Origin of the sequence: Pseudonocardia sp. EC080619-01, from assembly GCF_001420995.1 — a bacterium.
In the GTDB taxonomy this organism is placed as follows: Bacteria; Actinomycetota; Actinomycetes; order Mycobacteriales; family Pseudonocardiaceae; genus Pseudonocardia.
Genome location: NZ_CP012184.1, coordinates 2750115 through 2864700, shown reverse-complemented (window position 1 = coordinate 2864700; position 114586 = coordinate 2750115). Strand labels below are relative to the sequence as shown.

Below are 114586 nucleotides of genomic sequence, written 5' to 3'. Positions count from 1 at the left end.
CCCGAACTTCCACAACCCGGCCGGCGTGACGCTGGCGCACGATCGGCGCCCGCAGATCCTCGATCTCTGCCGCCGCTACGGCGTCATGGTCATCGAGGACAACCCGTACGGGATGCTGGGGTTCACCGGCGAGGTGCACCCCGCACTGCGGTCCTACGACGCCGACGTCATCTACCTCGGCTCGTTCTCCAAGACGTTCGCCTCCGGGCTGCGGGTCGGCTGGGCGCTGGTGCCCCCGCTGGTGCGCGACCGGCTGGTGCTGGCAGCCGAGTCGGCCACCCTGTGTCCGCCCTCGTTCACGCAGATGCTGGTCTCGCGGTACCTGTCGCACCACGACTGGCGCAGCCAGATCAAGACGTTCGGGGAGAACTACCGCGAGCGCCGGGACGCGATGCTGGCCGCGCTGGAGACGTACCTGCCCGAGGGATGCAGCTGGACGGTGCCGGACGGCGGCTTCTTCGTCTGGCTGACCGTCCCGCCGGGCGTCGACACCAAGGCGATGCTGCCGCGCGCGGTGACAGCACGGGTCGCGTACGCGTCCGGTACCGGCTTCTACGCCGACGGCTTCGGCAGCCGGCAGCTGCGCCTCTCCTTCTGCTACCCGACACCGGAGCGGATCACCGAGGGCGTCCGCCGGCTCGCGGCGGTGCTGGAGGCGGAGCTCGACGTCGTCCGGACCTTCGGGACGTCGGCGCGGACCGAGCTGAGCCGCGGGCCGCAGAGCCCGTCGCCCGACACGAACTGAGCATGTTTCACGTGGAACGCCCCGGACCGGAAGGTCCGGGGCGTTCCCGTGTGCAGGCATGCCGCAGAATGCCCGGGTGAGCGATCGAACGGTGGCCGTGCTGGCCGGAGGTCTGTCCCACGAGCGCGAGGTGTCCCTGCGATCCGGTCGCCGGCTCGCGGGAGCGCTGCGGGCGAACGGCGTCGACGTGCGGGAGTGGGACGTCGACAGCGCCCTGCTGGAGCGGTTGCACAGCGACCGTCCGGACGTCGTCGCCGTCGCGCTGCACGGTGGCGAGGGGGAGAACGGTGCCGTCCAGCAGATCCTGGAGCTGCTGCAGATCCCGTTCGTCGGCACCCCCTCCGGAGCGTGCCGACGGGCCTGGGACAAGCCGAGCGTCAAGGCCGAGCTCGTACGGGCCGGACTGACGACTCCGGACTGGGTGGCGCTGCCGCACTCGACGTTCCGGGAGCTGGGCGCTCAAGGGGTGCTCGGCGCCATCGTGGATCGGCTGGGGCTGCCGCTGGTGCTGAAGCCCGACCAGGGCGGATCGGCGCTCGGCGTGCAGGTGGTCCGGTCCGCGGACGACCTCCCGTCCGCGATGGTCAGCTCCTTCGCCTACGCCGACACGGTGCTCGCCGAGCAGTTCGTCGCCGGGACCGAGGTCGCCGTGTCGGTCGTCCACGACGGCGACGAGGCGCGCGCGTTGCCCCCCGTGGAGGTCGAGGTGCCGTCCGGGTTCTACGACTACACCTCCCGCTACACACCGGGAGCCGCGACGTTCCACTGCCCGGCCCGGCTCTCCTCGGACGTGCAGCAGACGCTCGCCGAGACCGCCCTGACGGCGCACCGGCTGCTCGGGATGCGGGACGTGTCCCGGATGGACGCGATCGTCGACGGTGACGGCCGGGTGCACGTCCTCGAGATGAACGTGTCGCCGGGGCTGACCGACACGTCGCTGCTGCCGACCGCTGTCGCGGCCGACGGGTCGGATCTCGCGACCGTGTACCAGGCGCTCGTCGATCGCGCGGCGACCCGGGACGACTGACGTGTTTCACGTGGAACCGGCCGGACCGTCGCCTGGTTCCACGTGAAACCCGGGCGGTCGGGGAGTGGGCGTCGCCGCCCGGGCAGCCGCACTGCGCATTGGCGCATCTGCTGCATCTGCTGCACGTCGCGAACCTCGTGGCCGCGGCCATGGTCGAGGACCGCGCGGGATCGCGGCGCGCCCGCCGTCTCGGCTCGTCCGCGATCGCATCGCGACCTCGGCCTCATCGGCCCACCTGCCCGTCCGGATCAGGCCGGACCGGGCATCTCCGAAGCCGGCTCAACGGCGCGATCGGGCACCGACCCTCCAGCTTCCGTCCGGTGCGCGCGAGACGCCGCGCTCGGCTCGCTGCCGACGGCGTCCGGCGCTATCCCGCAGCCACCGGTGGGGGAGACGTGCCGCGGCCCGACCCGCGCCGATAGACCGCCGCCGGATCCTCGATCGGCCGCCCCGGGCGTGTCCGACCACGTGGCGCCAGGGACGTGGCCGGCGGATACCAGGTCCCGGGGGAGTGGAGGAGCTCGCGGTCCCCTGGCGTCGACAGCGTGGCGCGACTCGGGACAGACCCCACTCCCGTGCTCCGTCGGCGCGGCGGTCGGACCCGTACGGCGCCGTTTCGGCGCGGACCGTCGACCCTCGTCGTGCAGCAGACCTGCAGCAGGCCGAACCCCAGCCCACAGCCACACGCCCCGCCGGTCCACGATCTCGCAGTCCAAGGCGCAGCAGCTCCGCGGTCCCGCAGCTCCGCAGCCCGCAGCCCGCAGTCCCGCAGTCCCGCAGCCAGCAGTCAGCAGTCAGCAGTCTCAGGGCCTCGCAGTCCCGGGGCCTCGCGCTACCGCCGCCCCCACAGACCCGCCGCCCCGTGCTCTCACCGGTCTGCCGGACACTCAGTCTCGCCGGAGGTGACGAAGCGCCGCTCAGTGCTGTCCGTCGACAGGGGCGACGCTCGGTCGTGCCGCGGTTTCACGTGGAACATGTGCGACCGGGGCCGGTTGTTCCACGTGGAACATCCCGCTTGCGGGCGAGCGGCTCTGCGGGATGATCTCGATTCCTCCCTCCCGCCGAACAACCTCCGGGCGACGAGCTACAACTCGACACTCGCGTCCGTCACGGACGCGTCGTCGCGTCCGTGCGGTCCACGCGGTCCACGCGGTCCACGCGGTCCACGCGGTCCACGGCGACCGCACGTCATCGACGGGAGCGACCGGATCTCCACGGCGACATCGTCCGCGCCGACCCACGCCGGAAAGCCGACGTAGACCAGGCGGACTCCCGGCCGTCCGCAGAACAGCACCTCCGGCCCGGGGATCTACTTGTCAGGCTCGATCCGTCCCGCCGTCAGCCTGCCCTGGCCGCCGGCCCGCCCACCTCCGGAGCACGCCACGACAGCGAGATCGCGAGCCCGTCGAGACCGGCCACTACGCCCCGGCGCGGGCGCCGACCACCCACCGGGCCGGAACCGTGGCCTGCGGGACCGCTGACCGGACGGCCCGGACATCTGGGCGGACGACCGACGACCGTCCGAGCGACCAGGAGCAGAGACCCGCGCCGCCTCTCGTCCGCGAGCCGGGCCTCGACGTCGACAGGGATCCCGCACGGGTTCCGGTCCGATCTCCCGTACCCGGACAAGCCCGGTGATCACGAATCGGGCAGTCGAACGGCCATATCCGGCCGGATCTCTTCCTGATCTGTGATCACCGCTCGGGATCCGCGTGGCCGGCGCCGCCTTCTCCCGCACCCATCGATCTCTCGGTCCCGCACCTGTCGCGGTCCGGAACGCCGGGGGCCTTCCAGCTCCACCGGGCGCGCCGCCGTGTGGTCCGGCGGCCCGGATGCCCGACTGCCCGGCAGTCCAGCGGCCCTGCTGCCCGACAGCCCGGCGGTCCGGCGTTCCAGCAGACCAGCAGTCCGACGTTCCAGCGGCCCAGCGGCCTGGAGATCCGGCGGTCCGGCGGTCCGGCGGCCCGGCGGCCCGGCGGCGGCGCAGTCCCACGCCCGGCGTCCGGCGGTACGGCAGCCCGGCAACCCGACGGCCCGACGGCCCGACAGTCCGACGCCCCGCGTTTCGCTGGCCCGGCGTTCCGGCGTTCCGGCGTTCCGGGTTCCAGGGTTCCTGCGGCCCGGGGTTCCGGCGGCCCGGGATCCGGCGGCCCGGGGATCCGGTGGGCCGGGGATCCGGCGGCCCAGCTTTCCGGCGGCCTGATGGCCCGGTCTGTCCGCATCTGGCTCTGGCCCCTACCGGACGGAACTCCGGGGCGGAGGGAGCCTCGAGCTGGAGCAAGCGCCCCCATCGCGCCCCCACGGTTGCCCGTTTCACGTGAAACCGGACCGACTCGACTGCGCATAGGAACTTAACCGTTACAGTCCACGATCTCGCGCCCTCAGATCCCCGCAGCCGTTTCAACGAGGCCATCCAGGCCTTGTGACACCGGGACGGTGACGCAAGGCCGTCATCGTCCATCTCAGAGCGCCCTCAGTCGAACTCTCCCGTCGATGCCGGCGAGGGCGCAGCCGGAGCCCGGCTTCCTCCACGGGCATCCGAAACACCTACGGCCGCCGTCCGGATCCGGACGGCGGCCGTAGGGGAGTGATCGTCAGTCCTGCTCGCGGATGCCCATCATCCCCGTGATCCGATCCAGGTCCTCGACCGAACCGAACTCGACGACGATGCGGCCCTTCCGCTGACCCATCTCGACCTTGACCCGGGTGTCGAACCTGTCCGACAGCCGGTCCGCCCGCTCGGTGAACTCCGGGCGCTGCTCGCCCCGCTTCCGGGCACGACGCTCCCGCGGCGGTCCGTCCTGGCGGGCGAGCACCACGGCTTCCTCGGTCGCCCGGACCGACAGCCCTTCGGCGACGATCCGGGTCGCGAGGTCCTCCTGCCGGCCCGCGTCCTCGAGACCGAGCAGCGCACGCGCGTGTCCGGCGGACAGGACTCCGGCCGCGACCCGTCGCTGCACCGTCACCGGGAGCTTCAGGAGCCGGATCATGTTCGTGACGACCGGGCGGCTGCGCCCGAGGCGGTCGGCCAGCTCCGAGTGCGTCACCCCGAACTCGCCGAGCAGCTGCTCGTAGGCGGCCGCCTCCTCGAGCGGGTTCAGCTGGACGCGGTGGATGTTCTCCAGCAGCGCGTCGCGGAGCATGACGTCGTCGGCGGTGTGCCGGACGATCGCGGGCAGCGTGTCGAGACCGGCCCGCTGGGCGGCACGCCACCGGCGTTCGCCCATGATCAGCTCGTAGTCCCGGCCGGATCGGCGGACCACGATCGGCTGCAGCAGCCCGAACTCGCGGATCGAGTGCTCGAGCTCGCCGAGCTGCTCGTCGTCGAACTGGGTGCGCGGCTGCTTGGGGTTCGGGACGATCCGCTTCAGCGGGATCTCCCGGTACTCGGCGCCGCCGTCGACGACCGGGGTCTCGGTCTCTGCGTCGTCGCGCTGCACCGCCGGGGCCGGCCGGTGCAGCGGCGCACCGGCACCGTTGGATCCGGGCTGCTCCCCGCCCTCGGCCGGGCCGGTCGGGATCAGTGCGGCCAGGCCGCGGCCGAGGCCGCCCTTGCGCTCTGCCATCAGGAGCAGCCCTCTGTCCGGTCGGCCATGTCAGCGCCCGCCCGTGCGGTACGCGCCCGAGGCGCCGTGCTCGGCGATCTCACGGGCGGCGTCGACGTAGCTCATCGCGCCGCGGGAACCGGGGTCGTAGGCGAGCACGGTCTGGCTGTAGCCCGGCGCCTCCGAGACCTTCACGCTGCGCGGGACGACGGTGCGCAGGACCGTCGGGCCGAAGTGCTGGCGCACCTCGGAGGTGACCTGGTCGGCCAGCTTGGTGCGGCCGTCGTACATGGTCAGCAGGATCGTCGACACGTGCAGCGACGTGTTCAGGTGCGACCGCACCAGGTCGATGTTCGACAGCAGCTGTCCGAGGCCCTCCAGCGCGTAGTACTCGCACTGGATCGGGATCAGGACCTCGGACGCCGCGACGAGCGCGTTCACCGTCAGCAGGCCGAGCGAGGGCGGGCAGTCGATCAGGACGTAGTCGACGTCCAGCTTCGAGAGGGACTCCTCGTTCAGCGCCTGGGACAGCCGGGACTCCCGGGCCACCATGCTGACGAGCTCGATCTCGGCACCGGCGAGGTCGATCGTCGCCGGGATGCAGAGCAGGTTCGGCGACGCCGTGCTGACGGCCGCAGCCTCTTCGAGCGGGATCTCACCGAGCATGACCTCGTACACCGACGGCGTGCCGGTCCGGTGCTCCACGCCGAGCGCCGTGCTGGCGTTGCCCTGCGGGTCGAGATCGACGACGAGCACGCGCACGCCGTGCATCGCGAGCGCCGCGGCCAGGTTGACGGTGCTCGTGGTCTTCCCGACGCCACCCTTCTGGTTGGCGACGCCCAGGACCCGTCGTTCGGCCGGCCGCGGCATGCTGTGGTCGTCGGGATGCAGTACGCGGGCGGCCCGTTCGGCCTCGTCCGCGATGGGGGTCCAACCGAGACTCACGCGCGGCCCTCTCTCCGTCGTTTCCCCTGCCGTTGTTTCACGTGGAACAGCCGAGGACGATGTCCTGCTCCTCATCATCGCCGTTCCTTCCTGCGAGTGCGTCGGGGCGCGCCGATGCGGGGGATCTCGACCACCGTGGTCAGCGGGTCGACGACACCGCTGCCGACCTCGTGCAACCGGGCATCACCACCCCCCAGTGCCCGGACCGCTTCCGCGTCGCGCGCGATCTCGTCCGGGGCGGAGGCACCCTTCAGCACCAGCATCGCACCCCCGGGACGGAGCAGCGGCAGGCACAGCCCCGCGAGCCGGGCGAGCGGCCCGACCGCCCGGGCGGTCACCACGTCGGCGCCCTCCCATCGTCGCAGAACCGCAGGCTCCTCGGCCCGCCCCCGCTCCACGGCGACGTCGAGACCGAGATCGGAGACCACCTCGTCGAGCCAGTCCACCCGTCGGGCCAGCGGCTCGATCATGACGATCCGGAGATCCGGGCGGGCCAGCGCCAACGGTATCCCGGGAAGGCCCGCTCCGGAGCCCACGTCGACGACCTTCGCGTCGGGCGGTACCACCTCGGCGAGCACCGCACAGTTGAGCACGTGCCGGTCCCACAGACGGTCCAGCTCCCGCGGCCCGATCAGGCCGCGCTCGATCCCGGAGGTCGCGAGGTGCTCGACGTAGCGGGCGGCCCGACCGGCCCGCTCGCCGAACACCGTGCCCGCGACCTCCGGGACCGGCTCCCGATGTCCGTTCACTTGCGGTGGACGACGACCTGCCGGCGCGGCTCCTCGCCCTCGCTCTCGCTGACGACGCCCTTCACGGTCGCGACGGCGTCGTGGACGACCTTGCGCTCGAACGGCGTCATCGGGCGCAGCCGGGCCGACTCACCGGACGACTTGACCTCTCGCGCCGTCTCCAGCCCGAGGTCGGTCAGCTCGTCACGCCGACGCTTGCGCCAGCCGGCGACGTCCAGCATGAGGCGGCTGCGGCTGCCGAGCTGCTGCTGGACGGCGAGCCGGGCGAGCTCCTGGAGGCTCTCCAGCACCGCTCCCTTGTCACCGACCAACTTCTCCAGGTCGGTGTCGTCGTCGGCGCCCTCGATGCTCACGATCGCGCGGCCACCCTCGACGTCGAGGTCGATGTCGCCGTCGAAGTCCAGGATGTCGAGCAGGCGCTCCAGGTAGTCGCCTGCGACGTCGCCCTCCTGGATCAGCATGTCGTCACCGGACGGCTTGTCCTGCACGTCGGCTCCCTCGGCAGGGTCCTTCGCAGTGGTGGGCACAGGGGTTCTCCTCTCGTCGGAACGCGGGTTCGCGATGCCCGGGCCCGCGCGGCGGTCGGGGGACCGCCGGGGCCGTCGTCGGCTCGCGGGTCTGTGGTCAGCGGCGCTTGCCGCGCTTGGACTTGGCGCCCTGACGGCGCTGCACCGGCTTCGCCCCGGGCTTCTTCTCACCGTTCCCGGCGGAGCCGTTCGCTCCGGAACCGTTCGTCCCGGAACCGTTCGTGCCCGAACCGCCGGCGGACGTGCCGTTGGCGGCGGTGCCGTCGGCGGTCCCACCGTCGGCGCCGGACCCGGCGGAGGCGCCGTCGGACCCCTTCGGCGCGGCAGCCTCCTCGTCCTCGGACAGCGGCTCGTCGGCGATGTCGCGGACGTCCTTCGCGGTGCCCTTGCCGTCCTTGCGGACCGGCTTCTGGCCGGGGCGAGGGGCGAGGCTCTTGGCCGTCTCGACGGCCTTCTCGCGCTTCTCCGACTCCTCGGCGTCGATCCGCTTGTAGACGTGGTGCTGCTGCCACAGGGTCCACAGGTTGTTCGAGACCCAGTAGAAGAGGACGGCCAGCGGCAGGAACGGCGCACCGACGACGACACCGATCGGGAACACGTAGAGCATCAGCTTCTGCATGATCTCGGCCTGCGGGTTCGCCGCAGCGGTACCGGCCGCGATCTGCGCCTGCTGGCGGGCCACCGAGTGGCGCGCGGTGATGTGGGTGAAGATGCCGGCCGCGATCATCAGCGGGACCATCACGACCCACTGCGCGACGTAGTTGCCGCCCAGGTCCGTGACCGACGCGGTGTTCTGCAGGGGGAAGATCGCCGAACCCAGCTTCGACCCGAACAGGTCCGAGTCGACGAACGACGCGTTCTCCTGGGCGTTGAAGAAGTAGTTCTCGGTCTTGCCCGGCTTGAACTCCCGCAGCACGTGGAACAGACCGATGAAGACCGGGATCTGCACCAGGATCGGCAGGCAGCCCATCAGCGGGTTGGCGCCGTTCTGCTGCTGGAGCTTCTGCATCTCCGTGGCGAGCTTCTGGCGATCGTTGGCGTACTTCTTCCGGAGCTTCTGCATCTCCGGCGCCATCTCCTGCATCTTGCGCATGGAGCGGACCTGCGTGACGAACGGCTTGTAGAGGATCAGCCGCAGGGTGAAGACCAGGAAGACCACCGACAGCGCCCACGCGAAGCCGCTGTCCTCGCCCAGCACGAAGCCGAACACCTTGTGCCAGACCCACATGATGAAGCTGACGGGGTAGTAGATGAAGTCCAGCACAGGTGTGTTGCTCCTCGTGGTCTCGGGCCGGGGCCGCTGGTCAGCGGTCCGTGCCGCTCGGGAAGCCTTCGGTTCGGGGCGGGTCGGTGGACGGCCGTTCCGGCTGTTCGCCGGCGGGCGGACGGCGCCGACCCCGCCGCCGTCGTCGCGGTGGCACGGGGTCCCAGCCGCCAGGGTGCCACGGTGCACAGCGCAGGAGCCGCCACGTGGTGAGTCCCAGCCCCCGGATCAGGCCGTGCACACCCAGCGCCTCGACGGCGTACGCGCTGCAGCTCGGGTGGAACCGGCAGCTGGGCATGAGGTTCGGGGAGATCCAGACCTGGTACCAGCGGACGGCGCCCACCGCGGCCCGTGCCCCGAGCGACCGGGGCCGCACCGGGGTGGGCTCGTCGCCCGTCGGCGACTCGCCGGCGGTGTGGTCGTCGACGGCGTCCCGCGCCGCGTCTTCGGGGCGGATCACCGCGCACTCTCCGGAGCCGGTCGCTGCCTGCGCGGACGGCGTGCCGCCCGCAGGGCCGAGTCGAGATCCGCTCCGAGTTCGGCGGACGTGGCCCGGCCCGCCGGGGGCAGCGCCCGGACGACGAGCGCGGCTCCCGCCGGCAGCTGGTCCATGCGGTCGGAGACGAGGTGCCGCAGGCGCCGGGTCACCCGGTGCCGGACGACCGCGTTGCCCACGGCCTTGCTCACGACGAAACCCGCCCTCGGCGAGGCGTGCTCGGGCACGCCGCCGGGGCGGGTCAGGTCGAGATGCACCACCAGCCTCGACCGGCCGGCACGTCGGCCACGCTTGATCGTCGAGGCGAACTCGGGCCGGCGGGTGAGCCGGGCGTGTGCCGGCAGCACGGCGCGGGCCGGTGGGGGCGCCGGCCGGTCAGGCCGAGACGGCGTTGCGCCCCTTGCGGCGGCGCGCGGCGAGGATCGCCCGGCCGGCGCGGGTGCGCATGCGAAGCCGGAAACCGTGCGTCTTGGCACGGCGGCGGTTGTTCGGCTGGAAAGTACGCTTGCTCACGGTCGGCTCTCCTGGTCGGCGGCTCGCAGGCGCCCTGCGACGCCGATGTTCTCTGCGGTCTGGCTCGGGTTCGTGGGGCACCGGTCGTCGTTCCGGCCATCGCGCGATGGCGATGGTCGTGGCGGACGGGCGCGACACGCCCTTCCCGACCAGTGTCCAGTCGTCAAGGGTACGCAGCGCGTTTCCGGAGGGTCAATCCACCCCCGGGCGCCCCCGGCCGCCCGGCGGGACGCCCGTCCGGCGGCTGCTGCTAGCGTCGCCGCCCCACCCGCCACCGGCGGGCGGTAACGACTGCCCGTAGCTCGACCGAGACCACACACGACGCCGGACCGGCCGCCCCGTTGCGAGCCGGGCGACGCCTCCTGCGTACCTTTACGCACAAGTGTGGACAACTCTGGGGATGCAGCAACCCTGGGTAGCAGTGGACGCCTCCGAGTGGCGGTCGAACCGCTACTACAGGGGGAGCAGCACACCGACGGGGACGAGCGGGAGGGGGAACCGCGGATGACCGACCAGCCGGGCGATCTCGGCGCGGTCTGGAACCGGGTCATCGCCGATCTGTCGGGCTCGTCGGCCGATTCGGGCACTCCCGCACTCTCCCCGCAGCAACGCGCGTTCCTCCGACTCACCCGCCCGCTGGGGCTCCTGGACGGCACCGCACTGCTGGCCGCCCCGAGCGAGTTCGCCAAGGACGCCATCGAGCGCATCCTCCGCCGGCCGATCAGCGACGCGTTGGGCCGCCATCTCGGGGTGAGCGTCAACCTGGCCGTCGTCGTCGACGCCTCTGCCGCCTCCGGCGGCACCGAGGTGCCCGACCCGCCCGGGTTCGGCCTGCCGCGCGGTGTCACCGCCGGCGACAGCGCGCGGGACACCGGCACACCCGAGGCCGCGGCCTCCGCAGCGCTGTCCGAGGGCTCCGACGACACCTCCGGGACCGTCGCCCTCGACGACGGGACCGAGCCGGCGACCGGCACCGGGGACGACGGGCCCGGCACCGCCGCGGACGACCTCCCGGCCGCCGACACCGGCCGGAGCCGGGCCTACCCGTCCGAGACGACCGTGTCGTCCGGGGGATGGGCACCGCAGCCGCCGTCGGCGGACAGCGGCTCGCGCGACGGCGGCGGGACCTCCTGGCCCGCCTACACCGCGCCGCAGGCCGGCGACCCGGTCGCGCCGCGGTCGCAGACCCGGCTCAACGAGCGCTACACCTTCGACACCTTCGTGATCGGGGCGTCGAACCGGTTCAGCCACGCCGCCGCTGTCGCGGTGTCCGAGGCGCCGGCGCGGGCGTACAACCCGCTGTTCATCTGGGGCGAGTCCGGACTGGGCAAGACCCACCTGCTGCACGCCGTCGGGCACTACGCCCAGCGGCTGTTCCCCGGGATGCGCGTCCGGTACGTCAGTACCGAGGAGTTCACGAACGACTTCATCAACTCCCTGCGGGACGACCGCAAGGTCGCCTTCCAGCGCCGGTACCGCGACGTCGACGTCCTGCTGGTCGACGACATCCAGTTCCTGGAGGGCAAGGAGGGGACGCAGGAGGAGTTCTTCCACACCTTCAACACCCTCCACAACGCGAACAAGCAGATCGTCGTCTCCTCCGACCGGCCGCCGAAGCGCCTCGAGACGCTCGAGGACCGGATGCGCACGCGCTTCGAGTGGGGGCTGATCACCGACATCCAGCCGCCCGAGCTGGAGACCCGGATCGCGATCCTCCGGAAGAAGGCCGCGCAGGACCGGCTCGCCGTGCCCGGTGAGGTGCTGGAGTTCATCGCGGAGCGGATCGAGCGGAACATCCGCGAGCTCGAGGGTGCGCTGATCCGGGTCACGGCGTTCGCGTCGCTGAACCGGCAGGCCGTCGACACCCAGCTCGCCGAGATCGTGCTGCGCGACCTCATCCCCGACTCCGCCGCATCCGAGATCACCGCGCCGACGATCATGGCTGTCACCGCCGAGTTCTTCGGCGTCACGCTCGACGACCTCTCCGGTCCCGGGAAGACGAAGGCGCTCGCCCAGGCCCGCCAGATCGCGATGTACCTCTGCCGCGAGCTGACCGACCTCTCCCTCCCGCGGATCGGGCAGACGTTCGGCGGCCGGGACCACACGACCGTCATGCACGCCGACAAGAAGATCCGCAACGAGATCTCGCTCCGGCGGAAGACCTTCGAACAGGTGCAGGAGCTGACCGCGCGGATCAAGCTGCGCGCCCGGCACTGACCCGGCACCGACCCGGCTTTCCCCCGCGTCGCCGCGCTCCGCTCCGCCGACACACCCGGTCCGGTCGAGGTGTCGTGGGCCTCCCCGGTGCCGGTCACGCACCCCGGTACCAGTCCACGCACCCCGGTACTGGCCCGCGCACCCCACGCGTGGGGTGCGTCAGGCCGCGAACGGGTGCGCCGGGTTCCGAACCGGCGCGGGCAGGTGCAGCGCGGCCCTCTGCGGCACGAACCCTCCGCAGCGCCTGCGGGTTCGGCACGGGGGATCCGCCACGGGGGATCCGCCACGGCGGGTCCGGCACGGCGGGTCCGGCACGGCGGGTCCGGCACGGCGGGTCCGGCACGGCGGGTCCGGCACGGCGGGTCCGGCACGGCGGGTCCGGCACGGCGGGTCCGGCACGGCGGGTCCGGCACGGCGGGTCCGGCACGGCGGGTCCGGCACGGCGGGTCCGGCACGGCGGGTCCGGCACGGCGGGTCCGGCACAGGGGTCCGGCACAGGGGGCCGGCACGGCGGGTCCGGCACGGCGGGTCCGGCACGGCGGGTCCGGCACGGCGGGTCCGGCACGGCGGGTCCGGCACAGGGGGCCGGCACAGGGGGCCGGCACGGGAGGGGCGGCACGAGCGCATCCGGCACGCGGCGGCGAGCGCGGTGGGCGAGCCGACCGTTCCGCGCGTCGTGCTCTGGCGGCACGACGCGCGTCGCCGACGGGACGGCCGCGTCGGGCAGCCGTTCCTGCACAGGCGCGGCCCCGTCTCCACAGGGCCCGGGGTGATCATCACGGCCCTGCCGGGCCGATCACGGCTCGCACCGGTACCGATTCCGCCGCACCCACACGGACAACAGCCCTGAGATCCGTTCTCCGGCGTTACGAGGAGCCGTCCGGGATGATCGGGTACCCGCGCCACACCGCCGTCGCGGCGGCCGACCCGACCCCGAGGCCGGTCGAGTCGATCCCGATCGGGTCCGGCGTGGCGTCACCTGCGTGTCGCTCCCACGGTTCCCGTTCGTCGTCCGGTAATGGGCGTTCGGCGCTCCGTCACTCCGGCAGGTGATCGTCATCGACGTAGGGGCAGTGACTCTCCGTGGAGATCGCGGTAACGGATGAGGCGTATGTGGGTTCATCGCGCAACGCAGGAGTGCTGCGAGGCGTGCGACGGCCATCACCCACGGTCCACGATCCACCACGTTTCCACCCACATCTGGGGACAACTCTGTGGATGGACCGCGCCGAGCCCGTGGACGGATGGCCCGGGATCGGTGGACAACCCTGTGGTGAACCCGGGATGAATCGGGGACGGATGGGGGTCGACGCCGTCCGTCCACCGCCGGCGCGAGCTGTCAACGGAAGCCCCCACGGGCACGTCCCCAGTCGACGCGGCCTGCTGACCAGCACCGATGCGGCCCATCCACACTGTGCACAGGACCTATCTCTACTACGGGTTTTCTCTCTCTAGAACTTCTTCCCCAAAACACCTGTGTGGAAGGGACACGAAGGGGGCTCACGATCCGGGCACACCCCGTCGCGGACCGGACGTCGCTCCGCCGTCCCCGAGTGCCGGGGTGGCGTGGAAACTGTCGGGGCGAGGCTCTACCGTGAGCGTCCCGGCGAACCCCGGGTCCCGATCCCGCACCGGCCGTTCGGCCGCCGCCCGCTCCGGGCGGCACCGTCCGGCAGGGCGACGGGGGAGGGGTCCGTCCGCCGCAGCACCGCCGTCCCGTCGACGGCCCGGCCCACCGGCCGTGGTCGCGGCGCTACCGGGGAAGGTCCTTGATGAAGTTCCGGGTCGAACGCGACGTCCTCGCGGACGCGGCCGCCTGGGTGGCCCGCAGCCTTCCGGCGCGCCCTCCGGTGCCCGTGCTCGGCGGGGTCCTGATCCAGTCCGACGGTTCCGACGAGACGGCCGGCGAGAAGCTGACCGTCTCCGGCTTCGACTACGAGACCTCGGCCCGGGTCGAGCTGGACGCGACCGTCGGTGAGCCGGGCCGGATGCTGGTCTCGGGCCGCCTGCTCGCGGACATCACCCGGGCGCTGCCGTCGAAGCCGGTCGACCTGGTGGTCGACGGGGCGCGCGCCACGATCAACTGCGGGAACAGCCGGTTCAGCCTGCCGACCATGCCGGTCGAGGACTATCCGCAGCTGCCCGACATGCCGCAGAAGGCGGGCTCGGTCGCCGCAGACGCGCTGGCTGCCGCCGTCGCACAGGTCGCGGTGGCCTCCGGTCGCGACGACACGCTGCCGATGCTGACCGGCATCCGGCTGGAGATCGAGGGATCGCAGCTGACGCTCGCCGCGACCGACCGGTTCCGACTGGCCGTCCGCGAGCTCGAGTGGTCCCCGGAGGACGCGTCGATCTCGACCGCGGTGCTCATCCCGGCGAAGACCCTCGCCGAGGTCGCCAAGACGCTCGCCGGTTCCGGGACGGTCGACGTCGCGCTGTCGGCCGGCGACGGGATGCTCGGGCTGACCGGCGGTGGCCGCCGCTCGACCAGCCGCCTGCTCGACGCCGAGTTCCCGCGGTTCCGCCAGCTGATCCCGGCCGAGCACACGACCGCGGTCGAGCTGGACGTCGCGATGCTCGTCGAGGCGATCAAGCGCGTGTCGCTGGTCGCGGACCGGGTCGCCCAGATCCGGATGGAGTTCGGCGAGGACGGCCTGCGCCTGGCCGCGGGCGGCGACGACGTCGGGTCCGCGGAGGAGGAGCTCCCCTGCGCGCTGGACGGGAACCCGCTGACCATCGCGTTCAACCCGGGCTACCTGCTCGACGCGCTCGGTGCCCTGCACACCGACCGGGCACAGCTGACCTTCACGACGCCGAACCGTCCGGCACTCGTCCGGCCGGTGCCCAAGCCCGCCACCGACGACGGCGAGGCGCCGTCGCCCGAGAAGTCCGGGTACCTGCACCTGCTGATGCCGGTCCGCCTGCCCGGCTGACCGGGTCCCGCCGGGCAGGGCCGCCGTGAGCGGCGTCCCCGGATCGGCGACCCCGCCGGGCGAGCGCGGCGCCGGAGGGGAAGACTCGCCCCCGGCGTGATCGACGAGGGCCGCCAGACCCCCGCGACGCGGCGGGCCGGCGGCGCGTGACACAAGGGGGCATCGCAGTGCAGATCGGTCTGATCGGCCTGGGCCGGATGGGCGGCAACATGCGTGAGCGGCTGCGCGCCGCCGGGCACGAGGTGGTCGGGTTCGACCCCCGGCCCGAGGTGAGCGACGTGGCGTCGCTGCAGGAACTGGCCGGGGCGCTCGAGGCGCCGCGGGTCGTGTGGGTGATGGTCCCGTCCGGCGAGCCGACCCGGAACACCGTCGCCACGCTCGCCACCACGCTCGCCTCCGGCGACCTGGTGATCGACGGCGGCAACTCCCGCTACACCGACGACAAGCCGAACGCCGAGCTCCTCGAGGCGCACGGCATCGGCTACGTCGACTGCGGCGTCTCCGGCGGGATCTGGGGCAAGGACAACGGCTACGGCCTGATGGCGGGCGGGGAGCCCGCGCACATCGAGCGCGCGATGCCGATCTTCGACGCGCTCCGGCCCGAGGGGCTGCGCGAGGAGGGCTTCGCGCACGCCGGCCCGGTCGGGGCGGGCCACTTCGCGAAGATGGTCCACAACGGCATCGAGTACGGCCTGATGCAGGCGTACGCCGAGGGCTTCGAGCTCATGCAGGCCAGCGAGCTGATCACCGACGTGCCCGGCGTGGTCCAGGCGTGGTCGCGCGGCACCGTGGTCCGCTCGTGGTTGCTGGACCTGCTGGTCGACGCGCTCAAGGAGGACCCGGAGCTCGCCGAGCTCGAGGGCTGGGTGGACGACTCCGGCGAGGGCCGGTGGACGATCGAGGAGGCCATCGCGCACGCCGTCCCGCTGCCGGTCATCTCGGCGGCGCTGTTCGCGCGGTTCTCCTCCCGGCAGGACGAGTCGCCGGCGATGAAGGCGGTCGCGGCGCTGCGCCAGCAGTTCGGCGGTCACGCGGTCAAGGAGTCCGGCCCGGCCGGCGCCCCCGGTGACAAGGCGGGTCCGAGCTCCGGTTCCGGCTCGACCCAGGGGGGCTGACCACGCGGTGTACCTCAGGCGGTTCGCGGTCACCGACTTCCGGTCGTGGCCGGAGGCCGAGCTCGAGCTCGACCCCGGTGTCACCGTGCTGGTCGGATCGAACGGCGTCGGCAAGACCAACCTCGTCGAGGGGATCGGCTACCTGGCGAGCCTCGGCTCGCACCGGGTCTCGTCGGACACCCCGCTGATCCGGCGCGGCGCGGAACAGGCGGTGCTGCGCGGCGAGGTCCACCACCACGGCCGGAAGCTCGGCGTCGAACTGGAGATCAACTCGGGGAAGCAGAACCGGGCCCGGGTGAACCGCTCGCCGGTGTCCCGGCCCCGGGACGTCCTGGGGATCCTGCGGAGCGTGCTGTTCGCCCCGGAGGACCTCGCGCTGGTGCGCGGCGACCCCTCGGAACGACGACGGTTCCTCGACGAGCTCCTCGTCGCCCGCTTCCCGCGCTACGCCGGGGTCCGCTCCGACTACGAGAAGGTCCTCCGCCAGCGCTCCGCCCTGCTGAAGTCGGCGAAGCCCGCCCTGCGCGGCCCGCGCGGGCGCGCGCGGCCCGCGCCGGCGGACCCGGACGTCCCGGACGACCTCACGACCCTCGAGGTGTGGGACGGGCACCTGGCCCGGGCCGGAGCGGCGCTGCTGGCCGGCCGTCGTGAGCTCGTCGTCGCACTCGCCCCGTACGCGCGGGAGGCGTTCGCACAGATCGCGCCGTCGTCGGACCCGATCGGCCTGGACTACCGGTCCAGCCTGGGGCCGGGCGGGGTGGCCGAGCTGCCCGCCCCGGCGGAGGAGCTGGAGGCGTTGCTGCTGGAGCGGCTCGCCGAGGTCCGGACGCAGGAGATCGAGCGCGGCGTCTGCCTGGTCGGCCCGCACCGCGACGAGCTGGACCTGGCACTGGGCGACGGCCCGGCGAAGGGCTACGCGAGCCACGGCGAGTCGTGGGCGTTCGCGCTGGCGCTGCGGCTGGCGTCGTACCGGCTGTTGCAGGTGGACGACGTGGAGCCGGTCCTGGTGCTCGACGACGTCTTCGCCGAGCTCGACTCCGCTCGCCGGCGGGCGCTGGCCGGGTTGGTCGCGGAGGCGGAGCAGGTGCTGGTGACCGCCGCGGTCGGGGAGGACGTGCCCCCCGAGTTGGACGGGGTCCGGTTCGCCGTCGGTGACCGGAGTGTCGTCCGCGAGGGCACGGAGCCGGTCGGGGAGGCTCGATGACCGGCCGTCCGCGAGGGCACGGTGCAGATCTCGGCCACATCACGGCGAACTGGGGACAAGCCTGTGGATTCTGTGGATAACTCCGGCGGGCCGGGGGAGCGACGGCGTCGGGGGACGGGGAACCGCCGGACAACGGCCCGTGCGGCCCGTCCCGACGGCGCCCGCCCTGGGGATGGAGAGTCCGGCGAGTCGGGTCACGGCCCGGTCACAGGTGGCGGCGTCCCGGGTGAACAGGGGGACCTGCTCGCCGGTGAGCGCGCCGGACTGCGCGGCGCGGACCTGGCCCGCGACGCCCTGCGCGCGGCCCGTGAGACCTCCGCGCGGAAGGCGGAGGAGCGGGCCGACGAGGCGCGCCCCAAGCTGCGGGTCGTCTCCGGGAAGGGCCGGCGCCGCCGCTGGTCGGGATCGGGCCCGGACGACCGTGACCCGCAGCCGTTCGGCCGCGTGGTGTCCCGGGTGTCGATGGACCGCGGCTGGTCGTCCCGCCTCACCGACGCCACCGTGCTCGGGCGCTGGTCGCAGCTGGTCGGGTCGGACGTCGCCGACCACTGCACCCCGGTGTCGCTGCGCGACGGCGAGCTGACCCTGCAGGCCGAGTCGACGGCCTGGGCCACCCAGCTGCGGACGTTGCAGCGGCAACTGCTCACCCGGCTCGCGGCGGCGGTCGGGCCGGACGTGGTCCGCCGGATCCGGGTGGTGGGCCCGAGCGGGCCGAGCTGGCGGCACGGTCCGCGGCACGTCCGCGGCCGCGGACCGCGCGACACCTACGGCTGAGTCCGCGGCGCGGTCACCGGCCGACCCGGGAGCGGTACGGACGCGTCACGCCGTCGTACCCGGCCGGGAGGGCCCGTTACGGGTGAGGAGCCGTGGACCGGGAGCCGCAGGGCTCTCGCCGCCGGTGAGCGCGGGATGACACGGCCGCCGGACCGCTCGGCCCCGCCCGGGCACGTCCGATCCCGCACCGGAAGCCGTTCGCCCGTCTGTGGCGGTTCTGGGCGGGTCCTGACCGCCTTTCCGGGGCTGCCTGCGGGTAGGATGGAAAGGTGTTCCCGGGTGGCTCCCCTGACATGACCAGAGCGCCCGGTAGGTGGAACCGGATCCACGGTCGTCCGCGTCGTCGCGACGTGCCCGCCCGTGGCCGGTTCACGTGGCGAGGAGAACCAGCTACTCGTGGCTCAGGACAAGGCAGCGAAGAACGCCTACGGCGCGTCGTCCATCACGGTCCTCAAGGGGCTGGAGGCGGTCCGCAAGCGGCCCGGCATGTACATCGGCTCCACCGGTGAACGGGGCCTGCACCACCTGATCTGGGAGGTGGTGGACAACTCGGTCGACGAGGCCATGGCCGGTCACGCCACGAAGGTCGTCGTGACCCTGCAGCCCGACGGCGGCGTCCGCGTCGAGGACGACGGCCGCGGCATCCCGGTCGAGATGCACCCGGTGGAGAAGAAGCCGACCCTCGAGGTCGTCCTCACCAGCCTGCACGCCGGCGGCAAGTTCGACGACAAGTCCTACGCGGTCTCCGGTGGTCTGCACGGTGTCGGCGTCTCGGTCGTGAACGCCCTGTCGACGGCGCTCGAGGTCGAGGTCCGGGTCGACGGCAAGATCTGGAAGCAGCGCTACGACCACGCCAAGCCCGGCGAGCTCGTCGAGGCCGGCACCACGAAGAAGTCCGACACCGGCACCACGATCACCTACTGGGCCGACCCGACGATCTTCGAGACGACCAGCTACACGCTGGAGACGATCCGGCGCCGGCTCCAGGAGCAGACGTTCCTGAACAAGGGCCTCACCATGGTCCTGCGCGACGAGCGCCGCCCCGAGACCCCCGCGACCGGCGTCCCCTCCTCCGACGCGGTCGACGAGGACGGCAACCCGGTCGAGACCGCTCCGGTCGTCGACGTCGACGAGGAGCCGGACGCCGAGGGTTACGTCGCGAAGCCCAAGGAGTACGTCTTCCACTACCCGAACGGGCTGGAGGACTTCGTCGCGCACCTGAACAAGTCCAAGGACCCGATCCACCGCAAGATCGTCGCCTACACCGGCGAGGGCCCCGGCCACCAGGTCGAGGTCGCGATGCAGTGGAACTCCGGCTACTCCGAGTCCGTCTACACGTTCGCGAACACGATCAACACGCACGAGGGCGGCACCCACGAGGAGGGCTTCCGCCACGCGCTGACCGCGACCGTCAACCGGTACGCCCGCGACAAGAAGCTGATCAAGGAGAAGGACCCGGCGCTGTCCGGGGACGACATCCGCGAGGGGCTCGCCGCGATCGTCTCGGTCAAGATCTCCGAGCCGCAGTTCGAGGGCCAGACCAAGACCAAGCTGGGCAACACCGAGGTCAAGTCGTTCGTGCAGCGGGTGTCCAACGAGTGGCTCGCGGACTGGTTCGAGCGCAACCCCAACGAGGCCAAGACGATCGTCAACAAGGCGGTCTCCTCGGCCCAGGCCCGCCTCGCCGCGCGCCGCGCCCGCGAGCTGGTCCGTCGCAAGAGCGCAGGCGACATCGGCGGTCTGCCGGGCAAGCTGTCCGACTGCCGGTCCCGCGACCCGGAGAGCTGCGAGCTCTACATCGTGGAGGGCGACTCGGCGGGCGGCTCGGCGAAGGCCGGCCGCGACTCGATGCACCAGGCGATCCTGCCGATCCGCGGCAAGATCATCAACGTCGAGAAGGCCCGGATCGACCGCGTCCTCAAGAACACCGAGGTCCAGTCGATCATCACCGCGATGGGCACCGGCATCCACGACGACTTCGACCTCTCCAAGCTGCGGTACCACAAGCTGGTGCTGATGGCGGACGCCGACGTCGACGGCCAGCACATCCGGACACTGCTGCTCACGCTGCTCTTCCGGTTCATGCGCCCGCTGATCGAGAACGGGCACGTGTTCCTGGCCCAGCCGCCGCTCTACAAGCTCAAGTGGGGCGGCCGCGGCGCCGAGCCGGAGTACGCCTACTCCGACCGCGAGCGGGACGGCCTGATCGAGGCCGGCCGCGCGGCGGGCAAGAAGCTCCCCAAGGACCAGGGCGTGCAGCGCTACAAGGGTCTCGGCGAGATGGACGCCAAGGAGCTGTGGGAGACCACGATGGACCCGACGAACCGGCTGCTGCTGCAGGTGAGCCTGGACGACGCCGCCACCGCGGACGAGCTGTTCTCGGTGCTCATGGGCGAGGACGTCGAGTCCCGCCGGTCGTTCATCACCCGCAACGCCAAGGACGTGCGCTTCCTGGACGTCTGATCCGTCCGTACGTCTGTCCCATACGCACGTCTGAACACCACGAGGGGATCACTCCGTGACGGACACGATCGACCCCGCCGCCCCCGCAGCGGGCGACGGCGAGGGTGGGGGCCGGGTCGAACCGGTCGACATCCAGCAGGAGATGCAGCGCTCCTACATCGACTACGCGATGAGCGTGATCGTCGGGCGCGCGCTGCCGCTGGTGGAGGACGGTCTCAAGCCGGTCCACCGCCGCGTCCTCTACTCGATGGGGGAGAACGGCTTCCGGCCGGACCGCTCCTTCGTGAAGTGCGCCCGCGTCGTCGGCGACGTCATGGGCAACTACCACCCGCACGGCGACTCGGCGATCTACGACGCCCTCGTGCGGCTGGCCCAGCCCTGGTCGATGCGCTACCCGCTGATCACCGGGCAGGGCAACTTCGGCTCGCGCGGCAACGACCCGGCCGCCGCCATGCGGTACACCGAGTGCCGGCTCTCGCCGCTGGCAATGGCGATGCTGCAGGACATCGAGGAAGAGACCGTCGACTTCCTCGACAACTACGACGGCAAGACCCAGGAACCGGTCGTCCTGCCGTCGCGGGTGCCGAACCTGCTGATCAACGGCAGCTCCGGCATCGCGGTCGGCATGGCGACCAACATCCCGCCGCACAACCTGCGCGAGGTCGGCGCCGGCGTCGCGTGGTGCCTGGAGAACCCGGACGCCACCGACGACGAGCTGCTCGAGGCGCTCATGGAGCGCATCAAGGGCCCGGACTTCCCGACCCACGGCCTGATCGTCGGGCGCGACGGCATCGAGTCGGCGTACCGGACCGGCCGCGGCTCGATCCGGATGCGCGCCGTCGTCGAGGTCGAGGACGACGCCAAGGGCCGGACCACGCTGGTGGTCACCGAGCTGCCCTACATGGTCAACCCGGACAACCTCATCGAGTCGATCGCGACGATGGTGCGCGACGGCAAGATCGCCGGCATCTCGGAGATCGTCGACGAGTCCAGCGACCGCATCGGCATGCGGATCGTGGTCACGCTGAAGCGGGACGCGGTCGCCAAGGTCGTGCTGAACAACCTGTACAAGCACACGCAGCTGCAGCACAGCTTCGGCGCGAACATGCTGTCGATCGTCGACGGCGTGCCCCGCACGCTGCGCCTCGACCAGATCGTGCGGCACTACGTGCGGCACCAGATCGAGGTCATCGTCCGGCGGACCCGCTACCGGCTGCGCAAGGCCGAGGAGCGGGCCCACATCCTGCGTGGACTGGTCAAGGCGCTCGACGCCCTCGACGAGGTCATCGCCCTGATCCGGGCCTCCGCGACGGTCGACGTCGCCCGGGCCGGCCTGATCGACCTGCTCACCGTCGACGAGATCCAGGCCCAGGCGATCCTGGACATGCAGCTGCGGCGCCTCGCCGCGCTGGAGCGCCAGAAGATCGTCGACGAGCTCGCCGAGATCGAGCGCGAGATCGCCGACTACGAGGACATCCTGGCCCGCCCCGAGCGCCAGCGGGAGATCGTCCGTGACGAGCTCGCCGAGATCGTCGAGCAGCACGGCGACGACCGGCGCACGCGGATCGTTGGCTACGACGGCGACGTCACCGACGAGGACCTCATCGCCGTCGAGGACGTCGTCGTCACGATCACCCGCACCGGCTACGCGAAGCGCACGAAGACCGACCTGTACCGGGCGCAGAAGCGCGGCGGGAAGGGTGTGCAGGGCGCGCAGCTGAAGCAGGACGACATCGTCAACCACTTCTTCGTGTGCTCCACGCACGACTGGATGCTGTTCTTCACCAACCGCGGGCGGGTCTACCGGCTGAAGGCCTACGAGCTGCCCGAGGCGAACCGCACGGCCCGCGGTCAGCACCTGGCGAACCTCCTGGCACTGCAGCCGGACGAGGAGATCGCCCAGGTGATGCAGATCAAGGACTACCAGGCGCGGCCGTATCTCGTCCTCGCGACGCGGAACGGTCTGGTGAAGAAGTCGCGGCTGACGGACTTCGACTCCAACCGCACCGGTGGCCTGATCGGCATCAACCTGCGCGACGACGACGAGCTGGTCGGCGCCGTCCTCTGCTCGGGTGACGACGACCTGCTGCTCGTCTCGGCCGAGGGCCAGTCGATCCGCTTCACCGCGACCGACGACGCGCTGCGCCCGATGGGCCGGGCCACCTCCGGTGTGCTCGGCATGCGGTTCAACAGCGGCGACAAGCTGCTCGCGCTCGGCGTGATCCGGCCCGACACCTACCTGCTCGTCGCCACCACCGGTGGGTACGCGAAGCGCACCCCGATCGAGGACTACCCGGTGCAGGGCCGCGGCGGGAAGGGAGTGTTGACCCTCCAGTACGACCGTCGGCGTGGCACGCTGGTCGGTGCGCTCATCGTCGGCATCGACGACGAGCTGTACGCGATCACCTCCACCGGCGGGGTCATCCGGACCTCGGCCCGCGAGGTGCGGAAGGCCGGCCGGCAGACGAAGGGAGTGCGCCTGATGAACCTGGGCGAGAGCTCCACGCTGCTGGCGGTCGCCCGCAACGCGGAGGAGACCGAGGAGGACCCGGGCCAGCAGGCGTAGGTCGTCGCGGGCGGCCGGTCCACGCGACCGGCCGCCCGTGGCACCCGCCGGCCCGGATCGTCCGCACGACCGCAGCGACGACCAGCGAGGAGAGCTCCAGCTCGTGAGCACCGACGACCGCACCCCGTCGGAGGGCGAGGGCCGCACCGTCGCCACCGATGCGGACCACGACGCGTCGACGACCGCGTCCTCCCCGGACGTCCCGCCGAGCCCCACCCCCCGGGCCGCCGAGCCCGAGCCGGAGGAGCCGGTGGCCGACCAGGCAGGCACGTCCCCGCCCCCGTGGCGGCGGGTGCCCGACGCACAGGACGGTGCCCGCGACGCGGACCGGGGGACCGTGGCCGACTCGCTGCTGAGCGAGGCCCCGACCGCGTTCCTCGCCGCACCCGGCCCGTCCGCCGCCGAGGGCGGCGGTACCGCCACCGCGGTCCGCGACCCGGAGCAGCAGGCGCCGGGCTCCGACGTCCCCAGGGCGTCGGTGCGCAACCGGCCGCCCCGGCAGGCGCTGCTCCAGCTGAAGCGGCTCGACCCCTGGTCGGTGCTCAAGATGGCGCTGGCGCTGGCCGTCGTGCTGTGGCTGGTGTGGATGGTCGCGGCCGGGGTGCTCTACGGGGTGCTCGGCGGCATGGGCGTCTGGGACCGGCTGAACGGCACCTACGCCGACCTGGTCACCGCCCAGCCGGAGACGGGCGGTGCGCTCATCAGCGCCGGCCGGGTGTTCGGCCTCGCCGCCGTCGTCGGGGCCGTGAACAGCCTGCTGTTCGCCGTCGCCATCACGATCGTGGCGTTCGTCTACAACGTCGCCGCCGACCTGGTCGGTGGCATCGAGGTGACGCTGTCGGAGCGTGACTGACGGAGACCGCTCCGCACGGGCTCGGGCGGGCCCCCGGCGTAACCCGCTCGAACCCGTGGGGTAGTCTTCTCGACGTTGCAAGGGCCTATAGCTCAGTTGGTTAGAGCGCATCGCTGATAACGATGAGGTCGCTGGTTCAAATCCAGCTAGGCCCACACCTTCTCCCCTCCGAAGCTCTCGTGAGAGGCCCGTCGATGAAGAAGTTGCTCGCCCTGGCCGTGGTGGCCGGCGCCGCGTACGTCGGCTGGTCCCGGCTCCGGGGCGTCGGGTCCGATGATCTCTGGCACGAGGCCACCACCCGCTGAGTCCGTCCGGGTACCGTGAACGGCACCCACCCGGGGACGTAGCTCAATTGGCAGAGCACCGCCTTTGCAAGGCGGGGGTTAGGGGTTCGATTCCCCTCGTCTCCACCACCGCTGACCGGCGCAGTTGCGACCTGTCGCGGATCTCTACGACCGGTGATGGCGCTGACGCTCATCGCAGGACGTCGTCAGTGGATCGTCTCGAGGGATCCCATGGCCGTGGCATTCCGACCGCAGGATGGATGTATGCGGATCAGTCCGGGGTGACGATGGCGAAGTTCGTGTCGCCCGGGTCGAGGACGCGGGCCAGGCGGGTGATGACGGTCGGGTCCCCGGTCAGGGTGAGGCCGGCTGCGGCGAGCCCCTCCGCGCTCAGGCCGCCGCCCGCGAGTGCCGGGAGCGCACGTCGGTCTGCCGTGAGCACGGCGTCGGCGTCGCCCTTCTGTGGCCGGGAACTGTAGGTCAGCACACCGTTCGCGAGCGTGAGCCGGTAGCGCTCGTCGATGTCGGTGAGCACGACATCGAGGCTCAGTTTCTCGTCCCACGCGCTGGGTCCGTCGACCTGGATGGCGAGGGCGTCGAACAGCATCGGCGGGGTGAGCTGACCGATGACGTCGGGGGCGCTGGTCTCGGTCGGTGTGCCGAATCTGCCGTCGCGCAGTTCGGTGGCCCCGGACAGGTAGAAGGTGCGCCAGGTGCCGTTCTCCGAGCCGTATCCGAGTTGCTCGTAGGTGTCGGCGAGTAGTTCGCGCGCGTCCGGGTGCTCCGGCTCGGCGAACACGACATGGTTGACCACCTCGGCGACCCACCGGTAGTCGCCGGTGTCGTAGGCGGCGCGTGCTCTGTCGACGACGGTGTCGGCGCCGCCCATGAAGTCGACGTAGCGCCTGGCCTTCTCGACCGGTGGGTGTTCCCAGAGGTGGGCGGGGTTGCCGTCGAACCAGCCCAGGTAGCGCTGGTAGATGGCCTTGACGTTGTGGCTGACGGAGCCGTAGTAGCCGCGGGCGTTCCAGGCGTTCTCGAGTGCGGGAGGCAGGACGATCTCCTCGGCGATCTCCGGGCCGACCAGTCCCTGGTTGAGCATGCGCAGGGTCTGGTCGTGGAGGTAGGCGTAGAGGTCGCGCTGGGTGGACAGGAACTCGACGACCCGGTCGGCTCCCCAGGTCGGCCAGTGGTGGGAGGCGAACACGACCTCGGCGTCACCGCCGAACAGGTCGATCGACTCGGTGAGGTAGCGGGCCCAGGCGTGCGGGTCGCGCACGACGGCGCCGCGCAGGGTCAGCAGGTTGTGCAGGTTGTGCGTCGCGTCCTCGGCCGCGCAGAGTGCCTTGAAGTCGGGCAGGTACACCAGCATCTCGGCCGGTGCCTCGGTGCCCGGCGCCATCTGGAAGATCATCCGCACCCCGTCGACGGTCTCCTCGTGACCGGTCGTGGTGATGATGTCGGTCGGCGGTATCAGGGTGACGGTGCCGACGGACACCGTCTGCCCGAGGCCGGCACCGACCTGGCCCTCCGGGCTGCGGGCGAGTGCGGCGCCGTACATGTATCCCGCTCTACGGGCCATCGCCGTTCCGGCGTAGACGTTCTCCGCGACCGCCTCCTCGGTGAAACCGTCGGGAGCGAGGATCCGCACTGCTCCCGCATCCACGTCCTCCTCGGTGACGAATCCCTTCACCCCGCCGAAGTGGTCGGCGTGCGAGTGGGTGTAGACGACCGCCTTGATCGGCCGGTCTCCGCGATGGAGCCGGTACAGCTCCAGCGCCGCGGCGCCGGTCTCCTTCGACAGCAGGGTGTCGATGACGACGACGCCCTGGTCGCCCTCGACGAACGTCGTGTTCGACAGGTCCATGCCGCGCACCTGGTAGATCCCCTCGACGACCTCGAAGAGGCCTCCGATCGCGGAGAGCTGGGACTGGCGCCACAGGCTCGGGTTCACGCTGTCCGGAGCGTCGCCGCTGAGGAAGGAGTAGGTCGAGTTGTCCCACAGGACCGTGCCGTCCTCGCCGACGACCGGCTGATCGATCGAGGCGATCAGTCCCCGTTCGGCGTCGTCGAAGTCCTGCGTGTCGTCGAAGGGGAGGCGGCCCCGCAGATCCTCCTGCTGCTGGGCGATCGACGGCGTTGCGGACCTCGACGTGGTTGTCATCCACCGACGCTCGCATCGAGCTGGATCCGGGCGCCTCCTCCGGGACGGGTGACCTTCGGACGGTGACCGTGCGGCCATCGACCCGCGCCGGACCTGGTTCAGCTGGACCCTGACGCCGGGCCGGCGAGCGCGTCCCCCAGGAGCTCGAGGCCGATGACCAGCAGGAGGACCGTCATGATGCGGCGTTGTGTGCGGCCATCCATTCCCGAAGAGGACGAGATGTCCGGGGCGATGAACGACGCTCGACGGGAGACACCTTCCGCCCGGTCAGCTCCCCGTCGGCACCGTCCGCGCGGCGTACGGGGTCCCCTTCGCCAGACCGTGGATCCCGCCCGCGGCGACCAGTCCGCCGAGCGCGAGCGCGAAGATCTGGTCGGCCAGCTGCGAGTCCGCCTCCTCGCCGTGTGGCGTGAACCAGTGCTGCATCCAGTCCAGCATCCCGACGATCGCCCGGGCCGCCACGGCGGGATCGCCGGCGAGCGAGAACTCCCCGTTCCGGGCGCCCTCGGCGAGCAGCGACTCGACCGCGGCGATGTACCGGCGGTCCATGTCGTCGAACCGGGCGAAGGTCGGGGACCGGAACCTGCCGACGTGCTGCAGGTAGACGAACGCGGCCGGGTAGTAGTCGGCGAAGATCCGGATCTGGGTGCGGACCAGCTCGCGCAGTCGCATGGCGACGCTGCTGCCGGTGTCCGCACGCAGGCGGTCGAGCTCGGCGAGCAGGGCCTGGGCCGGCTGTTCCACGACGGCGAGCAGCAGCTCCTCCTTGCTGCTCACGTAGTTGTAGACGCTGCCCTTGAGGATCCCGACACGGGCGCCGATGCTCTCCAGGGTGGCGTTGTCGTAACCGCGCTCCCGGAACTCCTCACCGGCGGCGTGCACGAGGTCGGGCCAGCGGCTCGGTCGTGGCATCGGTCAGTCCTCCCAGGTCCCGCGTTCGCGACGGCCGGGCATCAGTGCATCGTCCAGCCGCCGTCGACGCACAGTGTGGCGCCGGTGACGTAGGAGCCGGCCCGGGACACCAGCAGGAGCAGGGGACCGGTGAGCTCCTCCCGGGTACCGAGGCGGCCCAGCGGGATCCGTCCGACCGCCGCGGCCAGTCCCTCCTCGTGCTCGATCAGGGGCGCGGTCATCTCGGAGTCGACGTACCCGGGGGCGAGCGTGTTGACCCGGATGCCGTGCCGGCCCGACCACTGGGCCGCGAGGTCGCGGGTCAGTCCGGTCAACCCCGCCTTGGACGCCGAGTAGGCGGCCTGCGGGACGGTCCCGGCGGTGAGGCCCAGTGCCGAGGAGATGTTGACGATCGAGCCGCCCCGCCCGGCCGCGATCATCGCGCGGCCCGCGGCGGCGGCCATCTGGTACGCGCCGAGCAGGTTGACCTCCAGCAGGGCCGCGGCCCGGCGGGGATCGTCCCGCTCGGCGCGTGCGCCGTAGCCGGTCCCGGCGTTGTTGACCAGGACGTCGACCCGTCCCAGCCGGTCGACCGCGGCGTCGACGAGCGCCTGGCACTGCTCGGGGTCGGCGACGTCGGTGGTGACCGCGACGCACCTGCCCCCGGCGTCGACGATCGAGGACCGGACCGCGTCCAGCTCCGCCGGCCGCCGTGCACCGATCACGACGCCGGCCCCGGCGGCGGCCAGGACCCGGGCGAAATGGGCGCCGAGCCCCGACGACGCACCGGTCACGATCGCGACCTCGCCGTCGAGCCGGAAACCGCCGGGTACCACCTCTGCCGGCTCCGTCACCCGCTCATCGTGTCCCATGCCCGCCCGGGCCTCCTGCCGGGTCGACACGGACGGGGAAGTGCTCCATGCCGCGGGACAGGAGGACGGGGGCCCAGCGCAGCTGCTCCTCGTCGACCTCCGGACTCCGCAGCGCAGCGAGCGCGCGCGGGATGGCGACGGCCGCCTCCAGCCGCGCGAGCGGGCCGCCCAGGCAGTAGTGCAGCCCGACGCCGAAGCCCAGCTGGCGGCCCTGGCGGCGGGTGATGTCGAAGGTGTCGGGGTCGTCGAACACCTCGGGGTCGCGGTTGGCCGCCGACGGGCTGAGGAACACCCGCTGGCCTCGGCGGAGGGTGCGCCCGCGCAGTTCCACGTCCTCGGCCATGACCCGGGCGACGGTCTTGGCGGGGCCGTCGAACCGGAGCACCTCCTCCACGGCACCGTTCAGGAGCGTCGGGTCCGCGTCGAGGAGGGCCCGCTGCCCGGGGTGCCGGAGCAGCGCGAGCACGCCGCTGGCGATGAGGTTCGTGGTCGTCTCGTGGCCGGCGAAGAGCAGCAGCACACCGGTCGCGATGACCTCGTCGTGGCTCAGCGAGTCGTGCTCGTCCCGCGCGGCGATCAGTGCGGACAGCAGGTCGTCGGCGGGCTCGCGCTCGTGCGCGGCCACCAGGTCGGACAGGTACCCGGTCAGCTCGGCCATGCCGGACGCGCCACTGGCGTGCCGTCCGGCGTCGCCCATCCCGCCGAAGACCAGTCCGGTGATCTGGTCGGACCAGTGCTTGAAGCGGTCCTGGTCCTGCCGGGGGACGCCGAGCATCTCGGCGATCACCGAGGCGGTCAGGGGGTAGGCGTAGTCCCGGACGAGGTCGACGGTCCCGGACCCGTCCGCCGTCGCCGTGCCGAGCAGCTCGTCGGCGAGCTCCTCGATCCGTGGCCGGAGCCGGTCGACCGCCCGCGGGGTGAACCCCCGGCTGAGCAGCCTGCGGAGCCGGGTGTGGTCCGGCGGATCCTTGAAGACCATCCACTCCTCGAGGACGCCGAAGGCCGACCGGAGCCCGGGATCGGCGTCCGGGCCGTCGAGCTTGGCCCGCCGGTACGGGGCGATCCGGTCCGACGAGAACCGGACGTCCCGCAGTGCCGCCGAGACGTCGTCGAACCGGGTGACGAACCACGACCGGTATCTCCCGCTCCAGTGCACCGGGTCGTGCTCGCGCAGGGCGGCGAGGACGGGGTACGGGTCCGCGACGGCTTCCGGGCCGAGCAGATCGATCCCGCTGACGTCGACACGGGAAGTACTCACGGCCCCTCCAGTACGGCGACGACGCAGGCGTTCCCGTCCAGGACGGACACCCCGCCGCCCATGGTCTCGACCAGGCCGATCCGGGCGGAGCCGACCTGACGGCCGCCCGCCTCCCCCCGCAGCTGCCAGACGATCTCGGCGACCTGGGCGAGCCCGGTCGCACCGAGCGGGTGCCCGCGGGAGAGCAGCCCGCCCGACGGGTTGACCGGGTGCCGGCCACCCAGCGCGGTCACCCCGGCCTCGGCGACCTTGCCACCCTCGCCCTCCGCCACCAGGCCGAGCGCCTCGGTGGTGACGATCTCGCCGATGGTGAACGCGTCGTGCACCTCGACGACGTCGACGTCGACGACGGTGTCCAGGCCCGCAGCGGCCAGCGCGTCGGCAGCGGTGTCCCGGACGATGTCGTATCCCCACACGTGGGGCGACGTCTCGTTCCACGGTGCCCCGCTGCGCAGGGCGACACCGCGCACGACGACCTCGCGGTCGCCTCCCGACGCCGGTGCGAGGACGGCCGCGGCCGCGCCGTCGGACGTCGGGCAGCACTGCAGGAGGGTCAGCGGGTCGGAGATCATCGTCGATCCGAGGACCTCGTCCACGGTGTAGCTCCCCGCGTACTGGGCGCGCGGGTTGTGCAACGCGTGCGCGTGGTTCTTCACCGAGACGGCGGCCAGCTGGGCGGGGGTGACGGCGCCGAGGTGGAGGTAGCGCGCGGCGCTCATCGCGTACAACGTCGGCAGCGCCAGCCCGGACCTCTGCTCGGGATCCGTGGGCTCGGGGGTGATCGCACCGGAGAAGGCGGTGCTCATCTGTTCGATCCCGAGCGCCAGCACCCGGCCGTACCGTCCGGTGCGGACGGCCTCGTGCGCCTCGGCGAAGGCGGTGGTCCCGCTCGCGCACGCGTTCTCGACCGTGATCACCGGGACGCCGGTGATCCCCAGGGCACGCAGCGTCCGCTGGGCGACGCCGGGTGGGCCGAAGACCGTGCCGACCCAGACGGCGTCGACGGCGTCGACCGCGGCGTCGGCGAGGGCCTCGCGTACGGCGTCGTGGGCGAGACCGACGAGGTCCCGGTCGGGCCGGCGGCCGAAGTGCGACGTCCCGACGCCGTGGACCGCGACCCGGCTCACGACGCGGCGTCCGGCTCGACCGCCAGGTCACCGGACCCGGTCGGGGCGACGAGCCGGGCCCGGCCGCCGACGGGCGGGGCGGCCGGGCCGGGCACGTGGGCGAGGATCCGCGGTCCGTCGTCGAGGTCGACGTAGGCGAGGGCGAAGGGCGGCGTCCGGCCGGGGACCGGGATGCGCACGACGGTGCTGCTCCACACGGTTCCCCCGGGGCCGAACGCGGCGGGCTCGGCCGGGCCGGCGCAGCCGGGACAGCGCGGCCACGCGTAGGCGGACACTGCGCCGCAGCGGGGGCAGCGCAGGCCGTGGAGCCGCCACGTACCGCCGGCGTCGAGCCGGGCGTGGGGGCGGGGATCGACGGCGTCGACGTGTGACACGTGAACTCCCCTGAGTCGAAGTGCCTCCATGTAAACAAACTCTGGGTCGGTTATCAATCGAGCCCCGATGCGTGATCCGCACGAAAATGCCCGGTCCATCTGCACTGGTCCGGAAGGACCTTGACACCCCGGGGTGAAGCAGGTCACTGTTTGCCACACATAAAACGACCCCGCGTTTGGCAACGATGGGTGCCGGGCGCCGGACGACTGCGGCCAGGAGGTCCGACCGATGCGGTTCGGCTTGTTCACGATGCCCGAGCACCCCCCGAACGAGAACTGGACGCTGTCCTACGACCGGGACATCGACGACATCGTCCTGGCCGAGAAGCTCGGGTTCTCCGAGTACTGGATCGGTGAGCACCACACCGGCGGCTACGAGAACGTGCCGGTCCCCGAGTACATGATCGCCAAGGCGTCCGCCGTGACCAGCCGGATCCGCCTGGGCACCGGGGTGATCAACCTGCCGTACCAGGACCCGTTCCAGGTGGCCGAGCGGATGGCGTTCCTCGACCACCTCACCCATGGCCGCCTCGAGTACGGCTTCGGCGGCGGCGGGCTGCCCACCGACCAGGCCCTCTTCGGGCTGGAGCGCTCGGAGGCCGCCCCCCGCACCACCGAGGCCCTGGAGATCATCTGGCAGCTGCTCACCTCCGAGGACCCGGTGAGCTACGAGGGCGTCTACTGGAAGTACGAGAACCGGCAGCTGCAGGTCGGTCCGTACCAGGACGTCCCGCCGTTCGCGATCGCCGGCCTGACGGGGACGCACAACTACGCGCGCTGCGGTGGGAAGGGCTGGAAAGCCCTGTCGGTCTACTTCGCACCGACCGACAACCGCGGTTACACCGACGCGCCCGACCTGCTCGCCCACGGTGCGGCGCTCACCGGTGCGGCCGAGGAGGCCGGCCTCGACCCGGCCGTCGCGCGGCAGAACTGGCGGGTCAGCCGCGAGGTCTACGTGTCGGACAGCAAGAACCAGGCGATGAACGAGATCCGGGAGGGGGTCCGGCGCTCCTACGAGTACCTGCTGGGTCTCGGCCTCGGTGCGCTCATGAAGAAGGGCGAGGGCATGGACGACGCCGACCTCACCTTCGAGTGGATGGTCGAGGAGATCCCCTGGATCATCGGCAGCCCCGAGGACTGCACCCGCCAGATCAAGGAGCTCGAGGAGCAGACCGGCGGCTTCGGCACCTTCCTGATCAACACCCGGGACTGGGTGACCACGGACAAGTGGAACCGGTCGCTGGAGCTCTTCGCCCGCTACGTCACGCCGCAGTTCACCCCGCGGGAGAACCTCGCGCGCCGCGCGAAGCTCGCGGACGTCGCGCTCGGCAAGGCCTGACCCGTCCGGCACCGGACCCCCGACTTCCCATCGACATCGGAGTGAGCATGAACAGGTTCGACGGCAAGGTCGCCGTCGTCACCGGTGGTGTGCAGGGCATCGGCCGCGGCATCGCGCTGCGGCTGGCGTCCGAGGGCGCCGCCGTGGTGATCGGCGACCTGCAGGACGACGACACGACGGCCCGGGAGATCGTCGACGGCGGCGGGAAGGCCGCCCACGTCGTGATGGACGTGCGGAAGCCCGGGGACTGGAAGCGCCTCGTCGACGAGGCGGTCGGCGGCTTCGGCGGCGTGCACGCCCTCGGGAACGTCGCGGGCGTCACCAACACCCTCGGCCCGGACAACGTGGTCGATCTCGACGAGGCCGGCTGGGACCACGTCGTCGACACCGACCTCAAGGGCGTCTGGCTCGGGATGCAGGCCGTGATCCCGCGGATGCTGGCGGACGGTGGCGGTGCCGTGCTCAACATCGCCTCGATGGCGGCGTTGAAGGGGCTGGAGAACCTCGCCGCCTACTCCGCGGCGAAGGGCGGGGTCGTGAGCCTCACCCAGCAGGTCGCGATGGAGTTCAGCCCGCGCGGGATCCGGGTGAACTGCATCTGCCCGGGCACGATCGACACACCGATCCTCGCCGGCATCACCGACAGCATGCGGGAGAACTTCGTCTCCGCCCACCTCATCCCGCGTCTGGGCACGCCTGCGGACATCGCTGCCGCGGCCGCGTTCCTGCTGTCCGACGACGCGAGCTTCTGCACCGGCGAGGTCCTCCCGGTCGACGGCGGCTGGAACACCAAGGGCAGCGCCGGCTGATCTCCGGTCCGGGGCCGCAGCGGACGTCCGCCGGCCCCGGACCGGCTCTGCGGTCCGAGGACCACCGACGACACGTGACGAGAGGACCCGCATGAGCACCGCCGCCGGGCCGCGTGCGGCCGACCGGGACGGACGCGGCTTCCCGCGCTACTGGGACCAGGAACGCGAGACCCGCGACCCCCGTGACCGGGACACGGTGGTCCTCGACCGGCTCCGGCACCAGCTGCACTACGCCTACGAGCAGCTGCCGTTCTACCGACGGCACTACGACGCCCACGGTTTCCACCCCGACGAGGTGCGCTCGCTCGAGGACTTCACCGCGAAGGTCCCGGTGATCACCAAGAAGATGCTGGTCGCCGACCAGGCCGAGCATCCGCCGTTCGGCAGCTACACCCGGGACTTCACCGGTGCGGACGGGTCGAGCGGGCTGGCCCGGATCCACGGCTCGTCGGGGACCTCGGGCACGCCCACCCTGTACGCCGTCTCCCACGGCGACTGGGACCGTGCCGCCGACGTGCACGCCATGGCCCAGTGGTGTGCCGGCATCCGCCCGGACGACATCGCCCAGGTCGGGTTCCCGTTCGGCCTGTTCTTCGGTGGCTGGGGTGTCCTGCAGGGCCTCGAACGGATCGGCGCGACGGTCTTCCCGCTCGGCGTCACCGACTCGGAGCGGCACCTCGAACTGATCACCCGGCTCGGCTCGACGGTGTTCACCGCCACGCCCTCCTACTGCATCCATCTGCTCTCGGTGGCCGAGCGGATGGGCATCGACCTCGCGTCGGGCTCCGTCCGCACCCTGCTGGTGGGCGGCGAGCCCGGGGGCTCCCTGCCCGGGACACGCCGGATCATCGAGCAGGGCTGGGGCGCCACCGTGGTCGACGCGGGCTCCACGTCGGAGATGTACCCCTTCCAGACCAGCGTCGGGTGCACCGCAGGCACGGGCACCCACCTGATCTCCGACGAGGTGCACGTGGAGGTGGTCGGGACGGACGACCCGCACACGGCGCTGCCGGTCGAGGACCGGGGCGCGGTCGTCTACACCCACCTCTGGCGCGAGTCCCAGCCCATGATCCGCTTCGCGCCGGGCGACGAGACCTACCTGGACGACGGCCCGTGCCCGTGCGGACGCACCTACCCGCGCATGCCGGAGGGCGTCCTCGGGCGGCTCGACGACATGCTCGTCGTCCGCGGGGCCAACATCTTCCCCTCGGCCGTCGAGACCGCGCTGCGCACGGTGGACGAGCTCGGCCCCGAGTTCCAGATCCGGGTGACCCGGCCCGATGCGCTCGACGAGATCAGCGTCCACACCGAGCTCTCGCACCACACCGCGGCGGCCCTCACCGCCCTGCCAGCGGCGGACGCCGCCGCGGCGCGGGACGCGCTGGCCCGGCGGGTCGAGAACGCCCTGCGGCTCGCGGTGAACATCAGGGTGCCGGTGCGGCTGCTGGAGCCCGGTGCCCTGCCCGAGACGACCTTCAAGGCCCGGCGCGTGGTCGACGAGCGCGAGCGGCACACCCCCGTCCCCTCGGGGGCGACCTCCTGAGGATCGCCGCCGGGCCCCGGTTCACCCCACCGCGACCGCACCCGCGCACCGCGCTCCCGCGGCCTGCGCCTCCGCTCGAGCGCGGTCGCGGTTCTCCGCGGCGAGCGGGCGCAGCTCGCTCATCGCCGGCACGACGTCGGCGAGGGTCAGCTCGGCCTCGATCACGCTGACGTCGCCACCCCAGACGTCGCCGAACATGCGGACGAGCCATCCGGTGCCGTGGTCCCATCCCTCGCGCGGGGTGCCCGGGCCGTAGCCGCCGCCCCGGGAGACGACCAGCACGACGGGCTTCCCGGCCAGCGGCGTCGCGCCGGGGGCGAAGCGGGCGTCGGTGACGATCGTGTCCACCCAGGTCTTGAGATGGGCGGCGACGTTGAAGTTGTACAGCGGGGACCCGATCACCAGGGCGTCCGCGGCGATCGCCTCGTCGGCGAGTCGCTCCGTCTCCCGGACCGCCGCCTGCTGTTCGGGGGTCCGCTCGGAGTCGGCTACGGCGCCGACGGCGACCCCGGTGTTCCAGAGGTCGGACGACACCGGCTGCACGCCCAGGTCGCGGCGGACGACCGTGGCCTCCGGCCGCGCCTCGCGGTAGGCGCGCTCGACGACGTCGGTGATCTCGCGGCTCACCGAGTTCTCGGTACGGATGCTCGAGTCGAGTCGGAGCAGGGACATGGCGACCTCCGGTGATGATCTCTCGTAAATATGTTCTGTTGAACAGAGTATCTGCACGACAGAACGCATTGGCAAGCGCGTATCCTGTGACCGTGTCCACTCCGCAGATCCCGGCTCCGCAGGGCGTGGAGTGCGACCTGGCCTGGGCACTGGGACGGGTGGCCCGCGACCACGCCACGGCGGTGCAGTGCGTGATCGGGGACCTCCCCGGCGGGCAGCGTGGCTTCCAGGTGCTCGCCACGGCGGCCGGTGACGGTCCGTCCACCCAGCTCGCGCTGGCCCGCAAGCTCGGCGTCGACCGCACGGTGATGACCTACCTGCTCGACGAGATCCAGGAGGCCGGCCTCGTCGAGCGCCGTCCCGACCCGGCCGACCGCCGCGCACGACGCGTCGTGCTCACCGACGCCGGGCGGGCCCGCCTGTGCGACACCGAGGCCGCGCTGCGGGAGGCGGAGGCGCGGATCCTCGCGCCGCTCTCCGGCGAGGAGCAGTCCGTGCTGCGCACGCTGCTGCGCCGGGTCGCCACCGCCGACGGCGGCTCACCCGACGAGGGTTCCTCCGCCGCCGGTTCGTGACCGGGCGCCGGATGCCGTGACGTCCGTCCCGGCCCACTCCTCCTTCGGTCGGCAGGTCCCGGCCGCTCGACCGATCCGGTCAGCCGGACGGCGTCCCTACCGTCGCCACCGGATCCGGGCAGGGCACCCAGCCGGCCCGGGAAGGGGTGACCACATGAGACTCGTCCGCCCGGCGTTCACGCTCGTCCGCGACAACCTGCGCGCCTACCTCGTCCTGAACGCCCTCATGTACGGGCTGTGCCTCGTCGGGATGGCGACGGCGCTGGTCCTCCCCGAGCTGACCGCCGCCCGGACGGCGGCGCTGGACGGCGACGGGACGACCGATCTGGTCGTGTCGCTGCTCGGCAACGTCTGGCTGTTCAGCCTCACGATCTTCGCGGTGAACACCGTGACCGTCGGCCTGGCGATGATCCTGCTGCCGTCGCTGGTCGTGCCGTTCGCCGGGATCGCCCTCGCCGGGTACAAGGCGTTCGAGTTCGGGGTCGCCCTCGCGCCGGTGGACGAGACCGTGGCGACGATGCTGATCCCGCACTCGCTGACGATGCTGATCGAGTTCCAGGCCTACGTCGTCGTCATGTTCGCCGCCTACCTGATCGGGCGCGCCTGGCTGCGCCCGCAGGCCGTCGGCGCGGAGAGCCGACGTCAGGGGTACGTCGCCGGGCTGCGGCAGGCCGGCCGGCTCGCCGTCCCCGCGCTGGTGCTGTTCGTCGTCGGCGCGGTGTACGAGGCCTTCGAGATCATCTACCTGATCCCGCCGCTGCTCGCGGGCTGAGCCCGGCGGTTCGGCTCGTCCCGGCCGGTCCGCACGTCGTACCGTCCGGAGCCATGCAGATCACCCGTAGTGGTCCCGACACCCGCAAGGGCCCGGCCGACGCGTTCACCGGTGACGTCTACATCGACCCCGTCGCGGAGCCCGCCGGGACCTCGACGTTCGCCGCCGCGCTCGTGCACTTCACCCCCGGCGCGCGGACCGCCTGGCACACCCACCCGCACGGACAGACGATCTACGTCACCGAGGGGGTCGGGCTGTGCCAGCGCGAGGGCGGACCGGTCGAGGTCGTCCGTGCCGGGGACCGGGTGTTCTTCGAGCCGGGGGAGAACCACTGGCACGGCGCGGCGCCGAACCGGTTCATGGCCCACGTCGCGATGCAGCAGAACGACGAGACGGGTACTCCCGTCACGTGGGGCCGTCAGGTCACCGACGACGAGTACGCGGCGGAGAGAAATTCCGCCGGCGGTGTCGAGAACGGCTGACCGGCTCCGTCCCCGTGGTGCGAGCGGCCAGGATGGGCCGCACACACCGAGGAGACGACGATGGCCAAGTACCTGCTGCTCAAGCACTACCGCGGAGCTCCGGCGGCGGTGAACGACGTGCCGATGGACCGGTGGACGCCGGAGGAGGTCTCGGCGCACATCCGCTACATGAACGACTTCGCGGCCCGGCTCGAGGGGACCGGGGAGTTCGTCGACGGCCAGGCGCTCGCCCCCGAGGGGACCTTCGTCCGGTACGACGGCGAGGGGCGCCCGCCGGTCACCGACGGCCCCTTCGCCGAGACGAAGGACCTCGTCGCCGGCTGGATGGTCATCGACGTGGACAGCTACGACCGCGCCGTCGAGCTGGCGGGCGAGCTGTCGGCGGCCCCCGGCGCCGGCGGGAAGCCGATCCACGAGTGGCTCGAGCTGCGCCCGTTCCTGACCGCGCCGCCGACCATCACCGAGTGACGTCACCGGTGGACGAGGCACTGCTGCGCAGCCTCGCACCGAGCGTGCTCGGGATCCTCGTCCGCCGCGGAGCCGACTTCGCGGCGGGCGAGGACGCGGTGCAGGACGCGTTGCTCGAGGCATGGCGGGTGTGGCCGGACGATCCGCCCCGCGACCCGAAGGGCTGGCTGGTCACCGTGGCGTGGCGCCGGTTCCTCGACGCGACCCGCGCGGACGTGGCCCGCCGGCGGCGCGAGGACGTCGCCGACAACGAACCGGAACCCGGGCCCGCACCGGACACCGACGACACGCTGCAGCTCTACTTCCTGTGCGCGCACCCGTCGCTGACCGCGTCGTCGGCGGTCGCGCTCACGCTGCGAGCCGTCGGGGGGCTGACGACCCGGCAGATCGCGCAGGCGTACCTCGTGCCCGAGGCGACGATGGGCCAGCGGATCAGCCGCGCCAAACGCACCGTCTCGGGCATGCGGTTCGACCGCCCCGGCGACGTCGCGACCGTGCTGCGGGTGCTCTACCTGGTCTTCAACGAGGGCTACTCCGGCGACGTCGACCTGGCTGCCGAGGCGATCCGGCTCACCCGGCGGCTCGCGGCCGCGATCGACCATCCCGAGGTGGCGGGGCTCCTCGCCCTCATGCTGCTGCACCACGCCCGCCGCGCCGCCCGGACCGCACCGGACGGCAGCCTGGTCCCGCTCGCCGAGCAGGACCGACGCCGGTGGGACACCGACGCGATCGCCGAGGGCGTCGCGATCCTGCAGGCCGCGCTGGCCCGCGACCGGCTGGGCGAGTTCCAGGCGCAGGCGGCCGTCGCGGCGCTGCACGCCGACGCGCGCACCGCCGGGGAGACCGACTGGGTGCAGATCGTCGAGTGGTACGACGAGCTGGCGAAACTGACCGACAGCCCGGTCGTCCGGCTCAACCGCGCCGTCGCCGTGGGGGAGGCGGACGGCCCGGGCGCCGGGCTGGCGGCGCTCGCCGAGGTGGACGGGTCGGTGCCCCGGCACGCCGCGGTGGCCGCGTACCTGCACGAGCGGGCCGGGGACACCGCGACGGCGGCGCGGCTGTACGCGGAGGCCGCGCGGGCGGCGTCCAACGTGGCCGAGCGGGACCACCTGACCCGCCGGGCCGCCCGGCTCAACACCGGCGGCTGACCGGCCGCCGGGCCGCGCGGGATGTGCTCTGCTGGACCCATGCCGCGCACCCGGACCGACGACGGCGTCGCCCTGCACTGGGACTCCCACGGCGCGGGCGACCCGCTGCTCCTGATCCACGAGTTCGGCGGTGACCAGCGCTCCTGGCGACCCCAGGTCGCGCACTTCGCCCGCAGCCACCGGGTGATCACCTACGCGGCCCGCGGCTACCCGCCGTCGGAGGTGCCGGAGGACCCGGCCGCCTACTCGCAGGAGCGTGCGGTCGCCGACGCGCTCGCCGTCCTCGACGCGGCGGGCGCCGGCGCCGCGCACGTGATCGGCAACTCGATGGGCGGGTTCTGCGCGCTGCACCTCGGCCTGACCGCGCCGGGGCGGTGCCGGTCGCTCGTCGTCGCGGGGTGCGGGTACGGCGCCCACCCGGATCACGACGCGGCGTTCCGGGCGGAGTCGCGGGCGCTGGCCGACCGCTACGACGCCGAGGGGGCGGCGGCCGTCGCGGCGTCCTACGGCGCGTCACCCGGCCGGATGTTCCTGGCGGAGAAGGACCCGCGGACCTACGCCGAGCACCTGACCGTCCTCGCCGAGCACGATCCGGTGGGTGCGGCGTCGACGATGCGCGGGGTGCAGGCCGCCCGGCCCTCGCTCTACGACCTGCGCGGGCCGCTCGCCGCGATGGGCGTCCCGACGCTGCTGGTCGCCGGGGACGGCGACGACGGCATCCTCGACGCGAACCTCATGCTGCGCCGGACGCTCCCCGCCGCGGACCTCGCGGTGCTGCCCCGTTCCGGACACCTCACGAACCTCGAGGAGCCCTACCTGTTCGCGCTGCTCGTCGAACGCTTCCACGCCCGGGTCCGCGCCGCCGGACGGCCCTGACCGGCCCTGGCCGAGACCTCCCCGGACAGGCATCCTCGGGCGACGGGGCCCGACGACCGGAGGAGCGCCGCATGGCAGCGGAGGGAACCACCGACGACCCGGACGACGAGCGCGCCCGGTCCGAGGCCGAGCTCGGCGCCGCCGTCGAGGACGCGCTCGAACCCGAGCTGAAGCGACGGCGGGCGCTGTTCGTGCAGCGGTACCTCGGTCTCGACCGCGGGGAGGGCGTCGGCCGCGCCGAGGCCCACTGGGACGACCCTCCCTACCGGGACCTCGGCGCCGACCCGCCGGACGGGCCCGCCGGCTGAGCGCTCACGCCGACCTGCCTCGCGAGCAGCTCCAGCACGTGCTCGTAGGGCCGGCCGGTGGCCCGCGTCATCCCCAGCTCGCAGGTCCGGTTGCAGGACACGTGCGCGGCCGCGTCGCGCTCGCGCACCTCGGCCGCCTCGCCCGCGGTCGCCGACGCCGTCAGCTCCGGGTGCAGCATGCCCCGGTCCCCGGCGAACGCGCAGCACCCCCAGGAGTCCGGGACGTGCACGTCGTCGGCCACCTCGGCGGCCAGCGTGAGCAGCGCGGGATCGAGCTGCAGCCGGGCCGACGAGCAGGTCGGGTGCACCGACACCGACGCCACCCTCGGGTGCTCCCCGAGCCGGGGCAGCACCTCGTCGACGACGAACCGCATCGCGTCGACCACCCGGACGCCGGCGTCGGCGAGCATCGTGTGGAACCCCTCGGTGCACGACGACGCGTCGCCGACCACCGGCAGCTCCCCGCCGCGGGTGGCGGCCAGCACGGCAGGGACGACCCGCTCCCGCATCGCCGCGTAGCCGTCGGGCAGCCCCTTCGACGACCAGGGCGTCCCGCAGCACAACGCGTCGATCCCGGGCGGCACCAGCAGCGTGATCCCGGCCGCCGCGCACAGTGCCTCGACGCTCGCCTGCACCCCGGGTCCGTCCCCGGCCGGGCCGAACAGGGTGTTCACGCAGGCCGGCAGGTACACCGCGGCGGGCACCGCGGCGGGCGCCGGGCGTCGCCGCCGCGGGCCGCCGCCGGGCAGCTCGCCGGACCACAGCGGGACCCGATCGGTCCCGGCCACGGCGCGGGCGGCGCGGTTGGCCGCGGTCACCCCGGCCCGGGCCGGGGCGGGGGCCTTCGCCAGCGTGGTCAGTGCGGCCGAGCCGCCCCGGGTGGCCGTCGACCAGTGCTTCGCCGCCGTCGTCCAGGCGGTGCTGTCGACCCGGGACCGGTCGTCGCGGCGGAGCTTCTTGACCAGGTCACCGGTGTTGATCAGGACCGGGCACGCGGTCTGGCACATGCCGTCGACGGCGCAGGTCTGCACCGACTCGTAGTCCTGTTCGGCCTCCAGCCGCCCGGCGAGCGCGGTGTCACCGGTCAGCTCGGCCTCGCGGATAGCGCGCCGGGCGGCGATCCGCTGCCGTGGCGTGAGCGTCAGGTCGCGGCTCGGGCAGACCGGCTCGCAGAACCCGCAGGAGGTGCACCGGTCGACCTCGGCGTCGACCACCGGGGACAGCTTGATGTGCTTGAGGTGCAGGTCCGGGTCGTCGCTGAGCACCACGCCCGGGTTGAGCACGCCGTGCGGGTCGAAGAGGCGCTTGATCTCCCGCATGACGTCGTAGAGCTCGTCGCCGTACTGACGGCGCACGTACGGCGCCATGACCCGCCCGGTGCCGTGCTCGGCCTTGAGCGAGCCGCCGTGACCGAGGACGAGATCGACCATCTCCTCGGTGAAGTCGCGGTAGCGGCCCAGCTGCTCGTCGGTCTCGAACCGGTCGGTCAGCATGAAGTGGATGTTGCCGTCCTTCGCGTGCCCGAACACGACGCTGTCGCGGTAGGCGTAGCGGTCGAACAGCACCGCCAGGTCGCGGCAGGTGCCGGCCAGCGCCGGAACCGGGACGACGACGTCCTCCAGGAGGGCGGTGCTGCCCTGCGGCCGTGCCCCGGCCACCGACGAGTAGAGCCCCTTGCGCAGCTTCCACAGCGGGCCACGGACGGCGGGATCGGTGCTCAGCTCGACCGGTTCGGCGGTCGGCAGCCCGGCCAGGGTCCGTCCGGCCGCGGCGACCCGCTCGGCGAGCTCGTCGTCGGCCAGCTCCTGGTACTCGACGAGCAGTGCGGCCTGCTCGCGGACCGCGATCCGGGCCACCTCGGGTGGGCAGTCGGCGAACGACTGGCCGACCCGCAGCGAGGTCGCGTCCATCAGCTCCAGCGTCGCCGCCCCGGTCGCGACCAGCTCCGGGAGCGCGGCGTTGGCGGCGAACAGGTCGTCGAACACCAGCAGCGCCGACGAGATCCGGGTGCGCAGCGGGACCGTGCGGAAGGTCGCCGAGGCGACGAAGGCCAGCGTCCCCTCGCTGCCGACCAGTAGGTGGGTGAGGATCTCGGCCGGTCCGGCGTGGTCGACGAGCGCGTTGAGCCCGTAGCCCATGGTGTTCTTCATGGCGAACTGCCTGCCGATCGTCGCGACCGACGACGGGTTCGCCAGCACCCGGTCCCGGAGCACGAGCAGTCCCTTGTGGAGGTCCGGTTCGAGGGCGCGGAGGCGCTCGTCGGCGTCCGGCCCGGAGGTGTCGACGACCGTGCCCGACGGCAGGACGGCGACCACCGACTCCAGCGTCCGGTAGCTGTTCTCGACGGTGCCGCAGGCCATCCCGCTGGCGTTGTTGGCCAGCACCCCGCCCACGGTGCAGGCCGCCTCGCTCGCCGGGTCCGGCCCGAACCGCCGGCCGTGGCGGGCGAGCCGGGCGTTGAGCTGCCGGACGGTGACGCCCGGCTGCACCCGGACCCGCAGCCCGTCGTCGAGGATCTCCACGTCGCGGAAGTGCCGCCGGGTGTCGACCAGCAGCTGGTCGGTGACGCCCTGCCCGGAGAGGCTGGTCCCGCCCGAGCGGAACGTGAGCGGGACGCCGTGCCGGTGCGCGAGCGCGAGCAGCCTCCCCACCTCGGCGCCGCCGCGCGGTGCGACGACCGCGGTCGGCAGCAGGTGGAAGTGCGACGCGTCGTGCGCGCCCACGTGCCGGGCCAGCTCGCCGTCGCGCACCTGGCCGGGATCGGCCACGCACCCGTGCAGCCCGGCCAGCAGACGGGCCCGCGGGTCGTCGGTGACGGTCGCGGGCTGCGGCTCGGAGCTGTTGCGTGACGCCACCGGGATCCTCCTGTCGAGCGCGGTCCGTCGGATTGTTCAGCAGAATTACTCGTAGGGCAAAGCCTCCGGCTCGACGACGGATGGTTAGGGTCTCCTCATGGAGTCGTCGTGGTAGCCCGCGTGACCGTGACGTCGGTCGTCGACGCGATCGCCGACGACCTGCGCGGCAGCGTGCTGACCGGCGAGCTCGCCCCCGGGACGTCGCTCACCGAGGCCGAGGTCGCCGGCCGCTACGAGGTCGCCCGCGCGACGGCGAAGGCGGCCATCGAGCGCCTGGTCGCGGAGTCGGTGCTGGAACGCAGCACCCACAAGACCGCGCGCGTGGTCCGGCTCGGCCCGGACGACGTGCGCGACATCTACCTCTCCCGGGCCATCCTCGAGGCCGAGGTGCTGCGGCGGCTGGCCCGTGCCGGGACACCGGTGCCCGAGGAGGCGCGCTCGGCGAACGCGGAGATCCGGCGCCGGTGGGACGCCGCCGGCTTCGACGTCGTCGAGCCGGACATGCGGTTCCACACCGCACTCGTCGACGCCGCGGGCAACGCCCGGACCAGCCGGATGTACCGCTCGCTGACGTCCGAGGTGACCCTGTGCATGGCCCAGGTGCAGGGCCGCGAGCTGCTCAGCCCGGAGATCATCATCGCCGAGCACGAGCGGATCCTCGACCTGGTCGGGGCGGGGGAGGGGGACGCCGCAGCGGCGCTGCTGGACGAGCACCTGGCGCGGGCCAGGGAGCTCCTCGCCGGTGCGCTGGGCGGGACCCCCGGCCCCGAGGCGGCGCAGCCCGGCCCGCTGTCCCCGGGACGCTGACGCCGGCGCGGGTCAGCCCGCGGTTCGGGTCAGCCCGCGGTGCGGGACGCCGCCGGGTCGCTCCGGGCCCCCGAGGCGAGCCGGCGCAGCACGGCGTCGAGCACCGCGGCGTCCTCACCCAGTAGCTCGGCGAGCTGCGCCCCCACCTCGTCGACGGCCGCGTCCCAGCGGGTGAGCGCCTCCCGGCCCCGGGCCGAGGCGAAGATCAGCACCCGCCGCCGGTCCAGGTCGTCGGGGCGGCGCAGGACCAGGTTCGCCGCGACCATCCGGTCGACGAGCTTCGAGCACTTCGGTGCGAGCAGCAGCGCGTGCTCGGCGACGACGTTCATCGGGCAGCCGCCCCGGGCCACGAGGAGCGAGAGCACCCGCCAGCGGTCGATGTCGGCTCCCACGGCACGCAGTGCCTCCTCCATCCGATGGGAGGCCTCCCGCTTCGCCATCGAGAGGAGTCGAAGCGTCTCCGCTGGATCCGGGTGCGACATCGACAGCGACTATCCCTCCGAACGGAGCAGTTCTCGCAGGTGGAACGGTCTTAGCGTAGCGGGATGGGGGCACCGCGTCTCTCGCTACCGCCTGAGCGCCGGCGGGACGCGATCACGATGGCTCTCGTCGTCCCGCTCCAGGGACCGGCGGGAATCTTCGGTCCGTCCTGCGAGAGTTGCGGGACGCTGGCGGCCGAGGAGATCAACGCGTCGGGGGGTGTGCTGGGCCGTGAGCTGCGGCTCCTCCCGGTCGACGGCGGCGCGGCACCGGCCGACGTCGCGCGCGAGGTCGACGCGCTGATCCGGGCCGGCTCCGTCGACGCCGTGACCGGCTGGCACATCTCGGCGGTGCGCGAGGCCGTCGCGCCGGCGATCGACGGCCGGGTCCCGTACGCCTACACCGCGCTCTACGAGGGCGGCGAGCGCCGCCCCGGCGTCTTCCTCACGGGCGAGACCCCGGACCTGCAGCTCGGCCCGACGCTGGACTGGTTCGCGGAGACGGTCGGGGTCCGCCGGTGGACCATCGTCGGCGACGACTACGTGTGGCCGCGCCGGTCCGCCGACGAGGCCCGCCGCTACCTCCGCCGGATCGGCGGGACGGTGTGCGACGAGATGTACGTGCCGCTCGGCACGACCCGGTTCGACACCGTGCTGCGTCGGGTCGACCGGAGCGGCTGCGAGGCGGTGCTGATGCTGCTGATCGGCAACGACGCGGTCGAGTTCAACCGGGCGTTCGCCGCGGCCGGGATGGACCGGGACATCCTGCGGTTCAGCTCGCTGATCGACGAGAACGTGCTGCTCGCCTCCGGCGCGGACAACACCAGGGGCCTGATGACGTCCGCGGGGTACTTCGAGGACCTGGCGACGGCCTCCGGGCTGGACTTCGCCGCCGCCCACGCGCGCCGCTTCGGTCCGGAGGCGCCGGTCCTGAACAGCCTCGGCGAGTCCTGCTACGAGGGCGTGCTGCTGCTGACGTCGCTGATGCGCCGGGCCGGCTCCGCCGACGTCGGGCCGATGACCGCGGTGTCCGACGGGCTGTCCTACGAGAGCCCGCGGGGCACCGTCGAGGTCCGTGACCGGCACCTGCAGCAACGCGTGTTCCTCGCCGCCGCGGACGGTCTGACCTGGGACGTCATTCAGCAATTGTGACGGTTGACACGTCTTCGCCGCCGATCCTATGTTTCCTAGGAAACTATTTCCTCGATCATCGGCGGGGTGACGGGCAGTGGCGACCTACACCTACCGCTGCGCGGACGACGGGCCGGTCGACGTCCGCAGGCCCATCGGCACGGCGCCGGAGACCGTCGCCTGCCCGGCCTGCGGGCAACCGTGCCCGCGCGTGGTCACCGCGCCGATGCTGGGGCTCGCCGACCGCGCCCGGACGTCGGTGATCGACCGCGCGGAGCGGTCGCGGACCGAGCCGGACGTCGTCACCTCGCTCCCGGGCCGGGGCACCCGGGTGCGGCCGTCGGCGGTGCCGGACCCGCGTACCCGGGGCCTCCCGCGTCCCTGATCCCGCCTGGACCGGCCCCGTCCAGGCGCGACCACCCGTCATCCGATGAGAGGTGCAGTCGTCATGCCCGAGGTCGTGTTCCCGCTCGACTCCCGCAAGAAGTTCACCGACCAGCAGATCGTCGGCCACAACCGCTGGCACCCGGACGTGCCGGCCCAGGTCCGCGTCCGTCCCGGCGACAGCTTCCGGGTCGACTGCCGCGAGTGGTTCGACGGAGCCATCCACAACGACGACTCCGCCGACGACATCCTGAACGCGCCGCTCGCGAGCGTGCACGTGCTCTCCGGCCCGATCCACGTCGAGGGCGTGCAGCCGGGCGACCTGCTGATCGTGGACATCCTCGACGTCGGCCCGATCCCGCAGGAGGACTCCGGCCCGCTGGCAGGCCAGGGCTGGGGCTACACCGGCGTGTTCGCCACCCGCAACGGCGGTGGCTTCCTGACCGAGCAGTTCCCCGACGCCTACAAGGTCATCTGGGACTTCCAGGGCGGCGTCGCCACCTCGCGGCACGTCCCGCAGGTGTCCTTCACCGGGATCGTGCACCCCGGCCTGATGGGCACCGCGCCGTCACGCGAGCTGCTCGGCACCTGGAACGCCCGCGAGCAGGCGCTGATCGACACCGACCCGCAGCGGGTGCCGCCGCTCGCGCTGCCACCGAACCCGGACTCGGCGATCCTCGGCAGCCTGTCCGGCGCCGACCTCGACCGGGCCGCGGCCGAGGCCGCACGCACCGCGCCGCCCCGGGAGAACGGCGGCAACCAGGACATCAAGAACCTCACGAAGGGCAGCCGGGTCTTCTACCCGGTCTTCGTCGACGGGGCGAAGCTCTCGATGGGCGACCTGCACTTCTCCCAGGGCGACGGCGAGATCACCTTCTGCGGGGCGATCGAGATGGGCGGGTTCATGGACCTGCACGTCGACGTCATCAAGGGTGGGATGGACAAGTACGGCGTCTCCGAGAACGCGATCTTCATGCCCGGCCGGACCGACCCGCAGTACAGCGAGTGGCTGGCGTTCTCCGGCACCTCGGTCACCCTCGGCGGCGAGCAGCGCTACCTGGACTCGCACCTGTCGTACCAGCGGGCCTGCCTGCACGCGATCGACTACCTGCAGCAGTTCGGCTACTCGGACATCCAGGCCTACATGATCCTGGGGGCGGCACCGATCGAGGGCCGGCTGTCCGGCGTCGTGGACATCCCGAACTCGTGCTCGACGGTCTACATCCCGACCGAGATCTTCGGCTTCGACGTCCGGCCGGGCAAGGACGGTCCGACCCGTATCGACCCGGGCCAGGGCGTCCCGGTCTCGCGCGCCTGACCACGGACCGCACCCGGGCTCCGGCCGGGTGCACCGCCCGGTGCCGGAGCCCGACCGCCCCCGATCCGGCCCGGCACCGGGCACCCCCTGCTTCTCCGCACGTACTTCTCCGCACGGGAGGGAGTCAGCGATGGCATCTGTCGGGCTGTTGTTCGTCGGCGCCGTGCTGTTCATCAACGGGGTGATGCTGCTGGGCTGGGTGGACGCGAAGTCCGCCGCGCCGATGAACTTCTTCGTCGGTGGCCTGCAGATCATCACGCCGACCTACCTGATCTTCACCGCCAACGGGGACACCGACGTGATCCTCGCGGCGTCCGGGCTCTACCTGTTCTCCTTCACCTACCTGTACGTCGCCCTGAACCTCACGCTGAACCTGGACGGCACCGGGCTGGGCTACTTCTGCCTGTTCGTCTTCATCTCGGCGCTGGTGTTCTCGTGGCTGAACTTCACGCGCTTCGCCGATCCCGGTTTCGGGGTCATCTGGCTGTACTGGGCGTTCCTCTGGCTGCTGTTCTTCCTGCTGCTGGGGCTCAAACAGGAGCAGCTCGGGCGCTACACCGGCGCGGTCTGCGCCATCCAGGGCTGGGTCACCGGGTGGCTCCCGGCGCTGCTGCTGCTCACCGGGGCGTACGACGCCCTGACCGGCACGCTGGCCGTCGTCCTCGCGGTGTTCGGCGTGGTCGTCTTCGGGGCGCTGTTCCCGTTGCTGGGACGGCGGCGCTCCGGTGGCGCGGTGGCGGCCTCGGACCCGGCCGTGCCCGCCTGACCGGGGACCGTGCCGCGGCGGCTACGCGTCGTCGCGGCGCGGCATCCCGTCGAGCCGGACGTCCGGTGCGGGAACCGCGAAGAGCATGCCCGCCGACGCGGCCGGCGCCTCCGGCATGCGGTCGACGACGTCGAACAGCTCCATCGCGCCCGTCACCTGCAGTGCGCGCCGGGCCGCACGGCTGGTGCCGCAGGCGACCCGCAGCCGCTTGCCCTCGCCGCCGATCACGTCCCTGGCCTCCAGCAGCGAGGTGAGGCCCGCGGTGCCGAGGAAGTCCACACCGGACAGATCCAGGACGAGGTCGGAGCTCTCCTCGGACCACATGCCGAGCTCCACCCAGAGGTCGGGCGACGTCTCGTCGTCGACGGCGCCGATCGCGTGCAGCACGGTCGCGCCGGAGGGATGGTGGGACCGCTCGAACCGCAGCGCCGGACCGATCTCCTCGGCGGGCTCCGGGACCGGCAGGTGCTGCTCGTCGTCGACCATCGCCAGTCCTCTCGGCGGACCGGTACCTCCGGCACGCCGGGTCAGCATCGCAGCGCCCGGCCGTCACCGCATGTGGTGACCGGAGGGCCGGGCCGTCGGCGCGGCCGACCCGGGGTCACGGGCGCGTAGCCTGCCCGGTGCACGCCAGCACACGCCGTCGCGGGGACCGTCCCGCCACAGAGGAGGACCGCCGTGCCCGCGCCGACCCTCACCGCCACCGAGATCGCCGGGATGATCGACCACGCGATCCTCCGCCCCGAGCTGACCCGGCCCGACGTCGACGCCCAGCTCGACGTCGCCGCGCGCTACCGGATCTTCAGCGTGTGCGTGCGCCCGAGCGACGTCGCGCACGCGGCCGCCCGGCTCGCCGGCACCGGCGTCGCGGTCGGGACCGTGATCGGCTTCCCGCACGGCACGACCAGCACGGCGGCGAAGGTCGCCGAGTCCGCGCAGGCGGTCACCGACGGCGCGGCCGAGCTGGACATGGTGGTCAACGTCGGACGCCTGCGCAGCGGGCTGCTCGACGACGTCGAGGCCGACGTGCGGGCCGTCGTCGAGGCGGCGGGAGGGCGCGTCGTCAAGGTCATCCTCGAGACCGCCCTGCTCTCCGACGACGAGATCGAGGCCGGCTGCCGGGCCGCCGAACGCGCCGGGGCCGCGTTCGTGAAGACCTCGACCGGGTTCGCCGGCGGCGGGGCGACGGCGGAGCACGTCGCGCTGATGCGCCGCACCGTCGGGCCGCAGGTGCAGGTCAAGGCGTCCGGCGGGGTGCGGGACCTGGACACCGTCCTGGCCTTCCACGCCGCGGGCGTGACCCGCTTCGGCACCAGCGGGACGGCCACGATCCTCGACGACGCCGCCGCCCGCGAGTCCGGTGCCACCGGCGGGGCACGGGTGGACGACACCTCGTACTGAGTGCTCCGTGCGGACGCCCGATCTGCGAAGCTGACCGGCGACCGTACGACAGCCCGAGGAGAGCGATGGCCGAGCAGCCCCTCCCGTCCGCGTGGTCGCCCGCCGGCGTCACCGGGACGCTGATCGGCGCCGCCGTCGGGACCGTCGGTGCCGCGGTGGAGATCGGACGCAGGCTCCCGGGCTGGCTCGCCGACGCCCCGCGCGCGGTCGAGGCACTGCCCGCGGTGGCCGGGGAGCTGGGCACGCTGCCGCGCCGCATCGCCGGCGTCGACGCCGCGCTGAGCGGGCTCGCCCCGGTGCTCGACGACGTCCTCGGCCGGGTGGTCGCGCTCTGGGACGACCCGGCCACGGTCGAGCGTGTCGACCGGCTGATCGCGGCGGTCGTCGAGCTGGCGGGGGCGGCCGGTCCGCTGACCGAGCTCGCCGGGGCCCGGCGCGACCTCGGCGTGCTCGCCGGTGCCGTGGAGCCGTTGCGCGAGCTCGGCGGGGCGGTCGGGTCGCTGCGGGACCTGGCCTCGGCGGTGGAGCCGCTGCGGGAGCTGGCGTCCGCGGTGGAGCCGCTGCGTGAGCTCGGTGCCGCGGTCGAGCCGCTGCGCGAGCTGGCGGCGGTGCGGGAGGACCTGCACGAGCTGGCCGCGGTGCGCGCGGACCTGCACGAGCTCGCGTCCGCCGCGGGGCCGCTGCGGGAGCTGGCCACCGCCGTCGAGCCCCTGCGGGAGCTGGCAGGCGCCGTCGAACCGCTCCGGGAGCTGGGCACCGCCGTGGACCCGTTGCGGGAGCTGAGCACGGCGACCGGACCGCTGCGGGAGCTGAGCACGGCCGTGGACCCGTTGCGGGAGCTGAGCACGGCGACCGGACCTTTGCGGGAGCTGAGCTCCGCCGTGGACCCGTTGCGCGAGCTGGGCACGGCGGTCGGGCCGTTGCGTGAGCTGGCCGCGGCGGGACTCCACCTCGAGGGGCTCGCCGGTGCGGTCGGAGCGGTCGAGGAGCTCGCTGCCGCCCGGGGCGACCTCGCCCGGCTGGCCGAGGCCGTCGGACCGCTGCAGGAGCTGGCCGGGGCCCGTGCGGACCTCGGTGAGCTGGCCGGCGCGGTACCGCCGCTGCGCGAACTGGCGCGCACCCGGGAGGACCTGGCCGCACTCGCGGGCGCCGTGGAACCGCTGCGCGAGCTGGCCCTGACCCGCGACGACCTGGCGGCGCTGGCCGCGTCGATCGGGGAGGACGGCGCGGTGCAGCGGATCGCCTCCGCCGTCGCCGACCCGGCGACCGAGGCCGACGGCTCCGCCCCCCGCCTCGCGGCGCTCGACACGAACCTGGCCCAGGCCGCGGACCGGCTCACCGCGGTCGCCCCGGACCTGCGTGCGGTGGCGGCCCGGATCGACGCACTCGACCGGCAGATCGGGGTGCTCGCCGACGCGCTCGCGCCGCTGCAGGGCACGACCGAGCGGATCGGGCGGATCGTCGACCGGCTGCCGGACCGCACGCGGCGCCTCGTCACCCGTCCCGCGCCGGAGGCGTGATCCGGCTCGCCGGTGGGAACAGGGCCGGTGTGACGACCCGTGTGGACCTGTTCGTCGATCCCGTCTGCCCGTTCGCCTGGATCGCCTTCCGGTGGCTGACCGAGGAGGTGGTCCCGGCCCGTGACGTCGATCTGCGGGTGCGGCTGATGAGCCTCGCCGTGCTGAACGAGGGCCGCGAGGGACACACCCCCGAGCACGAGAAGGGTGGGGACAGCGCCTGGCGCCCGGTGCGGGCCGGCACGGCGCTGCGCCGGGAGCGTGGCGAGCCGGGGGTCCGGGAGTTCGTCCGGGCCTTCGGGGACCGCTACCACCAGGAGCGGGTCCGCCCGCGGGACGCCGCCCTGCGCGCCGCGCTCGACGACGTCGGTGCGGCCGGCCTGCACCGGTTCGCCGACGACCCCGCCCACGACGACGAGGTGCGGGCCGAGCACGCCGCCGGCCAGGAGCCGGTCGGCGACGACGTCGGGACACCCGTCCTGCACGTGGAGGGCGTGGCGTTCTTCGGTCCCGTCCTCGGTGCGGTCCCGCGGGGGCAGGAGTCGCTCGACGCCTTCGACGGCGCCGTGCTGCTGGCCCGCAACCCGATGTTCTACGAGCTCAAGCGCACCCGGAGCGGCGGGATAGACCTGGCGTCCTGATCTTTCCGACCTGTCCCGGATCCGGGAGGCGGGGGGCCGCCTCCCGGACCGGTGCGCCGGGAGTCCGGTCAGCCGGCGAGGCCGACGATCTGCTCCACGACGGTCTTCTGGGCCTGGTCGGTCCTGGCCGCGTTGTCCTGCTCGTTGGCCGAGTCGATCCCGTTGTCCTGGACGATCGACTGCTCGGTGCCCGTGTCCGAGTCCTCGTTCGCGACGGCGCCCAGGCCGAGCACGTCGGTCGCGTTGACGGCCGGGTTGGCCTGGGTGACCGGGGCGAGCGACGTGTTGTCCTGGTCGGTGCCGGCCGCCTGGCCGGACGAGGCGGTCGCGTCCGAGGTCTGGTTCTGCTCGGAGGTGTCGTCGGCGAAGGCCATGCCGGCGACGCCGAGGGTCATCGGCACCGCCAGCGCGGTGGCGGTGAGGGTGCGCACGGTCTGACGCATGAAAGGTGTTCCCTTCGACAGTTCTCTTCTCACGTGCACGTACCTGGAATGGCGGTACGCGCTGCCCTGAAAGGTAGTGGCGATCGACCGTGGACGCCCACCGGATCGGCGGTGACGAATTCGGCACCGCATTCGGTGAACCGGTGTCCCGGGTCGCTCGTAGGGGTCGGACCTGCGGCGGAGCGGGAGCAAACGAGGGGTGCTGACCTGCTTGGACGCAGGTCTCACTCGGTCGGGTGACGTCCACGATCGGGTGTGCACCCGAATAATGCCGCGCGCAGCCGAATTGCGGTGAGAAATGCGCCGAGAAATGTTTACCGACCCTCGGCGGCTCAGGTGAGAGTGTCGCGGATCCGTTCGAGTCCGGGCCAGATCAGGGTCGTCAGCGTCTCCGCCAGCGCGTCGGGGTCCTCCGCTCCGGGGGTGCCGGCCGTACCGGCCCAGTCGGCGAGACCCTCCGCCGCACCCGTCAGGGCCGCGGCCACCGGTCCGGCGACGGCGGCCGGGTCGGCGCCCGCGGGGATCGCGAGCTCGGCGGCCAGCAGCTCGGCGATCCGTCCGACGATGCGCGATCTGGCCTCGTGCACCTCGTCGGCGAATACTCCGGTCCTGGCCTGCCGGTAGAGCACCGCCCAGCCGTCCCGGTGGGTGGTGACGGTGGTGAAGAACGCCCGCAGTCCGCGTCGCAGCCGCTCCTCGGCGTCCGCGGCGGGGCCGCCGGCGGCGTCGGACACCGACCCCAGCAGGCGCTCGGACTCGCGCCGGATGCAGCGCCGCAGCAGCTCCTCCTTCGAGCCGCCGCCGTGGGTGTAGACCATCGGCTTCGACACCCCGGCCTGTTCGGCGACGGCGTCCATCGACGCGTCGTGGAAGCCGGAGCGGGAGAACACGCGCACGGCCGCGTCGAGCACCTGCTTCTCGCGCTGCTCGGGGGGCAGGCGACGGCGGCGGGAGCCCGGCGGGGATGTCATCTCGACACCTTAACTACTCATGCGTAAAGTACCGAGCATCCCGACCCCGGTACCGCGAGTACCGGGCACTTACGGCAACCACGGCGAGGTGGAGCGAACGATGGCCGAGACGGTCGACATCAACGAGCTGGGCCGCAGCGTGGACCCGAAGTCCCTGTCCGACGAGGAGCTCCTCTCCACGCTCGGGACGGCGCTCCGCGACGGCGACCCGAAGGACGTCGATCCGTCGATCTTCGCCCGGCTGGTGAAGAGCGCGTCGAAGCAGCAGCTCGCGACCGTCATGTCGTCGGACATCCGCCGGCCGGTGCTGGAGGCGATCTTCGGGCGGATGAGCGAGTTCTACTCGTCGAAGGGTGCCGGCGGGAACCGTCAGGTCGTGCACTGGCACATCAAGGACGGCGCGACCGTCGACAGCTTCAAGACCGTGCTGCACGAGGGCACCTGCACCGTCACCCACGGCACCGACGAGGACCCCCGGACCGCGCTGACCATGCCCGGCACCGAGTTCCTCAAGGTCGCCACGAACAACGCCAACCCGGTGACGCTGTTCATGATGCGCAAGCTGAAGGTCGAGGGCGACGTCGGATTCGCGACCGCCCTGCAGAAGATGTTCCAGATCCCGTCCGCCTGACGACGACCGGCACCGACCTGCGGAGAAGTAGATGACCTCCTTCGAACTGTCCGAGGAGCACCGCGAGCTCCAGGAGTGGGTGCACGGGTTCGCCGCCGACGTCGTCCGCCCGGCCGCCGCCGAGTGGGACGAGCGCGAGGAGACCCCGTGGCCGATCCTCCAGGAGGCCGCGAAGATCGAGCTCTACAACTTCGAGACGCTCGCGTCGTTCTGGGGCGACGAGACCGGCCTGTCGATGCCGCTCGTCAACGAGGAGCTCTTCTGGGGCGACGGCGGCATCGGGATGGCGATCTTCGGGACGACCCTCGCGGTGGCGGGCATCTTCGCCTCCGGCACCCCGGACCAGATGGTCGAGTTCATCCCCCAGTGCTACGGCGACGCCTCCGACCCGAAGGTCGGCGCGTTCTGCTCGTCCGAGCCCGACGCCGGCTCCGACGTCTCGGCGATGCGCACCCGCGCCGTGTACGACGAGGCCCGCGACGAGTGGACGCTGACCGGGCAGAAGGCCTGGGCGACCAACGGCGGCATCGCGAACATCCACGTCGTGCAGGCCGTCGTGGACCCGGATCTGGGTAGCAAGGGGCAGGCGGCGTTCGTCGTCCCGCCCGGCACTCCGGGACTGGAGTCCACCCGCAAGATCAAGAAGATGGGACTGCGGGCATCGCACACCGCGGACGTCTTCCTCGACGAGGTGAAGCTCCCCGGCAGCTGCCTGCTCGGCGGGAAGGAGAAGCTCGACGAGCGGCTCGCCCGGGCCCGTGAGGGGGCGAGGTCGACCGGCTCGGCCGCGATGCAGACCTTCGAGCTGTCCCGGCCGACCGTCGGCTCGCAGGCGGTCGGCATCGCCCGTGCCGCCTACGAGTACGCCCTGGAGTACGCGAAGGACCGGGTCGCGTTCGGCCGCCCGATCATCGAGAACCAGTCGATCTCCTTCATGCTCGCCGACATGAAGACCGAGATCGACGCCGCCCGGCTGCTGGTGCACCGGGCCGCGTGGATGGGCCGCAACGGTGTGCCCTTCACCGCCGGCGAGGGGTCGATGTCGAAGCTCAAGGCCGGCCGGGTCGCGGTGTGGTCGACCGAGCGGGCGATCCAGATCCTGGGCGGCGCCGGGTACTCCCGCGAGCACCCGGTGGAGCGGATGCACCGCGACTCCAAGATCTACGACATCTTCGAGGGCACCGAGCAGATCCAGCAGCTGGTGATCGCCCGCGCCATCTCGGGGAAGCACCTGGCCTGAGCGGCTCGGCCTCGGCCGGTCAGTGGTCGCGCGGGACCTGCCCGTGCGCCTCGCCGATGCACCGGTCGAGCCGGTCGCGCACGTCCTGCAGTTCCGCGAGCCGCCGGTCGAGGCGGTCGCGTTCGGCGACCAGGAGGTCCAGCAGCTCGGGTGACACCTCGCCGGAGTCCGCGAACGGCAGGATCTCGCGGACGGCCCTGCTGGGCAGGCCGGAGGCGTAGAGCTGCTGGATCAGCCCGACCCGGTCGACGGCGCCGTCCGGGTAGCGGCGCTGGCCACCGGGGTTCCGGGTGGACCGCAGGAGACCCTGCTCCTCGTAGTAGCGCAGCGACCGCACGCTGACGCCCGCCCTGGCGGCGACCTCGCCGATCCGCACCCGGCCTCCCGTGTCGATCTCCGTCCGAGGCTTGCACCTGACGTCAGTGTCAGGTTCTAGCGTAGCCGTCATCGACGCGGGTGACACCGTCCCGACCGATGAGGACGGTGCGCCCCGGGGCTTCGGGGAGGACCGGACGTGACCATGGACAGGACCGTCGCCGTGCTGGGCGCCACGGGACAGCAGGGGGGTGCGGTCGCCGCGGCACTGCTGGACGACGGCTGGCGGGTCCGCGCGGTCGTGCGCGACCCGTCGACCGACCGGGCCCGGTCCCTCGCCGCCGCCGGTGCCGAGACCGTCCGCGGCGACCTCGACGATCCGGGGTCGCTCCGCGCGGCCTTCGCCGGCGCGCACGGGGTCTTCAGCGTCCAGCCGAACTCGGGCCAGGCCGGCGCCACCGTGACGGACGAGGACGAGGTCCGGTTCGGGACGACGGTGGCCGACGTCGCCGAGGGCTGCGGCGTCGTGCACCTCGTCCACAGCTCGACGGTCGCCGTGGGGCCGACGCCGACCGGCGTCCCCCATCTGGACACCAAGAGCCGGATCGAGGCCCGCGTCCGGGAGCTGGGCATCGCCACCACGATCGTCCGGCCCGCCACGTTCCTGGAGCTCCTGGTGGCCCCCGGAGCGGGGCTCGACCGCGGGCGGATGTCCTTCCTGACGACGCCGGACCGGGTCGTCCAGGTCATCGCGGTCCGCGACATCGGACGGATCGTCGCCGGAGTGTTCGGGGCGGCCGACCGCTACGCGGGCCGGACCCTCGACATCGCCGGTGACGCCGTCACCGGCAGGGTCCTGGCCGAGCACCTGACCCGGGCCGCCGGCCGTCCGATCGGCTACAGCCGCCTGCCCGATGCCGTGCTGGAGCAGGACGCGGTACTCGGGCGGCTGGCGGCGCTCTTCGAGGACGGCAGGCTCGCCGGTCACGCGGACCTCGACGCCCTCCGCGCGGAGTTCCCGTCGCTGCTGCGCGTCGACGACTGGCTGGCGGGTCCCGGCGCGCCCCTCCTCGCGGAGGCGCTCGGCCCGGCCGTCCGATGAGTTCCGGGCCGCCGGGACGTCGTACGGGTAGCAGCGACGCCCCGGCCGCCTGAGGAGCCCGTCATGTCACTCGTCCGCGTCCACAACTTCGCCGTCTCCCTGGACGGCTTCGGCACCGGTGAGGGACGGACCCGCGAGGAACCGTTCGGTCACGCCGGGCAGCGGTTGCACCAGTGGATGTTCGCCATCAGGTGGTGGGGCGCCGGCGGCGGCAGCGGCGTCGACGACGCGTTCGTCCAGCGGTTCGACGACGGCATCGGCGCCGAGATCATGGGCGCCGGGAAGTACGGCTTCCCGGGCTGGCACGCCGACCCGGAGTGGCGCGGGCACTGGGGCCCGAACCCGCCGTTCCACACGCCGGTCCACGTCCTCACCCGGCACACCCGCCCGTCGCTGGAGATGGAGGGCGGCACGACGTTCCACTTCCTCGACGCGACGCCCGCCGAGGCACTCGCGGCGGCCCGCGAGTCCGCCGGCGGCAAGGACGTCCGCATCGGGGGCGGCGCCACCGTGGTCCGTGACTTCGTCGCGGCGGGTCTCGTCGATCACCTGCACGTCGTCGTCGTGCCGATCCTGCTGGGCCGGGGCGTGCGGCTCTGGGACGGGCTGGAGGGCATCGAGCGGGACTACGCCGTGGAGGCCACGTCGTCACCCGCCGGCGTCACCCACCTGACGTTCACCCGGACCCGCCACTGATCCCATCGTTTCGACGAGAACCGGCCCGGAGCTGCAGGACGTCCGGGTGTCCGTCACCTGGGCGCCGGTGCGTCGTTGCCCGATCAGAAGATCGAGATCGGGGGACGACCATGATCCGGACGACGACGTCCGCGCGGTCCGTGCTGCTGGCGCTCGCCGCGGCCGGGGCCTGCCTGCTGGGTGCGGCCGGGGTGGCGGTGGCGTCCCCCGGGGACGACGGCACCACCGGCCCGGAGCTCACCGCCCCCGGGGTCGGGGAGGACCTCACCTGCTTCGGCGACCTGTCCGACGACACGGCCGGCGCACCCGTCCTGCTCGTGCCGGGCACCACGCTCGACCCGGACGTCAACTTCGACTGGAACTACGCCCGCGCCTTCGCCGCCGAGGGCCGGTCGTACTGCTGGGTGGAGCTGCCGCGGCACGCCACCGGCGACATCCAGGTCGCGGCCGAGCACGTCGTCGACGCGGTCCGCACGATGCACGACGAGTCCGGCGACCGGATCGCCGTCGTCGGGTTCAGCCAGGGCGGCATGGTGCCCCGCTGGGCGCTCAAGTACTGGCCGGACACCCGCGGCATGGTCTCCGACATGATCGGGATCGACCCGTCCAACCACGGCACGCTCGACGCCTACCCGGTCTGCGCGCCCGGCTGCGTCCCGGCGTTCCACCAGCAGCAGACCGGGTCGCAGTTCCTCGGTGCCCTCAACGACGGGCCGGAGACCTTCGCCGGGATCGACTACACGGTCGTCTACACCGTCACCGACGAGGTCGTCGTCCCCAACCTCCCGCCGGCGGCGAGCTCCGAGCTGCGCGGGGGCGAGGGTGCGACCGCCAACATCCCCGTGCAGCGGATCTGCCCCGCGCACGTCGCCGAGCACCTGATCATGGGCTCGACCGACCCGGTCGGGTACGCCGTCGTCGCCGACGCGCTGGAGCACGACGGTCCGGCGTCCGCCGACCGGATCGACCGCGCGACCTGCCTGCAGGCCGTGATGCCCGCCGTCGACCCGGTGGCGCTGCCGGTGAACGAGGCCCGGCTGCTCGGCCAGGTCGGGACGAGCATCGCGACCGAGCCGCGGACCGTCGCCGAGGAGCCGCTGCGGGACTACGCGCGCGACGACGCCTGATCCCGGCCCGCACCGGGTGGCCGGGACGGCCCGGTGGTGGTCAAGATGGGACACGAGCCGGGTCCGACGGGCCCGGCCGTGTTGCGAGGAGGACCTGTGCCGAGCCTGACGTTCCGCGGACGCACCTGGAACCGCGACCGGGCGATGGTCATGGCGATCGTGAACCGGACCCCGGACTCGTTCTACGACCACGGGGTCACCTTCGCCGAGCAGGCCGCACGGGACCGGATCACCGCCGTCGTCCGCGAGGGCGCCGACGTCATCGACATCGGCGGGGTGCCTGCCAGCCCCGGCACCGAGGTCACCGAGCAGGAGGAGATCGACCGGGTCGTCCCGACGGTCGAGTGGGCCCGCCGGGAGTTCCCGGACGTCGTGATCTCGGTCGACACGTTCCGGGCCGGACCGGCCGAGGCCGTCTGCGCGGCCGGGGCCGATCTCGTCAACGACAACTGGGCCGCGGCCGACGGCGGGATCCTCGACGTCGCCGCCCGCTACGGCGCCGGCTACGTCAGCGCGCACACCGACCACGTCACCCCGCGCACCGAGCCGCACCGGCCCCGCTACGCCGACGTCCTCGGCACCGTGGTCACCCAGACCGTCGCGCTCGCGGAGAAGGCGGTGGCGGCGGGCGTCCCGGCCGGCGGGATCCTCATCGACCCGGCGATCGACTTCTCCAAGAACACCCTGCACAGCCTGCAGGTGCTGCGCGGGATCGAGGAGATGGTCGCGACCGGCTGGCCGGTGCTGCTCGCGATGTCGAACAAGACCGTCGTCGGGGAGTCGCTGGCCGTCCCGCTGGAGGAGCGGTTGACCGGGACGCTCGCCGCGACCGCGATCGCCGCGGACCGCGGCGTCGCGATGGTCCGTGCGCACCAGGCCCGTGCCACCCGGGAGACCTGCGAGATGGTCGCGACCGTGCGCGGCGAGCGGCGACCGTCGCGCGCGGTGAGACTGCTCGCGTGAGCGTGATCCACCAGATCTTTCCCGCCGGGGACGCCGGCCCGCTGTCCACCGAACAGCTCGAACGGCTCTACGCCTACCCCGACGACCGGTTGCGGGTGTGCGTCAACTTCGTGTCCAGCGCGGACGGGGCCGTCGAGGTCGCGGGCGGCTCGGCGGGCCTGTCGACCCCACCGGACCGGGCGGTGCTGGATCTGGGCACCGACCTCGCCGACGTCGTCCTGGTCGCGGCCGGGACGGCCACCGCCGAGGGCTTCACCGGGGTGAAGCACGGCGGCCGGATGGACGACCGGCGCCGCCGGTTCGGTCTCGCCCCGATCCCGTCCACGGCGGTGGTCACCGCGTCCGGGCGGTCCCTCGATCCGGCGTCGCCGGTGCTGACCGACACCCTGGTCCCGACGATCGTGCTGACCTGCGCCGCCGCCCCCGAGGACCTGCGGCGGAGCTGGGCCGACGCGGGGGCCGACGTGGTGCTCACCGGCGACGGCGCCGTCGACCTGCCCGTAGCGGTCGCCGAGCTCGGCCGGCGCGGTCTGCGGCGGATCAACTGCATGGGCGGCCCGGCGCTGTTCGGCGGCCTCGCCGAGGCCGGTCTGGTCGACGAGCTGCGCCTCACCCTGGCGCCGTTCCTCGTCTCCGGGGAGGCGGGGAGGATCGCCCGCGGCGCCGGGATGGACCCGGCCCGGCTCGAGCTGGTCAGTGTCGTCACCGGTGACGACACGCTGTTGGTGCGGTACCGGGTCAGGGGGGCGGCCACGACCTGATCCCGCCTCCGGGTCATTCTCCGGGAGGGTGCGGTCACGGACGGCGACGGGTGCGGCAGGATGGGTGTCGTGCCCAGGCCCTCGAACACGCTGGCGGACGGCGTGGTGGTCCTCAGCCCGCTCGGCTGGGACGACGTGGAGCCGCACCTGGCCGGCGAGGACGCCGAGCTGGTCCGCTGGCTGAGCGGCGGCCCGGGGACGCCCGCGACCGTCCGGGCGCACGTGCGCCGCGCGATCGACCGGTGGGCCGACGACGGCCCGAAGCTCAGCTTCGGCATCCGGCTCGACGGCGGCACCGTGCTGGCCGGGACGATCGAGGCCGAGCTCGATCCCCTCGCCCGCCGGGCGGGACTGTCGTACGGGATCTACGCGGCCTACCGGCGGCGGGGGCTGGCGACCCGGGCCGTCCGTCTCGCGGCCCGCTACCTCGGCGAACGCGGGGACGTGCACCGGATCTCGATCGACGTCGATCCGGCGAACACGGCCTCGATCGGGGTGGCGCGCCGGGCCGGGTTCCGGTTCCTCCGGCACGTGCGCGACGACGAGGGCGCCTTCGACCGCTACGAGCTGATCGTGCGGGCACCGGTGGTGCCGGCTCCGCCGCCGGAGCCGCGGCACCGCGGGTTCTGAACCGCCCGGAACAAGGTACGGCCGCCCGTCCCGCCACGCGCCCGGTGCGGCGGGCGGAGCGGGGACGGACGGCCGTGGGGTGCCGGTCGGGGAGCCCGGCGACCGACGATCGGGGGAGACCGGGCGTCAGAGGGTGACGTTCGGCGCCTCGACGTACATGACGTCCGGGATCGAGAGGGTGGGGAGCGCCTCGGCGTCCGGCAGCGGCAGGTCCTCGGCGGACGGCAGCGCGTCGGCGGAGGGGAGCTCCGGCAGGCCGTCGGTCGGGAGCGCGTCCGTCGGGAGGGCGTCGGCCGACAGGGCGTCGGCGCCGGGCAGCGACGGCGCGGGAAGCGTCGTGGCGGTCGGCAGGGCGTCCGTGGGGAGCGCGTCGGTCGACAGAGCGTCGGTCGACAGGGCGTCGGTCGGGAGCGCGTCGGCGGGGGAGCTCGACTCCTCGTCGTCGGACTGCTCGTCCTCGGCGGCCTGCAGGTCGGCCTCCTGCTGCGCGCCCGAGGGGACGCCGGACGGCACGGAGTCGGCCGAGGGCAGCGCGTCGGTGGACGGCAGGGAGTCGCCGGTGGGCAGCTCCGGGAGGCCCGGCAGCGAGTCCGCGGTCGGGAGCTCCGGCAGGCCGGAGGCCTCCATCTCGGGGCCCTGGATCTGGCCGAAGGTGACCGAGCTGTCGTCGGTCGCGACGGTGCCGTCCTCGTCGGGGGCCGGGAGGGCGTCGGTCAGCGACGACGCGTCCGGGGCCTCGGGGATCTCGGGGAGCTCGGCGGCCGAGGCCTGACCGGCGACGCCGGCACCCAGCACGGCGATTCCCGCGCCGGCCAGGGAGAACCGGAGCGCGTTGCGGGCGAGCGAGTTCATTCGCGCGTCCTTTCGAACTGATGGGGGTCATGGGGAGCTGGGGGACCGCACTGTCCCTCCGACGGCCCAACGAGGGGTGGGGGTGCCGGTTTCGCTACGCAGTGATCTTGAAGCTAATGTCACCCGAACGAGTGGCAACCTGAGAGGGGTCTCGCACGTACAGGTGCGATCCGTCGTGACCGACCGTTTTCGCAGAGGCCCCGTGTGGTGCGAACGAGGTGCAGAGCAGGATGGCTGCGTGCGCGCCGCTCCGATCCCGTCCTCCCGGCCGGTTCCCGGTTACGCGGCCGCCGGCGTCCTGGCCGGTGCACTCGGTGGTGCCGGGGGAGCGGCGGCGGTCTGCTGGCACTACTCCACGGTCCTGCTCCACCCCTCCGGTGACCCGGGGCTGCCCGAGCGGGTGCTCGCGGCCGGTGACGGGACCGTCGAGCTGGCGCGGACCCGGCTCGTGTCCCAGCCCGGGGTGTGGGGGCTGCGCGGTGCCGCGGGGCTGAGCGTCGTCGGGCCGGTGCTGGAACGGGACCGCAGGCGGGTCGTGCGCGAGCTGCGGGCCGGACCCGTGCCGGAGACCGGCGCCGCCGTGCTCGACGCCGGGCCGTTCGACCCCGATCCCGGTGCCCGCGGCCTGGAGTTCGACGAGGTCGAGGTGCCCACCGACCTCGGTCCGGCACCGGCATGGCGGGTCGCGCCGCCGTCCGGAGCGGACGGTGGGACCTGGGCGCTGTGCGTGCACGGGCGCGGCGGGACCCGGCGGGAGGCCCTGCGGGCGCTGCCCGCCCTGCACGCGGCCGGCCTGACCTCGCTGGTGGTCAGCTACCGCGGCGACGGGACGGCCCCGGCCGCGCCGGACGGGCGCTCGCACCTCGGTGACACCGAGTGGGAGGACGTCGCCGCGGCGGCGGCCTACGCGGTCGTGCACGGGGCCCGGCGGCTGGTGCTGGTGGGCTGGTCGATGGGGGCCGCGGTCGGCGGCGCGTTCCTCGACCGGTCGTCGCACGCCGGCCGGGTCGCGGCCGTCGTCTGGGACGCGCCGCTGCTCGACTGGCGCCGCACGCTGCGCAGGCAGGCCCGCAACCGGGCGCTGCCGCCGTCGCTGGCGGGGGTCGCGGCCCTGCTGACGGAGCGGCGGATCGGGATCGACCTGGACCGGTTCGACCTGGTCCGGAACCCGCCCGCGGTCCGCCCGCCGACGCTCCTGCTGCACAGCGACGCCGACACGGCGGTCCCCGTCGAGCTCAGCCGCGACCTCGCGACCACCGCGCCGGCCAGGGGCTGGCCGGTCACCTACCGGGAGTTCGCCGGTACCGAGCACACCGGCAGCTGGAACGCCGACCCGGACGGCTACGAGGCGGCCGTCACCGGGTTCCTCGGGACGGTCCTCCCGGGCTGACCCGTCAGCTCGTGGAGTTCTGAGCGGGCCCCTGCCCGATCGGCTTGCCGTGGATCTGCTGGTCCGACGGCGGGGTGGTCGGCACCGGGGTGCCCGGGTCGACGGCGCGCTCCCGGCGGAGCAGCGTGGCCCAGGCGTAGGCGGCGAGACCGGTCAGCAGGACGACGGCCACGATCCACGGCGCGCGACGGGTCCGCACCGGGGCCGGATCGATCGCCGCGGCGAGCGCCCGGCGGGCGTCCTCCACCTGGTGAGAGACCGAACCGGACAGGTCCGCCACCGCGTCGGACACCGAGGAGGCGGCGGCCCCGCCCGCGATCCGTCCCGCGTCGGCGAGCGTGTGCACGGCCTCGGCGGCGTCCTTGCGGGCCTTGGCCCGCTTGCGGTCGGTGCTCATGTTCCGGACCTGCTTCCCACGGATGCGGCTGCGTACTGGCACGATGGTAGCCGTGACGGAACCAGGAAACGCCAAGACGACGGCCGTCCTGCACACCAACGAGGGCGACATCCGGGTCGAGCTGTTCGGCGACCACGCCCCGAAGACGGTGGCGAACTTCGTCGGTCTCGCAGAGGGAACGAAGGACTACACGGGGCCGAACGCCAGTGGCGGCGACACCGGGCCGTTCTACGACGGTTCGATCTTCCACCGGGTGATCAGCGGCTTCATGATCCAGGGCGGCGACCCGACCGGCACCGGTCGCGGTGGCCCGGGCTACCAGTTCGGCGACGAGTTCCACCCGGACCTCAAGTTCGACCGGCCCTACCTGCTCGCGATGGCGAACGCCGGCCCGGGCACCAACGGCTCGCAGTTCTTCATCACGGTGGGCCCGACGCCGCACCTGAACCGGCGCCACACCATCTTCGGTGAGGTCGCCGACGCGGAGTCCCGCGCGGTCGTGGACGGCATCGGGAACACGACCACCGGGCAGGCCGACCGCCCGCTCAACGACGTGGTCATCGAGAAGGTCGAGATCGAGCGGAGCTGAGTCCGCCCTGACCGAACGACCAGACCCCACCGCACACGGCGCGTCTCCGGGCCCACAGGGCTCTCCGGGGCCCGGCGGGACGGGCGGAGCCCCGTACCCCGGCCCCCCGAACGCGCCGTGGCAGGCCGCGCCCGGAGGCGGGCCCGCGCCGTGGCAGCAGGGCGCGCCGGGCTCGGCACCGCCCCCTGCTGGCGGCGTCCCCGCCGGCCGTGGCGGCGGCTCGGTGTGCGTCCGCCACCCGGATCGTCCGACCGGGCTGGCGTGCACCCGCTGCGACCGTCCGGCGTGCCCGGAGTGCCTGCGTCCCGCCTCGGTGGGCCAGCACTGCGTGGACTGCCTCGCCGAGTCGTCGCGGTCGGCGCCGCGCTGGCGCAACGTCGCCGGGGCGACCCGTGCCGGCAAGCCGGTGATCGTGCCCGCCCTGATCGCCGTGAACGTGGCGGTCTTCGTGCTGACCGTGGTCACGGCGGGCAGCCTCAACCGGAACTTCGACTCCCCGCTGTTCGGGCTGGGCGCCCTGACACCCGTGGACGTCGCGGACGGCCAGCTGTGGCGGCTCGTGACGTCCGGCTTCCTGCACATCGGTCCGCTGCACCTGGCGTTCAACATGTTCGCCCTGTGGGTCATCGGGCGTGAGGTCGAGGCGGTGCTGGGCCGGGCCCGGTTCACCGCCGTGTACGGCGTCTCGCTGCTCGGCGGCTCGGCCGCGGTCATGTTGCTCAGCAACCCGCTCGGTCCGACGGCGGGCGCATCGGGCGCGGTGTTCGGCCTGATGGGTGCGCTGTTCGTGCTGCTACGCCGGCTGCGCCTGCCCGCGGGTCAGGTGATCGGCGTGATCGCGATCAACGTCGTCATCAGCTTCACCCTGCAGGGGATCTCCTGGCAGGGGCACCTCGGCGGCCTCGTGTTCGGTGCCGCGGTCACCGCCGCACTGGTCTACCTCGGCGCGGGTTCGCCGAACCGGCGGCAGGTGCAGATCGCCTCGATCTCCGGGCTGGCGCTGCTCGCTCTGATCCTCATCGGCGCCGGGGTCGCGCTCGTCTGAGCCGCCGCCCGCGCCGCACCCGCCGCGCGGCCGAACGCGGCGGTGCGGACCCGACGACAGAAGACAGCAGCCGCTCACGCACCCCATGACCGGCCCGCGCACCCGCTGCGACAGGTGCTCGGGCCGGTGACGGGGTGCGCGGCCGGCGAAAGCGCGGCCGGTGAAGGGGTGCGCGGCCGAGCGAATGGTCCGGTTCGTGGGGTGCGTGCCCGGGCCGGCCGGGCAGGGTCCCCACGGGTCCGCGGCCGGGCGGCGGAAAGGCTCGCGCACCTCGTTGCCGGCTCGCGCACCCCATTACGCGCCCGAGCACCTCGTTGCCGGGTCGCGCACCCTGTTACGCGCCCGAGCACCTCGTTGCCGGGTCGCGCACCCTGTTACGCGCCCGAGCACCTCGTTGCCGGGTCGCGCACCCTGTTAAGGGCCCGAGCACCTGCCGCAGCGGGTGCGCGGGCCGGTGAAGGGGTGCGTGGGGGCGCGCCGCGTCCGGCCCACGCGGGTCACAGGCGCGGGTGCAGGTCCTGGAGCACCTCGGCGACGTCTTCGGGGTCCTCGCCCAGTTCCGGGCGTCCCAGCACGATGAGACGTTCGTGGCCGTCGACGTCGCGCAGGTCGAGTTCCAGGAGGGCGGACTCCCGGCCGAAGCGGCGGGTCCGCAGGACCCGGACGTCGTCGACCCGCGACCAGGGCGCGTGCCGGGTCCAGGTCAGACGGCGGATCGTCACTCCGTCCGGTCCGGCCTCGAGCCGCGGGCGGGCCCGGGTCCCGGACGCCGCCGCCAGGGCCAGACCGAGGGCGGCGAGCCCGGAGATCAGCTGCCCGGCCGGGTCCGCCCCGGTCGCGACCAGTGCCACGAGCCAAGCGGCCGCGGCGGCGGCCAGCACCCACAGTGCGACGACGGCACCGGCCGGCGTCGACCAGGAATGCCGGTCCTGTTGATCACCCAGTGTGCTCACGAGAGGTTGTCCACAGCCGTCATCCACAGTGAGGATAACTGACGTTCATGTGTTTCTGCAGGTCAACGCCACCGCATCGTCATCAGGAGGCCGATCACGATGAGTGAGAATCCGATGATGAAGTTCGCGTTCCCCAGTGCGGCCATGAATGGGATCGCCGGCCCCGCGAGGTAGTTGACGACCAGCCAGGCCAGCCCGAGGACCCACATCGCGACCATCACCGCGATGTACGCGGGATGCGTAGGACCGGCCAGCTTCTGCGGGGTGCGGTTCACCGGCGGCGGGGTGTAGGCCGCCTTCTTGCGGACCTTCGACTTGGGCATGTGGCGGACCTCATCGGCTGTGCTGCGGACACGAGTTCCGGCCGGTGCGCCGGCCGGGGGCGGGACCTGCGACGTCGGCGGTGCACGTCGTGGGAGCGGCCGACCCGGACAGATCCGCCACCACGGTAGCGCGGATGCCCGCCGGGTTGCGTCACACGGGCGAAACGAACGGGGGATCTAGACGCCCGCGACGAGTCCCGCCATCTCGTCGGATAGCTGCTGCACGACGTCCTCGGAGACGTCGGCGCCCGCCTGACGGAGCCAGTTCGCGAGCATGCGGTGACCGCCCTCGGTCAGGACCGACTCGGGGTGGAACTGCACACCCTCGATCGGCAGCTCGCGGTGCCGCACCGCCATGATCAGGCCGGTCCCGGTCCGCCCGGTGACCTCCAGCTCGGCCGGGAGACCGTCGGGGGCGATCGTGAGGGAGTGGTAGCGGGTCGCGGTGAAGGGCGACGGCAGCTCGCGGAGGACGCCGGTGTCGTCGTGGAAGACCTGCGAGGTCTTGCCGTGCAGCAGCTCCGGCGCCCGCTCGACGATCCCGCCCCACGCCGTCGCCAGCGCCTGGTGGCCGAGGCAGACACCCAGCAGCGGCGTGCCGCGCTCGGCTGCCCGGCGGATCACCTCGACGCTGCGCCCGGCCCGCTCCGGCGTACCGGGGCCGGGGCTGACCAGCACGGCACCGACCTCGCCGAGCTCGTCGGGATCGACCTCGTCGTTGCGGCGGACGACCGGTTCGGCCCCGAGCTGGGCCAGGTACTGGACGAGGTTGTAGACGAAGCTGTCGTAGTTGTCGACGACGAGTACGCGCACGCCCTCATCCTCCCTGATCAGTTGAAGGGGAAGCCGCTGCTGCCGGTCTCGTCGGTGGAGTCCCCGCCGTCGTTACCGCTGCCGGAGGCCCGGCCGACCGTCAGCGACACCGACTGGCCGTCGGACGCCTGCGACCCGCCGGACGGGCTCTGGTTCAGCACGATGCCGTTCTGCGAGGAGTCGGAGACGTCGACGGTCTGGATCTGGAACGACAGGCCGGCCTCGCGCAGGGTGTTGACCGCGTTGTCGACCCGCTGGCCGACGACGTTCGGGATCTGCGACTGGTTGCCCCGGCTGACCTGGATCGAGATCGCCCGGTCCTTCTGGACCCGGGTGCCCGCGGCGGGATCGGTGCCGACCACGGAACCCGCGGAGCCGCCGCCGTCGACCTCGGTGGTGCTCACCGAGGTGAACCCGGCGCCGCGCAGCGTGTTCGCCGCCTGCTCGGCGCTCTGGCCCGTCACGTCCGGCACCGAGACCGTGGTCTGCTCCTTGCCGACGACCAGCGCCACCGACGTGTTGCCGGGCACCCGCTGCCCCGGGCCGGGATCGGTGCGGATGATCTTCCCGATCTGGCTGGAGTCCGACGTCTCCTGCTCGGTCGTCCCGCCGACCTGCAGGCCGGCCTCGCGGAGCTGGACCTCGGCGTCCGACGGCGAGCTCCCGACCAGCGACGGGACCGTCACCTCGGCCGGTCCGGTCCCGACGAACACCGTCACCCGGCTGTTCTCCGCGACCTGGTTGCCACCGCCCGGGTCGGTCCGGACGACCTTGCCGATCTGCGCGACGTCGGACGGCTGGTTCTGCTGGTCCGGCAGCAGACCGACGGCGGAGATCGTCGAGCGGGCCTGTTCCGGGGTCTGGCCGAGCACGTCGGGCACCGAGACCTGGTCGGGGGAGGAGTTCGAGAACATCTGGAACCCGACGAAACCGAGCAGGCCCAGCACGATCAGCCCGACGAGCCAGAGCGCGATCTTCTTCCCGCGGCCGCGACCGGAGTCGTCGTCGTACCCGTCGTGGTCCGGGGGCATGACGTGCCGGCCGGTCGGTGGGCCGCCGGCCCCGTTCCCGGCCATCCGGCGGGTCGGCATCGCGGTGGTGGCGTCGTCGTGCGCCATCATCTGGGTGCGCTCGTACTCGCTCATCACGAGCGGCGCGTGCACCGGCTCGCCGTTGCGCACCCGCACCAGGTCGGCCCGCATCTCGGCGGCCGACTGGTAGCGGTTGGCCGGGTTCTTGCTCAGCGCCTTGAGCACCACCGCGTCGAGCGCGGGCGGCACCGACGGGTTCAGCTCCGACGGGGCGCGCGGGTCCTCCCGGACGTGCTGGTAGGCGACCGCGACCGGGGTGTCGCCGGTGAAGGGCGGCTCGCCGGTGAGCAGCTCGAAGAGCACGCAGCCGGCCGCGTAGACGTCCGACCGGGCGTCCACGGACTCGCCGCGGGCCTGCTCCGGGGACAGGTACTGCGCGGTGCCGATCACGGCGGCGGTCTGGGTGACGTTCTGACCCTCGCCCAGCGCACGGGCGATGCCGAAGTCCATCACCTTGACGGCACCGACGCCGTTGATCATCACGTTCGCCGGCTTGACGTCGCGGTGGATGATCCCGTGCCGGTGCGAGAAGTCGAGCGCGGCGCACACGTCGGCCATCACCTCGACGACCCGCTGCTGGGACAGCGGCCCCGTCGTCTTGACGATCTCGCGCAGCGTCTGGCCGTCGACGAACTCCATGACGATGTACGGCAGCGGCCCGAACTCGGACTCGATCTCGCCGGTGTCGTACACGGCGACGATCGCCGGATGGTTCAGCGACGCCGAGTTCTGCGCCTCGCGGCGGAAGCGCAGCTGGAACTGCGGGTCGCGGGCCAGGTCGGCGCGCAGCACCTTGACCGCCACGTCCCGGCCGAGCCGGGTGTCGAGGCCGCGGTGGACCTCGGACATCCCGCCGTAGCCGAGCGGGTCGCCCAGCTCGTAGCGCTCGGAGAGCAGTCGCGGTGTCGTCATCGGTTCAGGTTCCCGGGGTCGGAGGCGTACTCATCATGCCGGTCGGTGGACGTGATCACTCCCGCGCGGTCGTCGCGTGCGCCGGGCCGTCCGTTGCGTGGGATCACCGGCCGACCTCCGGTCCGCCACGTGGAGGTGTGGCGGTGAGCGGCCGGGAAGTGGCCGCCGGTCCCGTGCGGTCGGCCTCCCACCCGGAGGCCACCGTCACGGTACCGGGGGCCGGGCCCAGCGAGCCGGTTCGGCTACCGCCCGGCGACGTCTCCCGGAGGATCATGACCGCCAGCACCACCGCCGCGACGCTCAGCAGGACGAAGAGCACCGCGAGCCAGGCCTTCGCCCGGCCCGACCGTTTCGGGGTCAGGTCCAGGGGGCCGGACGGGTGCTGCTCGGGCGCGCGGTCGCCGGAGCCGCGGCCGGTCGGCGGCCGGGCCGGTGCCGGTCGCTGTGCGGCGGGCGGCCCGGAACCCGGGTGCGCGGGCACCTGCGGTCCGGTCGGCGGCCGACCGCCGTGCCCCGCTGCCGGCCCGCCCGGAGGGTACGGCGTCCGCGCCGGGGTCCAGCCGTGGGCGGGTGAACCCGGCCCGGCGGGGGGTGGGACGGGGAGGGGACCCGAACGCGGGCGCACGGGCGGCGGTCCGGCCGGTGGCCGGTTCCCGCCGGTGACGGGACGGGACCCCGGTCCCGTGGGCGGGCGGCCGCCGGCGTCGTCACCGGCCTGCAGTCCGTGCCGCGGGGACCGGGCCGGCGGGTCCGCCGGGCCGGGGATCTCGGGCGGGCGGCCCGCGGGTTCCGGGCCGTCGGCGTCGGAACGGGCGTGCCGGCGCGGCCCGCCCTGCGGGTCGTCGTCGGGCCGGAAACCCGGTGCGTGCCCGGTCGGGGCCGGGATGCCGGCGGGCGGCGGGCGGTGCCCGCGTCGTACGGCCGCGACGGCCTCGGCGAACTCGGCGCCGTCGGTGTAGCGCTGCTCGGGGTCCTTCACGAGCACCGTGGTGATCAGCTCGCGGATCCGCTCGGGGATCTCGTCGGGCAGCGGCGGCGGGTCGTCGCGGACCTGCATCATCGCGACGGCGACCGCGCTCTCGGCGCGGAACGGGCGCACCCCGGCCAGGCACTCGTAGCCGACCACGCCGAGGGAGTAGACGTCGCCCGACGGGCCGGCCTCGTCGCCCGAGGCCTGCTCCGGCGCGATGTAGTGCGCGGTGCCCATGACCATCCCGGACCGGGTGACCGGGACGGCGTCGGCGGCCTTGGCGATGCCGAAGTCGGTCAGCTTCACGACGCCGTCGGTGCGCAGCAGGATGTTGCCGGGCTTCACGTCGCGGTGCACGAAGCCGCGCTCGTGCGCCGCCTGCAACGCCCGCGCGGCCTGCTCGAGGATGTCGAGCGCCTCGTCGGACGGGATGGGCCCGCGCCCGATCCGGGTCGACAGCGGCTCGCCGCGGACGAGCTCCATCACCAGGTACGCGGTGCGCCCGCCACCGACGGGGCCGTCGTCCTCGCCGTAGTCGTGCACCGAGGCGATGCCGGCGTGGTCCAGCGACGCCACCGTGCGCGCCTCGATCCGGAACCGGTGCAGGAACTCCGGGTCGTCGGAGAGATCGGCCTTGAGCACCTTCACGGCGACGCTCCGCCCCAGACGGGTGTCGGAGGCCTCCCAGACCTCGCCCATCCCGCCGACCGCGATCCGCCGGTCCAGCTGGTAGCGCTCGGAGATCAGCTGCCCGGCCGCCAGCGCGCTCACGGGCCCGCCGGGGACCTGCGCCGTGCCGTTCCCGCGGCGTGTCCCCGCCTCACTGGGCGTCCCGGAGGGTCTCGGCGATCACGGCGCGGCCGATCGGTGCCGCGACCGAACCGCCGGTGGCCTCGGCGCCGCGGTCCCCGCCGCTCTCGACCAGCACCGCGACCGCGACCCGGGGGTTGTCGGCCGGGGCGAACGCCACGTACCAGGCGTGCGGCGGGGTGTTCTTCGGGTCGGTGCCGTGCTCGGCGGTGCCGGTCTTCGAGGCGATCTGGACGCCGGTGATCTTGCCGCCGCCCTGGGTCCGGTCCTCGGAGCCGATCATCAGGTCGGTCAGGGTGCGGGCGACGTCGCCGGGCATCGAGCGGGCCATCCGGTCCGGCTCGGTGGTGTCGACGACGTCGAGCGTCGCGCCCTGGATCTCCTTGATCAGGTGCGGGGCCATCGTCTGGCCGCCGTTGGCGATCGAGCCGCCGATCATTGCCAGCTGCATCGGGGTCAGCCGCACGTCGCGCTGGCCGATCGCGGACTGCTGGGTGGAGGGCACGTCGGACATCGGACCGACCTGCGACGCGGTGACGGGCATCGGGATCTGCAGGTCCGACCGGCCGATCCCGAACGCCTCGGCCTGCGCCCGGAGCTTGTCCGCCCCGAGCTCCTGGCCCAGCTGGGCGAACGCGGTGTTGCAGGAGCGGGCCAGCGCCTCGCGCAGCGACGCGGTGTCGCCGCCGCCGCACTGCGAGCCGTTGTAGTTCTCCAGCGTGGTCGTCGAGTCGGCCAGCTGGATGTTGCGGGCCGCGGTGAGCCTGCTCTCCGGGGTGTACCCGTTCTGCAGCGCGGCCGCGGTCGTGACCAGCTTGAACGTCGACCCGGGCGGCTCGATCTCGTTGATCGCGCGGTTGGTGAGCGGGTTGAGCTCGGCGTTGTTGTACTCGCGCCAGGCCGCCTGCTGCTCGGCCGCGTCCGGGGCGGCCAGCCGGTTCGGGTCGTACGACGGCGTCGAGGCCATCGCCAGGATGTTGCCGGTCTGCGGCTCCAGCGCGACGACGGCGCCGGTGTAGCCGCGCGACTGCAGGCCGTCGTAGGCGACCCGCTGCACGTCCGGGTCGACCGTGGTCACGACGTTCCCGCCCGCCGGGTCCCGGCCGGTGATCAGGTCGGACAGCCGGCGGACGAACAGCCGGTCGTCGGTGCCGTTCAGCACGTCGTCGGTGGACCGCTCGAGGGCGCCCTTGCCGTAGACGGTGGAGAGGAACCCGGTGATCGGCGCGAACGCCGGGCCCTCCGGGTACTGCCGGGCGTACCGCAGCCGGCCGTCGCTGTCGACGCTCTGCGCCAGGACCTGGCCGCCCGCGGTGATCTGGCCGCGCTGGCGGGAGTACTCGTCGATCTGCGAGCGCTGGTTGCGCGGGTCGTCGCGGTACTGGCCGGCCACGACGACCTGCACGTAGGTGATGTTCGCGAGCAGCGCCACGATCATGACCATCACGGCGAGGGCGACGCGGCGTACCGGGCGGTTCACGGGTCGCTCCTCTCCTGGGACGCGGGCGTGGGTGTGGTCGACGGGCGGGAGCTCTGCGGGCGCTGGACGAGCTCGGTGCTCGCCTCCGCGATCGGCGCCCGTTGCTGGGCGGGCCGCTTCGGCAGCGGCGCCCGTGCCACGTGCGAGATCCGCAGCAGGAGTGCGACGAGCACGTAGTTCGCCAGCAGCGACGACCCACCGTAGGACAGGAACGGCAGCGTCAGACCGGTCAGCGGGATCAGCTTGGTCACCCCGCCGATGACGACGAAGATCTGCAGCGCCACCGAGAACGCCAGCCCGGTCGCCAGCAGCTTGCCGTAGGAGTCGCGCACGGCCAGCGCCGAGCGGAGCCCGCGGGTGATCAGGACCAGGTAGACGACCAGGATCGCCGCCAGCCCGATCAGGCCGAGCTCCTCGCCGAGCGAGGAGAAGATGAAGTCGGACTCGGCGAAGGGCACGAGGTCCGGCCGGCCGGCACCCAGGCCGGTCCCGCCGACCCCGCCGGTGCCCAGCCCGAACAGTGCCTGGGCGAGCTGGAAGCCGCCGCCGTCGTAGTCCTCGAACGGGTCCAGCCAGATCTGCACGCGGACCCGCACGTGCCCGAACAGCTGGTAGGCGATCGACGCGCCGACGGCGAAGGCCGTCAGCCCGATCACCATCCAGGAGATCCGCTCGGTGGCCGTGTAGAGCAGGACCAGGACCAGCCCGAAGATCAGCAGCGAGCTGCCGAGGTCGCGGGAGAAGACCATGATGCCGATCGACAGGCCCCAGGCGGCGAGCAGCGGCGCCAGGTCGCGGGCGCGCGGCAGCTCCATGCCGAGGAACCGGCGGCCGGCCGTGGAGAGCAGGTTGCGCTTCTGGACCAGGTAGGCCGAGAAGAACACGATCAGCAGGATCTTGGCGAACTCGCCGGGCTGGATGCCCGGGCCGCCGGGGATCCGGATCCACAGCTTCGCGCCGTTGACCTCGGAGATCGACGACGGCAGCACGGCGGGCAGCGCGAGCAGCACCAGCCCGAGGAAGCCGGCCGTGTAGCCGTAGCGGGCGAGGGCGCGGTGGTCGCGCAGGAAGTACAGGACCAGCGCGAACAGCGCGAGCCCGGCCACCGTCCAGGTGATCTGGGCCGTGATGAGCCCGCTCGGGACCTCCCGGCCGAGCAGCTCCGCGCGTGCCGCCCTGGCCAGGTCCAGCCGGTGGATCATGACCAGGCCGATGCCGTTGAGCAGCGCCACCGACGGGAGGATCAGCGGGTCGGCGTAGGGCGCCAGCCACCGCACCGCGAGGTGCGCGCCGGCGAACAGCACCAGGTAGGCCAGCCCGACCAGGAGCAGGTCCGTGGTGAGCGACTGCTCCTGGTTCGCCTCGACCAGGACGAGTGCACCGGTCGTCAGCACCGCCGCCAGGCCGAGCATGACCAACTCGATCCCGCGGCCGGTGCCGGTCGTCGGCTCCGGCGCGCCGTTGCCCGCCGTCATCAGCTGTCGAGCCGGCAGTTGCGGCCCGGGTCCGGGGTCATGGTCGGCAGCGGTGTGGTGGTCACCGGGGGTCCGCCGGGCACGGCGGGCGGCGCGACCACGGGCGGCGCCGGGGGCGGGTTCAGCGTCGAGCACAGTGGCAGCATCTGCTCGCGCAGCCGGTCCACGGTGTCGCGGGCGCCGGTGTCGCCGTCGTCGGAGACGATCCCGCCGGCGACCTGGGTGCGCACCGACTGCGGGAGGTCGTCGAGGTCGATGTCGGAGCGCTCGGCGACCCGCTGCAGCGGGACCCCGAGCACGTTCCCGCGCACGCCCTGGTAGATCGCGACCTGGTTCTGGTCCACGCCCACGTAGTACTGCTGGAGCACCAGTGCCCGGGCGACGAAGACGCCGGCCACCAGCACCACGAGCACGCCGAGCAGCGCGAGCACGGGCCGCAGCCCGCGCCGGCGCCCGTCGGACCCGGTCCGGTCGGGTTCGAGCCGCACCGGCTCGGTGCGGGGCAGGGTGGTCGCCGCGGCCCGCTGCGCGGAGGTGTGCGGGGCACGCTCGTCGTGCCGGTAGTCGCCGTCGCCCGCGCGGGGGCTCCGCCCGGCCGACCCACCGATGATCGGCGCGTCGTCGGCGTAGTCCACGTCCACCACGTCCGCCACGATGCACGTGATGTTGTCGGGCCCGCCACCACGCAGCGCGAGCTCGATCAGCCGGTCGGCGCACTCGCGCGGGTCGGCGTAGTCCTCCAGCGTCTGCTGCAGGGTCTCGTCGCTGACCGGGCCGGAGAGCCCGTCCGAGCAGAGCAGGAAGCGGTCGCCGGCGCGGGACTCGCGGATCGACAGCGAGGGGTCGACGTCCTGCCCGGTGATGGCGCGCAGCAGCAGCGAGCGCTGCGGGTGCGTGTGCGCCTCCTCCTCGGTGATCCGCCCCTCGTCGATCAGCGACTGGACGAACGTGTCGTCCTTCGTGATCTGGGCGAACTCACCGCCGCGCAGCTGGTAGCACCGCGAGTCGCCGACGTGCACCATGCCCAGCCGCGACCCCGCGAAGAGGATGGCGGTCAGCGTGGTGCCCATGCCCTCGAGATCGGGGGCGTCGGCGACGTGCCGGGAGATCGCGTCGTTGCCCTCGTGGGTCGCGTCGCGGAGCTCGGCGAGCAGGTCGTCGCCGGGAACGTCGTCGTCGAGCGGGGCCAGTGCGGAGATCACCAGGGACGAGGCGACCTCGCCGGCGGCGTGCCCACCCATGCCGTCGGCGAGGGCGAGCAGTCGGGGGCCGGCGTAGACGGCGTCCTGGTTGTTCTGCCGGACCAGTCCGCGGTCACTGCGGGCCGAGTAGCGCAGCACCAGTGTCACGGGGCGGCTCCGGCTTCGGTCGGGGCACGTCGGGGCGATCCCGCGCCGCGGGACCGGTCGAGCGGCCGCGGCACCGGGGGAGCGGGCGGTCGCGGCGTGGTGGTCATGGTCGGTCCAGGGCCGTCACGATCGCAGCTCGATCACCGTCTTGCCGATGCGGACCGGCGTCCCCAACGGGACCCGGGTGGGCCCGGTGACCTTATTACGTTCGAGATAGGTGCCGTTCGTCGACCCGAGATCCTCGACGTACCACTCGTCTCCCTGCTGGGAGATGCGGGCGTGCCGGGTGGATGCGTAGTCGTCGTCGAGCTTGAGGGTGGAGTCGTCCGCGCGGCCGATGAGGATCGGCCGCGAGTCCAGGGTGATCCGGCTGCCGGTCAGCGGGCCCTGGGTGACGAGCAGCTGGCGGGCCACCTTCCCGCGGCCTGCGCCACGGGCACGGGGGGCCTTGCCTCCCGACCGGCCGGGCACGGCGCCCTTGAGCCCGGAGGCGGTGTAGAGGTCCGAGCGGACCACCTGCAGTGCGAGCAGGACGAACAGCCAGAGAAGGGCCAGAAAGCCACCTCTGGTCAGCTGCAGCACCAGTTCCGGCACTTCGCCTGCTCGCCCTTCTCGTCCGCCTGCACGGTCCGCCCACCCGGATCGGGGCCGGGCGGACGGACCGTCATGTCCCGTCCAGTCTGACCTGTCGCCCGAGCGGGCTCAGCCCTGGGTCCGGAACACCAGGCTGGAGTGACCCACGCGGATCACGTCGCCGTCGGTGAGCTGGCACGACTGCACCGGCGAGTTGTTCACCGTGGTGCCGTTGGTCGAGCCCAGGTCGTTCAGGGTCGCGACCTGGCCGTCCCAGGTGACCTCGAGGTGCCGGCGGGAGACGCCGGTGTCCGGGAGGCGGAACTGGGAGTCCTGACCGCGGCCGATGACGTGGGTGCCCTCGACCAGCTGGTAGTTGCGGTTCGACCCGTCGTCCAGGATCAGCATCGCGGTGAGCTGCACCGGTGCGCCCCAGCCGCCCTGGCCGCCGTAACCCTGGCCGTCGTAGCCCTGGTCGTACCCGCCCTGGGGCTGGCCGTAGCCCTGCGGCTGGCCGTAACCCTGGGGCTGGCCGTAGCCGTCGTAGCCCTGGTCGTAGCCCTGCTGCGGGTACCCGCCGGGCTGGGCGTAGCCCTGCGGCTGGCCGTAGCCCTGGGGCTGGCCGTAGCCGTCGTAGCCCTGGTCGTAGCCCTGCTGCGGGTAGCCGGGCTGCTGCTGCGGGTATCCGCCGTAGCCCTGGTTCGGGTCCGCGTAGCCCTGCTGCGGCTGGCCGTAGCCCTGCGGCGGCTGCCCGTAGGCGGGCTGGCCGTACTGGTCGTAGCCCTGGGGCTGCGCGTAGCCGCCCTGGGGCTGGCCGTACTGGTCGTAGCCCTGGGGCTGTCCGTACCCGCCCTGCGGCTGGCCGTACTGGTCGTACCCGCCCTGCTGCTGGCCGTAGCCCTGCTGACCCTGCTCCTGGTCGTACCCCGGAGGCGCGTAGGTCTGCTGGCCGTACCCGCCGGGGGCGCCACGGTCGTACCCGTACTGCCCGTTCTCCTCGGGGTGGCCCGGTTGCTGGCTCATGGGTGCTTCTCCTGCGGTGCGTGCTCTGGTGGCGGCCCGACGGGAAGCGTCGGGATCGACAGCGGAGCGGGTGCGGAATTGTCCCGTGTGCAGCGCCTCGGAGCGCTCCAGGAAGACTACGACCTCACCGTAGGTGTCCCAGCCCTGGTCGGTGAGTTCCTTCGCCACGTGCGACGAGAGGGATCGGACGACCCCGTCCTCGTCGCCCGCCATCCGGTCGAGATCGCTGGGACTGAGCAGAACGGTGTACCGGTTGGGCGCCAACAGGCGACCTCCGGCGAGCTGCTCGACGTGGTCCTCGGCTTCCCTCAGCAGTGCCTGTGCGACTTCCTGTGGGACGACACTGCCTCCGAAGACCCGCGCGAAGGCGTCGCCCACGAACCCCTGCAATCGGCGCTCGAAGCGATCCACGCGGCCCAAATGATCTCCTCCGTCCGCATCGGCGTGTCGGTGATGTGCGACCGATGGTATCTGTGCTAACCCGCGGCCCCGGCGGCGCCCGACCGAACGGCCCACGCCGTCGCCGTCCGCTGGTCACCCGTGCCCTCTCCGATCTACCCGTCCGGCCGGTCCCGCGCACCCCCCGGCACCGGCCGGCGGCCGGCGGGGACCCCCCCTGCGAACGGGTCCGCGGCGGGGTGCTAACTTTCTTCCTGTCGCTCCGGGCGAGTGGCGGAATGGCAGACGCGCACGGTTCAGGTCCGTGTGTCCGAAAGGACGTGAGGGTTCAACTCCCTCCTCGCCCACCACAACTTCTCACCTCCGGTGGAGATTCTTCCTCCCCGAGGGTCACCGTCGCCATCGCGCGATCGGTATCCATTGTCACCCGTTCCGGTGTGGCGCACGCATGTCGGTCACCGTCCGGCGCCTAGCGGTCACGTACAGCGGGACGCTCCGGATGGTCGGCCATCGCGAGCACGTCCGCGTACGCGCCGGGATCGCCCTCCTCCTCGTACCGGGTGTAGGCGGCCGCGGTCCAGGCGAGATCCGGCGACAGCCGGCGCTCCAGGGCGGCCCGTCCCATCCGCAGGTGGACCGTCAGATCAGCGGGGAGGCCTCGTCCCAGCAGCCGGCCACCGCCGAGCAGGACGACACCGCTTGCGCCGAGCGGTACCGGTTCGTCGCGGAACGCGCGGTCCCGGTGCACGTCCCGCAGCCGGGGCAGCACCGATCCGCTGCCTTCCGGGGCGATCGGCCCCAGCACCTCGCGGCGCAGGGCCGGCTCGTCCAGCCACCCGTCGAGGAACATGGCGGGATCGGTCCGGCCGAACTCCAGGCGGACCGATGCGGGCCGCAGGAAGTCGTCGGCGTCGACGGCGAGCGCGTCCCGGCCCCGGTCCCGGAGCAGGCCGGCGACGACGCGTGCCAGCTCGACCGGCCCGGTGGGCGGAGGGCCGTCGACGACGACCCGCAGCCGTCCGGGCACGGCGGTGATCCGCTCCGCGAGGTGGGCGGCGAGCCCGTCGCGGTCCGTCGGCCGGAACCCACCCGCCACGCGTCCTCCGTCCGCTGGTGCCCGTCGTGTCCGGCGGCGACACTAGGCGGGTGGCGGGTGAGGACGGCACCGGTGTCCCCGGCGGAACGGCCGGCACCGCGCTGCGGCGTGCGCTGCGGGTGCTGGAGTCCGTCGCCGAGATCGGCGACGGGGTGACCGCGAAGGCGCTCGCCCGCCGCCTCGACCTGCCCCTCCCGACGACGTACCGGGTGCTCGGCACGCTCGTCGAGGAGGGCTACCTCGTCCGGCTGCACGCGGTGCGCGGCTACGGCCTCGGTTACCGGGTCGTCGGGCTCTACCGCGGGATGACCGACCGGATCGTGCCGCCGGCGCCTGCCCGGGAGATCCTCGCCGACCTGCACGTCCGGGTCGGGGCGGCCGCCGTGCTGGCCGTGCTGCGGGCGGGCGACGTCGTGGTCGCGCACAGCGAGACGTGCGCCGCGCACCCCGGACCGGGGGCGATGCCGGGCGAGCCCGTCCCCGCGCACGCCACCGCACCCGGGAAGGCACTGCTCGCGGGGCTGGACGCCGGACGGCTCGCGGAGGTGCTCGGCGCCGGCCCGCTCGGCGCGCTGACCCCGCACACGCTGACCGACCGCAGGCTCCTCGACCGGGACCTGCTGCGGGTGCGCTCGGCGGGCGTCGCCGTGGAGGTCGAGGAGCACGCCCGTGGCCGGGCCGGGCTGGCCGTCGCGGTCCCGTCCGGGGACGGCACGGCGGCGCTCGGTGTGGTCGTCAGCCGGGCGGACTTCGCCGGCCGGCGGTGGCAGCTGGAGCAGGCCGTCCGGGAGGCGGCCGGTCCGCTGGCCCGCCACCTCGCTGCCGCGACGCCCCTCGCCGCGCCGGGCTGAGCGGCCCCGGACCGCACTGCCGGGGTGCCCGCCCGCGCCGGTCCCGCCAGGATGGCCGGATGGCTGATGGGGTCCGCTACGAGCGGGACGGGCACGTCGTGACGATCACCTACGACCGGCCGGAGAAGCGCAACGCGATCGACGGCGACATGCGCCGCTCGATCAACGCGGCCTGGGACCGGTTCCGCACCGACGACGACGCGTGGGTGGCGATCGTGACCGGCGCGGGGCAGGCGTTCTGCGCCGGGGCGGACCTGCGCTCGACCACCGGCAACCCGGCCGGCGACTTCCCCGGGAGCTTCTGGGAACGCCCGACCGTGAACTCGCTGGAGAGCGGCTGGGAGATCTTCAAGCCGATCGTCGCTGCGGTGAACGGCGCCGCCGTCGGCTACGGGGTCACCCTGCTGACCTGGTGCGACTTCGTCATCGCTGCGGAGGAGGCGACGTTCTGCTTCCCCGAGGTGCGGCTCGGCGTGCCGACGATCGTCGGCGCACTGCGGCTGCCCAGGATGATCGACCGGCAGGCCGCGATGGAGCTGCTGATGACGGGGGAGACGATCGACGCCCACCGGGCGCGGGAGATCGGGCTGGCCGGCCGCGTCGTCCCCGGGGAGTCCCTGATGGAGGAGGCGCGCGGCCTGGCGGAGCGGCTCACCGCGGGTGCCCCGCTCGCCCAGCGCGCGATCAAGGAGATGGCGGTGCGGGGGCCCGAGATGGGCACGACGGAGGCCATCCGGTTCGGCGAGACGATGCGCCGGGTCGTGGGCGCCACCGAGGACGCGGCGGAGGGAGCGGCGGCGGCGCGGGAGCGGCGGGCGCCGGTCTGGCGGGCCCGCTGACGTTCCGCCCTCCGGAAGCGCGGTCGGCGGACATGCACGCGCGGCGATACCTTCGGGCGCATGCCGGAGACAGCGCAGTCCGAACTCGTCCGCACGGTCCCGCCGTTCCGCGCCGACCACGTCGGCAGCCTGCTGCGGCCGCCGGCCCTGCTCGCCGCCCGGGAGCGGCACGCCGCCGGTGAGCTCGACGCCGCCGGTCTGCGTGCCGCCGAGGACTCCGCGATCGCCGACGTCGTCGCGCTGCAGGAGTCGGTCGGTCTCCGCTCCGCGACCGACGGCGAGTTCCGCCGCACGTCGTGGCACATGGACTTCATCTACGCCCTCGGCGGCGTCTCCCGGACCTCCGGGAAGGTCGAGGTGGCGATGCGCAATGCCACCGGGCAGAACAACTTCACCTCGGCCGGGATGGCGGTCGACGGGAAGGTGGGGCTCGACGAGCCGATCTTCGGCACCGCCTTCGACTTCCTCGCGTCGCAGGTCACCACGGCGACGCCGAAACTGACTATCCCCTCGCCGAGCATGGTCTACGCCCGTGGCGGCCGGGCCGTGATCTCCTCCGACGTCTACCCCGACATCGAGGAGTTCTGGGCGGACCTCTCCGGTGCCTACGCCCACCAGCTCGCCGCGATGTACGACCGCGGCTGCCGCTACCTGCAGCTCGACGACACCGCGCTGGCCTACCTCAACGACCCGGCGCACCGCGAGCAGCTGGCGGAGAAGGGCGACGACCCGGACACCCAGCACCTGCGCTACATCCGCCAGATCAACGCGGCGATCGCCGGCCGTCCCGCGGACCTGGCCGTCACCACGCACATGTGCCGCGGGAACTACCGGTCGTCCTGGGCGGCCGAGGGCGGCTACGACCACGTCGCCGAGGCACTGTTCGGCGGGCTGGAGGTCGACGGCTTCTTCTGCGAGTTCGACGACGAGCGCTCCGGCACGTTCGCGCCGCTGCGGTTCGTCCCGGCCGGCAAGCAGGTGGTGCTGGGGCTGGTGACGACCAAGACCGGTGCCCTGGAGGACCCGGACGTGCTGAAGCGGCGGATCGATGAGGCCGCCCGGTACGTGCCGCTGGACCAGCTCTGCCTGTCCCCGCAGTGCGGCTTCTCCTCCACCGTCGAGGGCAACGAGCTCACCGTCGACGACCAGCGGCGGAAGCTGGAGTTGATCGTCTCGGTCGCGGAGGACCTCTGGGGACGCTGAGACCTCCCCGCACGACCCCGGCCGGGCACATACTCGTCGGGTGGCCTACGACGAGGGGCTCGCCGCCCGCATCCGCACCCTGCTCGCGGACGAGCCCGGGCTCACCGAGCGGCGCATGTTCGGCGGCCTCGCCTTCCTGCTCGACGGCCACATGGCCGTCGCCGCCAGCGGGAGCGGCGGCCTGATGGTGCGGGTGGACCCGGCGCGGTCCGCCGAGCTGCTGACCCGCCGCGGGGCCTCGCGCATGGTGATGAGCGGCCGCGAGACGGCCGGCTGGCTGCGGGTGGCGGGCGAGCCGGACGTCGACGACCTCGACGGCCCGGAGCTGGCCGGATGGGTGGCGGAGGGCGCCGGGTTCGTGCGGACCCTGCCGCCGAAGTGAGATCCTCTCCGGTGTGAGCACCGCTGCCGCCGCCTCCCCGTTGCACGACCGTGTGCTGGCGGGCGCGGGCCCCGGCGCCCGGCTGCTCGACGTCGGCTGCGGCGCCGGCGGCCTGCTCGCCCGCGCCGCGGGCGACGGCCTCGTCGTGTCCGGCGTGGACGTCGAGCGGCGGGCCCTCGCGATGGCGGAGCGGGGCGCGCCGTCGGCCGCGCTGACCGTCGCCGACGCGCACGAGCTCCCGTTCGACGACGACGCGTTCGACCTGGTCACCCTGGTCCAGGTGCTCGAGCACCTGACGAACCCGGTGCAGGCGCTCCGGGAGGCCGGGCGGGTGTGCGCACCCGGCGGGACGGTGCGGGCCACCGTCTGGGGCACCCCCGACGAGTGCGACGCGGCGGTGATCGGTGCGGCGCTCGCTCCGCTCACCGACGCGGCCCCCGCACCCCGCCAGGATCGGCCGCCCGGCCCGGACCGCAGCGGCACCGGGGCCCCGCCGCTGACCGACCCGGAGCGGCTGGCGAGGCTCGCCGGCCTCGCCGGGCTCGCGGTGCGGGAGATCGGCGTCGTCCGGGTGCCGGCGGACCACCCGGACGCCGACGACCTCGTCGCCGGGGTCCTGGAGTCCGGCCCGGGCCGGCACGCGGCCCGCTCGGCGGGACCGGCGGCCGTCCGGACGGCGCTGCTGGACGCCCTGGAGCCGTTCCGGGCCGGTGACGGCTACCGGCTCGTCGACACCGTGCGCGTCCTCGACGCCACCCCGGAACGCACGTGAGCCGTGCCCCCGGCGAGAGGAGCACGGCTCACGTGGTGCGGGGCCGGCAGGGTCCGGCCCGTCCTCACCCGCCTGCCGCGGCGGGTTCCCGCTGCTCGTAACGGATCTTGAGCAGCGACTTGCAGTACTCCCCGTTGGTCTCGATCCCGACCCGCTGCAGCCGCGCCCGGCGCAGGTGGAGCGGGACCTGTTCGACCTGTACGGGTGAGCCGTCCGGATGCACCAGCAGCGGCGCGTCGTCCCCGGCGGGCAGGCCGATGGCCTCCCGGCGGCGACGCATCCGGGCGAGCTCGTCGGTGTCGGCGTCGGTGCCGGTGAGCGCGCCGAGCGTGAGCGCGGCGAGCTCCTCCGGTCCGCGACCGGCGTCGACCAGCGGCCGGGCCACCCGGTCCTGCCCGGCCAGCGCGGCCTTGGACAGGAACGTGTGGCGCAGCTCGTCCAGCTCCGCCGCGGCCTCGCCGTTCAGCGAGCCCTCGAAGGACTTCACGAACCCGGCGTGCGCCGCGACCCCTCCGTTGATCTCGTCGGAGGCGTGGTGGTCGGCCAGCGTCACCTGCGCCCTGCTCACCCCGGGGACGGCCGTCACCGCGTCGTAGGCGTCGGCGACCATCAGGAACGAGAAGTTCGGGGCGCAGAAGAACGTCGGCAGCCGCAGGCCCACCGTGACCTCACCGGTGGGGGAGACGGTGCACGACTCGACGAAGTCGAGGTCCGTGATCGGCTCGTCCAGTTCCGGATCGAGCACCGTCCCCAGCGCGGACCACACGGCCTGCCGGACGGTGCTGTCGACAGGCCCGGGCGTCACTGTCCCGCGACCAGCTGCTCGCCCGGGGCGTCCTGCAGCTTGAGCTCGTCCGGCACCGGGATGTCGTAGAGCCGGGCGGCGTTCAGGCCGAGGATCTTCTTCTTGCTCGCGGTGGTGAGGCGCGGGTAGTCGGCGAACTGGTCGTCGTCCGGCATCTGCCAGTCGACGAGGCCCTCGACCTGCCACTTCGGCGTCCAGATGTTGTAGTCGCCGCCGAAGAGCATCTTGTCCTCGCCGACCCAGAACAGCAGCTCGCCCATCACCTTGGCGAAGAACTTCGGGCGGGCGTGCATCAGGCCGCCGACGACGACGGACAGGCCGGCGTAGACGTTGGGCTCCTGCACCGCCATGAAGCAGAAGTCCTCGATGCGCGGCAGGCCGACGTGCTCGACGATGAAGTTGAGGCCCTGGAAGTCGGTGGCCGCGTGGTCGACGTCGGCGACGTCGAACGCGTCCTTGTCCAGCGGCCAGATCGTCGGGCCCTTGTGCACGTGGACGTTCTTCACGCCCAGGTCCTGCGCCGCCTGCAGGAAGCGGTACGCCTCGGGGTCGGTCAGCTTGTAGCCGCGGGAGTCGCCGTTCCACTCCGCGGTGTACAGCTTCACGCCCTTGAAGTGGTACTTCTCCATGTCCGCCTCGAGCTGGCGGAGCCCGGCGTCGCCCTCGCGCGGGTCGAAGCGGCCGTTGACGATGACCCGGTCGCCGAACCGCTCCAGCAGCTCCGCGTTCTGGTCGATCGTGTTGAAGCCGTTCTTGTACCACTCCTTCAGGTACGTCGACTGGAAGATCGCGTAGTCGACGTGGCCCTCGATGAACATGTCCCGCTCGAAGTCGTCGGCGGAGACCTTGAGGTAGTGCTCCCAGTCCCAGTGCGTCTCGGGCGGGCCGAGCTGGTGGTAGCCGTAGAAGCAGTCGATCCAGCCCTTGGCGTACTGCTCGCGACCCTCGACCCAGTTCTCCCGGGACGCGTCCCAGAAGTGCGAGTGGGAGTCGACGACGAAGTACTTCTCGCCATCCTTCTCGTACATGTGGTTCCTCCTGCGTCAGCTGCTCTGCTGATCGGTGGTGGATCAGGATTTCCGTACGTACGTCCTGGACGGACGTATGAATCGGGGGTCAGGGAACGAGGATCGCCCGGCCGCGGACCTTGCCCGCGTCGAGGTCGTGCAGGGCGTCGAGCGCCCGGTCCAGCGGGTACTGCACGGTGTGCAGGGTGACCTTCCCGGCCTGCGCCAGGACCATCAGCTCGGCCAGGTCGTTGTAGGTGCCGACGATGTTGCCGATGACGTTCTTCTCGCCGGCGACGAAGTCCAGCGTCGGGGCCTTGAACTCGCCGCCGTAGCCGAGCATGAACTGGTAGCCGGCCGGACCGGTCATCGCCCAGGCGTCGAGCTCGGCGCCCTGCTCGGCGACGAAGTCGAAGGTGACGGTGGCGCCGCCGCCGGTGATCTCCTGGACCGCCTCGACGTGGTTGCCGTCGGCGACGACCGTCTCGTCCGCCCCGATCTTCTTCGCCAGGTCCAGCGCGGCCGGGTTCTTGTCGACGACGATGATCTTCGTCGCGGTCAGCGCGGCGAGCGCCTGGATGCCGATGTGCCCGAGCCCGCCCGCGCCCTGCACGACGGCGGTGGTGCCCGGGTAGAGGAACGGCACCGACTTGCGGACCGCGTGGTAGGCGGTGATGCCGGCGTCGGCGAGCGCGGCGACGTCGGCCGGGTTGGTGTCCGGGTTCAGCTTCACGCACGCCCGGGCGGTGGTGCGCAGGTACTCGGCCATGCCGCCGTCGTTGTTCGACAGGCCGGGGAAGAAGGCGTCGCCGGTGCACTGCATGTCCCGCCCGTAGCGGCACATAGTGCACAGCCCGCACGACGGCTGCGGGTGCAGGATGACGGTGTCGCCGACCTTGACGTTCGTGACGCCGTCGCCGACGGCGTGCACCCACCCGGCGTTCTCGTGCCCGATCACGTAGGGCAGGTCCGGGTTCTGGATGTCGGCCCAGTCGCCGTCGATGATGTGCAGGTCGGTCCGGCAGACACCGGCACCGCCGACCTTGACGATGACGTCGAGCGGTCCCTGGATCGTCGGCTCGGGGATGTCCTCGAGCTGGGGGTCCTGCTTGTACGCGTGCACCCGCACGGCCTTCACGGGGTACCTCCTGGCGTCGGACGCGCGGCGGTGCGCGTCGATCGTGGTGGGACTCGCGGTCGTTGCTGTGGGAGCGGCGCCGACGTGACCGTGATCGCGTTGTGCCGCCTGTCACATCGATCAGAACCCCACCGCGGACCGCGGACAAGGGGATCCTTTCTCGCCCAGCGATACGACGGACGAATCGGGCGGCTACCAGAACCGGTTACCGACGAGTAGCCTCCGGGTCATGGCTGACGACGCGAGCTGGGTGGCCGGGGCGATGACGCAGGCCGTGCCGTGGGTGGGCACGGCAGGGATCACCTTCGGCGAGATCACCACCGAACGGGTGGAGGCGTTCCTCCCCGATCGCTCCGACCAGCACAACCATGTCGGCGGCCCGCACGCCGCGGTCATGTTCGGGCTGGGGGAGACCGCCTCGGGCGCGGTGGGGCTCGCGGCCTTCGCCTCGGCGGGCGACCGGGCCGTCCCGCTCGTCGTCCGCTCCGAGATCCGCTACCTGAAGCTGGCCAAGGGCGACCTGCGGGCGGAGGCGGTCCTGACCCGTCCGGCGGGTGAGGTCCTCGCCGAGCTCGACGGCGGCACCCGGCCGGAGTTCTCGGTCGACGTCACGATCACCGACGCCGACGGCGTGCAGACCGGCGCGATGACGATCGTCTGGACGCTGAAGCCGAACCGCCGGTAGGTCCCGCGCGCGACGTGCGGTCCGGGCCTAGCCTCGGACCATGGACGTGGTGATCGCCGGAGGACACGGGAAGATCGCGATGCGGCTGGCCGCGCTGCTCGCGGGCAACGGGCACACGGTCCGCTCGATCGTGCGCAACCCCGACCACACCGACGAGGTGGCGGCGACCGGCGCCCGGCCGGTCGTGGCCGACCTGGAGTCGGCGACCGCGGACGAGCTCGCCGTGCAGCTGAGGGGCGCCGGCGCGGTCGTGTTCGCGGCGGGCGCCGGGCCGGGCAGCACGGCGGCCCGCAAGGAGACCGTCGACCGCGACGGCGCGACGCTGCTCGCCGACGCGGCCGCGGCCGCCGGGATCCGCCGCTACCTGCTGGTCTCCTCGACCGGGGTGGACGCCGAGCCGGATCCGGAGCGCGGCGAGGTCTGGGCCGCCTACATCCGGGCGAAGAAGGCCGCCGAGGAGGCGATCCGCGCCGACGACCGGCTCGACGCGACGATCCTCCGTCCCGGCAGGCTCACCGACGACCCCGGGACCGGCGCGGTGCTGCTGGCGCCGCCGCCGGTCGACCGCGACGACGTGACCCGTGACGACACCGCCGCCGTACTGGCGGCGCTGCTGACCGCGGACCACACGATCGGGTCGACCCTGGAGCTCCGCGAGGGCGACGTCGAACTCGCGCAGGCGGTCGCCGCACTCCAGGGGTGATAACCCGGCGACGGCGGGGAATGCTGGTGGCATGAGTCACGAGTACGACGTCGTCGTCATCGGAGCAGGGCCGGTCGGCGAGAACGCCGCCGGTTACGCGGTCGACGCGGGACTCTCCGCGGCGATCGTGGAGGCCGAGCTGCTCGGCGGGGAGTGCTCCTACTGGGCGTGCATCCCGTCGAAGGCGCTGCTGCGCACCCCGCAGGCGGTCGCGGACGCCCGGCGGCTGCCCGGCGTCACCGCGGACTTCGACCCGGCCGCCGTGCTGGAGCGGCGGACGTCCTTCACCTCGAACTGGGACGACACCGGGCAGGTCGAGTGGGCCGAGGGTGCCGGGGCGGCGGTGCTGCGCGGCCGCGGCCGCCTGGCCGGGGAGCGGACCGTCGTCGTCACCGGCGCCGACGGGACGGAGACGACCGTGACGGCCCGCCGCGCGGTGGTGCTCGCGACCGGCAGCGTGCCGGTGACGCCGCCGGTGCCCGGCCTCGACACGGTCGAGTACTGGGGTTCCCGGGGCGCGACCTCGGCGAAGGAGATCCCGCCCCGGTTCGGCGTGCTCGGCGGCGGGGTCGTCGGGTGCGAGATGGCGCTCGCCTTCGCCCGGCTCGGGTCACGGGTGACGCTGGTCAACCACGGACCGCGGGTGCTGCCGAACGCCGAGCCCGTCGCGTCCGAGCGGGTCGCCGACGGGCTGCGGGAGGCCGGGGTCGACGTCCGCCTCGACACCGGGCTCGACCGCGTCGAGGCCGCGGGCGACGCGACCCGCCTGCACCTCGGCGGGGAGGTGGTCGAGGTGGACCGGCTGCTGGTGGCGACCGGGCGCCGTCCGGCGTCGGACGGGCTCGGCCTCGACACCGTCGGGGTGACGACGACCGGGCGCGGCGCCGTCCCGGTCGACGACTCCGGCCTCGTCGACGGTGGCGGGGACTGGCTCTACGCGGTCGGGGACGTCAACGGCCGGGCACCGCTCACCCACCAGGGCAAGTACCAGGCGCGGATCGCCGCGCACGCGATCGCCGCCCGGGCCGCAGGCCGCGGGCTCGACGACGGCGCCTGGGGCGAGGACGCCGCGACGGCCGACGACCACGCCGTGCCCCAGGTGGTGTTCACCGATCCCGAGGTCGCCTGGGTCGGCCGGACCGCCGACGCCGCCCGGCGGGACGGCCTGGACGTGCGGGTCGTCGACATGGACATCGCCGTCGCCGGGTCGTCGCTCACCGCCGACGACTGGGCCGGTCGCGTGGTCGCGGTCGTCGACACCCGCCGGGAGGTGCTGATCGGGGTGACCTTCGTCGGACCCGGTGTGGCGGAGCTGCTGCACGGGGCGACGATCGCCGTCGTCGGCGAGGTCCCGCTGGCCCGGCTGTGGCACGCGGTACCCGCGTTCCCCACGGTCAGCGAGGTGTGGCTGCGGCTGCTGGAGACCTACCGCGCGGGCTGAGCGACGGGCGCCGCGCGCACGGTGCGTGCGGCGCCCGTCCGGCTCAGGCCCGGACGCCCAGGTGGTCCAGCAGCTCGACCTCGATGCGGTCCAGGTCGTGCGAGATCGTGCGGAACGCCGCCTTGCGGCGGGCGGCCGGCATGTTCTCCGCGGCCCGGACGGCGGCGGCCAGGTCGTGCAGCCGCGGCTCGGTCTCGTCGGCGAACCGCTTCGCGTTCGCGTCCCGGTCGGTGGTGCCGTCCGCGCGCAGCTCGGCGATCGTCCGCGAGATCCGGGACAGCCGTGCGTGCAGCTTCCCGCCGGGGCCCGAGTAGCCGCCCAGCTCGTCCGGCGAGACGCCGAGCCGCCGGGACCGGTGGTCGTCGAGCCGGTGCCGCAGCGTGCCCGCGGCGGCCATCGCGTACGGGGCCACCAGCGGCGCCACGATCTTGGCGATGCCGAGGTAGCGCTGCACCCGCTTGGCGTTCCACTCGCGGGCGGCGCGCTCGCGCTCGGCGTCCTTCGCGGCGCGGGCCTCGCTCTTGAGCCGGCCCTTCTCCGCGGCCTGCGCGGCCTTGGCCTCGGCCTTGCGGGCGCCGGCGTCCGCCTTCGCGGCGGTCTTCGCGGTCTTCCGGTCGGCCGAACGCGCCTTGAGGTCGGCCTCGCTGAGCAGACCGTTCGCGGCGGCGGCGACCGAGTGCGTGCCCGAGTCCACCGCACGACGGGTGGTCCGGGCCGCCCGCCGGCCCGCCTTCTCGGCGCGGCGGCTCGCCGACTCGGCCCGGCGGCGCGCCTTCACGGCCCGGCGGTGCAGCTTCTCCGACGCCAGGTCCGCGGTCTCCTTGGTGAACTCGGCGGTCTGCACGGCGGCGGTGTGCACCCGCTCGGACGCGTCGACCGCCGCCTCCCTGGTCGCCGCGGCGGCGCGCTCGCCGGCGCGCGGCTTCCTGCGCAGCAGTCCCATGTCGTGTCCTCCCGGGGTCGGTCCGACCACAGTTGATCGCGATGTCGTCGCCGGAGCCTAAGGCCCGTCCCACCGCCCGCGCAGGTCCGACACCGCGGAGTGACGGCGTCGTCCACCGGATCGGTACCCGTCGGAACTGTCGGGGACGGTCTCTACCCTCGACCACCGTGAGCACCTCGACCGGATCCCGTGCGGCGCCGCGCGTCCTGCTCGACGCCGCCGCGCTGACCGGGTGCCGCCGCCGGGTGCACCTGGACCACGACCCGTCGGCGAGCGGTGCACCCCGGGCCCTGCCCGACCCCGCGATCGAGCAGCGCCGGGCCGACGCGGCCGCGCACCGCGCGCGGATCGGCGAGCTGCTGGCCGGCACCTGGGGCGGGGACTGGGCGAGCACCTGGCCCGGCGGCGCGACGGGCCCGGCCACGGCGGAGGGTCCGGCGGGCGTCCCGGTCGCGGCCGCGTCCGACGGCGAGGCGTCCGGGCCACCCGCCGGGTCCCGCGCGGCGCGGGCCGCCCGGACGGCGGAACTGGTGGCGGCGGGCACCCCGCTGATCTGGGGTGCCGTGCTCCCGCTCGACGACGACCGCCGCGGCACCGCGGAGCTCCTGGTGCGGGCGCCCGGCGGCGGCTACGTCCCGCTGCTCGTCGTGCGGCGGCGCATCACCGATCCCGGCGAGGGCGCCCGGACCACGGCGGTCACCGACCCCTGGCCGCAGCGCGCCCGGCACGACCCGGACCGCAAGGTCCGCTCGCAGCCCCGCGACCTCCTGGCCCTGGCCCAGCTGACCCGGCTGCTGGAGGCCGCGGGCTGGGCGCCGCCGGAGCCCGCGCCGCGGCTCGGCGGGGTGATCGGGCTGGATGCCGACGTCGTCGTCTGGCACGACCTGGACACCGGGCACTGGCCGGGTGGGCGTTCCACCCTGGAGGAGTACGACGTCCGGTTCGCCGACCGCGCCGCGGTCGCCCGGTCGGCCGCGGCCGGGGGGCCGGCGCTCGCGGCGCCGTCGCGGATCACCGAGTGCCGCCGCTGCCCTTGGTGGCCCACGTGCGAGGCCGCCCTGGAGAGCGCCGACGACGTCAGCCTGGTCGCCCACGGCGAGACGGCGCGGCTGCTGCGGTCGGCCGGTGTGGCGACCGTCGCCGGACTGGCCGGGCTGGATCCGGCCGACCCGCCGTCGGAGCTGGCCGCGCCGTTGCCCGGACCGCCGTTCGGGGATCTCGTGGCACTGGCGCGGGCCCGCAGGCACGGGCTGGCCGTGGCCCGCCGGGTGCCGCGGGTGGAGGTGCCGCGTGCCGACGTCGAGGTCGACGTCGACATGGAGAGCTTCGGCGAGTCCGGCGCGTACCTCTGGGGAGCGTTGCTGTCGCTGCCCGGCGGGGCGCGCGACGGCGACCCCGACCCGGGCTACCGCGCGTTCGCCACCTGGGACCCGCTCCCCACGCGCGACGAGGGCCGCTCGTTCGGCGAGTTCTGGACGTGGCTGTCCGGGATCCGCGCGGCCGCCCGCGCGTCGGGCCGGTCGTTCGCCGCCTACTGCTACAACGAGCAGGCCGAGAACCGGTGGATGCTGTCGTCGGCGCACCGGTTCGCCGGGATGCCCGGCGTCCCGACCGAGGCACAGGTCCGCGAGTTCATCGAGGACCCGTGCTGGGTCGATCTCTACGGCGTCGTGTCGACCTGGTTCCTGTGTGCGCAGGGCAAGGGACTGAAGAAGATCGCGCCCGCGGCGGGCTTCTCCTGGCGGGACCCGGAGGCCGGCGGGGAGAACTCGATGCGGTGGTACCGCGACGCCGTCGCGCTGGAGGGCGGCGAGCCCGATCCCGCGCAGCGCGAGCGGCTGCTCGGCTACAACACCGACGACGTGCTGGCGACCCAGGCGCTGCGGGAGTGGATGTCGTCGGATCGGGTGCTCGAGGTGCCACTGGTGACGGAGCTGACCGACCTGCCCGTGTGACGATGCGGGGCGTGGCTCCCCGTGGATACGACCGGATCGGCCCGCGTGGCGCGGTCAGCAGCACCCACCATCTCGGCACCGCCGCCGCGGCGACCGTGCTCGCCCGGGGCGGAAACGCCTTCGACGCGGCGGTGAGCTGCGGGTTCGTCCTGCAGGTCGTCGAACCGCACCTGTGCGGCCCCGGCGGTGAGCTCCCCGCGGTGTTCGTCACCGCCGCCGACCCGTCCCCGACGGTGCTGTGCGCCCAGGGCGTCGCCCCGGCCGCGGCGACGATCGACCGGATGCGCGACGCCGGCTGCGAGACCGTCCCGGGGACCGGCCTGCTCCCGGCCACCGTTCCCGGCGCCTGGGACGGCTGGCTGACCCTGCTGCGGGACCACGGCACCTGGGAGCTCGCCGACGTGCTCGAACCGGCGCTCGGCTACGCCGCGGGCGGGTTCCCGCTGGTCCCGCGGATCTCCGCCGCGCTGGCGACGGTCGCCGGCCACTTCCGCGCGCACTGGCCGACGTCGGCGGCGACCTGGCTGCCCGACGGCCGCGTCCCGGCACCGGGCGAGACCGTCCGGCTCCCCGCGCTGGCCGAGACCTGGCGGCGGCTGCTCGCCGCCGCGACCGGCCCGAGCAGGGAGGCGCGGATCGACGCGGCCCGCGACGCCTGGTACCGCGGCTTCGTCGCCGAGGAGATCGGACGCTTCTGCGCGACCACCCCGGTCCGCGACGAGACGGGGCTCGACCGCACGGGCCTGCTCACCGCCGACGACCTGGCCGGCTGGTCGGCGCACTACGAGCCGGCCCTGGTCGCCGACGCGGGCCGGGGCTGGTCGGTGGCCAAGTGCGGGCCGTGGTCGCAGGGCCCGGTGCTGCTGCAGCAGCTGCGGCTGCTGGCCGGTACCGGCGTCGAGCTGCCCGGCGGTGTCGCGACCGCGGACACCGTGCACCTCGCCGCCGAGGCCGCGAAGCTGGCGTTCGCCGACCGGGAGGCCTGGTACGGCGACCCCGGCGGCGACGGCGTCGTCGCGGACCTGCTCTCCGATCCCTACACCGACGCCCGGCGGGCGCTGCTCGGAGCGACGTCCGATCCCGGGCTGCGGCCGGGTTCCCCGGGCGGGCGCGAGCCGCGGATCGGCCGCCACGCCGCCACCCCGGGTGCCGCCCGCGGCTCGGGCACGGAGGGGCCCGGCACCGGCGAGCCGACGGTGAGCCGGGACGGGGTCGCCCGCGGGGACACCGTGCACGTCGACGTCGTCGACGCCGCCGGGAACATGGTCTCGGTGACGCCGTCCGGTGGCTGGCTGCAGTCCTCGCCGACCATCCCGTCGCTCGGGTTCTGCCTGGGCACCCGCGGTCAGATGTCCTGGCTGGAGGAGGGCCTCGCGAGTTCGCTGGCCCCGGGCCGGATGCCGCGGACCACGCTCAGCCCGTCGCTGGCGCTGCGCGACGGCGAGCCCGCGGTCGCGTTCGGGACCCCGGGCGGCGACCAGCAGGACCAGTGGCAGCTGTGCTTCCTGCTCGCGATGATCCACGGTGACCTGGACCTGCAGGCCGCGATCGACGCCCCGGCCTGGCACTCGACGGCCTTCCCGGCGTCGTTCGCGCCGCGCGGGTGGGAGCCGCACGGGCTGGTCGTCGAGTCGCGGCTCGGCGCGGCGACCCTGGCGTCGCTGCGGGACCGCGGGCACGCGGTCGACGACGCCGGGCCGTGGGCGCTCGGGCGGATGTGTGCGGCCGGCCGGGGCGACGCGGTGCCCGGTGGCGGTGGCGCCGGGACGCTGCACGCGGCGGTGGACCCGCGGTCCGGGGTGGGCGCCGCGATCGCGGTGTAGCGACCGGCCGTGCACTCGGGCGTTCGACGGGAACGGCCCGGCACCCCTCCTGCTCGGGTGCCGGGCCGTTCCACGTGGAACCCCTACCGGGGGTCACCCTCCCGGACGTGCCGGCCGTTGCCGTTCGGCGACGGGACGGGGCCGGGCTCGTCGAGCGGGTGCGGGAACTCCACGTCGGAGTGGGTCACCCGGCCCGGCTCCAGCGCGACGACGGTCGCCACCGGCGGGTAGCCGCTGGTCGCGAGCGTGTAGCTCCCCGCGGCGAGGCCCTCGAAGGTGAAGGTGCCGTCGGGTCCGGACAGCCGCGACCCGACGACCGCACCCTCGGAGTCGATCAGGGTGGCGAGCGCCTGGCCGACCGGCAGGCCGTCCGGTGCGGCGGTCACCCGGCCGGTGAGGCGCGAGCGCTGCGGCAGCCGCAGGTCCTGCAGTGCGGAGCCGGTGGCCGGGACCTCCACCCCGACCGCGACCGGATCGACCCCCTCGCCGACGGCCGTCAGCGTGTACCGCCCGGACGGCACCCCGGTGAGGGCGTAGCGCCCGGCCTCGCCGGAGCGGCCCGACGCGGCGACGTCGCCACCGGCGTCGATCAGCGAGACGGTCACGCCCGCCGCGCCGTGGCCGGCCGCGTCCTGCACGGTCCCGTGGATCCCGCTGCCACCGGCCAGCCGCACGTCGTGCCGGACGGGCTCGGTGCCCACCGACACCGTCGCGGCGTGCGGCGGCAGCGCGCCGGAGGCGGCGACGACCAGGTAGCGGCCCGGGCCGTCGAGCGCGATCCGGTAGTGGCCGTCGTCGTCGGTGGTGGTGCGGCCGACCTGGTCACCCGACAGCCGGGCGACGGTGACGACCGCCCCGGTGAGCGCGTCACCGGAACCGTGCTGCACGCGTCCGGTGACGGCCGGGCCGCCGCCCCGGGCCGGCGGGGCCGCCGCGGGCGCGGGCGGCGCGACCGGTGCGGCTGCCGGCTGCCCGGTGGCGGGAGCCGGGTGTGCGGCGCCGTCGGGCTGCGGCGTGCCGTTGCGGGAGCCGTCGGCACGGCCGATCACCGGGATCGGCGTGGTGGGCGGGGCGTCGATCGCGCGGCCGGGCTCGACGCCCGCACCGCGACCGGCCGGGGCGGGCACCGGGGCCGCGGTCGTCGCGTCACCGGTGGGGAGGCTCGCCGACGCACCGGCCTGGGCCTCCGCCCGCGCGGCCTGCGCACCGGACATCGTCCGCAGCGGCAGCTCCTTCACGAACAGCACCAGCACGAACGCGGCCGCGATCACGACGGCGGCGATGAGGAACGCCAGCGTCATCGAGCTGGTGAAGCCCTCCTGGAAGGGGGCGGCGAGCCGCGGGTCGATCTGCTGCAGGAACGACGAGTCGCTCAGCACCGACGAGTTGATCGCGCCGGTCTGCAGCCCCTCGACCACCTGCCGGTTCGCCGGGTCGGCGAGCACGGCCGGATCGGTCACCGCCGCCTGGAAGCCTGCGGTGCCCATCGCGGAGCGCAGCGCCTCACCGATCCGGTCCCCGGCGGTGGAGAACACCACCGAGAGGAACACGGCGGTGCCCAGCGTGCCGCCCATCTGCCGGAAGAAGGTGACGGCCGAGGTCGTCACGCCCATGTCGCGGGCCGGCATCGCGTTCTGGACGGCCAGCACCAGGGTCTGCATGCACAGGCCGAGGCCGAGGCCGAGGACCGCCATCGTGGCGAAGAGCTGCGGCAGCGGGATCTCCGGTGTGACGGTCAGCCACAGCAGCACCATCGCGACGGTGATCAGCGCGGTGCCGATCACCGGGAAGATCTTGTAGCGACCGGTCCGCGAGGTCAGCTGGCCGGACAGCACCGAGGCGACCATGATCCCGCCGACCAGCGGCAGCATCATGAAGCCGGCCTCGATCGGCGTCGCGCCGTGCACGATCTGCAGGAACTGCGGGAGCAGTGCGATCCCGCCGAACATCGCCATGCCGATCATCAGGTTGATGACGCTGGACAGCGAGAAGACACCGGTGCGGAACAGCCGGAGCGGGAGCAGCGCGTCGTCGCCGTAGGCCCGCTCGGCCAGCAGGAAGAGCAGCAGCCCGATCCCGCCGATGACGTAGCAGACGATCGAGTTCGTGGAGTCCCAGCCCCACTCGCGGCCCTGCTCGGCGACGATCAGCAGCGGCACCAGGCACAGCGCCAGCGCGATCGCGCCGGGCCAGTCGATCCGCGCCTTCCGCGGGACGTGCGGGATGTTGAGCACCCGCTGCACGACGACCAGGGCGATCAGTCCGATGGGGACGTTGACCAGGAAGATCCAGCGCCACCCGTCGATCCCGGCGATGGTGTCCACACCGGACAGCAGGCCGCCGACGACCGGGCCGATGACGCTGGACGTGCCGAACACGGCCAGGAAGAAGCCCTGGTACCGGGCCCGCTCCCGCGGCGGCACGATGTCACCGAGGATGGTCAGCGCCAGCGACATGAGGCCACCGGCGCCGAGGCCCTGCAGCGCACGGAACGCGGCGAGGGAGTACATCGACCAGGCCAGGGTGCAGGCCACCGAGCCGATCAGGAAGATCGAGATCGCGGTCATGAACAGCGGCTTGCGGCCGAAGATGTCGGAGAGCTTGCCGTAGAGCGGCGTCGTGATCGTGCTGGTGATGAGGAACGCCGTGGTCGCCCAGGCCTGCAGGGACAGGCCGGAGAGGTCGTCGGCGATCGTGCGGATGGCGGTCGACACGACCGTCTGGTCCAGGGCGGCCAGGAACATTCCCAGCATCAGTCCACCCAGGACGGTGAGGATCTGCCGGTGCGTCAGCTCTCCGTCGGCGCTCGCGGCGGCGGGCCGCGCAGCGGCGGCAGCGGTGGACATTCAGGACTCCCGTGCTTCGAAGGTCTGGTAGTCGTCGAGGAAGCGGTCGAGCAGCGTGGTCAGCGCGACGCGGTCGGCGGGGTCCCACCCGCCGAGCACCTCGGCGATCACGTGGGCGCGGCGCCGTCGCTCGGTCTCGATCACCCGGACGCCCTCGTCGTTGGCGGCGAGCAGCGAGGCGCGGCCGTCGCCGGGGTCGGCGCGGCGCTCGACGAGGCCGGCCTTGACCAGCGCCGAGACCTGGCGGCTGATCGTCGAGGGGTCGGAGTGGAAGGCCGCCGCGATCTCGGTGGCCCGTTGCGGTCCGCCGAAGTGCAGGTGGGCCAGGACGTGGTAGCCGGCCATGTCGACGATCATGTCGGGGCGGTGCCGCTCCGCCGACCTCTTGACCTGGCGGACCAGCATGAACAGCTCGCGGACCACGGTGTCGGCGAGCTCGATGTCGGCCTCGTCCGGCTCGGCCGTCGCGGGCTTCGCGGTGCTCATCGCGCGCCCCTCTCCCGGTGGTGCATGTATCACGCAACTAGTTGACGGATGCAAGGATGCGCTTCTGCGTTGCGCAATGCAAACCGGTTCGCTGTGACCTCCACCATGGGCCTGCCGTGCCGGTACGACCCTGCCTCGGCGGACCCGGCTCGGCCGGGCGAAGGGGATGGCGCACACCGGACGGCGCGGTCGTCGTCACCCGGCTGCGGCCGGCGTGGTGACGCGCCACTAGCCTCGCGGGTGATCCGTCTCGCTCCCCGGGAGGACCGTCCGTGCGCATCCGTTCCCTGACCGGCACCGTCCTGCTCGTCCTGATCGGCGCGCTGCTCGCCGGATGCGCGCAGCCCGGCCAGCTCGGCCATCCCGACGACCCCGCCGCCGCTCCCGCCGGGGAGTCCGCACCGGCGCGGGGACCGTCCACCGGTCCCGGGGAGGAGCCGGCCGAGGTGCCCGGTGTCCCCGCGGTCCCGGTCGCCCAGGCCGGGTCCGACGCCCGGGGCACGCTGGAGCGGCCGATCGAGATCGGCACGCCCGGCCCGTCGGAGCTGCTGGTGCGGACCGAGGTGCTGCAGCCCGGTCAGGCCACCGGATGGATCCGGCACCCCGGCACGGCCGTGTCGGCCGTCCGCTCCGGCACCGTGACGGTGCAGCGGGCCGGCCGCTGCGAGCCGCAGACGTTCGGGGCCGAGCAGGCGTTCTTCCTCGGTGACGGCGAGCCGAACGAGCTCCGCAACGACGGGGCCGAGCCGGTCGTCCTGACCCGCTCCGAGCTGCTGGCGCCCGGCGTCCCCGAGCGGGAGTCCACCGAACCGGCCTGCTGACGTCCGGGCGCTCCCGCGCGGACACTCGGTTCTGTCGGTGACCTGTGGGAACATCGACTCGGGTACGGGCAGGGGAGCGGAGACCTTGGCGACGAAGACGGTCATCGCGGCGGACTACCGCGAGTGGCAGGTCCAGCGGCGGATCGAGTGGGCGACGCCCGCTGTGGGCGACGAGTTCGAGCACGACGTGGACGCCGGCAGCGGCGCCGTCGTGCTGATCCTCTCCTCGCTCGCCTTCTTCTGGCTGATGCTGCTGGTCTGGGTCCCGGACAACGTGATCTTCCCGTGGTTCTACTGGCTCGTCGTGGTCGTCGGGCTGGGCTTCTTCCCGGCCCGCTGGCTGCTGCGGCGCCCGTTCACGATCACCGCGAAGACCCAGGGCGGGTACGACCTGCCCCCGGAGAGCTGGACCGGGATGGTCCGGGGGCTCGCGACCGCGCGCGAGGAGACCCGGGTGGTCGTGCGCAGCCTGAAGAACCGGTCCACCCCGGGCCACGCGGACAGCCCGTTGCAGCCGATGAACTAGGAGGCGCGCGGTGCCGGAACTCCCCGAGGTGGAGGCGCTCGCCCACCACCTGCACGAGCACGCGGTGTACCGCCCGGTGGCGCGGGTGGACGTGGCCTCCATGAGCGCGCTCAAGACGTTCGATCCCGCGGTGTCCGCCCTGGTGGGCCGCGTGGTGACGGGTGCGTCCCGGTACGGCAAGTTCCTGTCGGTCGACTTCGCCGACCGGCCGGACGACGGCGAGCTGCACCTGGTCACCCACCTCTCCCGGGCGGGATGGCTGCGCTGGCACGCCACGGCGGGCGCCACCCCGCCCAAGCCCGGCCGGGGTCCGCTGCAGCTGCGGGTGCACCTCGACGCCGTCGGCGGCCCGGGTTTCGACCTCACCGAGGCCGGAACCCAGAAGCGGCTCGCCGTGTACCTGGTCGACGACCCCGCCCTGGTCCCCGGGATCGCGAAGCTCGGGCCGGACGCGCTCGAGCTGACCCGCCCGGGCCTGGACGAGCTGCTCGACGGCGACACCCGCCGGCTCAAGACGCTGGTGACCGACCAGTCGACGGTCGCCGGGATCGGCAACGCCTACTCCGACGAGATCCTGCACACCGCCCGGTTGTCGCCGTACGCGACGGCCGGCCGGCTGACGACCGAGCAGCGCGACGCGCTGTTCGAGGCCGTGCACGGGGTGCTCGCCGACGCCGTCGGCCGGTCGGTCGGGCAGGGCGCGGCCGAGCTGAAGGGCGAGAAGCGCTCCGGTCTGCGGGTGCACGCCCGCACCGGGCTGCCCTGCCCGGTGTGCGGTGACACCGTCCGGGAGGTCTCCTTCGCGGAGAGATCGTTCCAGTACTGTCCCACCTGTCAGACCGGTGGCAAGCCGCTCGCCGACCGGCGGCTGTCCCGGTTGGTGAGGTAGGTGCGGGTGGAGTCGGGGGTGCTCGCCGTCGTCGACGGCACGACGGTGCTGACGCCGTCGCTGGTGCTGCTGCTGGCGGTCGTCGTGGTCGTCCTCGCGGTCGCAGTGTTCGTCTTCCTCTGGCAGCGCAACCGCCGCAACAACATGGTCTCCCCCCTGGCGAAGGCCACGTTCTCGGCGCTGCACACGGTGGCGCTGGCCGCGCCGGTGCTGCGCGAGGGGCTCTCGGCGCGTTCGGCGTCGCAGGCGTTGCCCTACCTGCGCCAGCTGCTCGAGACGACCGCGATGGCGATGACCGACTCGCGCGGCACGGTCCTGGGCTGGGACGGCAGCGCCGACCAGCACCAGCAGGACGTCCAGACGCTCGCCGACCGGGTGGTCTCCACCGGCCGGATGGAGCTGATGAGCCACACCTCCATCAAGTGCAGCCAGCCCGGCTGCGAGGTCCGCGGCATCGTCGTCGTGCCGCTGGAGAGCGACGGCACCATCATCGGCACGCTGGCCGCGCTCACGCCGGCGACCGCGGGGCCGCCCGTCCTGCGGGCGACCGGCGAGGTCGCCCGGTACGTGTCGAGCCAGCTGGAGCTGGCCGAGCTCGACGACTCGCGGGCCCGGCTGAACCGGGCCGAGGTCCGTGCGCTTCGGGCGCAGATCTCGCCGCACTTCGTCTACAACGCGCTGACCACGATCGCGTCCTTCATCCGGACCGACCCGTCCCGTGCCCGCGAGCTGCTGATCGAGTTCGCCGACTTCACGCGGTACTCGTTCCGTTCCGCCGGCGAGTACACGACGCTGACCGACGAGCTCGACAACATCCAGCGCTACGTGCAGCTGGAGAAGGCCCGGTTCGGCAACCGGCTCAACATCCGGCTGCAGATCGACGACGAGATCAAGAACGTGGTCCTCCCGTTCCTGGCGTTGCAGCCGCTGGTGGAGAACGCGGTCCGGCACGGCCTCTCCGGCAAGCCGAACGGCGGCACCGTCACCATCCGCGCGGAGAACGCCGGGTCCGAATGCGTGATCGTCGTGGAGGACGACGGGGTCGGCATGGACCCGGCCCGGCTGAACGAGGACCTCGACGACGCCCACCTGTCCGGAGCCCACGTCGGCCTCGGCAACGTCGACGACCGGATGCGGTCGGCGTTCGGCGACAACTTCGGTCTGGTCGTCGACACCAACGTCGGCGCCGGTATGAAGATCACCTTGCGGGTGCCCAAGTTCCGGGCGGGCATCCGGGCCTGACGGCCCCCGGTGCTGCTCCGCACGGGTGGTGGATCGGCTGCCCACTGTGCCGATCCGGTCACCAGCGGTCACCCAGCGCTCCCGCGTACGGTGGACGGGCATGGACGTCCTGCGCATACCGGCCGCCGTCACCTCCCGGTTGCCCGGCAAGCTCGGTGAGACCGTCGGAGCCGCCGGGGCGCCGGTGGTCTCGGTGGTCCGGCTGCACGGTGTGATCAGCGCCCAGGCCGCACCGGTGCCCCGCCAGGTGCTCAACGCCGCCTCGGTCGAGAAGGTGCTGGAGCGGGCGTTCGCCCCGGACCGGCTCGCCGCCGTCGCCCTGGTGATCAACTCGCCGGGTGGCTCGCCGACCCAGTCCCAGCTGATCGGTGACCGGATCCGCAGCCTGGCCGCGGAGGCCGAGGTGCCGGTACTGGCGTTCTGCGAGGACGTCGCCGCCTCCGGTGGCTACTGGCTCGCCTGCGCCGCCGACGAGATCTACGCCTGCTCCACCTCGATCGTCGGCTCGATCGGCGTCGTCAGCGCCGGGTTCGGGCTCGACGGCCTGATCGACAAGTGGGGCGTGTCCCGCCGGCTGCACACCGCCGGCGGCTCGAAGTCGCGGCTGGACCCGTTCCTGCCGGAGAAGGCCGAGGACGTCGCCTGGCTCACCGGCCTGCAGGAGCAGCTGCACGAGCGGTTCACCGGCTGGGTCCGCGAGCGCCGCGGCGACCGGCTCGCGGGGGACACCGAGCTGTTCGACGGCGAGGTGTGGCTCGGTGAGCGCGCCCGCGAGCTCGGGCTCGTCGACGGCATCGGCACCGTGCACGACGTCCTGGACGAGCGGTTCCCGGACGCCGAGCAGCGCCCGGTCGAGCAGCGCAGGCCGCTGCTCGCCCGGCTCGGGGCCGGTGGTGGCGCGGCCCGGGCTCACTCGTTCGGTGATCCGGCCGACGTCGCGTTCGAACTGCTCTCGGCGGTGGAGACGAAGGCCACCTGGGCCCGCTACGGGCTGTGACCCGGCGCCGGGTGACGCCCTGGAGGGGGCTGCCCGCCGTGTCCGGACGGTCACCGATCCGGTTCGTGCCCTGGCATCCGGCGCCTCGGCGCGTCACCATGGTCGCGGCGCCGGGCGATCATCACCGACGATGGGCTTCCGGTGCAGGCCCGAAAGCAGGATGAGGAGATCGTGGACAGCAACGACACCACTCGGGGACTCGTCGTGCTCGCGGTGGACGACGAGCAGCCCGCGCTCGAGGAGATGGCCTTCCTGCTGAACGACGAACCGCGGGTCGCGACCGTCCTGAAGGCGGGGGAGTCCACCGAGGCTCTGCGCATCCTGAACGGTCGCCGCGCGGGAGCGCCCGCTGGGGGCCAGTCCGGCCCCGGGGGCGGGACCGACGTCGCCGAGCAGACCGACATCGACGCCGTGTTCCTCGACATCCGCATGCCCGGGCTCGACGGCCTGGAACTCGCCCGGGTGCTCCAGAACATGGCCGTGCAGCCGGCGATCGTGTTCGTGACGGCGCACGACGACCGCGCCGTCGACGCCTACGACGTCGGTGCCATCGACTACCTGCTCAAGCCGCTGCGCACCGAACGGCTCTCGGCCGCGGTGGACCGCATCCTCGCGACCCGGCGTGCCGGGGCCGTCGAGCCGGTCCGCGAGGAGGGCACCGTCACGGGTGGCGGCGACGACGAGGTGATCCCGGTCGAGCTGGCCGGCACCACGAAGCTCGTCCCACGGTCCGCGGTGCGCTACGTCGAGGCCCAGGGCGACTACGCCCGGCTGCACACCACCGACGGCAGCCACCTCGTCCGGATCCCGCTGTCGGTGCTGGAGGACCGCTGGCGTGATGCCGGATTCGTCCGGATCCACCGCTCGTTCCTGGTGGCGCTGCCGCTGGTCACCGAGCTGCGGCTGGCCGGGTCCGGGTACGTCGTCCGGATCGGGTCCGGTGCGGAGACGGCCGAGCTGCCGGTCAGCCGCCGGCACACCCGTGAGCTGAAGGACCGTCTCGTCCGCGCGACCAAGCAGGCGTGGAGCCAGAGGTGAGCAGGCCCACCGGCGGCGTCCAGCCGTCGGTGCGTCCGAAGCCGGAGCAGGCGTCGGACACCCACGACGGGTCCGCGGACCCCTACGCCGGCGACGACCGCGCCGACGGCGCCGCGCACCCGGCCGGTCCCGGCGGCACGTCGTCCTGGCCGGGGGCCTCCGCCGACGGGCCCACCCCCGCCGACGGCCTCCCCCGCGGGGGTGCGCCGGGCGCCGTCCCGCCGCGCCCGCGCAGCCCGGACCTCTCGGCCGGTCACCCGCGCCCCGCCGAGCCCCCGCGCTCCGGCACGACCGGTGGGACACCACGTCCGGCGCCGCCGTACGCCACCGGCGCCGCGGAGCCGTCGCCCACGCCGCACCCCGGCGGGGAACGTCCCACCCCTGCTCCGCGGTCCACCGATGCCGGCGCCGCCGCACCGCACACCCCGCAGGAGACGAGCGACGCACCGGAACCGTCCGGCCGGTCCGGGCGGCGCGCCCGCCGTGACGACACCGGACCGGACTCCGCGTCCGACCCGGGTAGCGGTTCCGCGTGGTTGCAGCAGGAGATCGCCCGCCGGGTCGCCGGGAGGTCCGGGGAGTCCGGGCGGCACGCCCGGGTCGATCCCACCCGCGGTCAGGCCACGACACCGCAGGACGAGCCGGGCGACGGAGCGTCCGACGAGGCGGCCGACCTGCCCCGCGGCTCCGGCGCGACCCGCGCCGCGTCGTCACCCGCCGGCACGGCCGCCGCCGACGACGTCGACGCCCCCGCCGGTCGCGACGAGCGCGGCGACGATGCGCCCGCACCGTCCGCCGGCCCGCGCCGTCCGTCCGGTCCGCGGCCCCGCTCGACACGGATGCCCGACCCCTACGCCCCGGAGGGCGTGCGCGACGTCGCCGGGACCCCGTCAACCGGACCGGGCCCGTCCGACAGCGGCAAGCAGTGGCCGCCCGCGGACGGCGGCTCGGGGCTTCCCCGGCGGGTGCCGGGGGCGTCGTCGCCGGTCTGGGACCGGGGCTGGTCGCCCGATCCCGACGCGCTGCACGCCGGTGCCGCCACCGAGAACGGGACGGCCACCGAGGAACATCCGGAGACCCGGCCCGTCCCGACCCGGTGGACCGCGGCGGGGCGGCGCAGCACCCCCGCCCCCGTCGAGCCGACCGACGACGCCGCGGACGGGATCGTCTCGCTCCCCGGCCCGGCGGCCTTCGCCGATCCGGCCGGCGCTCCCGACGACGGGACGCGCGGGGTCCTGCCCGACGACCTCGGGGACCTCGACGACGGCGACGACCTCGACGACGGCGGCGACGACACGGACGACGCAGGCCGTCCGCACCTGCCGGAACACGAGACCGAACGCACCGAGATCATCTGGCGCGCCCCCGGCCTGGACGCCCCGGTCGCGCCCGCCCCCGCTCCCGACACGGGCGCGACACCGGCCGCTCTGGCCGTCTCCTCCCCGGCCCCGTACACCGGCGCCCGGCCCCGCCGCTTCGCCGCCGCGCCCACCGACGCCCCGGCCCCCGAGCAGGACGAGGCCGAGCAGGCCGACGAGGGTCCCGGCGCGGGCCGGGTCCGGATCGTGCTCTCCGAGCGCCGCTCGACGGCCCACTCGTCCCGCGGGCTCTCCGACGTGCAGGATCCGGGCGCGGTCGGCACCCTCCTGCGCAACTCGCTGGTCCGTACCCAGCTGCTGCTGACGCTGCGGGTCAGCCTGGTCGCACTGTTCGGGATCGGGATGCTCCCGGCACTGTTCATGGCCGTGCCGGCGCTGGGCGGGATCTCGGTCCTCGGCATCCGGCTCCCGTGGTTGCTGCTCGGCGTGCTCGTCTACCCGTTCCTGCTGGGCCTGGGCTGGTGGTATGTCCGGTCCGCCGAGACAGCCGAGCAGGAGTTCGCCGAGGACGTGGCCGATCGATGACCGTGACCGCCGTCGTCTCCCTGATCGCGATCGTCCTGGTCGCGGTGGTGTCCGGAGTGATCGGGTCGATCGCGCACCGCACCCGGCTCACCTCGGACTTCCTCGTCGCCTCGCGGTCGGTGCCGTCCCGGCTCAACGCCGGTGCGATCTCCGGCGAGTACCTGTCCTCGGCGTCGTTCCTCGGCATCGCCGGGCTGATCCTGCTCCAGGGGGTCGACGCCCTCTGGTACGCCGTCGGGTACACCGCCGGCTACCTGTTCCTGCTGCTGTTCGTCGCGGCCCCGCTGCGCCGGTCCGGGGCCTACACCGTCCCGGACTTCGCCGACGCCCGGCTCGCCTCGCCCGCGCTGCGCCGGGTGTGCACGAGCGTCGTCATCGTCATCTGCTGGCTCTACCTGCTGCCGCAGATCCAGGGCGCCGGACTGACGCTCGGGATCGTCACCGGGTTGCCGGACTGGATCGGCGCCGCCGCCGCGGGCGTGATCGTGCTGGCCACGGTGGCGCTGGGCGGCATGCGGTCGGTGACGTTCGTGCAGGCCTTCCAGTACTGGTTCAAGCTCACCGCGCTGGCCGTCCCGGTGGTCATCGGGCTGGCCGTCTGGTTCGGCGACTCGCACACCTTCGCCCGTGACGAGCCGCCCGAGTTCCGCGAGCCGACGACGGTCTCGGTGACCACCCCGGTCACCCTCGACGTCCGGCTCTCGGTCGACGTGACCGCCCGCGGCACCGTCGACGGGCAGCCGGTCGACGGCCCGCTCCGCTGGGTCGCCGGTTCCTCCCACGAGGTCGCCCCCGGCACCGAGCTCGACTTCGCCGCGGGGGAGCCGGTGCCGGTGACCAGCGGTTCCCCGTCCGACGACGAGAGCTGGCTGCGCCCCTTCGGCGGTGGCGAGCAGCACCAGCTGCTCGCCACGTACTCGCTGATCCTCGCGACGTTCCTGGGCACGATGGGCCTGCCCCACGTGCTCGGCCGCTTCTACACGAACTCCGACGGCCGCGCGGCCCGGCGCAGCGCCGTCCTCGTCATCGCGATGCTCGGTGGCTTCTACCTGCTGGTGACGCTGATGGGCGTGCTGTCCCGGGTGTACACGCCGCAGCTGCTGGTCACCGGCCGCACCGACGCGGCCGTCCTGCTGCTGCCGTCGGCGATCCTGGGCAGCGGTGTGCTCGGGATCCTGGTGGGCGGGTTGGTGGCGGCCGGGGCGTGGGCGGCGTTCCTGTCCACGGCGTCCGGGCTCCTGGTGAGCCTGGCCAGCGTCATCTCCACCGACGTCCTCGCCGGGCGCGGCAAGATGACCCGGCGCTTCCCGCTGGCCACGGTGCTGGCCGGGATCGTGCCGACGGTCGTCGCGCTGGTCCCGACCGGGCTCAACTTCGCCGAGGCCGTGGCGCTGGTGTTCGCGGTGGCGGCGTCGACGTTCTGCCCGCTGCTGATCCTGGGGATCTGGTGGCGCGGGCTCACCGACATCGGGGCGATCGCGGGCGTCGTCGTCGGCGGGGTCGCCTCGGCCGGTGCGGTGATCGCTGCCCTGGCCGGGCTGGACGCGTTCCTCCCGGGTGGCTCGGGCGGCTGGGCCGGTGTGCTGCTGTACCGGCCGGCGATCGTCAGCGTGCCGCTGGCCTTCCTGACCATGGTCGTGGTGTCGGAGCTGACCCGGTCGCGGCGCCCCGCGGACGCCGGTCAGGTACTGCTGCGCCTGCACGCTCCCGAACGTCTGGGGCTGATGCGTGATCGTTTGGATGACCGCACCTGAAGGGATACTCCGAACGGCTGACGCTGCGTAGCCGGAAGAGGCCACGTGTTGGGCCGGATCGGGGGACTTCGACGGTGTGCCGCGCAACGACGTTCCCCGCGCCGTGAGCTCGTCGTTGGGCAGGTGAAGTGTGTCCCCGAGGGGACGGCGTGGTCCCCACCGCGCCGGCCCCGGCTCCCCGCCTCCCCGTGATGTGAAAGGACCGGTGAACGGCGCCATGAGCAGCCCCGCTGAGCGCTCGACCGGCACGATCTACCAGCAGGTCCAGGCCAGCCCGGAGTTCCGTGCGTTCCGCGGTCGGCTCCGCCGCTACGTGTTCCCGATGACGGCGATCTTCCTCGCCTGGTACCTCGTCTACATCGGCCTCGCCGGCTATGCCCCCGAGTTCATGTCCATCCGCGTCACCGGGACGATCACCGTCGGCCTGCTGATCGGGCTCGGGCAGTTCGTCAGCACGTTCCTGATCACGACGCTGTACGTGCGGTTCGCGGAGCGCGAGATCGACGGCCCGGCCGCCGAGCTGCGGGCCCGCGTCGAGCAGGGCGGGGAGGTGCGGGCATGACGGCGACGACGCAGGTCCTCGCGCAGGCCGAGTCGGTCGGGTCGGTCACCGCGAACCTCGGGTTCTTCCTGCTGTTCGTGATCGTGACGCTGATGATCGTGCTGCGGGTCAGCCGCACCAACGCGACCCGGGCCGACTACTACACCGGCGGGCACGCGTTCACCGGCCCGCAGAACGGCACCGCGATCGCGGGCGACTTCCTGTCCGCCGCGTCGTTCCTGGGCATCGCGGGCGCGATCGCCCTCTACGGCTACGACGGGTTCCTCTACTCGATCGGCTTCCTGGTCGGCTGGCTGATGGCCCTGCTGCTGGTCGCCGAGCTGCTGCGGAACACCGGCCGGTTCACGATGGGCGACGTCCTGGCGTTCCGGATGCGTCAGCGCCCGGTCCGCGCGGCCGCCGCGACCTCGACGCTGGTCGTCTCGCTCTTCTACCTGATCGCCCAGATGGCGGGTGCCGGCGGCCTGATCTCGCTGCTGCTGCAGATCCCGAAGGACGACTCGTTCTCGCAGGCGCTGGTGATCATCGTCGTCGGCGGGCTGATGGTCGTCTACGTGCTGTTCGGCGGCATGAAGGGCACCACCTGGGTGCAGATCATCAAGGCGGGCCTGCTGCTCACCGGCGCGGCCGTGATGACCACCTGGGTGCTGGGCCGGTACGGGTTCGACCTGTCCACCGTGATGGAGCGGGCGACCGAGAACTCCGACCGCGGTGAGGCCCTGCTCAACCCGGGCCTGCAGTACACGAACAAGGTCGACTTCATCTCGCTGGGCCTCGCCCTGGTGCTGGGCACCGCGGGCCTGCCGCACATCCTGATGCGCTTCTACACGGTCCCGTCGGCCAAGGAGGCCCGCCGCTCGGTGGTCTGGGCGATCTGGCTGATCGGCATCTTCTACCTGTTCACGCTGGTGCTCGGGTACGGCGCGACGGCCCTGCTGCCGCCGGGGACGATCACCCGCGCGAACCAGAACGACGCCGCGCCGCTGCTCGCGTACGCGCTGGGCGGCGAGATCATGCTCGGCCTGATCTCGGCGGTCGCGTTCGCGACGATCCTCGCGGTCGTCGCCGGCCTGACGATCACCGCGTCGGCGTCGTTCGCGCACGACGTGTACGCCAACGTCCTGCGCCGCGGGCAGGCCTCGCCGGACTCCGAGGTGAAGGTCGCCCGCACGACGGCGCTGGTCATCGGGCTCGTCGCGATCGCGGGCGGGATCGTCGCGAACGGCCAGAACGTCGCCTTCCTGGTGGCACTGGCGTTCGCGGTGGCCGCGTCGGCGAACCTGCCGACGATCCTGTTCTCGCTGTTCTGGAAGCGGTTCAACACGACCGGCGCGCTGTGCAGCATCTACGGCGGTGTCGTGATCTGCGTCGGGCTGATCCTGGTCTCGCCCGCGGTCTCCGGGTCGCCGACCTCGATGATCCCGGGCGCCGACTTCGCGATCTTCCCGCTGTCGAACCCGGGCCTGGTGTCGATCCCCGCGTCGTTCCTGCTGGGCGTCATCGGGACCGTGCTCGGTGGCCGCGAGCGGTTCAACGCCGCCCGCTACGCCGAGATGGAGGTCCGCTCGCTGACCGGTGCCGGTGCGGTCCGGTCCACCGCACCGCCCAAGGAGGAGCCGCGGCCCACCGCCGTGCCGGCCTCCGAGCTGGCCGACCGGGCCGGCCACCGGCCGGTGCAGGACCGGTCGGCACAGGCACCGCGGCCTCCGCGCGACGGCCGTGACGGCCGCAACGGCGGCGAGCCGGGCATGCGGTCGCGGACCAGCAGCCAGGCGGGCGACCTGTTCGGCAACACCGGCCTGACCGGGACCCAGCCCGCGGTCGGCCCGTCCGGCCGGCCCGGGTGGCAGGGCGGGCAGGGGACCGGTGGGCACCGGGCGGTGCACGCCACCGGCGGGTACCGCCAGGCGCCGCCGGTGGACCCGAACGAGGTGACGATCCCGCACGGATCGCTCTACCGCGACGACCGGCGGAACTGACCCGTCGTCCGACGCGCCGGTCCGGGACCCCCGGGCCGGCGCGTCCGTCTCTCACCGGGTGTTGACGGTGGTGCGTGGCAGGATGGCGCCATGTCCGACCAGGTGCCCACCGTGAGCGTGTCCGACGTGCCCGCCGACGCCCCGTTGCTGGACGTCCGCGAGCTCGACGAGTGGACCGCAGGCCATGCCCCGGCCGCCCGTCACCTGCCGATGTCGGAGCTGGCCGGCCGGATGGGCGAGGTGCCCACCGACGACCCGCTCTTCGTCGTGTGCCGCTCCGGCGGCCGCTCCGGGCGGGTCGTCGCCTACCTCGCCCAGCAGGGCTTCCCCGCGGTGAACGTGGCCGGCGGGATGCAGGACTGGGCGGCCTCGGGTCGCGACGTGATCACCGACGACGGCAGCGCCCCCCGGATCGCCTGAGCCGTGTCCGTACCCGGGCGGATCCCGCCGCAGACCGGTGGCCGCGTACCGCCGCCGTGCCCGCGGTGCGGCCGGACGGCTCCGCCCGGCAGTGGTGCCTTCTGCCCGTGGTGCGGCCGGTACCTGGCGGCGCTGGACTGGGTGGCGACCGTGCCGGGCACCGTGTCCGATCCGGCGCCGGCGTCCGGCGGCACCGACCGCTACGCCGGTCCGCCCCGCTACCGGTCGGTGCCGGGATGGGGTCTGCCGGTCGGGCCGTGGCGGCGGCCCGTGTCGCCGGGCGACGGTCCGGCCCAGCCGATCGACCGGGCCCGGTGGCTGGCCGGCCAGCTGGTCCCGGTGCTGTGGGTGCTCGTCGTCGTGAGCGCGATCGCCGCGGTCGCGGAGGCGTGGCGGTACGGCCTGTTGCTGGTCAGCCGGTCCGACGCGCTGTCCCCGGTCGCCGTCGGCTGGTCCGACGCGATGGTCTGGTTCGGCGGCTGGTCCTCGGTGGCGGCGGTGATCGCGGCCGGTGTGCTGACCGTGTCCTGGAGCCTGTGGGCCTATCGCGCGGCGGCAGACCGGTCGGGGACGCGGGCCTGGCGCAGCCGTCGGTGGATCGTGGCCGGCTGGGTCGTGCCGGGCTGGAACCTCGCCGGCCCCGGATCCCTGCTGGCGGAGACCGAGCACGCGGCGCTCGGGCTGGAGCCGCAGCGCCGGCCCTCGCCGTCGCGGGAGCTGCTCGTGTGGTGGGGGCTCTGGATCGCGTCGCTGCTGCTCGCGACGGTCGCGCTGGTCTGGCGCTTCCGGTCGGGCACGCAGGCGCTGGCCGACGGGGTCGTGCTGCACGTGTGGGCGAACGCGGTCGCCGCGGTCACCGCGTACCGGACGATCCGCGTCGTCCGGTGGATCACCGGTCTGCTGGAGCCGGATCCACAGGGTCCGCGGGAGCTGCTGGTACGGGCGGTTCCGGGCGCGGCGCCGGGAGCATCGCCGACAGCGGCGCCACCCGCAGCGGAGCGGCCGGACCCGACACCACCGGAGCCGGCGGAGGCGCCTGCAGCTCGGTGACGGGCCGGTGTGGCGCGGTCGTCTCCACGGCCGCTTCGTCGACCGGTCCCGAGCTCACAGGGCCGGGGTGCACCGGATCGGCCGGAGCGCCGTCCGGCCGGGCCACCGACCACGCCGTCGAACCGGGCCGGACCGCGACCGAGGGTCCCGCGGTCAGCGCCGCCTCGGACACCGACCGCAGCTGCCTGCGGACCTTGGCCACCACCCGGTCCGGGCCACGCACGACCACGGACAGCGCGAGCAGCCCGCCGTGCGGGTCCGCGACGGTGTGCAGCACGTGCCGGTCCGGGCCCGCCTCGAGGACGAGCCCGAGCACGCCGCCCGAGCCGGGCGACAGCGCGAGCCCGATCCGGACCAGCTCGGCGTGTGCGGCGCCGCGCACCTCGTCCCGGTGGTCGTGCTCGGCGGCCCGGCCGTTGCCGAACCGGCCGGCCGCGGTGTCCGGGCCGCAGACGTCGAGCACCATGCCGCTGTCGACGTCGATCAGCGCGGCGGACCGGATCCTGGGGTCGCCGAGGAGCGGTCCGAGCACGGCGGCGAGGCCGTCGGTCCGGACCGCCACGGCATGCCGGTGACGTCCCATGCGGGTAGGCGGCTCCGCGCCGGTCAGCGCTGCTGCGCGGGGAAGTAGGTCTGGCCCTGCGCCTGCGGGGCGGACTGCGGGGACGCCATCGCGAACTGCTGCTCGATGACCCGCAGGTCGCGCCGGGCCATCGCCAGGTTCGCCTGGGCGCGGTTGAGGACGAGGTAGAAGAACAGCTGCTCGTCGGTGCCGCGGATGATCCGGATCAGGTGGTACTGGGTGTCCAGCGTGATCAGGATGTCCTCGATGGTCTCGCGCAGGCCGAGCTTCTGCATGACCTCGAGCTTCGTGCGGACGACCTCCGAGTTGCCGGGGGCCGCGACGTCGAGGTCGAACTCGGGGCTGCCGCCGCGGGAGCCGAGCGTCATGCCGCTGTCGAAGTCGACGATCGCGACCGCGAAGGCGCCCTTGATGTTGGCGGCCATGTCCAGCGAACGATCGATGTTGTTCATTACAGTTGCCTCCGCACGGCACAGAGCGCCGCGTTCGAGTTCGAGGGAGCCGACTCCTACGGCCATTCCTGCGGGGGGCCGGAACGGATCTTCGTCGATTTCACCGTGGAGAACGACAACGATAACCCTGAATTCCCGACCGTCAACCGTCCGTCGTGGGCGATCGATCCAGCCGGCGCAGGCCGGCCAGGATCCGGGCCATCGTGCGGAGATCGTCGGCCCATCCGCCACCCGGTCCGTCCGGCGGTCCGGACGGGACGGCGGCGGGCTCGTCGGCGGCCGCCCGCCCGGCGGGGCGGGGCGCCGGCGCGAGTGCCGCGGGCGGGGTCCCCGAGCCGCCGCCCGGACCGGGGCTCCCGGCGCGGGAGCGGGATCACCGGTCGCGGGGTCCGCTCCACCGCGGGGGCCGCGGCCTGCTCCGGCACGACGACGGCCGGGAGCCGAGGCATCGTGGACGCGGTCGCGTCCGTGAGGTCCGTCGCGGGAGGGGCCGGCTCCAGGATCGACGTATTCGCAGGTGGAGACGGGTCTGCCGGAAGGGCCAGCAGCGCCCGGCGGGCGAGCGCGAGGTTGCCGCGCACCCGGTCGACCCTGAGGTAGGCGAGCAGCGCCGTGCCGTCCCGGGGCAGCACACGGACGAGGTGGTACGCCTCGCCGGTGGTGATCACCGCGTCCTAGAAGGCTGGTCCGGTGCGCCCGGCCTCGGCCGATCCCCAGCCGAGCACCGCAGCGACGTCGTCCGGCACGGCGCCTGCCGGATCGTCGCTCCCCGCCGGCGGGTGCCCACCGTCCGGCTCCGGGTCGTGCCCGGTCGTTCCGTGCGCCGCGACGACGGTCCCGGCGACCGGATCGGCCAGGCACGCATAGCGCACGCCGGGAGCGTCCCATGCGCCGCGGAGCACTTCCGACCATGATTCCACCCGCATGATTTCACCACGAGGCCTGCGAGCGTTCTCCGATCCCCTCCACCGGTTCCCGCAATCCCTGGAACTGTGATTGCGCGCAGGCGTCGGCAATTCAGCGAACGGATCTCGTAGTACGTCGGACGGCGCAGTGGAAAAGCGTCCGTCCGGCTCAGCCGGTCAGGGCCAGCTCCGCCCAGCCGCGCATCACGAACCGCGGGCGGCGGACCGGTGTCCCGTGCACCGCGGCGCCGGGCAGTTCGCGCACCAGTGCCCGGAGCACCTCGGCGATCTCCAGCCGGGCCAGTGGCGCGCCGAGGCAGTAGTGCGCGCCGGCGCCGAAGCCCAGGTGGGGGTTGGGGGAGCGGCCCACGTCGAGCCGGTCGGCGTCGTCGCCGAACACGGCCGGATCGCGTCCGGCGGCGCCGAGCAGGGCCCCGATCCGGGTCCCGGCGGGCACCGGGTGTCCGCCGACGGTCGTGTCCGTCACGGCGGTGCGGTCGAACAGCTGCAACGGGGCGTCGAAGCGGATCAGCTCCTCGACGGCCGTACCGACCAGCGACGGGTCGGCGAGCAGCCGCTGCCACTGCTCCGGGTGCCGGAGCAGTGCGTACACCCCGTTGCCGACGACGTTCACCGTCGCCTCGTGGCCCGCCATGAGGAGCAGCACGGCGGTCCCGACGAGCTCGTCGTCGGAGATCCGGTCGGAGGACTCGTCGGCCGATCCGCGGACGGCGAGCAGGTCCCCGACGAGGTCCCGCCCGTCCGGGCCACCGGGTCCGCCGCCACCCGCGCGGCGCTCGGCGACGAGCTCGCGGAGCAGCGCGACGAACGCGGTGGAGGCCCGCTCGGCGGCGGCCCGGCCGTCGTCGCCGGGGTCGGGCTCGTACATCCGCACGATCGCGTCAGACCAGTCCCGCAGCGGCTCCCGCCGGTCCTCCGGCACCCCGAGCAGGTCGGCGATCACCGCGACCGGGAGCGGCTCGGCGACCAGCGCGACGAGATCGGCCGGCTCGCCGTCGCGCACCCGCCGGACGAGGTCGTCGACGAGCGCCTCGGCACGGGAGCGCACCAGCGGGGCCAGCCGCTCGGTGTGCCCGCGGGCGAACGCCGACGCCACCAGCCGTCGGAGGCGGGTGTGCGGTTCGCCCTCGCGCTCCAGCAGCGAGTTGCGGTGCAGCAGGTTGAACGACGCCAGCTCCGCCGCCGGCTCCGCGTCGGACCAGATCCGGCCCAGCCCGCGGTCGCGCAGGACGGCCGAGCACGCCGCATGACTCACCGCGACCGGGAGGCCGAGCCCGGGGTGGTCGTGCACCGGGCCCGCGGCGCGCAGCTCGGCGTAGGAGGGGTACGGATCGGCGAGGAAACCGGGGTCGGCCGGATCGAACGCATGCATGACCCGCTACCTTGCCCCCGATGGGCAAGAAGACGCGCAACCGTGCCACCCGTACCGAGGGCTCCGCGGCCGACAACCCCCGCCGGCCGTGCCCGTGCGGGTCGGGCAAGCGGTACAAGGCCTGCCACGGCGCCGGGGACGACGTGATCGTCATCCGGCCGTTCGAGGGTCTGGCCGTGGAACCCGATCTCGTCGCGATGCGGGAGTTCCTGCCGTCGGCGACGGCGCCGCTGCCGGTCCGCTCGGGCGGCCCGGTCACGCTGGCGTCGGTGCTGCCCGGTGCGTCCGCAGCGATCGTCCGGGACAACGGCGACGTGCTGATCGGGATGCAGGTGCAGACCCGCTCCGGTGACCTGTCCGCCGACCTCGCGGGCGCGCTGGCCTGGGCCCGCTCGGCCGAGCCGGGCTCGTCGCTGCCGGTCGTGGGTCCGGACCGCCGCACCGGCGAGCGCCTGCAGGACGTGCTCGACCCGGACACGCCGCTGGAGCCGACCGTGCACGGCGACTTCTCCTGGTGGATCCCGGGGGACGAGCCGGACCCCGAGGCGCAGGCGATGCTGGAGCGCGCCAACGCGGTGATCATGCCGACCGAAGCGGTCGCGGCGCCGGGTGTGCGCGGCGCGTACTGGGTGGACACGGGCTCGAAGGCGCACGTGCGCTGGGTGCGGACCGAGGACGAGACGGCCCTGATGAACGCGCTGGCCCGGCTGTCCGACCAGGACGGGCTGGAGCTCGGTGAGGGGTCCCGTTACGCCGGGTCGTTCCGGGCGCACGGCCTCCTGGTCCCGGTCTGGGACGTCGACCGGGAGATGCACTCGTCGGAGTGGGCGGGCTCTGCCGCGGAGTTCGCGAAGCGGCTGGACGAGGCCCTGGCGGGGCTGGCCGAGAAGCCGCTGACGGATGCCGAGCACCGGGCCCGCGAGGTGCTGGCGGGGAAGCAGATCACGCTGCGCTGATACGCGCTGATACGCGGCCCCGGAGGCCCGGTGCGCGTGGCACCGGGCCCCGGGCGGACCGACGCGGGTGGCTCAGGCGGGGCCGCCGGCGACGGCCGGCGCCGTCGGGTCCGCGGCCTCGGCCTTGAGCTCGCGGGCGACGAAGTCCTCGATGTGGAAGAGGTTGTCGCCGGCGCGGCGGACGACGGTGAGCAGGGTCTGCATGGAGGCGACCTCCTCGACCTGCTCCTTCAGGAACCACTGCAGGAACTGCTCGCCGAGGTAGTCGCCCTCGTCGCGGGCGGTCCGGGCGAGCGTGGTGATCTGCTCGGTGACCTGCTTCTCCTGGGTCAGTGCGAGCTGCACGACCTCCTCGACGGAGGCGAACTCGGTCTGGACGTCGTTGACGCCCGGGATGGTCGCCTTGAGGTCGTTGTCCAGCTGGTACTGGACCATGCTCAGGGCGTGGTTGCGCTCCTCGAGGGCCTGCGCGTAGAAGTGCGCGGCCAGCTGGGGGAGGTCCTCGTCGTCCAGCCAGACGGCGACGGCCAGGTACTGCTGGCTCGCGGTGAACTCGCTCCGGATCTGGTCGCGGAGCAGGGCGTGGAACTTGGTCACGTCGGTCATGGCTCCCAGGTTAGCGCTCTCGCGAGCTTTCTTGAACCGCTCAAGAGTTGAGGTCCGTCTCAGTTGGACAGGGTCACCTTTCCCCTGGTGAGGGGCCCTTCTCGTCAGGACGGGTGACCTCCGTCGGGGCGGCCGGACGGGCGTGTTCACGGACCGCGGCGGGGCCGGCGTCGGTGGTCAGCAACGTGAACTCCCACGGCCCGCTGTCGACCTCTCCCGCCCGGTCGTAGCCCACCCAGCGGCCCCGCGCGGAACGTCCCGTCGGGTCGACCACCAGCTGGATCGCGCCGTGGTAGCGGGCGCCACGATAGTGGTCGTCGGTGGCGGTGTGCTCGGTCCAGGTGCCGGTGAGGGATTGTCGCTCGTAGACGAGGTCGAGCTGGATCGGTGAGTCGTTCGAGTCGACGATGCTGACGATCTCGACTCGACCCGCGCCATCGTCGCGGAAGATCACGTGATGATGGCGGTCAACCAGTCCACGGGATGTGCTCTTGTAGGAGTAACGGCTGTGCCAGATGCCGCATAGGCGTTGTCCCAGTGGGCTGCCGACGGGAGTGAGCGGCGGTACTCCGGCTCCGGTCTCCGCTTCAGGGGCGGCGGCCGCCGCTGCAGCACTCAACCTCAACAGCGAGGCCCGCCGGTCTCGTTGAGGCAGCGCTGCGCCCCACCGGGTGACGGCTCGAGTCAGTTCCGGCAGGTCCAGGTGCTGGACCTGCCAGACGAGTGCTGCCCGGTCCACGTCCGGCCCGCCGGCATCGCCGTGGTCGGGCAGGTCCGCGAGCAGGTCCCGCACCGCGCAGACGTAGAGCCGCGCCAGCCGTTCGAGCACGTCGAGCGACGGCGCGTGGCCGGTCGGGCCGGGCCAGTTCTCCCAGTAGGAGAAGGCCTTGAAGGTCCGGGGCGCATCGGGCCAGCGGCGGTTCCATTCGGCGGCGGCGTCGGACTGACTCCAGCCGTGGGCGAGCCGCGCCGCGGTCAGGGCACGGACCCCGAACCGTTCGCGGAGCTGCCGGG

The 114586-nt window shown here is 73.4% G+C and carries 106 protein-coding genes, 3 tRNA genes and 2 pseudogenes (2 of these 111 only partly in view); 66 read left to right on the top strand and 45 right to left on the bottom strand.

Annotation, left to right across the window (positions count from 1 at the left end; genetic code table 11):
- Together AD017_RS13435 and AD017_RS13430 are read left to right on the top strand one after the other, a co-directional pair.
- Nucleotides 1–745 carry the 3' portion of a PLP-dependent aminotransferase family protein gene (locus tag AD017_RS13435; RefSeq protein WP_227012741.1) on the top strand. Its footprint begins 656 nt before the window's first position, so the window shows 745 of its 1401 coding nt (coding positions 657–1401); the start codon falls outside the window, past its left edge; the stop codon is at nucleotides 743–745.
- A gap of 76 nt (nucleotides 746–821) precedes the next feature.
- Nucleotides 822–1772: a D-alanine--D-alanine ligase gene (locus AD017_RS13430; RefSeq protein ID WP_029239724.1), complete on the top strand. Its 951-nt coding sequence runs from the start codon at nucleotides 822–824 to the stop codon at nucleotides 1770–1772.
- Between the two features lie 2594 nt (nucleotides 1773–4366).
- Here the strand turns inward: AD017_RS13430 and AD017_RS13425 are convergent.
- The 8 genes from AD017_RS13425 to rpmH all read right to left on the bottom strand — a co-directional run bounded on the left by AD017_RS13425 (nucleotide 4367) and on the right by rpmH (nucleotide 9811).
- Complete coding sequence (locus AD017_RS13425; protein WP_060574428.1) at nucleotides 4367–5338, bottom strand: ParB/RepB/Spo0J family partition protein; 972 nt, start codon at nucleotides 5336–5338, stop codon at nucleotides 4367–4369.
- 30 nt (nucleotides 5339–5368) lie between these two features.
- On the bottom strand, nucleotides 5369–6262 hold the full coding sequence (locus tag AD017_RS13420; RefSeq protein WP_010230521.1) for a ParA family protein: 894 nt from the start codon (nucleotides 6260–6262) through the stop codon (nucleotides 5369–5371).
- A gap of 74 nt (nucleotides 6263–6336) precedes the next feature.
- The gene (gene rsmG, locus AD017_RS13415) at nucleotides 6337–7011 is read right to left on the bottom strand and encodes a 16S rRNA (guanine(527)-N(7))-methyltransferase RsmG (protein WP_060574427.1); all 675 of its coding nucleotides are present in this window, start codon (nucleotides 7009–7011) and stop codon (nucleotides 6337–6339) included.
- Nucleotides 7008–7472, bottom strand: a complete 465-nt coding sequence (locus AD017_RS13410) for a R3H domain-containing nucleic acid-binding protein (RefSeq protein WP_082399599.1) — start codon at nucleotides 7470–7472, stop codon at nucleotides 7008–7010. The genes rsmG and AD017_RS13410 overlap by 4 nt, the downstream gene beginning before the upstream one ends.
- Nucleotides 7473–7635: 163 nt before the next feature.
- Complete coding sequence (yidC, locus tag AD017_RS13405; protein WP_010230529.1) at nucleotides 7636–8802, bottom strand: membrane protein insertase YidC; 1167 nt, start codon at nucleotides 8800–8802, stop codon at nucleotides 7636–7638.
- Between the two features lie 40 nt (nucleotides 8803–8842).
- A complete protein-coding gene (gene yidD / locus AD017_RS13400) occupies nucleotides 8843–9262 on the bottom strand; it encodes a membrane protein insertion efficiency factor YidD (protein WP_010230532.1) in 420 nt (139 codons plus the stop codon).
- Nucleotides 9259–9645: a ribonuclease P protein component gene (rnpA, locus tag AD017_RS13395; protein WP_010230535.1), complete on the bottom strand. Its 387-nt coding sequence runs from the start codon at nucleotides 9643–9645 to the stop codon at nucleotides 9259–9261. Before rnpA ends, yidD begins: the two co-directional genes overlap by 4 nt.
- A 28-nt stretch (nucleotides 9646–9673) precedes the next feature.
- Entirely contained in the window at nucleotides 9674–9811 is a 138-nt protein-coding gene (rpmH, locus tag AD017_RS33405; RefSeq protein WP_029239552.1) for a 50S ribosomal protein L34, read from the bottom strand.
- A 504-nt stretch (nucleotides 9812–10315) separates the two neighbouring features.
- Here rpmH and dnaA point away from each other — a divergent pair.
- The 11 genes from dnaA (at nucleotide 10316) to AD017_RS13345 (ending at nucleotide 24349) form a co-directional block, all read left to right on the top strand.
- Nucleotides 10316–12028 carry a chromosomal replication initiator protein DnaA gene (dnaA, locus tag AD017_RS13390; RefSeq protein WP_029239553.1) on the top strand — a complete coding sequence of 571 codons (1713 nt, stop codon included), beginning with the start codon at nucleotides 10316–10318 and terminating at the stop codon, nucleotides 12026–12028.
- 1772 nt (nucleotides 12029–13800) lie between these two features.
- Nucleotides 13801–14961 (top strand): DNA polymerase III subunit beta, encoded by a 1161-nt coding sequence (gene dnaN, locus AD017_RS13385; RefSeq protein WP_010230543.1) that lies wholly within the window; start codon nucleotides 13801–13803, stop codon nucleotides 14959–14961.
- Nucleotides 14962–15158: 197 nt separating this feature from the next.
- Nucleotides 15159–16076, top strand: a complete 918-nt coding sequence (gene gnd / locus AD017_RS13380) for a phosphogluconate dehydrogenase (NAD(+)-dependent, decarboxylating) (protein WP_238592084.1) — start codon at nucleotides 15159–15161, stop codon at nucleotides 16074–16076.
- A 7-nt stretch (nucleotides 16077–16083) separates the two neighbouring features.
- A complete protein-coding gene (gene recF, locus AD017_RS13375; protein WP_060574425.1) occupies nucleotides 16084–17280 on the top strand; it encodes a DNA replication/repair protein RecF in 1197 nt (398 codons plus the stop codon).
- A gap of 63 nt (nucleotides 17281–17343) precedes the next feature.
- The gene (locus AD017_RS13370) at nucleotides 17344–18054 is read left to right on the top strand and encodes a DciA family protein (RefSeq protein ID WP_337819672.1); all 711 of its coding nucleotides are present in this window, start codon (nucleotides 17344–17346) and stop codon (nucleotides 18052–18054) included.
- 360 nt (nucleotides 18055–18414) lie between these two features.
- Nucleotides 18415–20517, top strand: a complete 2103-nt coding sequence (gene gyrB, locus AD017_RS13365) for a DNA topoisomerase (ATP-hydrolyzing) subunit B (RefSeq protein WP_369821672.1) — start codon at nucleotides 18415–18417, stop codon at nucleotides 20515–20517.
- Nucleotides 20518–20659: 142 nt separating this feature from the next.
- Nucleotides 20660–23083, top strand: coding sequence for a DNA gyrase subunit A (gene gyrA / locus AD017_RS13360; protein ID WP_060576383.1), 2424 nt, complete (start codon nucleotides 20660–20662; stop codon nucleotides 23081–23083).
- 103 nt (nucleotides 23084–23186) lie between these two features.
- On the top strand, nucleotides 23187–23936 hold the full coding sequence (locus AD017_RS13355) for a DUF3566 domain-containing protein (RefSeq protein ID WP_060574423.1): 750 nt from the start codon (nucleotides 23187–23189) through the stop codon (nucleotides 23934–23936).
- Between the two features lie 81 nt (nucleotides 23937–24017).
- Nucleotides 24018–24091, top strand: a tRNA-Ile gene (locus AD017_RS13350).
- A gap of 39 nt (nucleotides 24092–24130) precedes the next feature.
- The gene (locus tag AD017_RS36260; protein WP_010230562.1) at nucleotides 24131–24241 is read left to right on the top strand and encodes a DLW-39 family protein; all 111 of its coding nucleotides are present in this window, start codon (nucleotides 24131–24133) and stop codon (nucleotides 24239–24241) included.
- 32 nt (nucleotides 24242–24273) lie between these two features.
- A tRNA-Ala gene (locus AD017_RS13345) sits at nucleotides 24274–24349 on the top strand.
- Nucleotides 24350–24491: 142 nt separating this feature from the next.
- On the opposite strand, the gene AD017_RS13340 is transcribed toward AD017_RS13345, so the two are convergent.
- From AD017_RS13340 to AD017_RS13315, 6 genes are all read right to left on the bottom strand, one after another.
- Nucleotides 24492–26384, bottom strand: a complete 1893-nt coding sequence (locus tag AD017_RS13340; protein ID WP_060574422.1) for an alkyl/aryl-sulfatase — start codon at nucleotides 26382–26384, stop codon at nucleotides 24492–24494.
- Nucleotides 26385–26651: 267 nt separating this feature from the next.
- On the bottom strand, nucleotides 26652–27296 hold the full coding sequence (locus AD017_RS13335) for a TetR/AcrR family transcriptional regulator (RefSeq protein WP_060574421.1): 645 nt from the start codon (nucleotides 27294–27296) through the stop codon (nucleotides 26652–26654).
- Nucleotides 27297–27337: 41 nt separating this feature from the next.
- Complete coding sequence (locus AD017_RS13330) at nucleotides 27338–28147, bottom strand: SDR family NAD(P)-dependent oxidoreductase (protein ID WP_060576382.1); 810 nt, start codon at nucleotides 28145–28147, stop codon at nucleotides 27338–27340.
- A complete protein-coding gene (locus tag AD017_RS13325) occupies nucleotides 28134–29405 on the bottom strand; it encodes a cytochrome P450 (protein ID WP_060574420.1) in 1272 nt (423 codons plus the stop codon). The genes AD017_RS13330 and AD017_RS13325 overlap by 14 nt, the downstream gene beginning before the upstream one ends.
- Complete coding sequence (locus AD017_RS13320; protein WP_060574419.1) at nucleotides 29402–30532, bottom strand: thiolase family protein; 1131 nt, start codon at nucleotides 30530–30532, stop codon at nucleotides 29402–29404. The genes AD017_RS13325 and AD017_RS13320 overlap by 4 nt, the downstream gene beginning before the upstream one ends.
- Nucleotides 30529–30906, bottom strand: coding sequence for a Zn-ribbon domain-containing OB-fold protein (locus tag AD017_RS13315; protein WP_227012740.1), 378 nt, complete (start codon nucleotides 30904–30906; stop codon nucleotides 30529–30531). Before AD017_RS13315 ends, AD017_RS13320 begins: the two co-directional genes overlap by 4 nt.
- Before the next feature lie 229 nt (nucleotides 30907–31135).
- Here AD017_RS13315 and AD017_RS13310 point away from each other — a divergent pair, with 229 nt between their 5' ends.
- The 3 genes from AD017_RS13310 (at nucleotide 31136) to AD017_RS13300 (ending at nucleotide 34597) form a co-directional block, all read left to right on the top strand.
- Nucleotides 31136–32245: an LLM class flavin-dependent oxidoreductase gene (locus AD017_RS13310; RefSeq protein ID WP_010230594.1), complete on the top strand. Its 1110-nt coding sequence runs from the start codon at nucleotides 31136–31138 to the stop codon at nucleotides 32243–32245.
- 47 nt (nucleotides 32246–32292) lie between these two features.
- On the top strand, nucleotides 32293–33054 hold the full coding sequence (locus AD017_RS13305; RefSeq protein ID WP_202796378.1) for an SDR family NAD(P)-dependent oxidoreductase: 762 nt from the start codon (nucleotides 32293–32295) through the stop codon (nucleotides 33052–33054).
- Nucleotides 33055–33145: 91 nt separating this feature from the next.
- Nucleotides 33146–34597, top strand: coding sequence for a phenylacetate--CoA ligase family protein (locus AD017_RS13300; protein ID WP_060574417.1), 1452 nt, complete (start codon nucleotides 33146–33148; stop codon nucleotides 34595–34597).
- 21 nt (nucleotides 34598–34618) lie between these two features.
- Here the strand turns inward: AD017_RS13300 and AD017_RS13295 are convergent, their stop codons facing one another.
- The gene (locus tag AD017_RS13295) at nucleotides 34619–35269 is read right to left on the bottom strand and encodes an FMN-dependent NADH-azoreductase (RefSeq protein ID WP_060574416.1); all 651 of its coding nucleotides are present in this window, start codon (nucleotides 35267–35269) and stop codon (nucleotides 34619–34621) included.
- A 92-nt stretch (nucleotides 35270–35361) separates the two neighbouring features.
- On the opposite strand from AD017_RS13295, the gene AD017_RS13290 reads away from it, so the two are divergent.
- The 7 genes from AD017_RS13290 (at nucleotide 35362) to AD017_RS13260 (ending at nucleotide 39898) form a co-directional block, all read left to right on the top strand.
- Complete coding sequence (locus AD017_RS13290) at nucleotides 35362–35844, top strand: MarR family winged helix-turn-helix transcriptional regulator (protein WP_227012739.1); 483 nt, start codon at nucleotides 35362–35364, stop codon at nucleotides 35842–35844.
- Between the two features lie 154 nt (nucleotides 35845–35998).
- Nucleotides 35999–36616: a stage II sporulation protein M gene (locus AD017_RS13285; RefSeq protein ID WP_060574415.1), complete on the top strand. Its 618-nt coding sequence runs from the start codon at nucleotides 35999–36001 to the stop codon at nucleotides 36614–36616.
- A 53-nt stretch (nucleotides 36617–36669) separates the two neighbouring features.
- Nucleotides 36670–37098 carry a cupin domain-containing protein gene (locus AD017_RS13280; RefSeq protein WP_060574414.1) on the top strand — a complete coding sequence of 143 codons (429 nt, stop codon included), beginning with the start codon at nucleotides 36670–36672 and terminating at the stop codon, nucleotides 37096–37098.
- 60 nt (nucleotides 37099–37158) lie between these two features.
- Nucleotides 37159–37566, top strand: a complete 408-nt coding sequence (locus tag AD017_RS13275) for a YciI family protein (protein WP_010230615.1) — start codon at nucleotides 37159–37161, stop codon at nucleotides 37564–37566.
- A gap of 8 nt (nucleotides 37567–37574) precedes the next feature.
- The gene (locus AD017_RS13270; protein ID WP_202969041.1) at nucleotides 37575–38714 is read left to right on the top strand and encodes an RNA polymerase sigma factor; all 1140 of its coding nucleotides are present in this window, start codon (nucleotides 37575–37577) and stop codon (nucleotides 38712–38714) included.
- Between the two features lie 39 nt (nucleotides 38715–38753).
- Nucleotides 38754–39590: an alpha/beta fold hydrolase gene (locus AD017_RS13265; RefSeq protein ID WP_060574412.1), complete on the top strand. Its 837-nt coding sequence runs from the start codon at nucleotides 38754–38756 to the stop codon at nucleotides 39588–39590.
- A gap of 71 nt (nucleotides 39591–39661) precedes the next feature.
- Nucleotides 39662–39898 (top strand): hypothetical protein, encoded by a 237-nt coding sequence (locus tag AD017_RS13260; RefSeq protein ID WP_060574411.1) that lies wholly within the window; start codon nucleotides 39662–39664, stop codon nucleotides 39896–39898.
- Here AD017_RS13260 and AD017_RS13255 read toward each other — a convergent pair.
- The gene (locus AD017_RS13255; RefSeq protein WP_202968855.1) at nucleotides 39853–42753 is read right to left on the bottom strand and encodes an FAD-binding and (Fe-S)-binding domain-containing protein; all 2901 of its coding nucleotides are present in this window, start codon (nucleotides 42751–42753) and stop codon (nucleotides 39853–39855) included. The genes AD017_RS13260 and AD017_RS13255 overlap by 46 nt on opposite strands.
- A 108-nt stretch (nucleotides 42754–42861) precedes the next feature.
- Here AD017_RS13255 and AD017_RS13250 point away from each other — a divergent pair, with 108 nt between their 5' ends.
- A complete protein-coding gene (locus tag AD017_RS13250; RefSeq protein WP_060574410.1) occupies nucleotides 42862–43560 on the top strand; it encodes a GntR family transcriptional regulator in 699 nt (232 codons plus the stop codon).
- A gap of 29 nt (nucleotides 43561–43589) precedes the next feature.
- On the opposite strand, the gene AD017_RS13245 is transcribed toward AD017_RS13250, so the two are convergent.
- The gene (locus tag AD017_RS13245) at nucleotides 43590–44000 is read right to left on the bottom strand and encodes a MarR family winged helix-turn-helix transcriptional regulator (RefSeq protein WP_060574409.1); all 411 of its coding nucleotides are present in this window, start codon (nucleotides 43998–44000) and stop codon (nucleotides 43590–43592) included.
- A gap of 105 nt (nucleotides 44001–44105) precedes the next feature.
- On the opposite strand from AD017_RS13245, the gene AD017_RS13240 reads away from it, so the two are divergent.
- From AD017_RS13240 to AD017_RS13225, 4 genes are all read left to right on the top strand, one after another.
- Nucleotides 44106–45191 carry a substrate-binding domain-containing protein gene (locus tag AD017_RS13240; protein WP_060574408.1) on the top strand — a complete coding sequence of 362 codons (1086 nt, stop codon included), beginning with the start codon at nucleotides 44106–44108 and terminating at the stop codon, nucleotides 45189–45191.
- Between the two features lie 76 nt (nucleotides 45192–45267).
- Entirely contained in the window at nucleotides 45268–45555 is a 288-nt protein-coding gene (locus AD017_RS13235; RefSeq protein ID WP_010230050.1) for an FmdB family zinc ribbon protein, read from the top strand.
- Between the two features lie 63 nt (nucleotides 45556–45618).
- The gene (gene fmdA, locus AD017_RS13230) at nucleotides 45619–46872 is read left to right on the top strand and encodes a formamidase (RefSeq protein WP_010230048.1); all 1254 of its coding nucleotides are present in this window, start codon (nucleotides 45619–45621) and stop codon (nucleotides 46870–46872) included.
- 130 nt (nucleotides 46873–47002) lie between these two features.
- Complete coding sequence (locus AD017_RS13225; RefSeq protein ID WP_060574407.1) at nucleotides 47003–47638, top strand: AmiS/UreI family transporter; 636 nt, start codon at nucleotides 47003–47005, stop codon at nucleotides 47636–47638.
- A 21-nt stretch (nucleotides 47639–47659) separates the two neighbouring features.
- Here AD017_RS13225 and AD017_RS13220 read toward each other — a convergent pair whose 3' ends face one another.
- On the bottom strand, nucleotides 47660–48124 hold the full coding sequence (locus AD017_RS13220; protein ID WP_010230043.1) for an STAS domain-containing protein: 465 nt from the start codon (nucleotides 48122–48124) through the stop codon (nucleotides 47660–47662).
- A 192-nt stretch (nucleotides 48125–48316) separates the two neighbouring features.
- Here AD017_RS13220 and deoC point away from each other — a divergent pair, with 192 nt between their 5' ends.
- The 3 genes from deoC to AD017_RS13205 all read left to right on the top strand — a co-directional run bounded on the left by deoC (nucleotide 48317) and on the right by AD017_RS13205 (nucleotide 51197).
- Nucleotides 48317–49039, top strand: a complete 723-nt coding sequence (gene deoC / locus AD017_RS13215; protein WP_082399221.1) for a deoxyribose-phosphate aldolase — start codon at nucleotides 48317–48319, stop codon at nucleotides 49037–49039.
- A 65-nt stretch (nucleotides 49040–49104) separates the two neighbouring features.
- The gene (locus AD017_RS13210) at nucleotides 49105–50559 is read left to right on the top strand and encodes a hypothetical protein (protein ID WP_060574406.1); all 1455 of its coding nucleotides are present in this window, start codon (nucleotides 49105–49107) and stop codon (nucleotides 50557–50559) included.
- 29 nt (nucleotides 50560–50588) lie between these two features.
- Nucleotides 50589–51197, top strand: coding sequence for a DsbA family protein (locus AD017_RS13205; protein ID WP_029239192.1), 609 nt, complete (start codon nucleotides 50589–50591; stop codon nucleotides 51195–51197).
- 68 nt (nucleotides 51198–51265) lie between these two features.
- On the opposite strand, the gene AD017_RS13200 is transcribed toward AD017_RS13205, so the two are convergent.
- Nucleotides 51266–51640, bottom strand: a complete 375-nt coding sequence (locus tag AD017_RS13200) for a hypothetical protein (RefSeq protein ID WP_060574405.1) — start codon at nucleotides 51638–51640, stop codon at nucleotides 51266–51268.
- Between the two features lie 332 nt (nucleotides 51641–51972).
- Nucleotides 51973–52611: a TetR/AcrR family transcriptional regulator gene (locus AD017_RS13195; protein ID WP_060574404.1), complete on the bottom strand. Its 639-nt coding sequence runs from the start codon at nucleotides 52609–52611 to the stop codon at nucleotides 51973–51975.
- A 100-nt stretch (nucleotides 52612–52711) separates the two neighbouring features.
- Here AD017_RS13195 and AD017_RS13190 point away from each other — a divergent pair, with 100 nt between their 5' ends.
- Both AD017_RS13190 and AD017_RS13185 read left to right on the top strand, forming a co-directional pair.
- Nucleotides 52712–53242 carry an SCP2 sterol-binding domain-containing protein gene (locus AD017_RS13190; protein WP_060574403.1) on the top strand — a complete coding sequence of 177 codons (531 nt, stop codon included), beginning with the start codon at nucleotides 52712–52714 and terminating at the stop codon, nucleotides 53240–53242.
- 31 nt (nucleotides 53243–53273) lie between these two features.
- A complete protein-coding gene (locus AD017_RS13185; protein ID WP_060574402.1) occupies nucleotides 53274–54482 on the top strand; it encodes an acyl-CoA dehydrogenase family protein in 1209 nt (402 codons plus the stop codon).
- A gap of 19 nt (nucleotides 54483–54501) precedes the next feature.
- On the opposite strand, the gene AD017_RS13180 is transcribed toward AD017_RS13185, so the two are convergent.
- The gene (locus AD017_RS13180; RefSeq protein WP_060574401.1) at nucleotides 54502–54858 is read right to left on the bottom strand and encodes a MerR family transcriptional regulator; all 357 of its coding nucleotides are present in this window, start codon (nucleotides 54856–54858) and stop codon (nucleotides 54502–54504) included.
- A 144-nt stretch (nucleotides 54859–55002) separates the two neighbouring features.
- On the opposite strand from AD017_RS13180, the gene AD017_RS13175 reads away from it, so the two are divergent.
- The 6 genes from AD017_RS13175 to AD017_RS13150 all read left to right on the top strand — a co-directional run bounded on the left by AD017_RS13175 (nucleotide 55003) and on the right by AD017_RS13150 (nucleotide 60076).
- Nucleotides 55003–55899, top strand: coding sequence for an NmrA/HSCARG family protein (locus AD017_RS13175; protein WP_060574400.1), 897 nt, complete (start codon nucleotides 55003–55005; stop codon nucleotides 55897–55899).
- A 63-nt stretch (nucleotides 55900–55962) separates the two neighbouring features.
- Nucleotides 55963–56595, top strand: a complete 633-nt coding sequence (locus AD017_RS13170; RefSeq protein WP_060574399.1) for a dihydrofolate reductase family protein — start codon at nucleotides 55963–55965, stop codon at nucleotides 56593–56595.
- A gap of 110 nt (nucleotides 56596–56705) precedes the next feature.
- Entirely contained in the window at nucleotides 56706–57722 is a 1017-nt protein-coding gene (locus AD017_RS13165) for a triacylglycerol lipase (RefSeq protein WP_060574398.1), read from the top strand.
- Between the two features lie 96 nt (nucleotides 57723–57818).
- Nucleotides 57819–58685, top strand: coding sequence for a dihydropteroate synthase (gene folP / locus AD017_RS13160; RefSeq protein WP_010224605.1), 867 nt, complete (start codon nucleotides 57819–57821; stop codon nucleotides 58683–58685).
- Entirely contained in the window at nucleotides 58682–59446 is a 765-nt protein-coding gene (locus tag AD017_RS13155; protein ID WP_010224603.1) for a dihydrofolate reductase family protein, read from the top strand. Before folP ends, AD017_RS13155 begins: the two co-directional genes overlap by 4 nt.
- A gap of 69 nt (nucleotides 59447–59515) precedes the next feature.
- Complete coding sequence (locus AD017_RS13150) at nucleotides 59516–60076, top strand: GNAT family N-acetyltransferase (RefSeq protein ID WP_157178917.1); 561 nt, start codon at nucleotides 59516–59518, stop codon at nucleotides 60074–60076.
- 126 nt (nucleotides 60077–60202) lie between these two features.
- Here the strand turns inward: AD017_RS13150 and AD017_RS13145 are convergent, their stop codons facing one another.
- On the bottom strand, nucleotides 60203–60928 hold the full coding sequence (locus tag AD017_RS13145) for a hypothetical protein (protein WP_060574397.1): 726 nt from the start codon (nucleotides 60926–60928) through the stop codon (nucleotides 60203–60205).
- Nucleotides 60929–61166: 238 nt separating this feature from the next.
- On the opposite strand from AD017_RS13145, the gene AD017_RS13140 reads away from it, so the two are divergent.
- Nucleotides 61167–62318: a S9 family peptidase gene (locus tag AD017_RS13140; protein ID WP_010224600.1), complete on the top strand. Its 1152-nt coding sequence runs from the start codon at nucleotides 61167–61169 to the stop codon at nucleotides 62316–62318.
- A gap of 4 nt (nucleotides 62319–62322) precedes the next feature.
- Here the strand turns inward: AD017_RS13140 and AD017_RS13135 are convergent, their stop codons facing one another.
- Nucleotides 62323–62715 carry a hypothetical protein gene (locus AD017_RS13135; protein WP_010224599.1) on the bottom strand — a complete coding sequence of 131 codons (393 nt, stop codon included), beginning with the start codon at nucleotides 62713–62715 and terminating at the stop codon, nucleotides 62323–62325.
- A 43-nt stretch (nucleotides 62716–62758) separates the two neighbouring features.
- On the opposite strand from AD017_RS13135, the gene AD017_RS13130 reads away from it, so the two are divergent.
- Nucleotides 62759–63304: a peptidylprolyl isomerase gene (locus tag AD017_RS13130; protein WP_033198699.1), complete on the top strand. Its 546-nt coding sequence runs from the start codon at nucleotides 62759–62761 to the stop codon at nucleotides 63302–63304.
- Nucleotides 63305–63617: 313 nt separating this feature from the next.
- Complete coding sequence (locus tag AD017_RS13125; protein WP_227013372.1) at nucleotides 63618–64349, top strand: rhomboid family intramembrane serine protease; 732 nt, start codon at nucleotides 63618–63620, stop codon at nucleotides 64347–64349.
- 497 nt (nucleotides 64350–64846) lie between these two features.
- On the opposite strand, the gene AD017_RS13120 is transcribed toward AD017_RS13125, so the two are convergent.
- The 10 genes and pseudogenes from AD017_RS13120 to AD017_RS13075 form a co-directional block, all read right to left on the bottom strand.
- On the bottom strand, nucleotides 64847–65302 hold the full coding sequence (locus tag AD017_RS13120) for a PH domain-containing protein (RefSeq protein ID WP_168170528.1): 456 nt from the start codon (nucleotides 65300–65302) through the stop codon (nucleotides 64847–64849).
- A gap of 62 nt (nucleotides 65303–65364) precedes the next feature.
- A complete protein-coding gene (crgA, locus tag AD017_RS13115) occupies nucleotides 65365–65625 on the bottom strand; it encodes a cell division protein CrgA (protein WP_010233083.1) in 261 nt (86 codons plus the stop codon).
- A 177-nt stretch (nucleotides 65626–65802) separates the two neighbouring features.
- Nucleotides 65803–66438, bottom strand: coding sequence for an aminodeoxychorismate/anthranilate synthase component II (locus AD017_RS13110; protein ID WP_010233080.1), 636 nt, complete (start codon nucleotides 66436–66438; stop codon nucleotides 65803–65805).
- A gap of 17 nt (nucleotides 66439–66455) precedes the next feature.
- A complete protein-coding gene (gene pknB / locus AD017_RS13105; protein WP_010233077.1) occupies nucleotides 66456–68441 on the bottom strand; it encodes a Stk1 family PASTA domain-containing Ser/Thr kinase in 1986 nt (661 codons plus the stop codon).
- Between the two features lie 553 nt (nucleotides 68442–68994).
- A pseudogene (locus AD017_RS36255) lies at nucleotides 68995–70173 on the bottom strand (protein kinase); the annotation flags it as partial.
- Between the two features lie 58 nt (nucleotides 70174–70231).
- Complete coding sequence (locus AD017_RS13095) at nucleotides 70232–71701, bottom strand: penicillin-binding protein 2 (RefSeq protein ID WP_060574395.1); 1470 nt, start codon at nucleotides 71699–71701, stop codon at nucleotides 70232–70234.
- The gene (locus AD017_RS13090; RefSeq protein ID WP_060574394.1) at nucleotides 71698–73176 is read right to left on the bottom strand and encodes an FtsW/RodA/SpoVE family cell cycle protein; all 1479 of its coding nucleotides are present in this window, start codon (nucleotides 73174–73176) and stop codon (nucleotides 71698–71700) included. The genes AD017_RS13095 and AD017_RS13090 overlap by 4 nt, the downstream gene beginning before the upstream one ends.
- Nucleotides 73176–74525, bottom strand: a complete 1350-nt coding sequence (locus AD017_RS13085; RefSeq protein WP_060574393.1) for a PP2C family serine/threonine-protein phosphatase — start codon at nucleotides 74523–74525, stop codon at nucleotides 73176–73178. The genes AD017_RS13090 and AD017_RS13085 overlap by 1 nt, the downstream gene beginning before the upstream one ends.
- Before the next feature lie 123 nt (nucleotides 74526–74648).
- Nucleotides 74649–75119 carry an FHA domain-containing protein gene (locus tag AD017_RS13080; protein WP_010231234.1) on the bottom strand — a complete coding sequence of 157 codons (471 nt, stop codon included), beginning with the start codon at nucleotides 75117–75119 and terminating at the stop codon, nucleotides 74649–74651.
- Nucleotides 75120–75227: 108 nt separating this feature from the next.
- Entirely contained in the window at nucleotides 75228–76541 is a 1314-nt protein-coding gene (locus AD017_RS13075; protein ID WP_029239590.1) for a DUF3662 and FHA domain-containing protein, read from the bottom strand.
- A 243-nt stretch (nucleotides 76542–76784) separates the two neighbouring features.
- Here AD017_RS13075 and AD017_RS13070 point away from each other — a divergent pair.
- Nucleotides 76785–76870: transfer RNA gene (locus AD017_RS13070), tRNA-Leu, on the top strand.
- Nucleotides 76871–76989: 119 nt separating this feature from the next.
- On the opposite strand, the gene AD017_RS13065 is transcribed toward AD017_RS13070, so the two are convergent.
- Nucleotides 76990–77616 carry a uridine kinase gene (locus AD017_RS13065; RefSeq protein ID WP_060574392.1) on the bottom strand — a complete coding sequence of 209 codons (627 nt, stop codon included), beginning with the start codon at nucleotides 77614–77616 and terminating at the stop codon, nucleotides 76990–76992.
- A gap of 50 nt (nucleotides 77617–77666) precedes the next feature.
- Between AD017_RS13065 and AD017_RS13060 the strand changes: the two genes are divergently transcribed.
- From AD017_RS13060 to AD017_RS13040, 5 genes are read left to right on the top strand one after another with little or no spacing between them, the layout of a single operon-like run.
- On the top strand, nucleotides 77667–78467 hold the full coding sequence (locus AD017_RS13060) for an IclR family transcriptional regulator (protein WP_060574391.1): 801 nt from the start codon (nucleotides 77667–77669) through the stop codon (nucleotides 78465–78467).
- Between the two features lie 59 nt (nucleotides 78468–78526).
- On the top strand, nucleotides 78527–79306 hold the full coding sequence (locus tag AD017_RS13055; RefSeq protein WP_010231249.1) for an enoyl-CoA hydratase/isomerase family protein: 780 nt from the start codon (nucleotides 78527–78529) through the stop codon (nucleotides 79304–79306).
- Nucleotides 79307–79366: 60 nt separating this feature from the next.
- Nucleotides 79367–80509 (top strand): 5-methyltetrahydropteroyltriglutamate--homocysteine S-methyltransferase, encoded by a 1143-nt coding sequence (locus AD017_RS13050; protein WP_060574390.1) that lies wholly within the window; start codon nucleotides 79367–79369, stop codon nucleotides 80507–80509.
- A 40-nt stretch (nucleotides 80510–80549) separates the two neighbouring features.
- Nucleotides 80550–80891: a TfoX/Sxy family protein gene (locus AD017_RS13045; RefSeq protein ID WP_060574389.1), complete on the top strand. Its 342-nt coding sequence runs from the start codon at nucleotides 80550–80552 to the stop codon at nucleotides 80889–80891.
- Nucleotides 80892–80904: 13 nt separating this feature from the next.
- Nucleotides 80905–81663 carry a class I SAM-dependent methyltransferase gene (locus AD017_RS13040; protein WP_060574388.1) on the top strand — a complete coding sequence of 253 codons (759 nt, stop codon included), beginning with the start codon at nucleotides 80905–80907 and terminating at the stop codon, nucleotides 81661–81663.
- A 64-nt stretch (nucleotides 81664–81727) separates the two neighbouring features.
- Here the strand turns inward: AD017_RS13040 and AD017_RS13035 are convergent, their stop codons facing one another.
- From AD017_RS13035 to AD017_RS13025, 3 genes are all read right to left on the bottom strand, one after another.
- Nucleotides 81728–82468: an iron-sulfur cluster assembly protein gene (locus AD017_RS13035; protein ID WP_010231259.1), complete on the bottom strand. Its 741-nt coding sequence runs from the start codon at nucleotides 82466–82468 to the stop codon at nucleotides 81728–81730.
- Complete coding sequence (locus AD017_RS13030) at nucleotides 82465–83496, bottom strand: amidohydrolase family protein (protein WP_010231261.1); 1032 nt, start codon at nucleotides 83494–83496, stop codon at nucleotides 82465–82467. Before AD017_RS13030 ends, AD017_RS13035 begins: the two co-directional genes overlap by 4 nt.
- Nucleotides 83497–83584: 88 nt before the next feature.
- Complete coding sequence (locus tag AD017_RS13025; protein ID WP_060574387.1) at nucleotides 83585–84613, bottom strand: NAD(P)-dependent alcohol dehydrogenase; 1029 nt, start codon at nucleotides 84611–84613, stop codon at nucleotides 83585–83587.
- A gap of 229 nt (nucleotides 84614–84842) precedes the next feature.
- Here AD017_RS13025 and AD017_RS13020 point away from each other — a divergent pair, with 229 nt between their 5' ends.
- The 3 genes from AD017_RS13020 to AD017_RS13010 are packed head-to-tail and all read left to right on the top strand — an operon-like array spanning nucleotide 84843 to nucleotide 87442.
- Complete coding sequence (locus AD017_RS13020; RefSeq protein ID WP_010231265.1) at nucleotides 84843–85298, top strand: DUF4442 domain-containing protein; 456 nt, start codon at nucleotides 84843–84845, stop codon at nucleotides 85296–85298.
- Nucleotides 85299–85338: 40 nt separating this feature from the next.
- Nucleotides 85339–86001: an NAD(P)H-binding protein gene (locus AD017_RS13015; RefSeq protein ID WP_010231266.1), complete on the top strand. Its 663-nt coding sequence runs from the start codon at nucleotides 85339–85341 to the stop codon at nucleotides 85999–86001.
- A 31-nt stretch (nucleotides 86002–86032) separates the two neighbouring features.
- The gene (locus AD017_RS13010) at nucleotides 86033–87442 is read left to right on the top strand and encodes an NAD(P)/FAD-dependent oxidoreductase (protein WP_060574386.1); all 1410 of its coding nucleotides are present in this window, start codon (nucleotides 86033–86035) and stop codon (nucleotides 87440–87442) included.
- A gap of 43 nt (nucleotides 87443–87485) precedes the next feature.
- Here AD017_RS13010 and AD017_RS13005 read toward each other — a convergent pair whose 3' ends face one another.
- Nucleotides 87486–88385, bottom strand: coding sequence for a DUF6474 family protein (locus AD017_RS13005; RefSeq protein ID WP_010231270.1), 900 nt, complete (start codon nucleotides 88383–88385; stop codon nucleotides 87486–87488).
- A gap of 167 nt (nucleotides 88386–88552) precedes the next feature.
- Between AD017_RS13005 and AD017_RS13000 the strand changes: the two genes are divergently transcribed.
- Both AD017_RS13000 and AD017_RS12995 read left to right on the top strand, forming a co-directional pair.
- Nucleotides 88553–90340, top strand: a complete 1788-nt coding sequence (locus tag AD017_RS13000) for a TM0106 family RecB-like putative nuclease (RefSeq protein ID WP_060574385.1) — start codon at nucleotides 88553–88555, stop codon at nucleotides 90338–90340.
- A gap of 11 nt (nucleotides 90341–90351) precedes the next feature.
- Nucleotides 90352–92163, top strand: a complete 1812-nt coding sequence (locus AD017_RS12995) for a gamma-glutamyltransferase family protein (RefSeq protein ID WP_227012737.1) — start codon at nucleotides 90352–90354, stop codon at nucleotides 92161–92163.
- A gap of 83 nt (nucleotides 92164–92246) precedes the next feature.
- Here the strand turns inward: AD017_RS12995 and AD017_RS12990 are convergent, their stop codons facing one another.
- Nucleotides 92247–95009, bottom strand: coding sequence for an MFS transporter (locus AD017_RS12990; RefSeq protein WP_060574383.1), 2763 nt, complete (start codon nucleotides 95007–95009; stop codon nucleotides 92247–92249).
- Nucleotides 95010–95495, bottom strand: a complete 486-nt coding sequence (locus AD017_RS12985) for a MarR family winged helix-turn-helix transcriptional regulator (protein WP_010242579.1) — start codon at nucleotides 95493–95495, stop codon at nucleotides 95010–95012. It abuts the gene before it with no gap.
- Between the two features lie 272 nt (nucleotides 95496–95767).
- Between AD017_RS12985 and AD017_RS12980 the strand changes: the two genes are divergently transcribed.
- From AD017_RS12980 to AD017_RS12925, 12 genes and pseudogenes are all read left to right on the top strand, one after another.
- The gene (locus AD017_RS12980; RefSeq protein WP_060574382.1) at nucleotides 95768–96316 is read left to right on the top strand and encodes a cupin domain-containing protein; all 549 of its coding nucleotides are present in this window, start codon (nucleotides 95768–95770) and stop codon (nucleotides 96314–96316) included.
- A gap of 85 nt (nucleotides 96317–96401) precedes the next feature.
- Nucleotides 96402–96842: a hypothetical protein gene (locus tag AD017_RS12975; protein ID WP_010242575.1), complete on the top strand. Its 441-nt coding sequence runs from the start codon at nucleotides 96402–96404 to the stop codon at nucleotides 96840–96842.
- A 10-nt stretch (nucleotides 96843–96852) separates the two neighbouring features.
- On the top strand, nucleotides 96853–97731 hold the full coding sequence (locus AD017_RS12970; RefSeq protein ID WP_060574381.1) for an Fpg/Nei family DNA glycosylase: 879 nt from the start codon (nucleotides 96853–96855) through the stop codon (nucleotides 97729–97731).
- Nucleotides 97732–98973 carry a sensor histidine kinase gene (locus tag AD017_RS12965; protein WP_010242571.1) on the top strand — a complete coding sequence of 414 codons (1242 nt, stop codon included), beginning with the start codon at nucleotides 97732–97734 and terminating at the stop codon, nucleotides 98971–98973.
- Between the two features lie 109 nt (nucleotides 98974–99082).
- A complete protein-coding gene (locus tag AD017_RS12960) occupies nucleotides 99083–99970 on the top strand; it encodes a S49 family peptidase (protein WP_369821686.1) in 888 nt (295 codons plus the stop codon).
- 171 nt (nucleotides 99971–100141) lie between these two features.
- Nucleotides 100142–101008: a LytTR family DNA-binding domain-containing protein gene (locus AD017_RS12955; RefSeq protein ID WP_010242567.1), complete on the top strand. Its 867-nt coding sequence runs from the start codon at nucleotides 100142–100144 to the stop codon at nucleotides 101006–101008.
- Nucleotides 101005–102912, top strand: coding sequence for a hypothetical protein (locus AD017_RS36250; RefSeq protein ID WP_202968853.1), 1908 nt, complete (start codon nucleotides 101005–101007; stop codon nucleotides 102910–102912). Before AD017_RS12955 ends, AD017_RS36250 begins: the two co-directional genes overlap by 4 nt.
- Nucleotides 102909–104666, top strand: coding sequence for a cation acetate symporter (locus AD017_RS12945; protein ID WP_010224669.1), 1758 nt, complete (start codon nucleotides 102909–102911; stop codon nucleotides 104664–104666). Before AD017_RS36250 ends, AD017_RS12945 begins: the two co-directional genes overlap by 4 nt.
- Nucleotides 104667–104883: 217 nt before the next feature.
- On the top strand, nucleotides 104884–105228 hold the full coding sequence (locus AD017_RS12940; RefSeq protein WP_060576379.1) for a DUF485 domain-containing protein: 345 nt from the start codon (nucleotides 104884–104886) through the stop codon (nucleotides 105226–105228).
- Nucleotides 105225–106823, top strand: a pseudogene (locus tag AD017_RS12935) (cation acetate symporter); the annotation flags it as partial. The gene AD017_RS12940 and the pseudogene AD017_RS12935, both read left to right, overlap by 4 nt.
- 474 nt (nucleotides 106824–107297) lie before the next feature.
- On the top strand, nucleotides 107298–107627 hold the full coding sequence (locus tag AD017_RS12930; protein ID WP_010232649.1) for a rhodanese-like domain-containing protein: 330 nt from the start codon (nucleotides 107298–107300) through the stop codon (nucleotides 107625–107627).
- A 3-nt stretch (nucleotides 107628–107630) separates the two neighbouring features.
- Nucleotides 107631–108677 carry a DUF4328 domain-containing protein gene (locus AD017_RS12925; protein WP_145982748.1) on the top strand — a complete coding sequence of 349 codons (1047 nt, stop codon included), beginning with the start codon at nucleotides 107631–107633 and terminating at the stop codon, nucleotides 108675–108677.
- Nucleotides 108678–109283: 606 nt separating this feature from the next.
- Here AD017_RS12925 and AD017_RS12920 read toward each other — a convergent pair.
- From AD017_RS12920 to AD017_RS12910, 3 genes are all read right to left on the bottom strand, one after another.
- Entirely contained in the window at nucleotides 109284–109712 is a 429-nt protein-coding gene (locus tag AD017_RS12920; protein ID WP_010232647.1) for a hypothetical protein, read from the bottom strand.
- Nucleotides 109713–110386: 674 nt separating this feature from the next.
- On the bottom strand, nucleotides 110387–110584 hold the full coding sequence (locus AD017_RS12915) for a hypothetical protein (RefSeq protein ID WP_060633620.1): 198 nt from the start codon (nucleotides 110582–110584) through the stop codon (nucleotides 110387–110389).
- Between the two features lie 202 nt (nucleotides 110585–110786).
- A complete protein-coding gene (locus AD017_RS12910) occupies nucleotides 110787–112010 on the bottom strand; it encodes a cytochrome P450 (RefSeq protein ID WP_010227540.1) in 1224 nt (407 codons plus the stop codon).
- 20 nt (nucleotides 112011–112030) lie between these two features.
- Here AD017_RS12910 and AD017_RS12905 point away from each other — a divergent pair, with 20 nt between their 5' ends.
- Nucleotides 112031–112966 carry a DUF5926 family protein gene (locus AD017_RS12905; RefSeq protein WP_010227538.1) on the top strand — a complete coding sequence of 312 codons (936 nt, stop codon included), beginning with the start codon at nucleotides 112031–112033 and terminating at the stop codon, nucleotides 112964–112966.
- 72 nt (nucleotides 112967–113038) lie between these two features.
- Here AD017_RS12905 and AD017_RS12900 read toward each other — a convergent pair whose 3' ends face one another.
- Nucleotides 113039–113572, bottom strand: a complete 534-nt coding sequence (locus AD017_RS12900) for a ferritin (RefSeq protein ID WP_060574377.1) — start codon at nucleotides 113570–113572, stop codon at nucleotides 113039–113041.
- A gap of 73 nt (nucleotides 113573–113645) precedes the next feature.
- Nucleotides 113646–114586, bottom strand: partial view of a helix-turn-helix domain-containing protein gene (locus AD017_RS12895; RefSeq protein ID WP_145984049.1) — the 3' portion only. 73 nt of this gene lie beyond the right edge of the window; the window shows 941 of its 1014 coding nt (coding positions 74–1014); its start codon lies beyond the right edge, outside the window; the stop codon is at nucleotides 113646–113648.

Bases quoted from the DNA above. Each gene is read 5' to 3' on its own strand.
- AD017_RS13145 (WP_060574397.1), bottom strand. From the start codon at position 60,928: ATGAACTCGCTCGCCCGCAACGCGCTCCGGTTCTCCCTGGCCGGCGCG.
- AD017_RS12920 (WP_010232647.1), bottom strand. From the start codon at position 109,712: ATGAACAACATCGATCGTTCGCTGGACATGGCCGCCAACATCAAGGGC.
- AD017_RS13300 (WP_060574417.1), top strand. From the start codon at position 33,146: ATGAGCACCGCCGCCGGGCCGCGTGCGGCCGACCGGGACGGACGCGGC.
- pknB (WP_010233077.1), bottom strand. From the start codon at position 68,441: ATGACGACACCGCGACTGCTCTCCGAGCGCTACGAGCTGGGCGACCCG.
- AD017_RS12990 (WP_060574383.1), bottom strand. From the start codon at position 95,009: ATGTCCACCGCTGCCGCCGCTGCGCGGCCCGCCGCCGCGAGCGCCGAC.
- AD017_RS13005 (WP_010231270.1), bottom strand. From the start codon at position 88,385: ATGGGACTGCTGCGCAGGAAGCCGCGCGCCGGCGAGCGCGCCGCCGCG.
- AD017_RS13410 (WP_082399599.1), bottom strand. From the start codon at position 7,472: ATGCTGATCCAGGAGGGCGACGTCGCAGGCGACTACCTGGAGCGCCTG.
- AD017_RS13015 (WP_010231266.1), top strand. From the start codon at position 85,339: ATGGACGTGGTGATCGCCGGAGGACACGGGAAGATCGCGATGCGGCTG.
- crgA (WP_010233083.1), bottom strand. From the start codon at position 65,625: ATGCCCAAGTCGAAGGTCCGCAAGAAGGCGGCCTACACCCCGCCGCCG.
- AD017_RS13190 (WP_060574403.1), top strand. From the start codon at position 52,712: ATGGCCGAGACGGTCGACATCAACGAGCTGGGCCGCAGCGTGGACCCG.
- AD017_RS13090 (WP_060574394.1), bottom strand. From the start codon at position 73,176: ATGACGGCGGGCAACGGCGCGCCGGAGCCGACGACCGGCACCGGCCGC.
- dnaA (WP_029239553.1), top strand. From the start codon at position 10,316: ATGACCGACCAGCCGGGCGATCTCGGCGCGGTCTGGAACCGGGTCATC.
- dnaN (WP_010230543.1), top strand. From the start codon at position 13,801: ATGAAGTTCCGGGTCGAACGCGACGTCCTCGCGGACGCGGCCGCCTGG.
- AD017_RS13240 (WP_060574408.1), top strand. From the start codon at position 44,106: ATGGGGGCACCGCGTCTCTCGCTACCGCCTGAGCGCCGGCGGGACGCG.
- AD017_RS12905 (WP_010227538.1), top strand. From the start codon at position 112,031: ATGGGCAAGAAGACGCGCAACCGTGCCACCCGTACCGAGGGCTCCGCG.
- AD017_RS36260 (WP_010230562.1), top strand. From the start codon at position 24,131: ATGAAGAAGTTGCTCGCCCTGGCCGTGGTGGCCGGCGCCGCGTACGTC.
- AD017_RS13305 (WP_202796378.1), top strand. From the start codon at position 32,293: ATGAACAGGTTCGACGGCAAGGTCGCCGTCGTCACCGGTGGTGTGCAG.
- gnd (WP_238592084.1), top strand. From the start codon at position 15,159: ATGGGCGGCAACATGCGTGAGCGGCTGCGCGCCGCCGGGCACGAGGTG.
- AD017_RS12940 (WP_060576379.1), top strand. From the start codon at position 104,884: ATGAGCAGCCCCGCTGAGCGCTCGACCGGCACGATCTACCAGCAGGTC.
- AD017_RS13030 (WP_010231261.1), bottom strand. From the start codon at position 83,496: ATGTACGAGAAGGATGGCGAGAAGTACTTCGTCGTCGACTCCCACTCG.
- AD017_RS13335 (WP_060574421.1), bottom strand. From the start codon at position 27,296: ATGCCACGACCGAGCCGCTGGCCCGACCTCGTGCACGCCGCCGGTGAG.
- AD017_RS13165 (WP_060574398.1), top strand. From the start codon at position 56,706: ATGATCCGGACGACGACGTCCGCGCGGTCCGTGCTGCTGGCGCTCGCC.
- AD017_RS13280 (WP_060574414.1), top strand. From the start codon at position 36,670: ATGCAGATCACCCGTAGTGGTCCCGACACCCGCAAGGGCCCGGCCGAC.
- AD017_RS13135 (WP_010224599.1), bottom strand. From the start codon at position 62,715: ATGAGCACCGACCGCAAGCGGGCCAAGGCCCGCAAGGACGCCGCCGAG.
- gyrA (WP_060576383.1), top strand. From the start codon at position 20,660: ATGCAGCGCTCCTACATCGACTACGCGATGAGCGTGATCGTCGGGCGC.
- AD017_RS12985 (WP_010242579.1), bottom strand. From the start codon at position 95,495: ATGAGCACCGCGAAGCCCGCGACGGCCGAGCCGGACGAGGCCGACATC.
- AD017_RS13195 (WP_060574404.1), bottom strand. From the start codon at position 52,611: ATGACATCCCCGCCGGGCTCCCGCCGCCGTCGCCTGCCCCCCGAGCAG.
- AD017_RS13130 (WP_033198699.1), top strand. From the start codon at position 62,759: ATGGTAGCCGTGACGGAACCAGGAAACGCCAAGACGACGGCCGTCCTG.
- AD017_RS12910 (WP_010227540.1), bottom strand. From the start codon at position 112,010: ATGCATGCGTTCGATCCGGCCGACCCCGGTTTCCTCGCCGATCCGTAC.
- AD017_RS13265 (WP_060574412.1), top strand. From the start codon at position 38,754: ATGCCGCGCACCCGGACCGACGACGGCGTCGCCCTGCACTGGGACTCC.
- AD017_RS13210 (WP_060574406.1), top strand. From the start codon at position 49,105: ATGGCCGAGCAGCCCCTCCCGTCCGCGTGGTCGCCCGCCGGCGTCACC.
- AD017_RS13020 (WP_010231265.1), top strand. From the start codon at position 84,843: ATGGCTGACGACGCGAGCTGGGTGGCCGGGGCGATGACGCAGGCCGTG.
- AD017_RS13340 (WP_060574422.1), bottom strand. From the start codon at position 26,384: ATGACAACCACGTCGAGGTCCGCAACGCCGTCGATCGCCCAGCAGCAG.
- AD017_RS13310 (WP_010230594.1), top strand. From the start codon at position 31,136: ATGCGGTTCGGCTTGTTCACGATGCCCGAGCACCCCCCGAACGAGAAC.
- AD017_RS13185 (WP_060574402.1), top strand. From the start codon at position 53,274: ATGACCTCCTTCGAACTGTCCGAGGAGCACCGCGAGCTCCAGGAGTGG.
- AD017_RS13050 (WP_060574390.1), top strand. From the start codon at position 79,367: ATGCCGGAGACAGCGCAGTCCGAACTCGTCCGCACGGTCCCGCCGTTC.
- AD017_RS12930 (WP_010232649.1), top strand. From the start codon at position 107,298: ATGTCCGACCAGGTGCCCACCGTGAGCGTGTCCGACGTGCCCGCCGAC.
- AD017_RS13260 (WP_060574411.1), top strand. From the start codon at position 39,662: ATGGCAGCGGAGGGAACCACCGACGACCCGGACGACGAGCGCGCCCGG.
- AD017_RS13200 (WP_060574405.1), bottom strand. From the start codon at position 51,640: ATGCGTCAGACCGTGCGCACCCTCACCGCCACCGCGCTGGCGGTGCCG.
- AD017_RS13220 (WP_010230043.1), bottom strand. From the start codon at position 48,124: ATGGTCGACGACGAGCAGCACCTGCCGGTCCCGGAGCCCGCCGAGGAG.
- AD017_RS13170 (WP_060574399.1), top strand. From the start codon at position 55,963: ATGTCACTCGTCCGCGTCCACAACTTCGCCGTCTCCCTGGACGGCTTC.
- AD017_RS13175 (WP_060574400.1), top strand. From the start codon at position 55,003: ATGGACAGGACCGTCGCCGTGCTGGGCGCCACGGGACAGCAGGGGGGT.
- AD017_RS13285 (WP_060574415.1), top strand. From the start codon at position 35,999: ATGAGACTCGTCCGCCCGGCGTTCACGCTCGTCCGCGACAACCTGCGC.
- AD017_RS13425 (WP_060574428.1), bottom strand. From the start codon at position 5,338: ATGGCAGAGCGCAAGGGCGGCCTCGGCCGCGGCCTGGCCGCACTGATC.
- AD017_RS13245 (WP_060574409.1), bottom strand. From the start codon at position 44,000: ATGGCGAAGCGGGAGGCCTCCCATCGGATGGAGGAGGCACTGCGTGCC.
- AD017_RS12945 (WP_010224669.1), top strand. From the start codon at position 102,909: ATGACCGTGACCGCCGTCGTCTCCCTGATCGCGATCGTCCTGGTCGCG.
- AD017_RS13295 (WP_060574416.1), bottom strand. From the start codon at position 35,269: ATGTCCCTGCTCCGACTCGACTCGAGCATCCGTACCGAGAACTCGGTG.
- fmdA (WP_010230048.1), top strand. From the start codon at position 45,619: ATGCCCGAGGTCGTGTTCCCGCTCGACTCCCGCAAGAAGTTCACCGAC.
- AD017_RS13055 (WP_010231249.1), top strand. From the start codon at position 78,527: ATGGCTGATGGGGTCCGCTACGAGCGGGACGGGCACGTCGTGACGATC.
- AD017_RS13275 (WP_010230615.1), top strand. From the start codon at position 37,159: ATGGCCAAGTACCTGCTGCTCAAGCACTACCGCGGAGCTCCGGCGGCG.
- AD017_RS12900 (WP_060574377.1), bottom strand. From the start codon at position 113,572: ATGACCGACGTGACCAAGTTCCACGCCCTGCTCCGCGACCAGATCCGG.
- AD017_RS13225 (WP_060574407.1), top strand. From the start codon at position 47,003: ATGGCATCTGTCGGGCTGTTGTTCGTCGGCGCCGTGCTGTTCATCAAC.
- AD017_RS13330 (WP_060576382.1), bottom strand. From the start codon at position 28,147: ATGGGACACGATGAGCGGGTGACGGAGCCGGCAGAGGTGGTACCCGGC.
- AD017_RS13010 (WP_060574386.1), top strand. From the start codon at position 86,033: ATGAGTCACGAGTACGACGTCGTCGTCATCGGAGCAGGGCCGGTCGGC.